91 protein-coding genes, 1 tRNA gene and 3 pseudogenes (1 of these 95 running past the window's edge) are annotated in these 115343 nt (G+C 62.6%); 53 read left to right on the forward strand and 42 right to left on the reverse strand.

What is annotated here, in order from left to right:
- Positions 1-31: 31 nt before the first annotated feature.
- The 6 genes and pseudogenes from HG800_RS27840 to HG800_RS00020 all read right to left on the reverse strand — a co-directional run.
- Positions 32-652, reverse strand: a complete 621-nt coding sequence (locus tag HG800_RS27840; protein ID WP_315851954.1) for a recombinase family protein — start codon at positions 650-652, stop codon at positions 32-34.
- Positions 626-889 (reverse strand): annotated as a pseudogene (locus HG800_RS27845) (recombinase family protein); the annotation flags it as partial. The pseudogene HG800_RS27845 and the gene HG800_RS27840, both read right to left, overlap by 27 nt.
- A gap of 15 nt (positions 890-904) precedes the next feature.
- On the reverse strand, positions 905-1189 hold the full coding sequence (locus tag HG800_RS27120) for a hypothetical protein (protein WP_235963160.1): 285 nt from the start codon (positions 1187-1189) through the stop codon (positions 905-907).
- On the reverse strand, positions 1176-1346 hold the full coding sequence (locus tag HG800_RS00010) for a hypothetical protein (protein WP_169972585.1): 171 nt from the start codon (positions 1344-1346) through the stop codon (positions 1176-1178). Before HG800_RS00010 ends, HG800_RS27120 begins: the two co-directional genes overlap by 14 nt.
- A gap of 176 nt (positions 1347-1522) precedes the next feature.
- Positions 1523-2470, reverse strand: coding sequence for an IS4 family transposase (locus HG800_RS00015; RefSeq protein WP_169972586.1), 948 nt, complete (start codon positions 2468-2470; stop codon positions 1523-1525).
- 66 nt (positions 2471-2536) lie between these two features.
- Positions 2537-2755 (reverse strand): annotated as a pseudogene (locus HG800_RS00020) (transposase); the annotation flags it as partial.
- A 260-nt stretch (positions 2756-3015) separates the two neighbouring features.
- Here HG800_RS00020 and HG800_RS00025 point away from each other — a divergent pair.
- Complete coding sequence (locus tag HG800_RS00025) at positions 3016-5208, forward strand: heavy metal translocating P-type ATPase (RefSeq protein WP_169972588.1); 2193 nt, start codon at positions 3016-3018, stop codon at positions 5206-5208.
- Between the two features lie 12 nt (positions 5209-5220).
- Here the strand turns inward: HG800_RS00025 and HG800_RS00030 are convergent, their stop codons facing one another.
- The 6 genes from HG800_RS00030 to HG800_RS00055 form a co-directional block, all read right to left on the reverse strand.
- The gene (locus HG800_RS00030; RefSeq protein WP_169972589.1) at positions 5221-5877 is read right to left on the reverse strand and encodes a 3-keto-disaccharide hydrolase; all 657 of its coding nucleotides are present in this window, start codon (positions 5875-5877) and stop codon (positions 5221-5223) included.
- 162 nt (positions 5878-6039) lie between these two features.
- Complete coding sequence (locus HG800_RS00035) at positions 6040-6444, reverse strand: hypothetical protein (RefSeq protein ID WP_169972590.1); 405 nt, start codon at positions 6442-6444, stop codon at positions 6040-6042.
- Positions 6445-6508: 64 nt separating this feature from the next.
- A complete protein-coding gene (locus tag HG800_RS00040) occupies positions 6509-7552 on the reverse strand; it encodes a DMT family transporter (RefSeq protein ID WP_169972591.1) in 1044 nt (347 codons plus the stop codon).
- Between the two features lie 164 nt (positions 7553-7716).
- Positions 7717-8037: a DMT family transporter gene (locus HG800_RS00045; RefSeq protein ID WP_169972592.1), complete on the reverse strand. Its 321-nt coding sequence runs from the start codon at positions 8035-8037 to the stop codon at positions 7717-7719.
- Between the two features lie 113 nt (positions 8038-8150).
- Entirely contained in the window at positions 8151-9467 is a 1317-nt protein-coding gene (locus HG800_RS00050) for a putative sugar nucleotidyl transferase (RefSeq protein WP_169972593.1), read from the reverse strand.
- Positions 9468-9735: 268 nt separating this feature from the next.
- On the reverse strand, positions 9736-10224 hold the full coding sequence (locus tag HG800_RS00055) for a YfcE family phosphodiesterase (protein WP_169972594.1): 489 nt from the start codon (positions 10222-10224) through the stop codon (positions 9736-9738).
- Between the two features lie 316 nt (positions 10225-10540).
- Between HG800_RS00055 and HG800_RS00060 the strand changes: the two genes are divergently transcribed.
- The gene (locus tag HG800_RS00060) at positions 10541-10768 is read left to right on the forward strand and encodes a hypothetical protein (RefSeq protein ID WP_169972595.1); all 228 of its coding nucleotides are present in this window, start codon (positions 10541-10543) and stop codon (positions 10766-10768) included.
- A gap of 81 nt (positions 10769-10849) precedes the next feature.
- Here HG800_RS00060 and HG800_RS00065 read toward each other — a convergent pair whose 3' ends face one another.
- The 3 genes from HG800_RS00065 to HG800_RS00075 all read right to left on the reverse strand — a co-directional run bounded on the left by HG800_RS00065 (position 10850) and on the right by HG800_RS00075 (position 15495).
- On the reverse strand, positions 10850-11641 hold the full coding sequence (locus tag HG800_RS00065; protein WP_169972596.1) for a hypothetical protein: 792 nt from the start codon (positions 11639-11641) through the stop codon (positions 10850-10852).
- Positions 11641-13017: a TolC family protein gene (locus HG800_RS00070; RefSeq protein WP_169972597.1), complete on the reverse strand. Its 1377-nt coding sequence runs from the start codon at positions 13015-13017 to the stop codon at positions 11641-11643. Before HG800_RS00070 ends, HG800_RS00065 begins: the two co-directional genes overlap by 1 nt.
- Positions 13018-13698: 681 nt before the next feature.
- Positions 13699-15495, reverse strand: coding sequence for an L-lactate permease (locus HG800_RS00075; RefSeq protein ID WP_169972598.1), 1797 nt, complete (start codon positions 15493-15495; stop codon positions 13699-13701).
- Positions 15496-15731: 236 nt separating this feature from the next.
- Here HG800_RS00075 and hpf point away from each other — a divergent pair, with 236 nt between their 5' ends.
- The 7 genes from hpf (at position 15732) to HG800_RS26865 (ending at position 23600) form a co-directional block, all read left to right on the forward strand.
- The gene (gene hpf, locus HG800_RS00080; RefSeq protein ID WP_169972599.1) at positions 15732-16112 is read left to right on the forward strand and encodes a ribosome hibernation-promoting factor, HPF/YfiA family; all 381 of its coding nucleotides are present in this window, start codon (positions 15732-15734) and stop codon (positions 16110-16112) included.
- A 102-nt stretch (positions 16113-16214) separates the two neighbouring features.
- Positions 16215-16685, forward strand: a complete 471-nt coding sequence (locus HG800_RS00085) for a PTS sugar transporter subunit IIA (protein WP_169972600.1) — start codon at positions 16215-16217, stop codon at positions 16683-16685.
- Between the two features lie 149 nt (positions 16686-16834).
- Entirely contained in the window at positions 16835-17188 is a 354-nt protein-coding gene (locus HG800_RS00090) for an HPr family phosphocarrier protein (RefSeq protein ID WP_169972601.1), read from the forward strand.
- Positions 17185-19107: a phosphoenolpyruvate--protein phosphotransferase gene (ptsP, locus tag HG800_RS00095; protein ID WP_235963161.1), complete on the forward strand. Its 1923-nt coding sequence runs from the start codon at positions 17185-17187 to the stop codon at positions 19105-19107. The genes HG800_RS00090 and ptsP overlap by 4 nt, the downstream gene beginning before the upstream one ends.
- A gap of 166 nt (positions 19108-19273) precedes the next feature.
- Entirely contained in the window at positions 19274-19990 is a 717-nt protein-coding gene (locus tag HG800_RS00100; protein ID WP_169972602.1) for a TIGR03936 family radical SAM-associated protein, read from the forward strand.
- Complete coding sequence (locus HG800_RS00105) at positions 19987-20193, forward strand: hypothetical protein (protein ID WP_169972603.1); 207 nt, start codon at positions 19987-19989, stop codon at positions 20191-20193. Before HG800_RS00100 ends, HG800_RS00105 begins: the two co-directional genes overlap by 4 nt.
- Positions 20190-23600, forward strand: a complete 3411-nt coding sequence (locus HG800_RS26865) for an Rne/Rng family ribonuclease (protein ID WP_206352060.1) — start codon at positions 20190-20192, stop codon at positions 23598-23600. The genes HG800_RS00105 and HG800_RS26865 overlap by 4 nt, the downstream gene beginning before the upstream one ends.
- 91 nt (positions 23601-23691) lie before the next feature.
- Here the strand turns inward: HG800_RS26865 and HG800_RS00120 are convergent, their stop codons facing one another.
- The gene (locus HG800_RS00120) at positions 23692-24807 is read right to left on the reverse strand and encodes a 3-isopropylmalate dehydrogenase (RefSeq protein ID WP_169972604.1); all 1116 of its coding nucleotides are present in this window, start codon (positions 24805-24807) and stop codon (positions 23692-23694) included.
- A 367-nt stretch (positions 24808-25174) separates the two neighbouring features.
- Between HG800_RS00120 and HG800_RS00125 the strand changes: the two genes are divergently transcribed.
- Positions 25175-26623 (forward strand): serine/threonine-protein kinase, encoded by a 1449-nt coding sequence (locus HG800_RS00125; RefSeq protein WP_169972605.1) that lies wholly within the window; start codon positions 25175-25177, stop codon positions 26621-26623.
- A 77-nt stretch (positions 26624-26700) separates the two neighbouring features.
- On the opposite strand, the gene HG800_RS00130 is transcribed toward HG800_RS00125, so the two are convergent.
- The gene (locus tag HG800_RS00130; RefSeq protein WP_169972606.1) at positions 26701-27015 is read right to left on the reverse strand and encodes a hypothetical protein; all 315 of its coding nucleotides are present in this window, start codon (positions 27013-27015) and stop codon (positions 26701-26703) included.
- Positions 26996-29458, reverse strand: a complete 2463-nt coding sequence (locus HG800_RS00135) for a hypothetical protein (RefSeq protein ID WP_169972607.1) — start codon at positions 29456-29458, stop codon at positions 26996-26998. Before HG800_RS00135 ends, HG800_RS00130 begins: the two co-directional genes overlap by 20 nt.
- 214 nt (positions 29459-29672) lie before the next feature.
- Here HG800_RS00135 and HG800_RS00140 point away from each other — a divergent pair, with 214 nt between their 5' ends.
- The 10 genes and pseudogenes from HG800_RS00140 (at position 29673) to HG800_RS00185 (ending at position 45577) form a co-directional block, all read left to right on the forward strand.
- Entirely contained in the window at positions 29673-31172 is a 1500-nt protein-coding gene (locus HG800_RS00140; RefSeq protein ID WP_169972608.1) for a glycosyltransferase, read from the forward strand.
- A 257-nt stretch (positions 31173-31429) separates the two neighbouring features.
- Entirely contained in the window at positions 31430-32185 is a 756-nt protein-coding gene (locus tag HG800_RS00145; protein WP_315851940.1) for a GntR family transcriptional regulator, read from the forward strand.
- Positions 32186-32197: 12 nt separating this feature from the next.
- Positions 32198-35302 carry a DUF1553 domain-containing protein gene (locus HG800_RS00150; protein WP_169972609.1) on the forward strand — a complete coding sequence of 1035 codons (3105 nt, stop codon included), beginning with the start codon at positions 32198-32200 and terminating at the stop codon, positions 35300-35302.
- 34 nt (positions 35303-35336) lie between these two features.
- Positions 35337-36791 (forward strand): DUF1501 domain-containing protein, encoded by a 1455-nt coding sequence (locus tag HG800_RS00155; RefSeq protein ID WP_169972610.1) that lies wholly within the window; start codon positions 35337-35339, stop codon positions 36789-36791.
- A gap of 263 nt (positions 36792-37054) precedes the next feature.
- On the forward strand, positions 37055-38389 hold the full coding sequence (locus HG800_RS00160) for a hypothetical protein (protein WP_169972611.1): 1335 nt from the start codon (positions 37055-37057) through the stop codon (positions 38387-38389).
- A 151-nt stretch (positions 38390-38540) separates the two neighbouring features.
- Positions 38541-39416, forward strand: coding sequence for an ABC transporter permease (locus HG800_RS00165; protein ID WP_169972612.1), 876 nt, complete (start codon positions 38541-38543; stop codon positions 39414-39416).
- 187 nt (positions 39417-39603) lie between these two features.
- A pseudogene (locus HG800_RS00170) lies at positions 39604-40254 on the forward strand (ABC transporter ATP-binding protein); the annotation flags it as partial.
- A 66-nt stretch (positions 40255-40320) separates the two neighbouring features.
- A complete protein-coding gene (locus tag HG800_RS00175; protein ID WP_169972614.1) occupies positions 40321-42798 on the forward strand; it encodes a glycosyltransferase in 2478 nt (825 codons plus the stop codon).
- Positions 42798-45284 carry a glycosyltransferase gene (locus HG800_RS00180; RefSeq protein ID WP_169972615.1) on the forward strand — a complete coding sequence of 829 codons (2487 nt, stop codon included), beginning with the start codon at positions 42798-42800 and terminating at the stop codon, positions 45282-45284. The genes HG800_RS00175 and HG800_RS00180 overlap by 1 nt, the downstream gene beginning before the upstream one ends.
- Complete coding sequence (locus HG800_RS00185) at positions 45281-45577, forward strand: hypothetical protein (RefSeq protein WP_169972616.1); 297 nt, start codon at positions 45281-45283, stop codon at positions 45575-45577. Before HG800_RS00180 ends, HG800_RS00185 begins: the two co-directional genes overlap by 4 nt.
- A 15-nt stretch (positions 45578-45592) precedes the next feature.
- Here the strand turns inward: HG800_RS00185 and HG800_RS00190 are convergent, their stop codons facing one another.
- Entirely contained in the window at positions 45593-46042 is a 450-nt protein-coding gene (locus tag HG800_RS00190; RefSeq protein ID WP_169972617.1) for a hypothetical protein, read from the reverse strand.
- A gap of 110 nt (positions 46043-46152) precedes the next feature.
- Positions 46153-46668, reverse strand: coding sequence for a hypothetical protein (locus tag HG800_RS00195; protein ID WP_169972618.1), 516 nt, complete (start codon positions 46666-46668; stop codon positions 46153-46155).
- Positions 46669-46916: 248 nt separating this feature from the next.
- Here HG800_RS00195 and glpK point away from each other — a divergent pair, with 248 nt between their 5' ends.
- Complete coding sequence (glpK, locus tag HG800_RS00200; protein WP_169972619.1) at positions 46917-48419, forward strand: glycerol kinase GlpK; 1503 nt, start codon at positions 46917-46919, stop codon at positions 48417-48419.
- Between the two features lie 69 nt (positions 48420-48488).
- On the opposite strand, the gene HG800_RS00205 is transcribed toward glpK, so the two are convergent.
- Both HG800_RS00205 and HG800_RS00210 read right to left on the reverse strand, forming a co-directional pair.
- Positions 48489-49883, reverse strand: coding sequence for a Gfo/Idh/MocA family protein (locus tag HG800_RS00205; RefSeq protein ID WP_169972620.1), 1395 nt, complete (start codon positions 49881-49883; stop codon positions 48489-48491).
- Between the two features lie 121 nt (positions 49884-50004).
- On the reverse strand, positions 50005-51096 hold the full coding sequence (locus tag HG800_RS00210; RefSeq protein WP_169972621.1) for a baeRF10 domain-containing protein: 1092 nt from the start codon (positions 51094-51096) through the stop codon (positions 50005-50007).
- Positions 51097-51331: 235 nt separating this feature from the next.
- Here HG800_RS00210 and HG800_RS00215 point away from each other — a divergent pair, with 235 nt between their 5' ends.
- On the forward strand, positions 51332-52513 hold the full coding sequence (locus tag HG800_RS00215; protein WP_169972622.1) for a DegT/DnrJ/EryC1/StrS family aminotransferase: 1182 nt from the start codon (positions 51332-51334) through the stop codon (positions 52511-52513).
- A gap of 100 nt (positions 52514-52613) precedes the next feature.
- Here HG800_RS00215 and HG800_RS00220 read toward each other — a convergent pair whose 3' ends face one another.
- The gene (locus tag HG800_RS00220) at positions 52614-53798 is read right to left on the reverse strand and encodes a hypothetical protein (RefSeq protein WP_169972623.1); all 1185 of its coding nucleotides are present in this window, start codon (positions 53796-53798) and stop codon (positions 52614-52616) included.
- Between the two features lie 425 nt (positions 53799-54223).
- Between HG800_RS00220 and HG800_RS00225 the strand changes: the two genes are divergently transcribed.
- Both HG800_RS00225 and HG800_RS00230 read left to right on the forward strand, forming a co-directional pair.
- On the forward strand, positions 54224-54757 hold the full coding sequence (locus tag HG800_RS00225) for a cyclic nucleotide-binding domain-containing protein (protein WP_169972624.1): 534 nt from the start codon (positions 54224-54226) through the stop codon (positions 54755-54757).
- A 167-nt stretch (positions 54758-54924) separates the two neighbouring features.
- Entirely contained in the window at positions 54925-56649 is a 1725-nt protein-coding gene (locus HG800_RS00230) for a hypothetical protein (protein WP_169972625.1), read from the forward strand.
- Between the two features lie 257 nt (positions 56650-56906).
- Here the strand turns inward: HG800_RS00230 and HG800_RS00235 are convergent, their stop codons facing one another.
- Positions 56907-58082 (reverse strand): glycosyltransferase family 4 protein, encoded by a 1176-nt coding sequence (locus HG800_RS00235; RefSeq protein ID WP_169972626.1) that lies wholly within the window; start codon positions 58080-58082, stop codon positions 56907-56909.
- Positions 58083-58216: 134 nt separating this feature from the next.
- Positions 58217-58900, reverse strand: a complete 684-nt coding sequence (locus HG800_RS00240; RefSeq protein WP_169972627.1) for a hypothetical protein — start codon at positions 58898-58900, stop codon at positions 58217-58219.
- A gap of 315 nt (positions 58901-59215) precedes the next feature.
- Here HG800_RS00240 and HG800_RS00245 point away from each other — a divergent pair, with 315 nt between their 5' ends.
- From HG800_RS00245 to HG800_RS00255, 3 genes are all read left to right on the forward strand, one after another.
- A complete protein-coding gene (locus HG800_RS00245; RefSeq protein WP_169972628.1) occupies positions 59216-60283 on the forward strand; it encodes an NAD-dependent epimerase/dehydratase family protein in 1068 nt (355 codons plus the stop codon).
- A 27-nt stretch (positions 60284-60310) separates the two neighbouring features.
- Positions 60311-61096 (forward strand): manganese catalase family protein, encoded by a 786-nt coding sequence (locus tag HG800_RS00250; RefSeq protein ID WP_206352061.1) that lies wholly within the window; start codon positions 60311-60313, stop codon positions 61094-61096.
- A 277-nt stretch (positions 61097-61373) separates the two neighbouring features.
- Positions 61374-62570, forward strand: coding sequence for an aminotransferase class I/II-fold pyridoxal phosphate-dependent enzyme (locus HG800_RS00255; protein ID WP_390622600.1), 1197 nt, complete (start codon positions 61374-61376; stop codon positions 62568-62570).
- Between the two features lie 37 nt (positions 62571-62607).
- Here HG800_RS00255 and HG800_RS00260 read toward each other — a convergent pair whose 3' ends face one another.
- A complete protein-coding gene (locus tag HG800_RS00260; RefSeq protein WP_169972629.1) occupies positions 62608-64059 on the reverse strand; it encodes a neutral/alkaline non-lysosomal ceramidase N-terminal domain-containing protein in 1452 nt (483 codons plus the stop codon).
- A gap of 231 nt (positions 64060-64290) precedes the next feature.
- Here HG800_RS00260 and HG800_RS00265 point away from each other — a divergent pair, with 231 nt between their 5' ends.
- From HG800_RS00265 to HG800_RS00295, 7 genes are all read left to right on the forward strand, one after another.
- Positions 64291-64860, forward strand: a complete 570-nt coding sequence (locus HG800_RS00265; RefSeq protein ID WP_169972630.1) for a sulfotransferase family protein — start codon at positions 64291-64293, stop codon at positions 64858-64860.
- A 747-nt stretch (positions 64861-65607) separates the two neighbouring features.
- Entirely contained in the window at positions 65608-69114 is a 3507-nt protein-coding gene (locus HG800_RS27850) for a protein kinase domain-containing protein (RefSeq protein ID WP_169972631.1), read from the forward strand.
- 124 nt (positions 69115-69238) lie between these two features.
- Positions 69239-69664, forward strand: a complete 426-nt coding sequence (locus HG800_RS00275; protein ID WP_169972632.1) for a thiol-disulfide oxidoreductase DCC family protein — start codon at positions 69239-69241, stop codon at positions 69662-69664.
- A 285-nt stretch (positions 69665-69949) separates the two neighbouring features.
- A complete protein-coding gene (locus HG800_RS00280) occupies positions 69950-71242 on the forward strand; it encodes a MotA/TolQ/ExbB proton channel family protein (protein WP_169972633.1) in 1293 nt (430 codons plus the stop codon).
- Between the two features lie 347 nt (positions 71243-71589).
- Positions 71590-72414, forward strand: coding sequence for an Ig domain-containing protein (locus HG800_RS00285; protein ID WP_169972634.1), 825 nt, complete (start codon positions 71590-71592; stop codon positions 72412-72414).
- A 172-nt stretch (positions 72415-72586) separates the two neighbouring features.
- Positions 72587-73888 carry a hypothetical protein gene (locus HG800_RS00290; RefSeq protein ID WP_169972635.1) on the forward strand — a complete coding sequence of 434 codons (1302 nt, stop codon included), beginning with the start codon at positions 72587-72589 and terminating at the stop codon, positions 73886-73888.
- Positions 73889-74162: 274 nt separating this feature from the next.
- A complete protein-coding gene (locus HG800_RS00295) occupies positions 74163-74804 on the forward strand; it encodes a hypothetical protein (RefSeq protein ID WP_169972636.1) in 642 nt (213 codons plus the stop codon).
- 37 nt (positions 74805-74841) lie between these two features.
- Here the strand turns inward: HG800_RS00295 and HG800_RS00300 are convergent, their stop codons facing one another.
- From HG800_RS00300 to HG800_RS00320, 5 genes are all read right to left on the reverse strand, one after another.
- Positions 74842-75366 (reverse strand): TPR end-of-group domain-containing protein, encoded by a 525-nt coding sequence (locus HG800_RS00300; RefSeq protein WP_169972637.1) that lies wholly within the window; start codon positions 75364-75366, stop codon positions 74842-74844.
- Positions 75367-75601: 235 nt separating this feature from the next.
- Positions 75602-77002: a hypothetical protein gene (locus tag HG800_RS00305; RefSeq protein WP_169972638.1), complete on the reverse strand. Its 1401-nt coding sequence runs from the start codon at positions 77000-77002 to the stop codon at positions 75602-75604.
- Positions 77003-77358: 356 nt separating this feature from the next.
- A complete protein-coding gene (locus HG800_RS00310; protein WP_169972639.1) occupies positions 77359-78540 on the reverse strand; it encodes an ADP-ribosylglycohydrolase family protein in 1182 nt (393 codons plus the stop codon).
- A gap of 522 nt (positions 78541-79062) precedes the next feature.
- Entirely contained in the window at positions 79063-80355 is a 1293-nt protein-coding gene (locus tag HG800_RS00315) for a Gfo/Idh/MocA family protein (protein ID WP_169972640.1), read from the reverse strand.
- Positions 80356-80721: 366 nt separating this feature from the next.
- Positions 80722-81465 (reverse strand): 3-keto-disaccharide hydrolase, encoded by a 744-nt coding sequence (locus tag HG800_RS00320; protein WP_169972641.1) that lies wholly within the window; start codon positions 81463-81465, stop codon positions 80722-80724.
- Positions 81466-81903: 438 nt separating this feature from the next.
- On the opposite strand from HG800_RS00320, the gene HG800_RS00325 reads away from it, so the two are divergent.
- The 5 genes from HG800_RS00325 (at position 81904) to HG800_RS00345 (ending at position 86214) form a co-directional block, all read left to right on the forward strand.
- The gene (locus HG800_RS00325; protein WP_169972642.1) at positions 81904-82836 is read left to right on the forward strand and encodes an LOG family protein; all 933 of its coding nucleotides are present in this window, start codon (positions 81904-81906) and stop codon (positions 82834-82836) included.
- 146 nt (positions 82837-82982) lie between these two features.
- Positions 82983-84179, forward strand: a complete 1197-nt coding sequence (locus HG800_RS00330) for a hypothetical protein (RefSeq protein WP_169972643.1) — start codon at positions 82983-82985, stop codon at positions 84177-84179.
- Between the two features lie 47 nt (positions 84180-84226).
- Positions 84227-84550 carry a hypothetical protein gene (locus tag HG800_RS00335; RefSeq protein WP_169972644.1) on the forward strand — a complete coding sequence of 108 codons (324 nt, stop codon included), beginning with the start codon at positions 84227-84229 and terminating at the stop codon, positions 84548-84550.
- A gap of 92 nt (positions 84551-84642) precedes the next feature.
- Positions 84643-85317: a 3-keto-disaccharide hydrolase gene (locus HG800_RS00340; protein WP_169972645.1), complete on the forward strand. Its 675-nt coding sequence runs from the start codon at positions 84643-84645 to the stop codon at positions 85315-85317.
- Between the two features lie 66 nt (positions 85318-85383).
- Positions 85384-86214 (forward strand): MIP/aquaporin family protein, encoded by an 831-nt coding sequence (locus HG800_RS00345; protein ID WP_169972646.1) that lies wholly within the window; start codon positions 85384-85386, stop codon positions 86212-86214.
- 74 nt (positions 86215-86288) lie between these two features.
- On the opposite strand, the gene HG800_RS00350 is transcribed toward HG800_RS00345, so the two are convergent.
- Positions 86289-86639 carry a hypothetical protein gene (locus tag HG800_RS00350; RefSeq protein WP_169972647.1) on the reverse strand — a complete coding sequence of 117 codons (351 nt, stop codon included), beginning with the start codon at positions 86637-86639 and terminating at the stop codon, positions 86289-86291.
- A 229-nt stretch (positions 86640-86868) separates the two neighbouring features.
- Here HG800_RS00350 and HG800_RS00355 point away from each other — a divergent pair, with 229 nt between their 5' ends.
- Complete coding sequence (locus HG800_RS00355) at positions 86869-90615, forward strand: HEAT repeat domain-containing protein (protein WP_169972648.1); 3747 nt, start codon at positions 86869-86871, stop codon at positions 90613-90615.
- Here the strand turns inward: HG800_RS00355 and HG800_RS00360 are convergent.
- Positions 90590-92116, reverse strand: coding sequence for a glycosyltransferase family 39 protein (locus HG800_RS00360; protein ID WP_169972649.1), 1527 nt, complete (start codon positions 92114-92116; stop codon positions 90590-90592). The genes HG800_RS00355 and HG800_RS00360 overlap by 26 nt on opposite strands.
- A gap of 398 nt (positions 92117-92514) precedes the next feature.
- On the opposite strand from HG800_RS00360, the gene msrA reads away from it, so the two are divergent.
- Entirely contained in the window at positions 92515-93246 is a 732-nt protein-coding gene (msrA, locus tag HG800_RS00365) for a peptide-methionine (S)-S-oxide reductase MsrA (RefSeq protein WP_235963165.1), read from the forward strand.
- Between the two features lie 95 nt (positions 93247-93341).
- Here msrA and HG800_RS00370 read toward each other — a convergent pair whose 3' ends face one another.
- The gene (locus HG800_RS00370; protein WP_169972650.1) at positions 93342-93701 is read right to left on the reverse strand and encodes a hypothetical protein; all 360 of its coding nucleotides are present in this window, start codon (positions 93699-93701) and stop codon (positions 93342-93344) included.
- Positions 93702-94361: 660 nt separating this feature from the next.
- Here HG800_RS00370 and HG800_RS00375 point away from each other — a divergent pair.
- The gene (locus tag HG800_RS00375; RefSeq protein ID WP_169972651.1) at positions 94362-95465 is read left to right on the forward strand and encodes a DUF1559 family PulG-like putative transporter; all 1104 of its coding nucleotides are present in this window, start codon (positions 94362-94364) and stop codon (positions 95463-95465) included.
- 183 nt (positions 95466-95648) lie between these two features.
- Entirely contained in the window at positions 95649-96119 is a 471-nt protein-coding gene (locus HG800_RS00380) for a hypothetical protein (protein WP_169972652.1), read from the forward strand.
- Positions 96120-96176: 57 nt separating this feature from the next.
- Here the strand turns inward: HG800_RS00380 and HG800_RS00385 are convergent, their stop codons facing one another.
- Positions 96177-96935 (reverse strand): hypothetical protein, encoded by a 759-nt coding sequence (locus HG800_RS00385; protein ID WP_169972653.1) that lies wholly within the window; start codon positions 96933-96935, stop codon positions 96177-96179.
- Between the two features lie 489 nt (positions 96936-97424).
- Here HG800_RS00385 and HG800_RS00390 point away from each other — a divergent pair, with 489 nt between their 5' ends.
- The 5 genes from HG800_RS00390 (at position 97425) to HG800_RS00410 (ending at position 103309) form a co-directional block, all read left to right on the forward strand.
- Positions 97425-98402 carry an alpha/beta hydrolase gene (locus HG800_RS00390; RefSeq protein ID WP_169972654.1) on the forward strand — a complete coding sequence of 326 codons (978 nt, stop codon included), beginning with the start codon at positions 97425-97427 and terminating at the stop codon, positions 98400-98402.
- Between the two features lie 486 nt (positions 98403-98888).
- A complete protein-coding gene (locus HG800_RS27855) occupies positions 98889-99896 on the forward strand; it encodes an exo-alpha-sialidase (protein ID WP_206352062.1) in 1008 nt (335 codons plus the stop codon).
- A gap of 45 nt (positions 99897-99941) precedes the next feature.
- Complete coding sequence (locus tag HG800_RS26870; RefSeq protein WP_206352063.1) at positions 99942-102254, forward strand: exo-alpha-sialidase; 2313 nt, start codon at positions 99942-99944, stop codon at positions 102252-102254.
- Positions 102255-102310: 56 nt separating this feature from the next.
- Positions 102311-102772, forward strand: coding sequence for a hypothetical protein (locus tag HG800_RS00405; RefSeq protein ID WP_169972656.1), 462 nt, complete (start codon positions 102311-102313; stop codon positions 102770-102772).
- A 99-nt stretch (positions 102773-102871) separates the two neighbouring features.
- Positions 102872-103309 (forward strand): nuclear transport factor 2 family protein, encoded by a 438-nt coding sequence (locus tag HG800_RS00410; RefSeq protein WP_206352064.1) that lies wholly within the window; start codon positions 102872-102874, stop codon positions 103307-103309.
- Positions 103310-103394: 85 nt separating this feature from the next.
- Here the strand turns inward: HG800_RS00410 and HG800_RS00415 are convergent, their stop codons facing one another.
- From HG800_RS00415 to HG800_RS00425, 3 genes are all read right to left on the reverse strand, one after another.
- Positions 103395-104405: an AAA family ATPase gene (locus HG800_RS00415; RefSeq protein ID WP_169972657.1), complete on the reverse strand. Its 1011-nt coding sequence runs from the start codon at positions 104403-104405 to the stop codon at positions 103395-103397.
- The gene (gene pnuC / locus HG800_RS00420; RefSeq protein ID WP_169972658.1) at positions 104341-104982 is read right to left on the reverse strand and encodes a nicotinamide riboside transporter PnuC; all 642 of its coding nucleotides are present in this window, start codon (positions 104980-104982) and stop codon (positions 104341-104343) included. Before pnuC ends, HG800_RS00415 begins: the two co-directional genes overlap by 65 nt.
- A gap of 353 nt (positions 104983-105335) precedes the next feature.
- Positions 105336-105566, reverse strand: a complete 231-nt coding sequence (locus HG800_RS00425) for a hypothetical protein (protein ID WP_169972659.1) — start codon at positions 105564-105566, stop codon at positions 105336-105338.
- Positions 105567-105833: 267 nt separating this feature from the next.
- On the opposite strand from HG800_RS00425, the gene HG800_RS00430 reads away from it, so the two are divergent.
- Positions 105834-106931, forward strand: a complete 1098-nt coding sequence (locus tag HG800_RS00430) for a PA0069 family radical SAM protein (RefSeq protein WP_206352065.1) — start codon at positions 105834-105836, stop codon at positions 106929-106931.
- A gap of 351 nt (positions 106932-107282) precedes the next feature.
- On the opposite strand, the gene HG800_RS00435 is transcribed toward HG800_RS00430, so the two are convergent.
- On the reverse strand, positions 107283-108536 hold the full coding sequence (locus HG800_RS00435) for a glycosyltransferase (protein ID WP_169972660.1): 1254 nt from the start codon (positions 108534-108536) through the stop codon (positions 107283-107285).
- Positions 108537-108734: 198 nt separating this feature from the next.
- Here HG800_RS00435 and HG800_RS00440 point away from each other — a divergent pair, with 198 nt between their 5' ends.
- Both HG800_RS00440 and HG800_RS27860 read left to right on the forward strand, forming a co-directional pair.
- Positions 108735-109595 (forward strand): alpha/beta hydrolase, encoded by an 861-nt coding sequence (locus HG800_RS00440; RefSeq protein ID WP_235963166.1) that lies wholly within the window; start codon positions 108735-108737, stop codon positions 109593-109595.
- Positions 109596-109604: 9 nt separating this feature from the next.
- Positions 109605-109730 carry a hypothetical protein gene (locus HG800_RS27860; RefSeq protein WP_261345868.1) on the forward strand — a complete coding sequence of 42 codons (126 nt, stop codon included), beginning with the start codon at positions 109605-109607 and terminating at the stop codon, positions 109728-109730.
- A 225-nt stretch (positions 109731-109955) separates the two neighbouring features.
- Here the strand turns inward: HG800_RS27860 and HG800_RS00445 are convergent.
- Positions 109956-110029, reverse strand: a tRNA-Arg gene (locus HG800_RS00445).
- Between the two features lie 863 nt (positions 110030-110892).
- Here HG800_RS00445 and HG800_RS00450 point away from each other — a divergent pair.
- Both HG800_RS00450 and HG800_RS00455 read left to right on the forward strand, forming a co-directional pair.
- Complete coding sequence (locus HG800_RS00450) at positions 110893-112629, forward strand: ATP-binding protein (RefSeq protein ID WP_169972661.1); 1737 nt, start codon at positions 110893-110895, stop codon at positions 112627-112629.
- Positions 112630-112737: 108 nt separating this feature from the next.
- On the forward strand, positions 112738-113718 hold the full coding sequence (locus tag HG800_RS00455) for a DMT family transporter (RefSeq protein WP_169972662.1): 981 nt from the start codon (positions 112738-112740) through the stop codon (positions 113716-113718).
- A gap of 119 nt (positions 113719-113837) precedes the next feature.
- Here the strand turns inward: HG800_RS00455 and HG800_RS00460 are convergent, their stop codons facing one another.
- On the reverse strand, positions 113838-114083 hold the full coding sequence (locus tag HG800_RS00460; protein WP_169972663.1) for a hypothetical protein: 246 nt from the start codon (positions 114081-114083) through the stop codon (positions 113838-113840).
- Between the two features lie 173 nt (positions 114084-114256).
- On the reverse strand, positions 114257-115343 hold the 3' portion of the coding sequence (locus HG800_RS00465; protein WP_169972664.1) for a DUF1501 domain-containing protein. Its footprint extends 383 nt past the window's final position; 1087 of the gene's 1470 nt are visible here — the last part of the coding sequence; its start codon lies off the right edge, out of view — the gene reads right to left on this strand; the stop codon is at positions 114257-114259.

Consider the following 115343-nt stretch of genomic DNA (forward strand, 5'->3'; position numbering starts at 1 on the left):
GCACGACCACAACTCAACCCCCCCACATCACCTATCCTGATGCGTAGACCCTGGACAGCCCGCCGGGATAGGAGACCAGCATCCGACGTCCGCAACGGCCGCAGACGATCAGCCCGGCCAGCAGTGAATCCCCATCGCGGGGGGCCCCCATCGCGGCGGCGTGGGCGCGATTGCACGCCAACCGCTGCAGGTTCGCCTCGTAGCGTTCCCAGGTGATGTACGCGGGCAATCGGTCTCGGATCAGCACCTCCCATTGCTCCATCGGCACCAGTCTGCGACCCGTGGCGGGTCGCCCGGGGATCTGGCGACGGGGGTCGGTCGGTCGGCGGCCATGGCTGTAGGCCCCGGCGTAGATCGGGTGATGGAGCAGAAAGGTCAGGGTCAACCGATTGGGTCGGCGCCACTGGAGTTCACCTCGGTCGGGGCCGAAGTGCGGCCGGACCGGCATGAGGACCCGGTTGCCGACCAGGTAACGCAGCACCCCCGAGACGGTCCCCAACTCGTCGAACTTCTCGAAGATCAGGCGGACGACGTCCTGTGCCTGTTCGTCGGGATCCAACACCATGCCGGCGCCGGGGAGCCGGACGAACCCGATGGGCGCGTGGTTGAAGAGCTCGCCCCGGCGGGCCTTGTTCCGGCGCCCGGCCAGCATGCGTCCCCTGAGGATATGCAGCTCCGCTTCGCTCATGGTGCCCTTCAGGCCCAGCAGGAGTCGGTCGTTGTAATCGCCGGGGTCGTACAGGCCATCCTGGTCGGCCAGCAATGCATGGAAGATCTCACATAACTCCAGGAGGTGATGCCAATCCTTGCACGACCGCGCCAGTCGGCTCATCTCGACGCCCAGGACGATGCCGACGTGATCCAGGCCGATCTCGGCCAACAGACGCTGGAAGCCGAGCCGGCCCTATGCCGTCTGGCCGCTGCGGCCCTGGTCCTCGTCGATGACGATCACCCGATCGGCCGCCCAGCACAGGGCGATGGCGCGGCGTCGCAAGTCGTACTGCAAGGCGGCCGACTCGCGATGCTCGAGCACCTGCTGGGCGGTGGACTGCCTGACATAGACGATCGCCAGCCGATCGAGGTGCCTGGATTGAATCTTACGGGTTCCCCAAGGGGACTCGTCGATCGGCCCATGATCCCGAGGGTCCGTCAATCGCGTCGGCGGCGAGGGGCTCTCATCGACGCTCATGAGGCACCTCCGGCTCTGCCAGAGGCGTCCGCAGTCGCTGCGTCACCAGCCGCGTGAGGGTCGTGATTGCCTCGCGACGGGTCCGGTCCGGTAGCCTCCCCCAGAGGTCGCTCAGGCGGACAGGGCGAGTCGGATCGTCCTGGCCGGGGAGGGACATGGTCGCTCGAGGTTGCGTCGCATGGCAGTCCTCCTGGTTGAGTGCTGAGACGTTGCCGGCTCCATCGTGCCAGGTCCAACAGCGCCGCGACCCCCACTATGGGCCGCACCTCGGGATCGATACAAGGTGTCTCTTGAGACGCAGTGTGCTTGGCAGACTTCGATGAGCCAGCGTCGTCAGTACCAGAGCACCATCCTTTGGGCCTCCGCCAGGCTCGTGACCGGCAGGGTTGTCAGCAGCCACCAGCGGATCGGCTCCTGGCCCTCCGGAGGGGATTCCTCCTCGGCCAGGATCGCCGTCACGGGGAGATCGGGGAGGCGGTCGCCGATGCGGCGAGTCAATGGCGGCGCCAGGGAAACCGCCGCGAAGCGTGCGGTCAGGCTCGCAACCCTTGCCGGACGGCCGGGGCCGCGAGGGATCTCGACATTGAAGGACCCCCGGACGGGCTCGGTCCGCAAGGCGCGGTCGAGGAGGTTCTCGGTGTGCCGGACGCGGCGACGCGGCTTGGCGCGGATCAGCAGATGGGACCCGTCATGCCGCGTGGCGGCGAAGAGGTCGTAGTAATCGGCCTCGCGATCGGCCAAAGTCACCACGATCACTCCCGGGGGCAATCCGGCCTCGGTGGCACTCAAGGCGTCGATCCATCGCTGGGTCTCCTTCGCCTGCGTCGGCAACTTGTTCCGCAACTCGCGATGCCCCAATTCATCGGGGACTCTGGCCCAGACATGCTGATGCAGCAGACCGAGGGGAACGCCGTCGGGGTCGGCAGCCAAGACGGAGTGGGCAAGCAGCCCGGCCTTGCGGCGGTTTGCCAGATACCTCAACCCCGAGGTCGCGGGGTGCGTCGTCCAGTCCAGCGCGGTGGTGTCCTGGATGACCAGGATCGGGCCGATCTCGGGCAGTCGGTCGCGGACGCTGTCGCGATGAGCGGCCAGGATCGCCTCGGGAGAGACCCGGTCATTGTCCCAGAAACGGTAAGCGGCCTTGGCCGCGGCCCAGGAGCCGGTGGCCTGAGGGACGCTGGCCTCCGGCCTCGCGGCGAGAGCCTCAACGAGGATCGCAAGGCGACGATTGGGACGACGATCACCAAGGCGGACGGAGCGGAGTTCGTGTTCGGACCACATCCTTCACTTACGAACCGAGAATGCCAAGAGATCGCCGCCCCCCAACTTGTGGGTCATGGTGAGGGTCCCCGTCTTTGCCCAGCGGTTGAACCGCTGGAAGACCGTGTCGTGCTTGCCGAAGCGGGCCGGCAGATCGGACCAGGGGGCACCGGTGCGGGCGATCCAGAGCATGGCGTCGAGGAAGAGCTTGTTGTCCTTGGCGGTGGCTCCGGGGTCGCCGGGCTTCCCGGGTAAGAGGTGGGCGATGTGTCGGAATCGTTCGTCGTCCATCTCGAAGCGGCGCATCGGAGGCCTCCTTGGGGTCGATCGGGTTATCCAGTCAATCACAGATCGCCCAGACTCCGCAAGTGATTGTCAGTTGTACCTAATCACTTTTTTCTCAAGAATTCTCGTAAAAAGGCCGGGTGTGCGGTCCGGTTGTGACGGTGCATTTCCCCAACTTCCGACTCCGTCTATAATTCGGAAGTCCAGAGGCCCCCAGACGCGAACTACCCCGGCCGGTCGGGTGCGCGCGGCCTCGACCCAGGACCAGGAGGCGTTCGAGCATGGAGCGGCAGGCTCGCTGCACCTTGAAGGTCAAGGGGCTCGATTGCCCGAGCGAGGTGCCACCGATCCGGTCTGCCCTGGACGGAGCCCCGGGCGTCTGCTCGATCGACATCAACCCGCCCGAAGGAACCGTCGCCGTCGACTTCGACCCCGACGTCACCGACCCGAGCGAACTCGCCGATCGTGTCTCCCGGATCGCCGGGATGGCGACCGAACCCCTAAGCGAGGCGCTGGCGATCACCCCGTCGCTTGATGAGCCCGACGGTTCCTGGCGATCCCGATTCGGTCACTGGGGGTGGACCACCGTCTCGGGCCTTGCCCTTGTCGTCGGAGCCGCGGCCGACTGGGCCGGATGGTTCGGTTGGGGCTCGGATCGACCGGGTACGCTCCTCGCCGTGGCCATCGGCGGCTACGCCGTCGCGATTCTGGCTGGCATCGTTGAGCTGTTGCCGAAAGCCTGGCGGGCCTTGCGACGTGCCCATCTTGGCATCCACCTGTTAATGACCCTGGCCATCGGCGGCGCGGTCCTGCTGGGAGAATGGGGCGAGGCCGCCACCGTTGCCTTCCTGTTCGGCCTGGCCGAGGCTCTCGAAGCCCAGAGCCTCGCCCGAGCCCGCCGCGCCGTGCGATCGTTGCTTGCCGTCGCTCCCGAAACCGCCGAGCTGATCGACCCCAACGGCTCGACCCGAATCGTCCCCGCCGAACAGGTGACGCCGGGCCGACGGGTCCGCGTCCGGGCCGGAGAACGCGTGCCGATCGACGGCCGGGTCCTCGTCGGCCGCTCGGCCGTCGATCAAAAGTCGATTACCGGCGAATCAGTCCCGGTTGACAAGGAGGTCGGCGACGAGGTCTTCGCCGGCACCGTCAACGGCGACGGTGCCCTGGAGGTCGAAGCAACCAAACCCCTGCGCGACTCGGTCCTCGCCCGAACCATGACCCTCGTTCGCGAGGCCCAGGCCCGTCGAATGCCCCTGGAACGGAGCATCGAACGCTTCTCCGCAGTGTACACCCCGATTGCGGTCGGCCTGGCGGTGGCCCTGATGCTCGTCCCACCGCTGATGCTGCAAGCCACCGGTCAGTCCGCCGACTGGCGGGAATGGATCATGAGGGGTCTGGTCGTTCTGGTCGTCGCCTGTCCGTGTGCGTTGGTCATCGGCACGCCGGTGGCGGTCGTGAGCGCCCTGGCGAGTTCCGCTCGAAAGGGGGTTCTTGTCAAAGGGGGCCAGTTTCTCGAAGCAATCGGTCGGCTCCGGGTCCTGGCCTTTGACAAGACAGGCACCCTCACGCTCGGCGATCCAAGCGTTGTCGAGGTCGTTCCCAAGGTTCCCGACGGGGCCGAGCAGATGCTCCGGATCGCCGCGGCCCTCGGAGATCACGGCGGGCACGTCCTCGGCCGGGCCATCGCCCGACACGCCCGAGACCAGCAACTGGCCGTTCCCTCGGCGTCCGACTACCGGGCCGAGGCCGGCCTGGGGGCCAGTGGGATGGTGGAAGCCTCTCGATATCACATCGGCAGCCATCGCTATGTCGATCAGGCCGGGCTCTGTGAGGAGTCGTTTCACGCCTCGATCGACAATGCCGCCCAGGAGCCAGGAACCGCGGTCGTCCTGTCCACCACCGACGGACCCCTCGGCTGGATTCGACTGGCCGACCGCCCCCGGCCCGAAGCCGCCGGAGTGCTGGCCGATCTCTCCCGCCTCGGCCTCCATTCGGTCATGCTCACCGGAGACAACCCGGCGACCGCCGCTGCCATCGCCCGAGAACTCGGCCTGACCGACCATCGCGCCAACCTGCTTCCCGCCGACAAGGCCCAGGCCGTGCTCGAACTCGACGCCCAGCACGGGCCGACCGGCATGGTCGGCGACGGCGTGAACGACGCCCCTGCCCTGGCCGAAGCCCGCGTCAGCGTCTCGCTCGGCGGAATTGCCAGCGCCTCGGCGCTCGAAGTCGCCGACATCGTCTTGATGGCCGACGACCTCCGGGGTCTTCCCTGGCTCGTTCGACACAGCCGTCGAACTCTGGCGATCATCCGCCAGAACATCGCGCTGGCCATCGGGATCAAGGTCCTGGTGTTGCTCCTGGCCATTGTCGGGCTGGCCGATCTCTGGATGGCCATCGCCGCCGACGTTGGCACGACCCTGGTTGTCGTCGCCAACGCCATGCGGCTGCTCCGTCCCGGTGATCTGACTTGACCCGAGACCAGGTCAGTCGCCTGCCTTCTCGGCCTTCAGTGGCTTGATGCTCACCTCTTTAAAGTACACCAGATCGTCGTCTCCGTGATTCTGGAGGCCGATGTATCCGATCGTCTTCCGAGGCTGGCGCTTCGGGTCGATGTCGTTCCGAGGCGGCGGAATTTCGTCACTCGTCGGGTCGAATCGCGAGACGGGCTCACCATTGACGGAAACGGCAATCACCTCACCATCGAGCGTGATCTCCATCGTGTTCCACGCTCCGGGGCGAGACTCGATCTTCTTCGCCTCGGAGAAGGAGTAGATCGCCCCCGTCTGGCTCAGCGGGCTTCCTCGATCGACGATCTGCACCTCGTACCCGTTGTGAACGGCGTACCAGGGGTCATCCGGCTCCTCGGCAATCCGCACATAAACCCCCGCGTTATCCCGGTCGTCCCCCACCTTGTACACGACCCGGATCACACAGTCGCCGAACGTTTCCTTCTCGTAATACAGCAGTCCCATCCCACCGACGGTCTTGAACCCTTCCTCGGCCTTTTCGAACGATCCGGGGCCGACCTGTTTCCAGCCGTCGAGCGTTTTCCCATCGAAGATCACCCGGAACCCGTCTTCCTCGACCATCACGGGCGAGTTGAGCATGACCACAGAAACCATCAAAGACTGAAGAAGCATTGCCATTCTCCCGGCATCGTTCTCGAACCAACGAACGCGAACCGGCCGAGTGTCTGGGCGGCCCGATTCACATTCGACCCGGCCCGACGGCGCAGTCACCGCCGAGCAACGGCTCGATCTTACCAGGATTTTCGTCGCGATTCGTGTCCCCCCCCGCCGGTCTCATCTCCAGCGGTTCCAGAACCCCCGGGCTCGAGATTTATTGGCCGAAGGTTCCGGCAGGCCAAAGACCTTCCTGACAAGCGTCACGAAGGCGTTGACGATCCGGCCCGCCTCGTCGGCGTCAAACAGGATTTCGGCGATCGCCTCCCGCATCACCGCCTCGTGCGAGGCCATCAAGCCTTCGGCAATCGTATCGGGCCCTCCGCCCTGGACGTTACCGAAGGCATCCCGGCGGAGTCTCGCGTGCAGCAAGTACTCCTCCTCGGCGTGCTTCAAGTTTGAAAACCAGTGGCGATTGCCTTCGTGCTTGAACGTGTCGTCAAGCTGGCGACTGGGCAAGGACTCTGCGCCGACCTTGCCAATCGCTTCGAGCAAGTGCTTGCGACGATCGACCTGCGCGCTCATGGAATCGAGACTCTCAAGGGGCCGAACGATCGAACACCCATGAGATCATGTTTCAAGCACGAAATCAATCAGGGCATGGGATGGCCGCGGTCGGCCTCGGCAACTCGACGGGCACCGGAGCTTCAACGGGAGGGGGAACCGAGGCCCTGGGGCGTCTCGGGCGGATCGTCCAGAGAATCCCGCCGATGGTCAAGGCACCACCAACGACCAGAAACGGCGTGACCGCCTCTCCCAGAAACAGATAACCCCACACCACCGTCAAGATCGGCGCCGCATTGCCAAAGGTGGCGACTTCGCTCGCATCGAGGCGGGTCATGGCCAGGTTCTGAAACGCCAGAGCGAAGACGGTGACAATCAACGTCAGGTGCGCCAACCCGATCCAGGCCACCGCCGAGGCGTTCCCGATCGCCCCCAGCCCCAGCGGCAAAATCGATCCGTCCCAGTCCAGGAAAAACAGCGAGACCGGCAGATCCAGCAGCGAACCGACGACGAACGTGCCCGCCAGTGCCGGAATCGCCCCGTGACGACGGATCAAGGGGCGGCTGATCGTCATGTACGCTCCCCAGGTCACGACCGCCCCGACGAGCAAGAGGTCTCCCAAAATCGCCCGCGAGGCCTCGACCGACGTATCCCCTCTCAGGCTCCCCAGGCCAATCACCGCCACGCCCAGCACACTGGCCACGATCCCCACCAGGCGATCCCCCCGCAGCCGTTCCTGGCCGATCGCGCTGGCAATCAGAAGAACGAAGAGCGGGTTCGTCGCGTAGATCAGACCCACATGCGTTGTCGGCGCCAGCCGGGCACCGGTGAGGAAAAACAGTTGATTCAGGCCCACGCAAAAGAGACCCGACGCCAGCACTCGCCCGCGGTCCTCTCGGAACATCCGGGCCAGCGCCCCGCCTTTCATCGCGAACGGTAAGAGGCAAAGCCCTGCCACTCCGAACCGCACGAGCGGCACCAGCGGCAACGGCAGCTCCCGAACCGCCAGCTTGGCCGAAAGGGCCGTGGTCGAGCCGATCAAGACCATCAAGATCAGGAAGACGTACGCCGCCCAGTCTCGTCCGCCCGTCCCATGATGCGAACACCCACCGTCATCCTGACCCGCCATCGAGGAACCCCAATTGAAAAAAATGCCTTCGAGCAGCCTGATGCAAGCAGACTGAATCACTCAACACGATGATAGGAGACTCGACAAGGCTGTCGGGTTCGAGTCGGACCAGACCAATCTTCTGATTTCGTCTGCCAGCCTTCAACGCAACGGCTCACCTGCGATCAATCGCCAGAGAGCATCTTCAAGCCGATCACCGAGCCGATCAGGATCATCAAGAGGGCCACCCGGCCTCCCGTCAACGGATCCTTGAACAAGACAATCCCTACAATTGCCGTGCCACACGCGCCGATCCCCGTCCAGACCGCATACGCCGTGCCCAGCGGAATCGTCTGAATCGCCCTCGTCAGGAGCACGAAGCTCAGGATGCTCAACACCAAAAACCCGGCCGAGGGGATCGGCCGGGTAAAGTTCTCGCTCAGCTTCAAACAGGTGGTAAAGCCGATCTCGGCAAGACCGGCAATTACTAGGATGATCCAGGCCATAAATCCGTCGAGTCAGGGTCGATCAAGGGGTCGGGATTGACTGAGATCATCCTACTCGAACATCTGGCCCCGACGCGATCGGAATCCCTCGCCGCATCGAAGCCAGCCCCGGCTCACCGCGCTGCGATCGCCGTTGAGCGGATCGGCTCGGTCCGATGCCCCTGAGCCTTCTGAAACGCGCGTTGCCGTTCCAGTCGCGTTTGGTCGTAGAGCGATCGGTAGAAGACCTCCTCGGTCTCCGTGAATTCGAGGCCGCGCCGTCCCTTGACGATCCGGGCCGTCTCGAACATCTGCTCCAGTTCGAAACCCTTCGCCACCTTGCCCCAGAGCACGCTCGAAAAGCTCGGCACATGTTTTGGCAAGAGCCAGCCGGCCGGCAAGACGTTGCACATCACGCCGATTGAGGTCCCCGTGTTGAGCATGCTGCCTAGCCCCGTCCGCGTGTGGTCGCCGATGAAGCAACCAACCTTCGCCTGGCCAGTCGGCACCGGATCGCCTTGCAAGGGCACCTCAACTTCGCCGTAATCGTTTCGCAGGTCGCTGTTCGAGGTGATCGCCCCCAGATTGACCCACTCGCCCACGTACGAGTGCCCCAGGAACCCCTCGTGATACTTGTTCGAGTATCCCTGGATGATCGACGCTTCCACCTCGCCGCCAATCCGGCAGACGGGCCCGATCGTCACCGCCCCTCGCACATTCGCCCGGAACAACTGCGTCCCCGCGCCGATGACGCACGGCCCCTCGATCCTCGTGAACGGCTGCACCCAGACGCCCTTCCCCACGATGATCGGCCCGTTCGTCGTGTCGAAGACCGTGTATGGATCAATCCGCGCCGACTCGTGAATTCGCAACTGATCCGAACGACCGACCAGGGCCATCGACTGCAAGTGGCGGTTCGTCACCGAATCGCCGCCGATCGCCTCGAAATCCTCCCGAATCGCCTGCTCGTTCAGCGCCACCAGATCCCAGGGCCGATCGATCCAATGGCCGCCGATCTCCTCGCCATCGACCTTCGCCAGCAGGTCGTCAAACCATTCGTCGATCCGATGGCTCGTCAACGCAACAGCCCGCTCCGGCCCCACCACCGCACAGGCGGGCCGACCGTTGCACAGGCCCAGCCAGGGGGCCGCCGTCGTCGAGGGCTCAAAATCCTTCGGCGGCACCCAGCGGCCATTGGCCACCACCACCGGCCCCTGGGCGAGCCAGTCGGCGTCATTGAGCACGGTATGAGGATCGCGCTCCCGTGCAATCGGCTCCAGCACCGATCGCACGATCGCCGACCTCCGCGCCGGTCCCGGACCGATTCCGAAGGCCCGAGCAATCCGATCCCCCAGCGTCACCGCTCCCAAACGCAGGTCATACACCGGCCGGGTCAGCGTCAACGGCTCCAGGCCGGCCACGGCTAGGTCTTCGACGAAGCAGAGACGCATCGGAGGCTCCTTCCAAGATGCTGGGTGATGCTGAGCCCTCGGAGTGTGAACTCGTCGCGTTCGATCGTCTGAGTCTCGCTCCGATGTCTGAGGACCGACCCACGTCTTGCCGGTCTGGCGGCTCGAACCCACACGCCCTCACCAGTCCGTCCTTGAAAAAGAATCGTGAGGGACCAGGCGTCGCTGCGCGGATTATAGCGGCCCCTCACCCCCCGACTACCCCGATTTCCGCGCAATTGCCTCGGCTCCTCCGTTGCTCGGTCCGAGTTCAACGGACTCGATGAAACTGCACCTCATCCTGGTCCAGGTCGAGCATCGCCACCGTCCACTCTCTGGCCCGGTGCAAGGCTCCCGGATTGATCTGGCGAATGGCGCCGTCGCGCTCGTTGAGCCATTGATGCGTATGTCCAAACAGAAGGTAATCGGGATTGGCCTTGAGCAAGCGTCGAAATTCGCTCGTCAGGTGGCCGTGCGTGACCCCGATCCGACGGCCTGCCAGCGTGATCTCCGCCGCCCAGCCGAGCATCGTTCCCCCGGTCGCGATCACCGCCCGCTCGATCCCTTCAAGATCGAAGTCGTTATTTCCCAGCACATAATGGCAAGGGATCCCTCCCTCGGCGACCGTGTGAACGATCGCCGGCTCGGTCAGATCGCCGCAGTGGATCAAGGCCTCCGCCCCCTCGGCCGCCAGCAAGGCCACCGCCGCGGCTGTCCTCCCGATTTGATCGTGAGAGTCGGACAGGATTCCGATTCGCATGGCATTCAGACTCAACCCGACACGGATTCCCTTGGCGACGTCACCAACGGATCGTAGAATACCCGCGGACTCTCAGGCTGTCGGCCCCGAATCCCCTTGGTCTCGTTTCCCTTCTCCTCGTTCGAGGGCTGGGCTTGCTGGTGTCCGACGACGCCCCTTGGTGGGGCGGCGCTCGATCGGCCGACCGGAAACGGCCGATCGCGGAGGATCGGGCCATGTCTCGCAGGTAACTCGACCGACGGACTCCCGCACGGCCGACGCCTCATGCTGCGCCGATCGTCCCTGGCTCTACCCGCTCTGAGCGGGGAGGTGTCCCATGTTCACGACCCCGAACAACCGAACCACCGAACGACCAAACGCGACCACCCTCGATCCCCAAATCGTCCGGGCACCCGAACCGGCTGTCGAGGCTCCCGACCGTGGCGAAGTCCTCGCCGAACCCCTCGAAGACGCCATTATTCGACATGCCGAAGCCCCCGACGCCGGCGACAGCCGCGCGGACCTGATCGATCAAGACTACACGCACGGACGCAGCATGACCTGATCCGGATCCGAGCCTTGCCCAAGCTGCTCTGTTCGCCGCCGGACCCTCTCCCGCCGTTGCCGGTCCGGCGGCGAACATTGCTCAATCGGGCGTAAACATCAAGCCCCCGCCCCCTTGCTGCTCGGCCGCGTCAAACTTCACAATTGACAGCACCAGCAAGGTAAACCGCGCCAGGCCTCCCACCCCCTCGGGCATCACCCAGACGTAGCAGTCTCCATGACGGCCAACGTAACGGGCCGCTTTCGGCACATCCTTCTTCGCCCCGATGAAAAACCAGCCCCGGGGGACCTCTCCGGAGCGGCTCACCTCCACCGAGCTCAACAGCGCCCGGGTTTCCCGATCGGTGTCTCGAAAGGAATCCGCATCCTCCACATCCTCGACGCGGGACCCGAGTTTGCTCAGCTCGGCAATGAAGTTCGGCTCCGGCAGCGGCGGAAGCCCCAGTACGCGCCGATAAACCGTTTGCAATGCATAGAGCTGAATCGGATCACCCACCGCGTCCGTTCCCCATTGCAACGCCACCTGCCGAGACCCCTGGGGGCCGTAGGTCTCGATCCCCAGCCCTCCCCCTTCGAACGTCGAAAATCCGCCCCCTTGCTGGCCAATGCCGATCCGGTCCTGAATCTGCACCGTTCCATCCCGAACGCGAACATGCCAGGGCAATGTAGTCGGCTCGTCGGCGAACATGGCGATGTTGTTGAGCACGATCTGATAGATGATCGTCTGAAAGCTATTGGCCGTCAGCACAGTGCTCATGCTCAACTGTTGATGCGCGCAACCGCCAATCAGTACCACCAGCATCAGCCCCGCGATGGATCTTCGCCCCCGAAGCCGCAACCCGCTCCCCATCGCTTTCCCAAGCAGATCCGGCATCAGTTCGGGTCCCTCGACGGCCGTCCCCCGACCGGAACTCCCCCTCCCGAAGGGGCCTTGGGAAGCCCACCACTTGGCGGCCTGGGAGTCGTGGATTCAACGATGTCCTCGACCAGCAACATTCCCTGGATCGCGGTCTCGGCGTTTCGAAGTTCCTCGTATTCCAGGAACAATTTCTGAATCCCTTCGGCGTAGGCTCCCAGCGCCGACTGAACTCGAGAATAGCTCGCCTTCTCGTTCCGAAACTCCTCCCCGTAAATCTCGAACGCCTCGAGCGACCGGGGCAGAATCTCCTCCTGATACCGCTTCACATTTGTATCGCTGGTCAGATACTGGTTGTATCGCCGAGCGAGACGTTGCTCGATCGACAATCGAACCCGAGTCAGGTTCTGACGAGCGTCGGCCAACGCATGATGCGCTCTGGCAATGTTCCCTTGATTGCGGTCCCAGAGGGGCATGTCGACGTAGACCCGAACGATCCCGGTCGTCTCGTCATTCGAGAGGTTGTGGTCTGCTCCCCCCCGGAGGATCAGGTCGGGAATCGGCTCGACCTCCTCGCGTCTCAGGTCTCGCTGCGTTCGCAAAACACGCAGCTCGGCAATCTTGATCTCCGGACTCCCTTCCAGCAGGTACTCCAGACTCTCCTCCCACGAAACCGGCGCCGACTGCCGCACCAGATCGCCCGCGAGCGGGACCGGCTCCATTCCCGGAACCCCGAGATAGGCTGCCAGTTCTCTCCACGAGTTTCGGTAACGATCCACCAACTGCTCCCGGTCCAACCGCATCGTGGTGGCGTCGTTTTCCGCCAGCAACAGGTCAGCCTTCGAGGCGTGACCACTCTCGACCTTCGCCCGGGTCCACGTCACCACCTCGTCCGCCATCCGGATCAGCCCTCTGCGGGCCTCCAGCAACCGCTGCTGCGCGAGAATCTGCCAGCAACGGAGTCGCACGCCGTTTCGCACCCGGTATTGCTGTTCCACCAGCCCCCAACGAGCAATCTCAAGATCAACCTCGTAACGAGACTGATTGATTCGCAGTTTCCCCCCGGTGACGATCGGCTGCTGGATGAACCCGCCCTGGGTCCCGACCGTCCCCCCTGCCCCGAGACTTTGCGAGTTCCAGCCGGCAATCGGGTTTGGATATCTTCCGGCCTGATCGACGTTGCCCCGGGCCTGACCAATCCGCTCGGCCGCCTGCGCAAGGGTCGGATTCGACTGCAGCGCGATCTGTTCCAGCTCGGCCACCCTCAACACCTGCCGCTCACCCGGAGCCGCGGGGCCGGTCCTCACTTCCATCGGCCGAGCATCCGGCAAGGGCGGCAATTCGATCGGCGGGCCGACCTGCAGCACAACGAGGGAGAGCCAGAGGATTCTCACACGCACGCTCCACCCAGAGTCCACACATCCACCGAACTCGCCCGCTCGATTCGAGGTCGAGTGATGCGTTCGATGTTGTCGATTCGTCAGGTTGTATCGACCAGGGTGTCGCGCGAGCCTCAACGAAACCGACCATCAACACGTCGAACTGTCACAACCTGCACATCCTCACCTGCATCACGGACGCGTGGGCCGATCCTCCCATCGTTTCAGCATTTCCAGGGAAAAAGTGACTGCCGCCCCCCAATTTCTCGACACTTTCAATTGAAAGGACTCCTCCTGCAACCTCCTGCTCGATCTCTCTTGTGCTCGATTCGGATGATTCTTCAAGACCAGGAGTGGGCAGCCGCGGGGCACCGTCGCATCGCGAATGAGCAACCGGCAACGGCGCTCAAACACCAAAAAAAATCCACACCCCAACACTCCGACAATCCTGTCCAGGACTTGCTCGACGCAATGAATCGAAGCCATGACTTCGACGAAACAACGCCATCAAGACCATGACGAGCCAAGGCGCTCGCCATGCCGAAACGAAGCCCTCAACTTCTCGAATCGACCCCGACTCCACGAACACAAAGCCTTGTCAACATAAGAAGTTCCGCAAAAACCTTCCCCCTGGTATGCGGCGCACCGGGGGGCGCACCTCACAGCGCACCGGGGGGCGCACCCGACGGAGTTTGATCATTCGGGCGCTGCGATGGTCGATTCGGCCGCCGGACTCGGGACGAACCCCGGGAAAACGTGGGCATAGAGCCAGACAATCCCTCCGACGATCAAGGCCAGGGCAAGACTGTGGATCAAGACCGCGCGCAGAATCGTTCCCTCGCGTCCCCCTTCGCCCGTTGCCGCAGCGGCGACCACGATCGACTGCGCGTCGACCATCTTGCCCATCACGCCTCCGGTCGTATTGGCCGAGGCCATCAGGATTGGGTCCAGTCCGAGCTTCTCCGCCGTGATCCGCTGCAGGTTGCCGAACAGGACGTTGCTTGCCGTGTCCGATCCGGTCAAGGCCACGCCCAGCCAGCCAAGCAAGGTGCCGAAGATCGGATAGAGCATCGGTCCGGTTCGGGTAAAGGCCAGGCCCAGCACCGCATCCATGCCCGCCAGCTTCGTCACGAATCCCAGGCCCAGCATGCAGAGGATCGCCACCGCCGCCCACCGCAAGCGATAAACGGACAGACCAAAGACCCGGACCAACCCCTTCGGACCCAGCCCCAGCAGGAGGCCGCTGGCGATCGCCGCGACGAGGATGGCCGTGCCGGTCGAGGCAATCGGTGCAACATCGAGCGTGACCTTCTCGAAGTCGCTCGCCTCGGGCTCGACTCGGCCGGTCACCGCCTCTCCCTTGGCGATGCGAGAGACGAAGTCCTGCCCTTTTTCTGCCGCCTGTTCCAGGACCGGCCTCGGCCATCCCAGCGCCGGGGCTGCCTCGGTCATCGGCACACTGAGCCGGGGCATCGGCGGGTTCCAGGAGGTCGAGGCTTCCAGGGTTCGCTTGATTGCCGGTATCCCCCAGAGGATGACCATGATCGTCAGCAAGCCGAACGGCATCCAGGCTCGAGCGACCCGGGCCGGAGTCAGGTCTCCGATCGTATCGTATGCCGTCTCGACGGGTCCCTCGGCCGCTTCGGCCCGCTCCTCAGGAAAATGCCAGACCTCCTTCGGCTTCCAGATCCGCAAAAGGAGCATTCCCGCCGCCAGGCTCGCAATCGACGAGACGATATCGACCAGCTCATAACCGACGTAGTTCGACCAGACGAACTGGGCCGTCGCAAACGATCCTCCGATGACCACCAGCGCCGGCCAGACCGCCACCGTTTCCCGCCAGGAAACCATCATCCGGACCAGCCACCAGGGAACAATCACCGAGAGAAAGGGCAAGATACGCCCGGCCATAGCGCTGAGCAGTTCCGGGTCGAGGCTTGTGACCTCTCCCAACGCCCGAATCGGTGTGCCGATCGCCCCCCAGGCCACGGGGGCGGTGTTGGCCACCAGGCAGAGGATGGCCGCCTGAAGTGGCCGGAACCCCAGGCCGACCAGAAACGCCGCCGAGATCGCCACCGGTGCTCCGAAGCCCGCGGCCCCCTCAATAAACGCCCCGAAGCTGAATGCTACCAGAATCGCTTGAATGCGACGATCGTCCGAGAGCCGAGCGATCGACGCCTTCATGACCTCGAACTGCCCCGTCTCAACCGTGATATTATAAAGAAAGACCGCCGCCGTGATCAGCCAAACAATCCTGAAGAACGCAAAGACCATTCCGACTCCGGCTCCGGCAACGACCAGATCAGCAGGCATGCCGAACACACCGATCGCCATGGCCATCGCCGACAGCAGCCCCGCCAGCGCCGCTTGCCAGGCCGAGGCTCTCCCGGAACCAAGCAACCCCAGCAAGACCAGGACAGGAACCGAGGCCGCCAGGGTCGACAACGGCCAGGCGTCGAACGGATCGTAGACTTGTGTCCAGACATCGGCCATCGGTATCGGCCCCCTCCTCCCAGCAGGTCATCGCGGTTCGCAAAGGCTTCCGGAGCATACGAGATCGGTCCAGCCGGTCATAGCCCCGGCCGTCTTCTCTAGCCCTGCTCCCGATCAACCTGCGTGGACGACGCAGGACCCTTGACCCCGATGGTCTCCAGAAGTTAATCTCGATGCGCGCCCGACTGGTTCAGCAAACAACGAAAGACGGGCATCGTGCGGCAAGGAGTCTTCGGGTGCATATCGAAATTTCAACCCGTCATGGCCTGATTCTTGAACCTCATCAGCAGCAGTACGTACAACAAAAGGCCGAAAAGCTGCTTAAATATTTCAGCCGCCTCATGGAGATTGATGTCGTCATTGACCATCCCAAGAATGGATGGTCGATGGAGATGGTCGTTTCCGCCGAGCACAAGCACGATTTCGTCGCCCGGAGCGATGCGCCGGGGCTTGAGACGGTGACCGACCAGGTCGTCCACATGATTGAGCAGCAGATTCGCCGTTACAAGGATAAGATTCAGGATCACAAAGACGAGATTCCCCACGGTGGAACCTCACGGTCGCGGCCGGACCTTCCCGAGCCGCCCGAATCGTCTGAGGCCCCCGAGGTCGACTGAACTGGAACCGGCCGCCCCGTCCGACCATCTTCGGGGTACCTCTGGGGCGATGAACTGCACAATCCCTCGGGGCCGGCTTTGCCTCGATGGATGGAGAACCGCATGAAACTTTCGGATTTCGTCGTTCGCGAGGCGGTCATTGTCGACCTCCAGGCTACGACCAAGGAAGAAGCGATCCGCGAGATCGTCTCCGGCCTTCGCGACGCGGGCCGCCTGACCGAGTCGGATCTGGAGAGCGTGACCCGGGCCATCCTCAATCGTGAGGAGCTGGGCTCGACCGGAATTGGTCAGGGAGTCGCGGTCCCTCACACCCGACACCCGATGGTCGATCGGCTTATCGGGACCGTCGCCCTCTCCAACAAAGGGGTCGAGTTTGCGGCCCTTGACGGTGAGCCGGTCGATATCCTGTTCCTGCTCGTATCACCCCCGAACCAGCCCGGCGATCACCTTCGGGCGCTCGAAAACATCTCCCGTCATCTGAAGGATGAGCAATTCGTCCGGTTCCTGCGCCAGGCGAGGACCCGGGAGCAAATCCTCGATGTGCTCGACGAGGCCGACCAGTCAAGCCCCTGAGCCTGCCTCGGCCCTTGTGGGCGGGACCTTCGCCCTTTTTTCTGTAGCTTGCGGACGTCGAAGGGACGGTCGCTGTGATGCCCCCAGATCTTCGAGACCCCAGGCAGAAGGCTGCGGTTGATAGCAGCCTTCGCCGGACCGGATCGCTGATGAGTCAGGACCTTCATCGAGTTCGTCGTCGGGTGGAAATCACCAACCCGTACGGCTTGCACCTCCGACCCGCCGAGAAATTTGTCGGCCTGGCCGGGAAGTTCCGCGCCGAGGTTCGGGTGCACTATGAAGGCCGTGATTGCAACGGCAAGAGCATCCTCGACCTGATGACCCTGGCCGCCGAATGCGGGTCCTGGCTCGAACTCGAAGCCCGAGGACCCGACGCTGAAGCGGCCATCACCGCCCTGGTCGAGCTGGTCTCAACCCATTTCGGGGAGAAGACTGGCTGCGACGATCACCAGGCTCCGCCTCCCGAGGCCGATACCAGCCCGCCCGGAGGGCTGCACCCATGACTCCCGGCGCGCGTCCCGCGCCGGCCGACGCCCTCCCGTCAGTGGCCCTCGATCCGATCGCCACGGCCCCTGACGCGACGTCACTTGCCCCCCCGACGCTCAGGGATCTCGCCGTGTCATCCCCCGCCACCCCACCCAGGACGATGAGGGTTCTCCGGGGAATCGCCGTCAGCCCCGGCGTCGCCTTCGGACCCTTGCTGATTCTGGCCCCTCGCGGGCCTCGCCTGACCCGGCGCTCCATCCCCGCCTCGGCGGTTGATCTCGAACGTCTCCGTCTGGAACGGGCCGTTGAATCGGCTCGGATCGACGCTGAAGCCGCCGAGCGCGATGCCCGCCAACGGCTCGGCCCGCAATACGCCGACATCCTCTCGGCTCACGTCCGGATGATCGCCGACCCGACCCTTCGCAATGAGGCCGCCTCCCGGATCTCCCGCGATCTGGTCACCGCCGAGCATGCCATCTTTGAGGTGCTCGACGGCTATGCGCGGCGCCTGGAGCAGCTCGGGGCTGCCCATCTCGCGGCTCGGGCTGCCGATGTCCGGGATATTCAACGGCGAATCCTCGATCAACTGACCGATCATCCGCCCGCTCCCTCTCCGGCTGACTCGGCTGTCGAGCCCCTGTTACTACTGGCCGAGGATCTGACTCCCAGCGAGGCCGCTGCCCTCGATCCCGCTCGGGTGCTCGGATTCGCCACCGAATCGGGAGGACGGACCAGCCACACGGCCATCATCGCCGCAGCGCTGGAAATCCCGGCCGTCGTCGGCCTCGGCCGCGTCCTCGACCAGGCGCGCGACAGCCAGATGGCCATCATCGACGGAGATGCCGGACTGGTCGTGCTCGACCCCGATGAGCCGACCCTTAGTCGTTACCGCGTCCGGGCCGTGGAACAGGCGAATCGTTTCGCCGAACTGGCCCAGCTTTCCGACCTTCCGGCGGAAACGGCCGATGGGGTCGGCATTCACCTGCTCGGCAACATCGAATTCCCCGCCGAGGTCGAGGCCTGCCGCGAGCGAGGAGCCGAGGGGATCGGCCTGTTCCGAACCGAGTTCTTCTATCTCGGTGCCGACGGTCCCCCCGGTGAAGACGAGCAGACGACGGCCTATGCCGAGGTGATCCGGGCCGCCGCCGGCCGCCCTGTGACGATCCGGACCCTAGACCTGGGCTCGGACAAAGTCGAACCCGGGCGGCCTCAACACGTCGAACCCAATCCGGCGCTTGGCCTGCGCAGCCTCCGCCGATCGCTCCGCGATCTGGAGCCGTTCCGGACCCAGCTCCGAGCGATTCTCCGAGCCGCCGCATCCGTGGGCGGTGACGTGCGCATCATGTTCCCTCTGGTGACGACCCTGAGTGAGTTCCGGCAGGCCCGCGCGATTCTTCGAGACGTGGCCGCCGAACTGAACACCGAGGGCACCCCGGCCCGCTCCGATCTGCCTGTCGGAGCGATGATCGAAGTGCCGGCCGCGGCCATTATGAGCGACCAGCTGGCAAAGGAGGTGGACTTTTTCTCCATCGGTACCAATGACCTGACCCAATATATTCTTGCCGCCGATCGAACCAACGAGACCGTGGCCGACCTTTACACGTCGGCCGATCCGGCCGTGCTCCGCCTGATCGACATGGTCGCTCGGGCCGCCGAGACCACCGGAATCGAGCTGACCGTGTGCGGGTCGATCGCCGGCGAACCACTCTATACGATGCTGCTGCTGGGTCTGGGGATTCGCCAATTGAGCACCCCTCCTCATCAGCTTCCGGAGGTCAAGCGTGTCATCCGCGCCATCCGACTGGACGAAGCCCGGGCCGTGGCCCGAGAGGCGCTCCAGTGCGAGACCGCAGATGATGTGCTCGCCCTGCTGACCCGTGCCCTTCGCCGCGCCCTGCCCGATGATCCAAGTGCGCCCGACCTGGCCCGTCAGTAATGGCCCTCCTCGCCGCTCCTTCATCCGTTGAAGGCGCCGGCCTCGTCATCCTCTCCGGTTCCGGCTCGTCGCCGGGGCCGGGATCTCCGGCTTCAGGCCCGTGCCGACCGGAACCCCCATCTCCTCGATCCTTCCTCGAGCGACCGACCGCTGACCCCCAGGTCCCATGGACGACGCCACTTCCCGGCTTCGGCTCCGATTCGCCAAACGCGGTGACCTCCGCCTTGTCAGCCATCACGACCTGATGCGCTGTCTGGAACGAGTGCTGCGCCGGGCGGCCCTTCCCGTCGCCCAGAGCCAGGGGTTCAACCCCCGGCCAAAGCTCTCGTTCCCACTGGCGTTGGCACTCGGCATCGAGGGACGCCGCGAGGTGCTGGAGCTGGAACTGGCCGAACCCCTTCGACCGAGTGAAGTGCTGCGGCGCCTTTGCGACGTCTCGCCCCCCGGTCTGGAGTTTCTGGAGGCGATTCCGGCCCCGGGCCGCCCCGGCCGCGTCGCGTTCGTCGAGTACCAGTTCCCGTTGCCGGACGAGCGACGAGGATCGGCGGCGGAAGCCGTCGCCACGCTGCTCGACCGCCAGAGTTGCCCCTACGTCCGTCGAAAGCCAGGCCGCGATGTGCCCCTCGACCTGCGGTCCTCGGTGCTCGACGTCCGAGTGGACCCGGCCGAAGGCTCGCTGTGGCTTCGGCTGAAGATCGACGCCGGGGTGTCCGCCCGACCTGAGGAAGTGCTCGACGTCCTTGGCCTTCGAGACGTGATGGCCGCCGGTACCGTCCTTTCCCGGACCGAGGTGGTTCTTACAACCGAGTCACCCTTGACCTCTACCGTGCCCGAACACTCGGGATCACCCCCTTCTTCCCCAGCGTTTCGCGACGCGACGTGACCCTAACCCTCGGCGTCGCGACCTGGCCAAAGCCCATGACCAGCCGAGCCTTGCCCGACTTCTGCCGCTCTGCCGCCACCCGATCCCTCCGAGCCTCCGCCGCATCGCGTGGCGTCGAGGCGAAGGGCGATCGGCTGGCCCGGGCCGTTCGGGGACATCCGGCTGGCCACAACCCCATCGCCCGGAGATTGACCGAGGCATGAGCAAATCCAAAGAAATGCTGATCAACGTGCTCCAGCCCGAGGAGTGCCGCATCGCCATCGTCGAAGATGGCATCCTCGAGGAGCTTTACGTCGAACGGACCAGTCTGGAGAACTACACCGGCAACATCTACAAGGGCCGGATCGTCAACATCGAGCCGGCCATCCAGGCTGCCTTTGTCGACTTCTCCGTCGGTCGCAACGGCTTCCTGCATGTTTCCGACGTTGAGCCCCGCTATTACCGCGAGCAGCTTGACGACGACACGGTTCTCGGCGCCCGGGATCGGGGACGAGACCCTCGGTCGAAACTTCCCCCCGAGCTGTCCCGTGGCTCTGGCTCCGAGACCGACGAGGATCGACGCTCCCGATCGCGAGCCTCTCGACCGGATCGCAGCCGAGACCTCACCCCCGATCGCCCCCGAGGTCGTGGCCGCGACCGTGACGAGCCGGTCCGAGACGAGGCCGTCGAGCCCCCCCTGCCCTTCGAGGCTGAGGAACCCCTCAGCAATCGTCGTCCGCTGCCCGAACGTCGCCGAGATTGGGACCGAGACAGAGATCGGGATCGGACCCGCGAGGAACTTCGGCCGCGCGACCGCCTTGCCGATGAGTTCAACGACGAAGACGAGTTCGACCTCGACCGCAATCTGCCCGATCCTGCGGACGCCGAGCCCGAGGAAGACGACCAGGCCGACGACCAGGGCACCCGCGCTCCTCGCGGTCGCAGTCGAGGACGAGACAAGATCCGCGAACGACGGATGCGCGATCGGGATCGCGATCGCCCCGACCTCTCTGAAAAAGGACGTCGAGATCGGTCTCGTCCCCGCCGATTCGGTGAAGGCTTGACGGACGAACCGCTCGATCTTCCCGAGGTCGACGAGCCTTCCGAGCCCCAGGCCAAGGCCGAGTCAGAACCGGTCGATCGTCCCACCCCCACTCGACCGAGATTCGAGCGGACCCCCCCCCCTTCAAGCCGCTCATCGTTTGAGGGCTCCCGAGAGTTCGGCCGAGGACTCGTCCCCGACCGCGAACCTGCCGAAGAACCCCCGGCTCCTCGACGCGGTCGGTCGTCTGAACCGGAAGCCGAGGAAACCTCATTCTCCTACCGCTGGTCGGTCGAACGGAAGCCAGAGCCGGAGGACTACGAAGCGAACCTTCCGGAGAGCAAGACCCAGCGCGGTCGGCCCTCCGTCCGGCCTGAATCGTCCGAGGATCGGCCGGCCGACCTCCGAGACACCGACGAGGACTCAGGAGGTCGATCGGGGCCCCCTCCCCGATCGGGTCGAGGTCCGTCTCGCCGCCGAGGCCGAGCCGACTGGGATGCTCCCACCCCGACCGAGCCGGACGATCTGTTCGGTCCCGCTCCGGAACCGACCAGCCGAGCCGATGAGGAAGACGACCAAGGTACGGAAAGGCGTCCCCGATCAGGGCGTGATTCCATCCGAAGCCGGGGCGATCGGGATCGTTCCGGACGCAGCCTCCCGCGCGGTCCCTCGGTGGAAGGTGACGCGGGTGAGACTCGGGAAACCGAGCAGGGAGAATCGACCGGACCCGGCCGCCCTCGCCGGATCGATCGCGCCGGAGAGCCCGGCTACATCCCCCGCCGTGAACGGGCCAAGTTGCTCGATCGGACTTCCGACTCCGAGGAACCGGGCCTGCCGACGTTCGACGCCGACTCCCGAGGCGATGCCGAGGGGGATGATGATGAGAATCGTCGCCGCCGCCGTCGCCGTCGCCGACGAGGCCGAGGCGATCGTGATCGCGATTCGAGCTTCGACACCGACCGCGACGAGTCGCCCGACTCGGCCGTGGCGCAGTCCGACCTGGGCAAGCCCCCGGCCTTGATCGATGAATCTGCGCTGGCCAACGAATTCGATTTCGTTGATCAAGACGACCAGGACGACTATGACGGCGACGACACCGACGCCGACGAGCAGGAAGTCGTTCCCGAGGATATCGAGCCGGAACTGCTCGAAGAAATCGCCCGGGAGATCGAGGAGATCCGCGTGCTCGAACGCGAGGTCGGCTTCCGAGGCCGAGGGACCGAGGGCCGATCTCGAGGCAGCGCCGATGAGGACGAGGAGTCTCGGGAAACGACCGTCATGCGAGGTGGCCGTCGCGTCACCATCAAGCCGCCGATCCAGGAGGTCTTCAAGCGCGGCGACGAGGTCCTTGTGCAGGTCATCAAGGAGTCGATCGGCACCAAGGGGCCGACCCTCTCGACCTACATCAGCATCCCTGGCCGCTATCTGGTCTTGATGCCCGGCCTGAATCGCGTGGGGGTCTCTCGGAAGATTGCCGACGAAGGTCAGCGCCGCAAGCTTCGGCAAATCATGCATGAGCTGAACCCGCCGAAGGGGCTCGGCTTCATCGTCCGCACCGCCGGCCTCGACCGCTCAAAGCGCGACCTGGCCCGCGACCTGGCCTATCTGCTCCGGCTCTGGAAGGTGATTCTGCGCCGAATCAAGAAGGCAAGGACCCCGGCTCCGATCTACCAAGAATCGGACATGATCATTCGAACGATCCGGGATATCTTCAATTCCGAGATTGATACTATCTGGATCGACGAGCCCCAGGCCTATGAGCGGGCCCGGGAATTTCTCAACGTCGTGATGCCCCGCTTCGTCGATCGCCTGAAACTGTACGAGGGGAAGGTCCCCTTGTTCCAGAAGTACGGGCTCGAAGAAGAGATCAACAAGATTCAGCGCCGTCAGGTTCACCTGCCCGACGGCGGCTCGGTCGTCATCGACCAGACCGAAGCCCTGGTGGCGATCGACGTCAACAGCGGCAACTTCCGGGTCGAAGACGACGCCGAGCGCACGGCCTACGAGATGAACCTGAAGGCCGCCAAGGAGATCGCCCGCCAGCTTCGCCTGCGGGACCTCGGAGGCGTGATCGTCAACGACTTCATCGATATGAGGGACGAGCGGCACCGCCGGGGCGTCGAGCGAGCCCTGCGCGAGGCGGTCAAACGTGACCGGGCGCGGACGAAGATTCTCCGGATGAGCCAGTTCGGCCTGATCGAGATGACCCGCCAGCGCATCCGGCCGAGCCTGAAGCGGTCGGTCTACCACGAGTGCGACCACTGCGGCGGTGGCGGGTTGGTCAAGACGGTCGAGAGCATGGCCATCGACGCCATGCGGCTGATCGCCTTCGCCATCCACCGCGAAGGGGTCCGGAGCATTCGGGTCGACGTTTGCGAAGACGTGGCCACGTTCCTGAACAATCGCAAGCGTCAGGAACTGGCGGCGATCGAGTCTGGCTCGTCCATCTCGATCCAGATTTGCCCCGTCGATCGTGCCGTTCGAGAGCACCTTGTTGTGCAGATTGTCGACGCTCACGGCAACGAGGTCCCGTTCCTGTCGAACCAGAATTCCCCGTCGTCCGGACCTCCGAACCGCCGACGACGCTAATCACGCTCGAACAGTTCCGAGCGATTCCCGAACCCCGAACGCCCCGGTGATCGATCCGACTTGAGGACCGATCGCCGGGGCGTTTCGGCGTTCATGAGCGGCTCACGGCCTCGCGGACGGCGCGGCCGACCTCTCGGGTCGTGCCGGTCCCGCCCAGGTCCGGGGTCTTTGGTCCGTTCGGATCGGCCAGAACCTGTGCCACGGCCGATCGGACGGAGCTGCCGGCTTCGGCCGCGCCGAGGTGGTCGAGCAGCATCCCGATCGAGAGGATCGCGGCAATCGGGTTTGCCTTGCCCGTCCCGGCGATATCCGGAGCCGAGCCGTGTACCGGCTCGAACATGCTGGGGAAGGTCCGCTCGGGGTTCAGGTTGCCCGAGGAGGCGACGCCCATCCCCCCCTGCAAGACGGCACCCAGGTCGGTGATGATGTCCCCGAACATATTGGTGGTGACGATGACGTCGTACCGCTCGGGAGCGACAACCATGCGCATGCAACAGGCGTCGACGTGGTGGTAGTCGGTCGCGAGCGACGGGTAGTCGGGGGCGACTTCCTCGAACGCCCGGTTCCAGAGGTCGTGGGCATAGGTCAGGACGTTGGTCTTTGCAACCAGGGAGACGAGCCCTCGCTTACCGGCCTCCCTGGCGGCCAGGCTGAGTCCAGGGAAAACGCGGTCCTTGGCCCGTTTTTCGGCGAGGGCGAAGGCGTAGCGAAGGCAGCGCTCGACACCGGCTCGGGTGTTGATGGAGGTCTGAATGGCGACCTCCTCGGGGGTCCCTTTGCGGGTGAAGCCGCCGGCTCCGACGTACAGGTCTTCGTTGTTTTCACGAACGACGACCATGTCGATCTCGCCGGACCCCTTGCCCTTGATCGGTGTCTCGACACCGGGCATGAGCTGCACGGGGCGGAGGTTGATGTATTGCTGGAACTCGAACCGGATGCGGAGCAGGAGCCCTTTTTCCAGGACGCCGGGCGGAACCCGAGGGTCGCCGATCGCGCCGAGCAGGATCGCGTCGCAACCGGCAAGTTCCTGAAGGACCGAGTCGGGCAGGACCTCTCCGGATCGGAGGTAGCGGTCGCTCCCCAGGTCAAACGACTGGAACGACAGCCCGAGATTGTGGGCCGCTCCCAGGTCTTGAAGGATGGCAAGCGCCTCGCCGATCACCTCAGGACCAACACCATCACCGGGGATCACTCCGATCGTGGCCACTGCGTCTCCTCGCTCTTGGTTCGATGTGCGTTACGGGGCTTCGGAAAATCGAAGGGTCACCCGACTTGCCGGGCGCCCGTAGAATGAAGGGTGCATCTCAACGCAGATCTGCCCTTCGATTCGATGCTGCCGCCAGAGCCGATTGGTCCTTCTCCCGATCCGAGAGCGGTTGCATGAGGCTCTTCAGGATCGGGACGCCCGTTGACAATCTCAAGCGGCGCTTCATACTACGAAAAAACCGGGCTCCGATCGACGCCTCGCTCCTCGTGAACTTCGATCGGTCAGGTCGGTTGCCTTTTCCGGTTCGAACACGTCGCACTGCGCTTCGCCTTACCGACCGATCGACCTCGCCAACGGAATGACGCTTATGGGCACCTCTGCCGAAGGAAAGACTCCGAGCCCGCCCGAAGCCGCTGCGCCGAAGCCGACCACTGCTCCTTCGGCGAGCGGTGAATCGAAGCCGACCGCCGACGCTCCGCCTGTGGCTCGGGCAGCAAGCCTTCCGAGGCAGGCCCCGGCAGGCGCGAAGTCGTCGGGCGCCGGCCTCTCGGCCCTTTCGGACGCGAACCTGGAGCAAACGGTGATTCGGCGGGGCCTCGTTACGGAGCAAGAGCTTCAGACGTGTAAAGCCCATCGCGCCCGGCTCGCTGAGTCGGGTCAGGCCGAGGGGAAGGGCCTGCTCGAAGTCATGGTGGCGGCCAAGGCTCTGACTCCAAGCCAGGCGCAGCGCCTGCTTCGCGACCTGGGACGAGAGGCACAGAAGAAGCATGAGATCCCCGGCTACCAGCTTCTCGAAAAGCTGGGTAAGGGGTCGATGGGGATCGTCTACAAGGCCAAGCAAACGAGCGTTGACCGCGTGGTGGCCGTGAAGGTCTTGCTCGATGTCTTGGCCCGGAACAAGGAATTTATCCACCGATTCCAGCGCGAGGCGACCATTGCCGCTCGCTTGAACCATCCGAACATCGTCAACGCTATAGATGCGGGGGAGGTCAACGGACTCCACTACTTCGTCATGGAGTTCGTCGAAGGCACGACGATCAAGGATGTGATCGAGGGTGGACACATTTACGACGAGCCCGAAGCGCTTCGGATTGTCCTGGCCGTGGCCGAGGCCATGAAGCACGCCCACGAGCGCGGGTTGATCCACCGTGACATCAAGCCGGAGAACATTATTCTGACCAAGGACGGCAACGTGAAGCTTGCCGACCTGGGGCTCGCTCGCCTGACGGCCGATGAGAAGCAGGCCGTGGCCGAGGCAGGGATGGCGATTGGCACGCCCTATTACATCAGTCCTGAACAGGTGCGGGGGGCCACGGATGTCGATATCCGGAGCGATATCTACAACCTCGGCGCGACGCTCTACCACATGGTCACGGGCCGCCCGCCGTTTCCCGGCGACGACCCGACCGAGGTGATGAAGAAGCACGTCGACAAGTCGATCACGCTAACCCCACCCGATCACCTTAACACGCGCCTCTCCAGCGGCCTCGGCGAGGTGGTTGAGACGATGATGGCCCGTAACCGGGAGAACCGCTATCGCGATCCCGGCGACGTGCTGATCGACCTGAAAGCTCTGATTGAAGGGAAACGCCCGGTCATCGCCGAGCAAAAGGCTGATACCCTGGCCAAGCTGGCCGAGGGAGACGCCGACGAAGACGAGGATTATTACGAGGACGAGCACGGCTCTGCAATGACGGACTCCGAGCGAGTGGAACTGGCCGGCATCGTCAACGCTCGGAACAATATCATCACCGTGCTCGCCATCCTGCTTGGGCTCTCGCTGGTGTCGAACATCATCTTGATGATCGCCCGCTGACTTGACGGGGGTCATCTCCGAGCGAAAGCGGGGAGGACCGATCAAGGTCCCTCCCCGTGTCAAGGATGATGTTATGTTCAGTTTTCGCTGAAATCACTCAAATCGAGTGCGCGAATCAGGTCACGACCGAGCGGGTTTTTCAAGAACTTTTGATGGCAAGAGGGGCAGAGATCGAAGCGAAACCCCTTGTAGCCTTGTTCCTGGTGGGTGTCCGAGGCCTGATATTCCTCGTTCCGAAGGGCTTCGGCCACGGCCTCCATGTGATCGTCGTCGAGATCGTCATCAGTGATTTGGTCAGGATCGTGCCCGGGATAGGCTTCGATTTTGATGACAAAGCGCGGTTCGCCTGCGCAGAGATCCTTGCCGCACAGATCACACGTGTAGTGGACCATCAGCGTTGTACCCTTCGACCTGAGGGGACGAGTCGGACAACCTGTCCCCGGTAACCATCGGAATCGATTCTAACGCCAAGCGCCGAGCGGGTCCAAGTAGGTTTGTCCGGTTTTTCACAGACCAAGGGCCCGCCAGCAACACAATCCCCGTCAACCCCAGCAACGATCCTCCGATCGCCCACCGGACCTCTGGCGGGTCGTACTTCAGTTCGATCCGATCCACTCCGTCCGGCACCGAAACTTCAAGGAACGGACCAGTCCCCGGCAAGACCTGCAGTTCGCCCTCAGCACACCAGGCCCGCCAGCCGGGAACATAAACCACTGGGATCTGGATTCCTGGATTCACTTGCTCATGAATGTGTGGTGTTTGGTCGATGGAGTCGGAACAATCGACAGTGATCCGTCCACCTTGCATGGCGATGATTTCAGCGTTGGGCTTCTTGAGATTCCAATGACCCACCCAGACCTGGCCGATCGCGACGACCCGGTCAAAGAGCCCCTCAGGTGGAGGGGTAGCCCCGACCACCGCGACCACGTGGCATGCAAGCAAACGGTCGCGTGCCCGAGCGACCCCTTCCCAGGTGATCGTGCGGCGACTGGAGCGTGCTTCGACCCGGCCTTCTGTCGACTCGTACATCGGAGCGAGCCAATCGCTGATGCTGGCCAGTTCGATGGCATCGTAGCACCGGAGATCGGCGAGCCCGTAACGCATCAGCATGTTTGGCGGAAGCTCCATACCAACACTCAGAACCCGATTCGGCGGGGCGGCCTCGCGTCTTAGATGGGCGATGACCGGGCTTTCGGGCAGGAAGTCGTTTCGAGCGATGGTCGGGTTCGCTCCCCACATTGACGCGATGAGATCGAACAGGACGATTCCCAGGATGACGGCTCGCCCTCCTTGAGCGATGTTGGTCAGGGCCAGCACGGCCAGCGAACCCAGCAGCGCAGCACTCATCCAGAGCGTCGACCGATATCCCTCCATCAGGTTTCGGACCTGACGTTCGCTTAAGATGCGGGCATCGTCCGGACCGAGGTCGGCCGACTGCTCTGCGGCCTCGGCATAGTGAGTCATGGCGCGGTCTCGGATCGTAGGTTCCAGAAGCGGAAGCGCGGTTGCCCCCAGGCTGATCATTCCGGCCGCGATCACCCACAATCCAATCCAAATACACCAGATTTTCGATCGTTTCCAAGCGGCGAGCCGATCGAGTCCGATCGCTCCCAGGCCCACGAGCCCAAAGGCGATCCAGAGGGTCATTCTGCGGTGATCGGTTACATCGAGCACTGGCAAGGCTCGCAGCAGGTTGTCGATCGGCGGAAGTCGAAAACTGGCACAAATTCCGAGTCCCACTGCTGCAAGCAGGAACGTCCGGACCCGGCCGCGCCCGAGGACGCTCCCGACCGGAGCGAGCCAAATCAAGGTGCCGAGACCCGCGAATCCGCCCGCGGCTTCGTTCTGGTTGTTCAACCCCAAGGCTCGGGCCAGGTTCGGCTGCCCTCGTCGCTGATTGCCGTAGAGGTTCGGAAACGCAGTGGTGGCCGCTTCGAGCAGCCTCGGTTGCGCGAGGGTCCAGGGAGAGCCCTTTTCCAGCGTCCGGTCCTCCCAGGCCGGGCTTCGAGCCAGGTAGAACCCAAGGGGGAGGATGGCGACCGAGGCGGTTGTGATGCCGAGGAGCATCGCCGATCCCCATGCAATCGACATCTTCCAGGTGGATCGGGCCGTCGCGTTTCCCTCCCGGCCGGGAACACTTCGGACCAGGAAGTAAAGCAGCGAAAGCATGAAGCAATGGGCGCCTGTCTGAATATGGCCGCCCAGAATGACGAGAGATGCCGAGGCTGCGACTGCGGCGATTGGTCTCGTCCCTCTGCGTCGGATTAGCCACTCGGTCGAGACGATCAACCAGGGAAGCCACGCGGCGACACTCGCAAGGGGATAAAGCAGCCACAGGGTCATGAATCCGCAGAGCGGATAGACGAGTCCGGCAAACCATCGACCCCAGAAGCCAAGTCCCCACATGTGGGCAAGCACATACATGCCCAGGCCCGCGATCCAGAGCCGAGCCGCGGCGATCCATGCCAGGGCGTCGGGCATGGTACCGACGTAGGCGATCGCGGCGATCGGGTCGAAGACCGCACTCTGCCCGTTTGCCAGATGTGGAACCCCGCACCCGGCCCGATCGTTCCAAAGCGGTAGACGTCCCGAGCGGATGATCTCTCGGTTGAACGTGATCCAGGGTTCAAACTGGAGCATCGGGTCGGTCAGGAGCCTGTTTGACGGCTCGAAGGCGAAACCCGATGGCTCCTTCTCGCGATCGAAGGTGCGCTGAACATAGGCGAGATCGGACGGACTGAGCACCCGATCGCCGATGAGTGCCGGACCCAGCGGAACGGCGATCACTGCGGCAAGTGCTATCCCGAAGGCCACGAATTCAAACCGGGCCGTCATCAACCGAGCCTCCATGCTCGGAGCGTCGAAGGTGCCAATCCATTGGGACGCGTCGAATGGACGTTAGGAAACTTTCCCCAATCGATCAAGGCGAGTTCGACGGTCGAATGGCGCCGAGGCATCGGACATTGACGTCCGTGCTCGCTCCGTTATGCTGACACAGCGATCCCAGGGAGCGGGCGTTGTCGGTTGCAGGATGCAGGAGCTTACGAAGATGACCGCAGCGATCGGCAGTGACCCCCGGTCTCAGACCCGTCGAGGCCCCTACCACATCCTCGTCAGTACCACCGCCTGTGCGAAGGACGTGCAGCGGTTTATGGGCAATGCCGATTATTCGTATGCCTTTGTGCTGAAAGCACTCGCGCCGGTGCTCGATCAGATCGGTTCGTGGCAGGTGGTCGAGCAGCCCGAGAGCAGCCTCTCCTATCAGGCAGCCCAGGCCCGTCTCGAAGGGCTCACACCGATTCATCTTTCGTTGCATCCGCCGCACAATGCCTTCTTGACGCCTGACGTGCCGACCATCGCCTTTCCCTTCTGGGAGTTTCCCTCGCTTCCCGACCGCGACATGGGGTTCGACACTCGGCAGAACTGGAAACGGATCCTCGATCGGGCCGATCTGGTCATCACAGCATGCCGGTTCACCGCCTCGGTCTTTCAGCGATCGGGAGTCCGGCCACCGGTCGCGGTTGTGCCGGTTCCACTGTCCGAGTCAGCCTTCGCCGTACCCGATCGGGACCCGGACGGATCGGTCGACCTGCAATGCCGCCACATCATCTTTCAGGGAAGCAATACCTCTGCCTCTGATCCGGCTTCCGAGCACTCCCAAACCCCACCCGATTCGGCCCCGGAACGCCCGACCTGGCATCGGGCCGCTGCCGGAGTTTATCGGCGAGGACGGTCGTTCTACAAACAGCACATCATGCGTTACCTGAGCGAGGAGGCAGCCGAGAAACTCTTCCAGACCAAGAACCGGTTGCTCGGCCGGACTCCCACGCTGCGGATCGTTCGGCCTCCGGTGGCTCCGCTGCACCTAAGCGGCCTGGTCTTCACAAGCATCTTCAACCTGGGAGACCGTCGGAAAAATATTGACGACATGCTGAGCGCCTTCCTGGTGGCGTTTCAGAATCGTCCCGATGCGACCCTCGTGCTCAAACTCGCCACCAACCCCGATCGCGAGTACTTCGAGCTCAAGGAATTCCGTGCTCGATACCAGCATTTGAACATTTCACACGCATGCCGGGTGGTTGTAATTACCGACTACCTGAGCGACGAAGATCTTGCCTCGCTGAATCGGGCGACCACGTTTTACCTGAATGCGAGCAAGGCGGAGGGGGCATGCCTTCCCTTGCAGGAGTCACTCGCCGCGGGACGGCCGGCGGTGGCCCCTCGGCATACGGCGATGGAGGATTACATCGACGATCAGGTCGCCTTTGTGGTCCGGAGCGCTCCCGAGCCGACCTTCATTCCGCACGATCCCGAACCTCGGTACGAAACATTCTGGCATCGCCTGAACTGGCAGGATCTGCACGATCAACTTCTCGAAGCGGCACGGGTCGCCGACCGTGATCCCGACCGCTACCGGCGGATGGCCGAGGCGGGGCGTCGGAGAATGCGTATGCTTGCCTCGCGACAGGCCGCCGCCACCGCCTTGGCCGATGCCCTCGCCCGCGTTCCCGAGTCGGCCCACCACCGGACCTTCGCCTGGTCGGCCTGAGTCCTTTGCTCATTGCAATCGGGTGATTCTACAGAATCATCGGGTGATTCTGTGGAAAAATCCTTGCGAGGACGATCCCGATTTCGTTAAGGTGAATGGGTCATGAACGGCTCTCGATGCGAGCCACGTATGCCCTCCCCTAATCCTGCCGACGAACCCGATCACCCGGATTGACAGGTGCCGTTGGCTCGCCTGTCAACTGTTTCTCCATTGCGTGATCGGTGTCGATTCCTCCCGCCGCCTTCGGACCGACCTCAGTGACGAGCCCGACCCGACCTGCAGCGATAACCTGTGATCACGGCCTGCGTCGCCAGACAATCGTGGAGACGTTGCTTGAAGACGTGATCCGGGGCCGCGTTGCGCCGGGCCAGCACCTTGTGACCCAAACACTGGCACATCGGTTCGGCGTCAGTCATACGCCGGTTCGGGAAGCCTTGATTGCACTCTCGGGCATGGGGGTGCTGGATGTCTTGCCGAACCGAGGGGCAATCGTTCGGCGGTTTACCGAAACCGAGGTCCGGGAGATCTGCCAGGTCCGCCGGGCGCTCGAATGCGAGGCCGTCCGAAGTGCCTGTGGTCGCATCGACCCGGATGAACTCACGCGGTTGAGAAAAGAACTCGAAGCGATGGTCGGGGTGCGGTCAGCCGATCGTCCTCGGTTCGTCCTTCGCGCCCGAGAACTGGACAGCCGCCTGCACGACCTGATCGCCGGTTCGTGCGGCAACGCCTTCCTCGCTCAAGAGCTGGAACGCCTGACTCTTCTCTTTCGCGCCTTTCGTGATGCCGGCTGGGCCCGCGATCAATCGCGGAATGATTACCGGCGGCTGGAACTGGAAGCGCACGAGCATCTGGCAATCGTCGATGCCTTGCTCATCGGCAACCGCATCGGGGCCGTGCGGGCCATGAGCCAGCACATCCGGTCGGGTGTCAGATACTGGAGCCGAGCCCTTCCGCAATCATCTCCATTGTCTCAATCGAACCATCCTCGATCGGCCCGCTTGTCTTCGGACTGAGGGAGAACTCGCATGAGCCATCGCCGCTCTGATCATGGTGACCCCACCCCCTGGTCTTCGTTTCGAGGACGCGCTTCCGCCCTGTGGGTCGGGTTCCTCGTCGCATGCTCCTCGGCCGCGCAGGCCGACGAGGTTCCGAGGTACAATCGCGACATCCGGCCGATTCTCATGGAGAACTGCTTCGCCTGCCACGGACCGGACAGCGCCGCCCGGAAGGCGGATCTACGGCTCGACCAGCGCGAGGCCGCCATCGAAGCCGGTTCCCTCACCCCCGGTGATCCCGAGCTGAGCGAGCTGATCTACCGGGTCGAGTCGGACGATGACTTCGAGATCATGCCCCCTCCCTCCTCACACAAGACTCTGACGGATGAGCAGAAAGCGACACTCCGTCGCTGGGTTGAGGCAGGAGCCGAGTACGAGCCGCACTGGTCCTTCATCGCTCCTGAGCGGCCCGATCAACCCGAAGTTTCCGACCCGTCCTGGATTCGGAACGAAATCGACGCGTTCATTCTTCAAGGGCTCGACCAGGCCGGACTCTCGCCCATGCCCGAGGCCGACCGCCGGACCCTTGCCCGACGCGCGAGCCTCGACCTGACCGGCCTCCCTCCTGACCCCGAACTGGTCGAAGCCTTCGTCAACGACCCATCTCCCGAGGCCTATGAGACCTACATCGATCGCCTGCTCGCCTCACCCCAATGGGGGGAACATCGCGCTCGATTCTGGCTCGATGCCGCCCGATACGCCGATACTCACGGCTTGCACTTCGACAACGAGCGGACGATGTGGTCGTATCGTGACTGGGTGATCAAGGCGTTCAATCAAAACATGCCGTTTGACCAGTTCACTTTAGAGCAACTTGCCGGCGACCTGTTGCCCGATCGCAACCTTGACCAACTGATCGCCACCGGCTTCAACCGCTGCAATATCACCACCAACGAAGGCGGCACGATTCCCGAAGAAAACCTCGTTGGCTACACCCGGGACCGAACAGAAACGGTCGCCACCGTCTTCCTCGGCCTGACTGCCGGCTGCGCAACGTGCCACGATCACAAATATGATCCATTGAGCCAGCGCGAATTTTACCAGTTGGCCGCATTTTTCAACAACACGACCCAGGGGGCGATGGACGGGAACATTCGCGATACGCCTCCCATCATTCCCGTTCCGGCTGACCGGGACCGACAGCGCTGGGACGAGCTTTCGAGGGTGCTGGCCGAAGCTCGAGAGGCCAGCGCAGCGCACAAGATCGAGGCCCGGCCCGCATTCGACCGTTGGCTTGCCGAGGCGAACGCCGAGCGTGTCGCGTCGGGCATTCCCTCCGAGGGACAGACCCTGCTCGCTCAGCTTGGCGAGGGAGTTCAGCCCGGCCCGGGAGGCGCACTGGAGATTGCCGGGGTTGGTGATTTCGACACAAGCGAACCTTTTGCCGTATCGGCCTGGGTCAAGCTGCCTCGCCGCGGGATGACCGGCGCGGTGGTCGCCCGCATGGACGAGGCGAATGAACACCGTGGCTGGGATCTCTGGATCGAGGGGAACCGGGTCGGTGCACACCTGGTCCACGCCTGGCCGAGTGATGCGTTGAAGGTGGTTTCGAAGTCCGAGATCGAGCGCAACCGATGGACTCATGTGAGCGTTTCTTACGACGGCTCGGGCAAGGCCTCTGGTGTCTCGATTGCCATCGACGGCCAGCCCCAGGGGGTCGATGTGGCCACCGATCAGCTCAAGGAAACGATTCGGTCCGAGGTTCCCTTCAAGATCGGCCAGCGGAATGGGTCGAGTCGGCTTGAGGGTGCAATGATCCGGGATGTTCGAATCTTCAACCGATCACTGGCCACCACGGAAGTTGCCGCCCTTGCGGGCGGAGATCGCACGCTTCGGCTCGTCGGCACCAACGCCGAGTCGCGACCGGAGGAGGAGGTCAACGCCGCCTTCTCCTGGTGGCTCGCCCACATCGATGAAACGAATCGCGACTTGCAATCCACCCTGGCTGCACTGGAGGCCGAGGAGGCCGAGATCAAGGCCCGAGGGACGATTGCTCATGTCACCATCGAACGCGATCAGCCGGCCACGGCCTTCGTGCTGCACCGGGGTGAATATGATCAGCGTCGGGAGGAAGTCTCGGCTGGAACGCCGGCCATCCTGCCGCCGATGGACGAGGGAGCACCCCGAAACCGACTTGGTTTCGCTCGATGGCTATTTCGAGACGATCATCCGTTAACCGCCCGAGTTACGGTCAATCGTGCCTGGCAAGAACTGTTTGGGACCGGCCTGGTCGCCACGGCGGGTGATTTCGGCATCAGCGGACAACTCCCAAGCCACCCTGAGCTGCTCGACTGGCTGGCCGTCGAGTTTCGCGACTCGGGCTGGGATCTCAAGCATCTGTACCGCGTGATGGTCACCTCGGCCGCCTACCGGCAATCGGCCGCCGTCTCTCCCGAAGCCCTGGAGCGTGATCCGCAAAATCGCCTGATCTCTCGTGGTCCTCGGTTCCGAATGGATGCCGAGATGATCCGTGATTCCGCCCTCTCTGTCAGCGGTCTGCTGGCCGACACCATCGGAGGCCCGAGCGTCAAGCCGTACCAGCCCGATGGAGTCTGGGAAGCCGTTGCCATGCCCGGCAGCAACACGCGTTTTTATGAGGAAGACGCGGGGAACGGCCTCTATCGCCGTAGCCTTTACACCTTCTGGAAGCGAGCCGCGCCGCCAGCCTCGATGGAGGTCCTCAACGCTCCGAGCCGCGAGTACTGCACCGTGCAGCGCGAGCGGACCAACACGCCGTTGCAGGCACTCGCCACCCTGAACGACGTGCAATACGTCGAGGCGGCCCGACACCTGGCCGAACGCACGCTGACCTCGACCTGCGAATCGGACGACGATCGTGTTCAGGCAATGGCGCTCCGGCTGGTCGCTCGGCCGTTGGATTCGGAGGAGCTGGAGATTGTCCGCGAATCGCTCGGCGACCTGCTCGCCCACTATCAAGGGCACCCAGACGATGCCTCAGCGCTGATCGCTCTGGGGGCCTCACCTGCCAACAGCGAGCTTGATCCGGCCACTCTGGCCGCTTGGACAATGCTTGCAAATCAGTTGATGAATCTGGACGAGGTGTTGAACAAGTGATTCCCCGACCTCTTCACTCGATTAAGGAACGACCATGAATCCGCTTCATGAATTCGTCCAGAACCAGACACGACGCCACTTCTTCGGTCAGGGGGCTAATGCGGTTGGCATGGCCGCGCTGGCGACGTTGCTCGGAGGCCGATCGGCGTCGGCCGGTGCCGACACGCAGGGCTTGCCCATTGGGCCGCACTTTGCGCCAAAGGCCAAGCATATTATTTATCTGCACATGGTCGGCGGCCCATCCCAGATGGACCTGTTCGACTACAAGCCAGCCATGGGAGATCTGTTCGATACCGATCTCCCCGAGTCGATCCGAATGGGCCAGCGGCTCACGACGATGACAAGCGGCCAGGCCCGTTTCCCCATCGCGCCGTCGAAATATGCCTTTGCTCAGCACGGCGAGAGCGGCATGTGGGTCTCGGAACTGTTGCCGCACACGGCCAAGATGGTCGATGACCTTTGCTTCATGCGGAGCATGCATACCGAGGCGATTAATCACGAACCGGCCATCAGCTACATGCAGACCGGCAACATGGTCACCGGCCGCCCTTGCCTCGGCTCCTGGGCATCCTACGGGTTGGGCTCGGACAACGAAGACTTGCCGACCTTCGTGGTTCTGGTCGCCCGGCCATCGAACACCGAGCAGATCCAGGCCATCTCGGCCCGACTCTGGTCGTCCGGTTACCTACCAGGCGAACACGCGGGGGTCTCGTTCCGGACGGCGGGAGACCCGATTCTTTATATCAACAATCCCGATGGCGTTTCTGCAGCCGTCCGGCGAACTACGCTCGACGGCTTGAACGCACTGAACGAACGGACCTACGCTCAGCTTGGCGACCCGGAAATCAACACCCGGATTCAGCAATACGAGCTGGCCTTCCGGATGCAGTCGAGTGTCCCTGAGCTGACCGATCTGGCGACGGAGTCGGAAGCAACGCTGGAGCTCTACGGTCCTGATGTTTCAAACCCTGGCACCTTCGCCAACACCGCACTGCTGGCCCGTCGGATGGTCGAGCGGGGCGTCCGCTTCGTGCAGATATATCACAACAACTGGGACACGCACGCCAATGTCTCAGGCCGCTTACCCGACCAGTGCAAGGACGTCGATCAACCCTGCTGGGGCCTGATTCAGGACCTCAAGTCTCGTGGCTTGCTTGACGAAACGCTGGTCATTTGGGGAGGCGAGTTCGGCCGGACCATCTACTGCCAGGGCAACTTGACCCGAGAGAATTACGGTCGAGACCACCACCCCCGTTGCTTCACCATGTGGATGGCTGGCGGAGGTGCCCGAGGCGGGGCCATCTATGGAGAAACCGACGACTTCTCCTACAACATTGTTGAGAACCCTGTCCACATCCGAGACTTCCACGCCACCGTCCTGAAGCTCATGGGCTTCGATCACGAACGCTTCACCTATCGCTATCAGGGGCTTGATCAGCGCCTCACCGGAGTCGAGCCGGCCCGAGTGATTCCCGAGCTGATCGCGTAACCCAACCCCCCTCGGGCACGGCCGGTTTTCCCGACCCGTGTCTTCCTTTGGGGAGATGGTCCGGCGATGTTTCGAGTCTCCACGACTTCGAGCGGGACGCTTCCGAGCGTCTCGCCCGTTGACTCGCCATGGTTCTGGCCCCGGCGTTCCGTTCGAATGCCGAACCCGCCTTGACCGACCGAGTGATCGGTGACAAAGTGCCCCGGGCCAGGGAAGTGGGTCGACGGAGAGTCCCGCGATCGTGGCCCGGGGAGTCGGCCTCGATGCCTCAATCGCGCTGGATCATCGCCATCGTCGCCCTTGGCGTTTTGGTAAGGGTTGCGGCGATTTTCGTGCTTCAGAGTCACACGGTTCCCCGCAGCACTTACGAGCACGGAGAAATCGCCGCGAATTTGCTCGAAGGCCAGGGTTTTTCGATTCGCTTTCTGGGTGTTGAGGGACCAACCTCGCAACAAGCCCCGCTCTATCCGATCCTGGTTGCGGCTGCCTTCGCCGTGGGAGGCGTGGAAACGCCCGAAGCCCTCCTCCTCCTCCAGCTTGGCCAGGCTGCGCTGGGAGGAGTGATGGTGCTGGCGGTGATGGCCCTCGCCTGGCAGGTCGCCCCCGATCAGCCTCGAATGGCGATTGCCGCCGGCCTGGTGACAGCCGTGCATCCCACGCTTGTCTACTCGGCAACTCATGTTCAGGTCGCTGGACTTGCAGCCACGCTGGTGACGCTGGCCTTTGTCGCCTCGTATCGACTGGGACGCCTGGCTCGACGGTTCGATGCCTTCGCTCTGGGGGGAGTGCTCGGGCTCTTGGTCCTCTGCGATCCGATTCTCGGACTGATCACGCCCGCCATTGCCTGGGTGGCGGTCCAGGGCCAGGGTCTTCGTCGCGCGATGGTGCCTCTGACGACCGTCGCTCTGGTGGCCTTGCTAACGGTCACTCCCTGGATCATCCGCAACGCTCACGTTCACGGTGAGTTTGTGCCCGTCAAGAGCACCTTCGGTTACGCCTTCTGGCAAGGGAACTGCTCACTGAGCGAAGGAACCGACAAGGTTGTTCGAGCCTCGGTTGAGCCAATCCTCGCCAAGAGCGGTTCAGGCCTTGCCGATCGGAACCGAGCCCTGTGGGAAGCCCGCCACGAGGCCGGCTATATCGACGATATCGCCCTGACCCGCGACGACCGGCAAACCCTGGCGGGGCTCACAGAACCCGCCCGCTCTCGATGGCTCTTTCACCGAGCACTCGACGACCTGCGGGCCGAGCCGCTCCGGTACCCGAGCCTTTGTGCGAAACGACTCCGGGCGTTCCTTCTCTGGGATGAAACCAATCCGAAGACACGTAGCCTGGTCTATCGCGCTGGACACCTTGGGCTGACAGTGCTCGCCGTCTTCGGCCTGATTGGACTCGGCCCGGACCTCCGCCGTCGGCTTGCTCCGACGTTGCTCGCAGCAGCTCTGATTGCCACGTTCCACACCCTGACCATCGTCTCGGCCCGGTTCCATGTCCCCGTTGAGCCGCTGATGGCGGTCTGGGCCTCGGGCATGGTCGCCGTTCGATCGGTCCGACGACCTGACTTGGACTTCACAACGGCGCTCGAAACCGTATCATGATTCGCGACCCGCAGGGATCGATGGTCGAGTCGCATGGACGGAGGCCGACCCTTGATCGACATCTGATGGTCAGGCCCGTCCCCTCGGGTCGCTCCGGTCGCGATCGGACCTGAATCCGATCCCGCATTCATTCACACGGAAGTGAACCGTTATGGCCACACAGGTTTCGTCTCCGACGACGCCAATCCCGCAGGTGTTCCCACCCGGGCGTGACACGCTGCCTGGCCTGAACGGGCTGACGACTCTTGTCCGCGATGCCCAGGAACTCTATCGCTTTCGGGCGGTGCTCACGAACCTGGTGGCCCAGGATCTTCGCACACGATATCAACGATCATTGCTGGGATTCTTGTGGACGCTCTTGAATCCGATCTTGATGATGATCACCCTCTCAGTGGTCTTCACGCATCTCTTTCAGTTCAGCAAAGGGGGAACGGACTACGCGCTTTACCTGTTCTCGGGAATGGTCCCCTGGGGCCTGCTCGTGGGAACGATCAGCGAGTCCTCCACCTGTATCATCTCCAACGAGGGATTGATCCGAAAAATCTACATCCCTAAGTTGATTCTCCCGCTCTCACGACTCGTGCTCAACACAACCATGTTGACCCTGTCGATGACGGCCTTGTTCTTGCTCATGGTCCCTCTCGGCGCCCGCTTTACTCCCTCGCTCCTGATGGTGCCGATCGCGATCTTCGTGTACGCCGTTTTCACGCTGGGCCTCGGACTGATCGCAGCCACAGTCAATACGTTCTACCGAGATTTTGGCCATCTGCTCACGGTCATTCTTCAGGCATGGTACTTCGCAACCCCGATCGTCTACCCCATCAGCGCCCTTCCTGAAGAGATCGCATGGCGATTCTGGCTCAATCCTGCATATCCCTTTATCCGCATGTTCCATGTCACCATCTATGAAGGCCACTGGCCCTCCTGGATGCTCTTCCTCTCGACTGCCGGAATTGCGGTGGTTGCCCTGGGAATCGGCTATGTCACGTTCAAGTCGTACGAAGACAAACTGGTCTTCCGGCTCTGAGTCGAGGCCGGGAGGCCAAGGAGAGGCAGAGTTGAGTACCGAGACGGTCATTCAATTGCAGCGCGTCTCGCTGCGGTTTACCACCTATAACGACAAATATTATTCGCTCAAACGCGCATGCATGGATCTCTTCCTCCGTCGCGAGGTGAGCAATCAGTCGTCGTTTTGGGCCATCAGCGGCGTCGATCTAACCATTCGCCGGGGCGAGCGACTTGGCATCATCGGCGCCAATGGTGCTGGAAAAAGCACGCTGCTTCGCGTGATCGCCGGGATTTATTCCCCCACCTCCGGTCGCATCGCGGTCAATGGCCGGGTCGCCCCCCTGATTGAGTTGGGAGCCGGGTTCAATTACGAACTCTCCGGCGAAGAGAATGTTTATCTCAACGGTGCGCTGCTCGGATTTGATCGGAAGCAGATGAAGGCACGAATCGATCGGATCTGGGACTTTTCCGGACTGCACGAGTTTACCTCGCTGCCCTTGAAATATTACTCAAGCGGCATGCTCGCGCGGCTCTCGTTTGCCGTGGCGACCGAGGTCGATCCCGATATCTTGCTGCTTGACGAGACGCTGAGCGTTGGCGATGCCTCGTTCCGCAACCGAGCGAGAGACCGCATCATGCAGGTCATCGATCGCTCGAACGTTGTGGTCGTTGTCTCCCACGATATGGATGCACTCTCGAAGATCTGTACCCGAGGGATCTGGCTCGACCACGGCGTCCTCAAGGCCGACGGTCCCATCGATGAGGTCATCGACTCTTACATTCGCCATGTCGGTACGACCGAAACCAGGGCGGCCAGCACTCAGGAACCTGATCGAGCCACGGCCGAAGCGGCCTGATGATCCGCTGGGCGCTGTCTGGAAGTCTGCCCATCCAACTCGTGACGCATCAGCAGGGAGGTCATCGTGCGGATCGGGGTCGACGTGCTCGCCATCCAGTCCCCCTATAGCCGCGGGCGAGGCATCGGCCGCTACGCGAGAAGTCTTCTGAAAGCCATGCTCGAACGTGATGATGAGCATGAGTATACGCTCTACACTTACGAAGATCTTTCCCGAGAATCGCTTCCCACCTCACCCCGTACCCGCCTCCGAGACGTTCGCCGCGACCACCAGATGGGGGAACACACCCTTCAGCATGCAATTGAGCGCTCGCTAAACGAAGATGCCGGGAAACTGGACTGGTTCCTCTTACTCAGTCCCTTCGAAACCTGGGAATTCTTCGGGCTTCCGCATCGGCCTGTTGGAAGCATGCAAACTGCAGCGGTTGTTTATGACTTGATCCCGTTTCTATTCCAGGAAACCTATCTGGTCAACGAAAACGTTGGCCGATGGTTTTACGGTCATCTCCGACGCCTCTCCCGTTACGATCGACTCCTGGCCATCTCCGAAGCCTCTCGGATCGATACGCTGCAACTCCTCGGCTTACCACCCTGGCGGGTTGAAACCATCGGCACGGCCAGTGAGCCTGTACCCCTCGACGCACAAAACCCCTCGCAGCACTCTGCAGTACTCGATCGCCTGGGAATCAATCGTCCCTTTCTGTTTTGCCTGGGAAGCAACGATCCGCGCAAGAATCTTCGAGGATTGATTGATGCGTTCGGACTGCTTCCACCCCATCATCGTTCCCAGACGCAACTGGTCGTGACCTGCTCCCTGACCGAATCCGACGTTCAACACCTTCGTCAACACGCGGCAGCGAACGGAATCTCCGAGCAACTGGTGCTCACCAATGCGGTGGATCAGGAGACTTTAGTCACGCTTTATCGCTCCTGTGTTGCCTTTGTCTTTCCCTCACTCTACGAAGGGTTTGGCCTGCCGATTCTCGAAGCGATGCAACTGGGTGCCCCGGTCATCGCTGCGAATAACTCCTCGCAACCTGAGGTCCTGGGTAACGCCGGACTGCTCGCCAACGCCGCCGAACCCTCCGACCTGGCCGCGAACATACGCCGCTTGCTGGAAAACCCCTCGCTCCGTCAGCAGTATGGGCAGCAAGGTTTTCTTCGCTCCGAACACTTTCGCTGGTCCGAGGTGGCTGATCGGACCCTTCAATCGCTTGAATCAGCGACACAAATGCAAGTGATCCCCCGGGGATCCCGCAAGCACGTCACCGTGTCTTCGCCTCCCCGCCTGGCCATGTTCTCTCCGCTGCCTCCGATTCCCTCGGGAATCGCTCGCTATACGGAACGCATCTGCAACTCACTGCGCAATGAAACGCTGATTGACGTCTACCACGACCCAAACGAGCGACCCGCCCTGGGCGACGTCTCCAGTCGCTATGCGATGTTCGACGCCTCGTTGTTCGACCGCCGTCGGAAACTGGTCCAGTACGACGCAACCATTTATCAGTTTGGAAATTCCTCGTTTCACACATACCTGTATGAGCCATTTCTGAAGCACCCTGGCATCGTTGTTTTGCACGACCAGGCACTTTCGGGGTTTCATGCAAGCTACGGCTTGATGACGGGACGCATGAATGCGCACCTCGTCGAGGAACTCAGCTATTCCGGGCACGCTCACGATTCCGCGCTTACCACCATGGTCGCCGGCTGGGTACCTGGGACCTGGGACATCCAGGACCAGATGGTCCGCCGAGGTGTGGCCATGAATCGCCGGATCCTGGAGCGAGCCACCTCGATCCTTGTGCACTCAAAGCACAGCCGCGACCAGATCGCCGAGGCGTTTCCCTGGCTCTCAACGAAGGTTCATGTCGCACCGATCGGCTGCGACCCCGACCCCATCGACACAAACCGGAAGCAGAACGCGCGTCGAGTGCTTGGAATTGACGATCACAATATCGTCATTGGTGCGGTCGGCATTCTTCATCCGACCAAGCTGAATCGGGAAACGGTCCAGGCCTTTGCCAGGGCGCTGGTCGATCTCCCTCACGCCGTTCTTGTGTTTCTCGGTCGGGATCTGGGTAACGGGGAGGCACGCCGCGAGGCCGATCGGCTGGGCATTCGCCATCGCGTCCGTGTTCTCGGCCATCTCTCAGATGAGGACTTCGAACGAACGATCGATGCCTTTGATATCGGCCTCAGCCTGAGACGCCCACCGACCAATGGCGAGTCATCCGCCGCCTTGCTCGACCTGCTTCGACGAGGAATTCCGACCATTGTCTGCGATGTAGGCACCTTTGCCGAGTTTCCCGACTCGGTCGTTCGCAAGATTTCCTGGACGAGTGAGCATTCCGGAGTCGCCCAGCTTGGGGCTGTTCTTCGATCCCTCGTCCTCGACCCGAACGAGCGGCTGAAAAGAGGTCAATCGGCATACGATTACGTTTCCCGAACGCATTCGTGGGCACAGCTTCTTGAACAGTATCGACAGCTCTGCTTCCCCGTTCGACAGACCGATCGGACGACGATGATCCGGAGAGGGGTGGCCTGATGCGTCTTGGAATCGACCTTCTCCCACTTCAATCCGAAGGAAGCCGAGAGCGCGGGGTTGGTCGTTACGCCGCGGCCTTGCTCCACTCGATGGCCAAGCACGCGCAGGCTGACGAGTGGGTACTGTATTCCTACTCAGAGTTGCCCTTTGACCGGGTCCCTGAACTCACGGGTCCCAGGGTTCGAATCGTCTCCGTGGGCACAATTGAAAACGACGATACGATTCGAGGGCGATGGCAGACCATCGCGACTCAGAACCCCGACCGACTCGATGGGCTGTTGTTGCTCAATCCGTTTGAGCTTGGACCCGGCTTCGAACCTCCACCACGAACCCCGGGGGGATTGCCAATCATCGCGGTCCTCTACGATCTCATTCCCTTGCTCTTTCCTGAAACTTACCTTAGTGACCCAGGCGTCCGGCGACGATATTTCCAACGCCTTGACACCCTTCGACGCTACGATTGCCTTCTCGCCATCTCTGACTCCACCCGTCGCGATGCCGAGCACCGGCTCGGCATCAGGGCCGATCGGGTCGTTACCCTCCCCTTGACGGTCGACCCACGTTTCGGACCTGACTCCGCCAACCATCGCGACCCCGAAACCCTCGCCCGTCTCGGGCTATCGACCCCGTTCCTCTTCCATCTCGGCGGACGCGATGATCGGAAGAACGTCTGGGCAGCGCTCGATGCGTTCGCCATGCTCGATCCGGCGATCCGATCCGGCCACACTCTGGTCGTCGCGGGAGCCTACGATCCCGCCTACCGATCCAAAATCAACGCCTATGCGAGAGAACGAAGAATCGACGATCGCCTGATCATCCCGAGCGAAGTCGATGATGCCACGCTCGAAGCACTCTACCGTGGTTGCGTAGCCTTTGTCTTCCCATCGCACTACGAAGGGTTGGGACTGCCCATCCTCGAAGCCATGCGGAGTGGGGCCCCGGTCATCGCTGGGCGGAACTCCTCTCAGACCGATCTCGTTGGTGACTCGGGCATCCTTGTCGATCCGTCCGACTCGGAAGCGATTGCCCGAGCCATCACCAGGCTGATTAACGATCGTCCGTATGCCTTGACGCTCGCTGAGTCTGCGATCCGTCGGGCAGCGACGCTGTGTCGAGCCTCGCAGGGATCAGTAGCACGAGCGGCCATCGTCGATTGCCTGGACGCAAAGCTTCCCCGTCCGCACTTCCGCCTCAGGACTCCTCGACCGCGTGTCGCCATGGTGTCCCCTTTCCCTCCCAAGGCAACGGGGATCGCCGACTATGCCCAGCGGTTAGCCCTTGCTCTTCATCATCATGCAAGTGTTGACCTCTATCACGATGGCGATTATGTGCCTGAATTGGGTCTTTCCGATCGCCGGTTCCGCTGCTTCGATCGTGCCACATTCGCCCGTCGGCTCGCTGTGCTCCCTCCCCAGGCAATCATTTATCAGATGGGAAATTCCTGGTATCACCGATTTGTGTACGAGTGCTTGCGCGAGCGTCCCGGGATCACCGTTCTGCACGACTTCCATCTCGCCGGCTTCCACTTCTGGTACGCCAATCAACCCGATGTCGCTTCGGGGCACTTCGACCGGATCGTCGCTCAGGAATGTACCGCCGGACTGATTGGCCCCGAGGAAAACCCGGAAACCTGGCAGACCGAACCTGGAGGGGTACAGGCCGCGGCCATGCGGCGTGGGATCGCCATGAACCGGGAGATCTTCGAACGATCACGATTCGTGGTCGTCCACTCACCTTACTGTCGTGATCTTGTACGGCAGACGATGCCCGAATTCGTGGACCGCACCGTGGTCATCCCCATGGGTGCATCGCTAAACCGGCAAACTCAGGCCCAGATTACTGCCACACGACAGCGTTTTGGGATCCCGACCGATGCCATCGTCTTCGGATGTTTCGGCAATCTGACATCCATGAAGATGTATGAGGAAGCGATTCAAGCCTTTGCACACATCCGTCACCAGGTGGGTCGAGCTCTCCTTCTGTTTGTGGGCAAGGACTGGGAACAGGGGCGGGCCAGCGCACGTGTCCAGGCCGAGGGCCTAACCGATCGGGTCTTGTTTCTGGGACCGGCGTTGAAGGCGGATTACGAGCGGCTCGTAGGAGCCGTCGATGTCGGGCTCGGCCTGCGACGCCCGCCTACCTACGGCGAAACCTCGGCCTCCTTGCTCGACTTTCTCAGGTCAGGCATTGCCACCATCGTCACTGATGTCGCTAGCTTCCGCGACTATCCTCCCGAGACGGTCGTCTCCTGGAATCCCGATCAGGACAGCATCGACGGCCTCGCCGATCGCATGTGCGAACTCGCGACCAACCCCTCGGCACGCCGGACGATTGGTGAGGCAGCGCTGACCTACGTCCAGACCCGCCACGACTGGTCGATCGCCGCTCGGGCCTATTCTGAACTCGCGGCCCAATGCGCCGAGGCGTCCGCCTCATCGATCCATACTCACGAGCACACCCACGTCTCAGGAGTCCATGACGGATGAAACGCTTTTTGAAATCACTTGCGTCCAAGGTCTGGGGCTGGACTGCAGGAGTTCGTCGCCCGATCGTCCGCAAATTTGATCAGAAGCTGGAGCGTATGCTTGGCGAATGTGTCCGCGATCCCATTGCCCACCATTTGCACCTGACCAACGTCTCGCACCATGAAATGAACATCGCCTTGAACAGCTGTATTCGAGAGATTGCTCGGCTGGAGATGCAGGTCGAAGAGCTTCGACTTGAGCTGGCCCGCGATCGCGAGGCCAGCCTCTTCGAATCGGCATCGGAGGGTCGTTGAACGCTCGAGCCGAGCTTAACCGTGGCGTACGATGGCTTCGTAGGCGTCGGGATCGAACTGCGGCTTTCCTTGCCCCTGTGCATTGGACGACCGCTGATCCTCCTTTTCGAGTCGTTGGGTTCCGGAGAGGGTCCGGTTCGCGAGTCGCGAACCCTGAATGACACCCACAATGCCGACCACCGCTGCCGCAATCCAGACCTCGTCCACCGAAGTTGTCAGGCTGGCAAGCCATGCCACGCCGAACACCCCGGCGGGCATGATCGCGCCGATGGCGATTGCCACCCGAGAGGCCCACACCTCGCTGCCCGGCACCGGGAGCCCCATCTCCATGGCTTTCATGCGTTCCCGATATTCCCACTCACGTCGTCGAGCCCGCTGACGGAGCACAATCACAGTGGGCACCAGAATTAAAGGCATCAAGATTGCCACAATGGGAACCATGATGACAAGTTCATCTTCACTCATGATCGTCCTTTCGTCTTCAGGGGAGGATGTTCGTCAAGGCAAGTGCTGAAGCCGCCGAACTCCACGGTTCGAATCCGATAACAACACGGCTCAACATTGCATCCAAACTGTTATGAGTGCTGATGCTCCGCGGCATCATAGGCGTCGGGATCGACGTAAGGTTTGACGTTCAGGCCCTTCGAGGCGTTCGCCTCGTTCATCGAGAACCGCGAGGCCAGCACCGTGCCACAAATGACTGCCGCCACCCCGACCGCCCCAGCCGAGGGCCAGATGAACGGCGCAGCCCCTGTCGCCTCGGCCGCGGCCGTACCGATCGCGAAAACCCCGATCGGAACCCCGATGCCGATCCCGACCGCCATCCGAGCGGGAGTCCACCATCCCAACTCATTGGCAATCGGTCTTCCCAGCTCAATCGCCCGCATCCGCTCCAGGTGCTCCATTTCCTTCTGCCGGGCTGCCGATCGGATCCCAAGGACAATCGGATACCCGATCAAAAGCATCACCGCCAGCCCTCCAATCAGCGAGATCAGCACGAAGGAGAGGGTCGGCGCCGACCGATCGATCGCAACCATCTCGGCAGCCTGCCCGAACAGCACTGGCCACGTCCCGATCAATGATCCACTCATCTGTCGTCTCCGAATTGTGAGGCGAATGACGCGGCCGTCTTGCGTCCTGGGCCTCGCTGGCCGATGCTGACCGTTTCATGAGGTGAGGAGAGCAATCGGACTCGTCAACGATCGAGGGCTCCCATCATTGGTCAATACCGGGCGAGCCTGGCTCTGCACCGTAATGCCGATCCGATCATTCCTCCACCTCACGTGGTGACATCACTTCGACGCATTAACGCCTTGAGCCCCGACCGGAGACCTTCGCCATGGCCCGCGACAGCATCTTGGTGATCGACCAGGGGACCACGAGCACCCGGGCCGTCCTTTACGATACCAGGCTGCAGCCGGTTGGCCAGGGACAACGTGAGGTACCGCCGACGTATCCCAAACAAGGTTGGGTCGAGCACGACCCGAAGGCCATCATCGATTCGATCGGCGCCACCGTCACCCAGGCTCTTGCCGATGCCTCGATCGGTCCCGACCGGATCGCCGCCATCGGCCTGACCAACCAGCGCGAGACGACCTTGCTCTGGGAACGCGCGACTGGCGAAGCGATCGGCCCGGCCATCGTCTGGCAAGATCGCCGCACGGCCGACCTCTGCCGGAAGCTCTCCGACCGCGCCGACTGGATCGCGGAACGCACGGGGTTGTTGATTGACTCGTACTTCTCGGCCACGAAGCTCTCCTGGATGCTCGATCACCTGCCGAACGCCCGAGCCCGGGCCGAGGCCGGCGATCTGGCATTCGGCACCGTCGATAGCCTGGTTCTTCACCACCTGACCGGCGGTCAGTTGCACGCGACCGACGTGACCAACGCCTCTCGGACCCTCTTGATGGACCTCCGCGAGGCGCGCTGGGCCGACGACCTGTGCGAGTACTTCGGAATTCCTCCCGCAATATTGCCCAAGATTGTTCCCAGTTCCGGAGAAATCGGGCAAACACGCGGTCTGGGCTATTTGCCAGACGGTTTACCGATCACCGGGATTGCCGGAGACCAGCAGGCCTCCCTCTTTGGCAACGGCTGTTTTCACGTCGGGGAGGCCAAGTGCACTTACGGCACTGGGGCCTTCCTGCTGGTCAACACCGGCCCGGAGGTGGTTCGATCGACGGCCGGACTCGTCACGACTCCCGCGGCGACGCCTCCCGGTCAGGCCCAGCAATACGCGCTCGAAGGCAGCGTCTTTATTGCTGGTGCTGCGGTCCAGTGGCTTCGAGACGGTTTGAAGGCCATCGGCGCAGCCCCGGAAATCAACCCCATCTCTGAAGGTGCCGACCCGCACAGCGAGCTTCTGTTCGTCCCTGCCCTGACCGGCCTCGGTGCCCCGCACTGGCAGCCGGATGCCCGCGGTACCATTTTCGGGATCACCCGGGGAACGACCGTTCCCGACCTGGCCCGCGCCGTCATCGAAGGGGTCGCCTATCAGATCGCCGACCTCGTCGAGGCGATGAACGCCGACCTACCTCGCCCGCTTTCCTCCTTGCGAGCCGATGGCGGCATGGCCCGATCCGACCCCTTCCTCAAATTCCAGGCCGACCTGATGGGCCTGCCGATCCACCGCAGCCCCCAGACCGAGGCCACGGCCCTCGGGGCCGCCGCCCTGGCCGCGCTGGGGGTCGGACTCCTGACCGATCTCGACGCCATCGGCGACTTGCTCGAATCCGGCGGCGACGATTTCCACGCCGATCGCGACATTTTCTGGCGTCGTAAGGCCATGAAACGCTGGCGGCACGCCGTCGAAACGGTTGTCCGACACTACCGGACCCAATGACCTTCCGAAGGCAATCCGACCCGACTCCCCCGTTTCTTGATCTGGGGACGTCGGGCCGGGCCCCCCTCGTCAGACGCTCGGCAAGACCCACGGGTCGCGATACGGGCGGGAAAGCATGGCCGCAGCCTCGTTGTCACCGAGGATCTGCTCGGTCTTCGGGTCCCACCGCAAACGGTCACGCCCAATCCGCAGCGCGATGTTCCCCAGGTGGCAGATGGTGATCGATCGGTGGGCGACCTCGACCGGAGCAGCGGTTTCCCCCCGGCTGATTACGCAGTCGATGAAGTTGCGGAAGTGGTCGTCGCTGGCGTAGAGGCGAATCGCGTCGGGGCCGAGTTCCGAGTCGAGCAACCCTTTCGGATCGGCGTCGATCTGCCCCCGGTTGGCGTAGATCGAGCCTTCACTCCCCTCGAACGTCACACCCATTCGGTGCTCGTTCGAGATGGACATGACGACGCCGTTCTCATACACGGCCTCGAAGCCAAACGCCGTGGCCGTGTCCCAGAGCGGGTCGGGCGGGTCGAAGGACCCTCGGACGTTGCGCAGCTCGATCGGCCCGGTGTCGTCGGTCCCCATGCCCCACTGGGCACAGTCGGGGTGATGGCCGCCCCAGTCGGTGATCTGGCCGCCGGAGTAGTCGAGGATCCACCGGTAGTTGACGTGGCAGCGGGCCGGGGCATAGGGGGCCTCGGGGGCCGGGCCGAGCCAGAAATCGTAGTCGAACCCCTCCGGAACGGGGCAAATCTCCTTGTCCTCGCCATGCTCCCCGGCCAGGTTCGGCCGACCGCCGGGGAGTCCCACCAGCACCCGCTTCAATGCGCCGATCCGACCGTTGCGGACCAACTCACAGGCCCTCCGGAATTTCGGATCGGAGCGCTGCTGGCTGCCGGTCTGGAAGACGACGCCCGTCTTCGCCACCGCGTCGCTCATCGCCCGCCCCTCTGCGATGGTCAGCGACAATGGCTTCTGGCAGTAGATATCCTTACCCGCCTTGCACGCCTCGATCACCGGAATGGCGTGCCAGTGGTCCGGCGTGCAGATCTCGACGGCGTCGATGTCGTCGCGGCCAAAGATCTCCCGGTAATCCACAATCGCGTCGCAACCGTTGTACGACCCGGAGCCCGCCCGATCGGCATAATGTTCCTCCACCAGCCGCTTCGCTGGCTCCCGACCGCCGAGCTTGCCATTCCAGTAACCGAGGCTCTCGCGGTTCACGTCGCACACGGCGACGATCTGCACGCGATCGTCGCGGAGGAAGCTCCGAAGATCGTTGAATCCCTGATTACCGGTGCCGATCATCGCCAGAGTGATCCGATCGCTCGGCGCCACCGCCCCTCCCCTGCCCAGGGCCGAGGCCGGCACGATCATCGGCGCGGCCACTCCCGCCGCCGCGGCGCGGCCGATCGTTCGGAGGAATCCCCGGCGGGACGACGAGGAAGACGATGCGCAATCGGTTCGATTCATCGGGGACGCTCGCTCGACCAGGAGACGATGAGATCAAAGCCATACAAGCTCCACGGTCCTCGAATCTTGCCGAATCGCAAAGCGTTCGCAAGCCCTCGCTCCCTTGGTCCAACGGCCGACCTCAGTACCGGAGCAACGCCGCCAGGTCGCCGAGTTTGGCGAGGCCGGGGATCGGGTCGGTGAACTCCATCGTCGCGCTGGTCAGTTCGAGCTGGCGGGCAAGGGCATCGATCAGATCGACCGCGAAGACCGACCCGGAGCCGCAGACGGGGCAGGTTGGTGGCTCGCCGGCCGAGAGGTTGGTGCAGTTGCGGCAACGGACGCCGATGAATTTCGCGTCTCGCGCCACGATGACCGAATCGACCCGGCCGACCAGGGCGGCGGCGAGCACCTCCTCCGGCCCGGCGACGGCCAGGCCCCCGGAGAACAGCTCGGCGCGGATCTGCTCCCAGAGGCGACCCTCCGACGCTCGTTCGGCATCCTCGTACAGGGCATATGCGGCCTCAACCAAGGAACGATCATCAGCGTGCAGGTCGATGGCCTGGGAGCCGACCAGCTTCTCGGCGACCGGAGGGGTCAGGGCCTCTTCGATCGCCCGCATCGTCTCCTCGGATCCGAGCAGGACGACCCGGGTGAACAGGCCGTCGCGGACGATCTCGTCGAGCGACTCGGCCACCTCGTGCGCGTAGTGGTGGAGCTGCTTGTCTCGGCGTCTCGCATAGCGTTGCTGCGACCAGCCGCCCACCTTCACCCGGTTCTTCACCTTCCCCTTGATCCGATCGGCGTTGTCGACCTCGGCCGAGGTGATCTGGAGCACCCGGGTCGCGGAGTTATCGGCCAGGACGACGAGGAAATCCTCGTGCTCGTCCTGTAGCTCGGCCAGTGGCCGGATGTAGGGGGCCGCATCCACCCGGAGCAATTCCGGAACAACCACCGGCAGATCGTAGCGACGAAGCAAGTCATCAGCCCAGCAGGCGAACAGGCAGGTCCCCGACGCCTTCGGAGGCCGTTCATCAAGCTCGGCCCGCACCATCGCCATCGTCTCGTCGAAATGCTCAAGCTCGGCGGGCTCATCCTCCAGCAAGGATCGGATCTGCCGCTCCCGACGGTCGAGGAACCCAAGGCCCCCCTCCCCTGAGCAATAGAGCGAGACATAAGCACGCTCGGCCCCACGGTGTTGGGCCAGTTCGCGCAGGTCGATCTCCTGAAACACGTTGCACGTTCCTTGAAAGGGGTGCGGACAGGAAGCGGGTGATTGGCTCCCTCGTACCGAGCAATCCCGATGCCGATCGCCCAGCGTTCTCAACGACAACCGAATGGCCGCCTGGCTTCGACGAGTTGCCTTGACGATCTCGACGGTCCCGACTACTTTCCCCAGGCGAGCGATTCCCCAAAGGAAGGGGGGCCCGGGCCGGAGCGCCCGGGAACGCCGAAGGAGTGGAACGCCGATGAACCGTCCCGCCGCCGAGCCCTTAAACGTGCCGGCCCTCGACCTCAAGGCCCAGTACCGGACCATCCGAGACGAGGTCGAACCGATCGTCCAGGAACTCCTGGAAAGCCAGATGTTCGTCCTCGGGCCGAACGTCGCAGCCCTCGAAGCCGAGCTGGCTGCCTACTGCGGGGCGTCGCACGCGGTCGGCTGCGCCTCGGGAACCGATGCCCTGCTCTTGCCCCTGATGGCCTGGGGTATTGGGCCGGGAGACGAGGTGATCACCTCCCCGTTCACCTTCTTCGCCACCGCCGGGGTCATCTGGCGACTAGGGGCGAAGCCGGTCTTCGTCGACATCGACCCGGTCACCTACAACCTCGATCCCAATCGCCTCGCCGACGCAATCACGCCGAAGACCAAGGCCGTCATTCCGGTCCACCTCTACGGCCAGGCGGCCGACATGGATCCGATCAACGCCATCGCCGCCGAGCATGGGTTGAAGGTCCTCGAAGACGCCGCCCAGGCCATCGGCGCGGGCTACAAGGGAAAGCGCGCCGGTGTGCTCGGCCATGCCTCGGCCTTCAGCTTCTACCCGTCGAAGAACCTCGGCGGCTTCGGCGACGGCGGCATGATCACCACCAATGACCCCGAGCTTGCTTCCCGGATGGCCCGGCTTCGAGTGCACGGGATGGAGCCGAAATACTACCATTCCGAGGTCGGCCTGAATTCTCGGCTCGACGCCTTCCAGGCCGCCGTCCTCCGCATCAAGCTCCGCCACCTCGACTCCTGGACTGCCGGGCGTCGGGCGGTGGCCGAGTCGTACCGCGACCTCTTCCACGAGGCCGGTCTGAGTGGACTCCTGACACTTCCGGTGGAACAGTCCAGACGAATTCACGTCTACAACCAGTTTGTCATCCGTGTTGAGGCCTCGCTTCGCGACCGTATCCGCGCCAGCCTGGCCGAAGCTCGGGTCGGGACCGAGATCTACTACCCAATCCCGCTGCACTTGCAGGAATGCTTCGCCTCGCTCGGCGGTCAACCGGGAGATTTCCCCATCTCCGAAGCGGCCGCCCACGAGACGATTGCCCTGCCCATTTACCCCGAACTCTCTCGGGAGGCCCTCCGTCACGTGGTTGCGGAGGTCGCAAAGGTCTACCGCGATGCCGGACGGCTCCCGACCCGTCGGGAACATGCTGCCTGAGCGTTCGATCGTCGATCGAGCGTCTGGCCAGCGCTCCATGTCGGCCAGACGCTCGATCACCGCATCAAGAAGAGTCCTTCAGGAGCCTCGGTGGCAGCGCTCATCGCGTTTCATCGTGCTGCCGACGAAAGAGGCGAGGGAAGCCCCTGGCATCATTCGATCCCGAGTCGATCGACCGATCCTCACGAACGACGTTCGGGGTCAGCCGCTCGCGGAGCCGCCGCATCCGCATGCCAAGCCGTTCCGTCAGCCGGGTCGGCTCGAAGGGCGAGGGAGTCTTGATCGTCGCAGAAGGATCACCTTGGTCCCGCAATCGCTCGCTCGCAAGCTCCTCCGGATGCACTGAGGTGGGGCGAACCTCCTCATCATCACGATCCGCCTTCGTTGGTTGGTCGCCCTGGACCGGATCGTCCGATTCGGTCGCAAAGGGGTCTTCCGGGAAGACCTCCGGCAGATCCGGAATCGAGACGGCAATCGGTTCCGTCGGAGACTCAGATGACGACTCCGCCACAGTCTCTTCTGATACCGATCGAAGCAAATCCCGAGCATTGCTCAGCGCAGGCATGGGCCGTCGCGTTGAGGCGAGCTGCGCGTCCGGGTCGCTTGCAATCGGTGGGGCTGCATACGTTTCCAGGTCGATCCCTTCGGCAAGAATCGGTGTCGCATTCTCCAATTCCGATTCCGAGATCAATTCAGATTCCGGTCCCATGAGAGGCGGTTGATCTGTCTCGATGTCCGGGGTCGGCCCCGACTCACGAGGACGCAACGCCAGCCCTTCGGATCGACCCTCAATGCGCTCCGATTGCGAGAACGCGGGCTCGGTCCGGCCGATCAATCGGGCAAACAAACCTTCTCCCGACGACGAAGGCTGCCGCGGCCCATCGTCCGGGGACGGTTGAGTCACGGGACCATTCCGCAACGGTTCCGAGCGAGCCAGTCGCAGGGAGGGACGATCGGGGGTCGCTCGGCTTCGAGGGTTGCCCGAGGGCGTGTTACCTCGGCTGGCAAGCTGTCCGCCGCCAACCGTCAACGGGGCACCAACCGAACCCGACCGCGACATCTCCGGCACTCCGGCCGCAGTGTACGATCCTGGATCTCCCAGCGGACCCACCGAGACCGGAGCCGGGCTCAGGCGGGCGATCGGATCGGCCGGCCGGAACAGCCGCACCGGAAGAGTTCCCGCCCCGGTGGTGGCCAGCCCCTCCCGACGCGCCGGTCCCGCACAGCCGGACGCCATCAGAATCAAGCAGACTCCCCACAGGGCACACGATGGGCCGAGACGCATGGCGACTCCCTCCGCCGTTGCCACAAATCAATCAACAAATGCGGACGAACTCCTTTTCGCCCGCTTCGGAACACCCCTTACCATCGGCCTCTGCGGACCCTACCGTTTCCCGATCCAGGAAAGGGATCCCACTGCGATCGGCTACGACCGCCACGGTCGTCAGGACCGGACCACATGCCTCACCCGTTGCTTGCGACCAGAACCGAGGTTCGCCTGCTTCGGTCGTATCGACGGTTCCGATTGAGCCGTCGGATCGGTCCCGAGAAAGGTCGCGTTCCCCTTTCCACCACTCTCCGGTTACGATTGGAGCTCGCTCGTGCTCCTGAACGATCCGGCAATCCCGGCCAAGGGGAACCCCCATCGCTCAGGTAATTTCCCTCCCGCCTTGAAGGCAGGTTCACCAGGCAACGAGGAGAGCAGGACGGATGGTCTCTCAAGACGCCGCCGAACGGTTCCTCCATGCCTCGTTTCTTTCGGATCTTGATGCGACGGCGCGCCGGAACTTGCTCCAGATCCTGGAGGAGCATCATGCCGCCTCGGGAGAGGTCTTGCTCAGGCAAGGTGAACCGAACGATCGCATCCACTTCCTCATTGAAGGATCGGTGGCCGTCTCGCGGGTCATGTCCAATGGGCACCAGGAACGGCTGGTCGATCTGCACGCCCCCACCTCGTTCGGCGAGATCTCGTACTTTCAGCGCAAGCCGCAGCTTGTCACGGTCATCGCCGCGACCGACCTTCGCTACCTCGTGCTGGAGCGTCAGGCCCACGAACGGCTCCGCCAGGACGACCCCCGGACCTCCGAGCAACTGGCCACCGCTGCCATTCGGGTTCTGGCCGGGCACTTCGACCTGATTGACCAGCGTATTGCCGAACTCGTCGCCCGCCAGCCCGACCCCCAGAAAGAGGCGACCGAGTGGGAGAACTTCCGAGCCCGCCTGTTTGGCGAGTCGAAGCTCTGAACCACTCGAGCGTCGACATTGCCGGTTGTGCCGATTCCCCGGAAGACTCCCGATCGACCGAGGCGAATTGACTCGTTGCGACCCGGCGGATCGTTCGATTCCCTACGGACGGAATCATCGGACTCGTCTCGCCTTCGGGTTGTCATCGGGTGCCGAAGGAGTCAGACATGAGCCTCGCTCGATGGATCGAACGCTGGGCCTCCCGGCTTCGAGGCAACGCCGCTCGCCCGCAGCGGTCCGGTCTTCCCGCACTCGACCGGCTCGAGTCCCGAGAACTCCTCACTGCCGACCTTTTCGACGTGAAGGTGGTGTCGGCCTCAACCCCCGATTCCCAGGCCGTCGATCTCCGATTTGAGGTTCGCGGACTGGCGGACGGAGTACAGCAGTCGATCGACTTCGGCATTTATCGCTCGATCAATGAGTCTTTTGATCCCATCCGCGACCGCCGTGTCGGTTCGATTCGGGTCACCGTCGAGGGAGACGGCTCGGAGGTCCTGTCCGCGACCGAACGCATCGCCATCCCCGGAGGACTCCGACCCACCCCGGCCCGACCCTTCGTGCTGGCGGTCGCCGATCCTTCGGGCGTGCTCAACGAGTTCGACACCACCAACAATCTCGCCGGCTTTCGCAAACGGGTGCTCGGCGTTGTGACCCACGGGGGCGTCCAGACCTCCTCGTACCCCCCCGTCTGGGCAGTTCAACTCAGCGACGCCCTCCGAGAGGTCGGCTACGACGCGGTCATCACCTACACCTGGGCCGGAGAGAGCCGCACGCCCGGCGCGGCCCCGAAGCAAGGGGCCAGGCTCGCCAACATCGTCCTGCACGCCTCGACCCTGTTTCCCGCAGACGAGCCGGTCGATCTGCACCTGATCGGCCACAGCCAGGGGACGGTGATCAACAGCGCGGCCTTGCTCACCCTTGAAAAGATCATCACCCCGCAACTCTCGGCCGGATTCACGCGAGCGACGATGCTCGACCCTCATGCTGCCAGCAACGGAGCGCCGGGCCAGGGGAGCTACACCCGAGACCTCGAAGGCTGGCTCACCAAGCACGGCACCTCGGCCTATCAATGGATGGCGGGCGATCCCTTCGTCACCATCCCCGAGTATGTCGCCGAGGCCGAGGTCTACTACCAGCACACCCCCGTCGAGTTCGCTGGCCAGTCCTGGAGCAGCAACCTCTGGGGACAGGCCCCGGTCGTGGGGAAGGCTCAATACAGCGACCTGACCGGCCCCGGCATGGCGCACACCGGAGTCACCGGCGTCCAGACCTGGTACTACCTGAACGTCGTCCCGACGCTCGCCGAGGGGGGCACCTTCGTCAATCCGACCGCCCTGACCGGACGACTCCTGGCGACCCCGAGCGATCGCACCCAGGGAGACCTGACCCGATCGAGCCTCGCCACCCCCACCTACTCCGGCACGGCCGCCCCTGGCGGCACCATCCGCCTGTTGACCCAGATGGTCCCCGGCGGTGACTTTCACGCACTCGGCGAAACGACCGTGGCCGATGACGGTTCCTGGTCCATCACCACCGACGAGCTTCCCGGAGGCCATTACCGGATGATCGCCCGAGGCATCGTTCCGGCCGGTCGAGGTCCCTGGCGAAACCTCTACCCCCTCCTGCCGCTCGGCCGCCTGGCCGTTCGACCGGGATGGGATCAGGTTCGGCCTGAGACGCTCGACCACTTCGATCGACTGGGAACAACCGATCCCCCCCCGCTCCGCCGCTCGGCCGACGGCCCGAAAGGGCTCCCCGCCCCAATCCCTGACCGCCTTCTGGACCGATCCGCCCGGCCTCCCGAAACCTTCGAACTCTCCCCCGGCCGTGATCGGCTCATCGCCCGGATGGCCGAGCGCCTTTTGACCGAGCAGGGCCGATCGGGTTCCTGATGAGATGAACGAGAGTCGTGCCGTAGTGCCGCGTCCTCTCGAAATGGGTGGGATCCGGGTGCCCCGGGTTCCGCGCAGCGGACCCCGGGCCGGGAGGCGGCAGGCCCATGCGGCTTGGCCCGGGGTCCGCTGCGCGGAACCCGGGGCACCCGCAGAAAATCCGTGAACCCACCGATGAAAACTGGAAAGCGGTACTACCCCTGTCAATCGACCCTTCGCCAAAGGACAATCGCTCCCGGCTGTCCTCCAGGGAATCGTCAGGCAGTCGCCTCGGCCTTGCTCGACCGCCGTCGAGGCCCGAGCCGCAGGGCCGTCTCGTAAAGCGCCAGGTAACGATCGACGTTCCGATCCATGCAGATGTATTCCTCCGCAGCCGGTCGGGTCGCGGCGGCGAGGCGGGAGGCGAGGTTCGCGTCGGTGATGACCTCGATGATCCCATCGGCCAGGGCGTCGGAATCGACGGGCGTCAGCAAGCCCGCGCCGGTGTCGCCGAGCAGGTGCTGATAGTCGCCGTAGTTCGTTGCCACGATCGGCCGACCGGAGGCGAGGTAGACGGCCATCTTCGTCTGGACCGAGTCGTTCTCTCGACAGGCGAGCCGGGAATGCACCAGCACATCGGCCCGGCGGGTCAGGGCGGTGATCTCGTCGGGCGTCTTGCCCGTCAACACGATCAGACGATCGCCGAAGCGGCCGAGCTGCTGCCGGTACGCCTCGCCCACCTCGCTCGGCCCTCCCACCAGCACGCAACGGGCCTCGGGCACGGCCTCGGCCACTCGGGGGAAGCTGTCGAGGAGGATCGGGACCCCCTGGTTCGGGTCCCGGATATTCCCGACGTACATCACGACCTTGTGCTCAGGGCCGATGCCAGGGATCTCCGCCGCCGGGCCGGGTGCATAATCGGCCAGGTTCACTCCCGGATGGATGACCGCCACCCGATCGCTCGGCACCCCTTTCTCCTCGACCACGATCTTCTTGACGCCGTGGCCGAGTACGACCACCCCGCTCGCATACCGGCAGACCCGACGCTCCAGGGTCCGGTAGGTCCGGAAGACCAGGCCGCGGCCCAGCTTATCCCGCTCGACTTCCTCGCCCAGCAGCGAGTGGATCGAGTAGATCATCGGCCACTTGTGGAGCTCGCAGGCCGCCAGGGCCCGCGTCGCGCCGCCGTAATGCTCGGCATGGACGAGGTCGAACGGGAACCGTTTGCGGATCTCGGCCATCCCGCTGATCCAGCGCGACGGGGTGAGGGTGAACGAGGGCGAGCCTTCGAACTCCCCCTCGAACGGTACGTCCCAGGGTCTTCGGAGCTTCAGGTAGGCGTGGGCCACATCCAGCCCCCGGCGCTTCAAGGCCCGGAAGACCTGGACCGCCAGCATCGCCGTGCCGTCGGTCTGCCCGACGATCGGGAACGAGGTGACCATCAAGATGCGCATCGTTCGGGAACCTCCTTGCCCATGAACTGATCGAAATCAACGAAAATACGTAATGTGTTGCTTGTGCCCGCAATCATCAGAAGTCCTGCAATCGTAAACCAATTCTGAATGCTTCAGTGAATTAATATAAGAAGCTATCTTTCCACGACTATCGTTCGTAGTTGCTCAAGTACTAGGTTAATCTCACGTTCGGGACTGCTTTCGATTCTTGCCCACGGAGTCAATGACGGCTTCCCGTTTGGTAGTTTTCTACCCTTGGCGAACATGAAGTTTTGAGTTCCATCACTCAAACTCCAACGTGCGTGCACGAGTTCGTAGCCTGAAGTAATTATCCCAATCAATTCATCCCATTGAGAAACGTCATCGTCGTTTCGGAAAACCCATCTTTGCGAATCCCTGATATGACACATAAACTCTACGACTGGCTCGTAAAGATTTTCTAGAATTCTGGAAGGCCAAGCTCTGTTGTCATCATTGTACTCTAATCGACCAAAAGACAAATGAAATAGTCTAGTGTTAATTAAACTTCTATCCTGTTCTGGCAACAAATTTTCTTTTCTGGGAAAATCATAATCTTCCGACACGACATCCCGCTTGCCCCTGCGGTCGCGCTTCTCTTCGCTGGTTTCCAAAAAATCGTAAAGCAGGCGGGCGTGAGCCATTCGGGTGAAGTTGATGTATTCCCACTGGCTATAATCCCAAACGAAATAAAGCGGAACTCCAAATGCATGCAGTATTTCGTACTTAATCGAGTCGGCAAAAACAGAGATTTTCTCTGCTTTTGTAGGTCCAAGGTCTTGGTCTTTTTGCTTTTTCATGTGAGAGCCTTGGCAATCAAATCAAGTTGACATTCCAATATAAATGAGACGACATCTTCAGGCTTTCTCCATCGTTCCGGGGATTTTATGACAAACTCTCGAAAACTGGCAAGTCTTATTGGGCTCTTCAAATTACTAGTGTGATTGTCGCTCAGGGAAGAAATTCTGGCCTTGCCAGCACCGGCCGATCGGGCTACGATCCCTCGACGCAACCGGGCGCCTTGATCGCCCGACACCCAGGGACGACCACGAAGGATCGACGCCGGCCCTCCCCAGCAGCGCCGGCGGCACGTTGCCACGAGGGCAAAAGACATCATGAAAGTGCTCGTGACCGGCAGCAGCGGCTTGATCGGCTCGGAGGCCGTTCGTTACTTCGACGCCAAGGCCGACGCCGTCTATGGGATCGACAACAACATGCGGGCCGACTTCTTCGGGCCCGACGGCGATACCTCCTGGACCCTCCGCAACCTCCGGGAATCCTGCGACAACTTCGAGCATCGGAACCTCGACATCCGAGACCGAGACGCGATGCTCAAGGTGATCGAGGACACCCAGCCCGACCTCATCCTCCACTGCGCCGCCCAGCCCTCGCACGATCTGGCCAAGTTCCGGCCGTTCGACGACTTCGACGTCAACGCCGTTGGCACCCTGAACCTGCTCGAAGCGACCCGGCTGCATGCTCCCGAGGCCGTGTTCATCCTCATGAGCACGAACAAGGTCTACGGCGACGCCCCGAACGAGCTGCCCCTGGTCGAGCTGCCGACCCGCTACGACTACGCCCGGCCCGAGGATTACGAGGGCGTGGCCGAGGACTGCCGGACCGACCGCAGCACCCACAGCCTGTTCGGCTGCAGCAAGCTGGCCGGCGACATCATGACCCAGGAATACGGCCGCTACTTCGGCATGAAGACCGGCGTCTTCCGAGGCGGCTGCCTGACCGGCCCCTTCCATAGCGCCGTGCCGTTGCACGGGTTCCTCGCCTACATGGCCCGCGTGGCCCTGAACGGGGGGACCTACAACGTCATCGGCTACAAGGGGAAGCAGGTCCGCGACCAGATCCACAGCGAGGACGTCGCCCGGGCCTTCGAGGCCTTCTACCGCGACCCGAGGCCGGGCGAGGTCTACAACCTCGGCGGCGGCCGGGGCAACGCCGCGAGCCTGCTGGAGCTGCTCGACCGCTTCGGCCAGCTTGCCGGGCGGACCATCCCTCAGACCTACGAGGAAACGAACCGGGTCGGCGACCACATCTGCTACATGACCGACCTCCGCAAGTTCCGCTCCCACTACCCCGACTGGGAGCTGACCTTCAGCCTCGACGACATCGTCGACGACGTCTTCCAGACCTTGCACCGTCTGCGCCCGGTCGCCGCAAAGGCGGGGTGATTGTGCATGTCAAGGACTGTTCTCGGCATGCCGGTTGCTCTTGGTTCTCCCGAGAGCAACCGGTTCTTGATTCACAACGCCGAGGAGTTCCTGATGTTCCTGCACCGCAAGCGCCCGCTGTTCCCGGTCAAGGTTGGTGAGGTGAACCCGAAGTTTGCCCAGAAGCTGCTCGAACAGTTCGGCGGCCGATCGGGCGAATTTACGGCGATGACCGAGTACTTCGTCCAGAGCTTCGGTTGCGATCACAAGGGGATCCGCGACATGCTCATGGACGTCGCCACGGAGGAGATCGGCCACCTGGAGATGGTCGGCCTGATGATCGAACAGCTCACCCGAGGGGCCGAGCGTGAGGAAGCTTACGAGGACACCTTGTTCTCGGTCATGGGCAAGAGCCCTCACTTTCTCGACTCGATGGGCAACGCCTGGACGAGCGACTGGATTCGAGCCTCGGGCGACCCCGTGGCCGACCTGAAGCACAACATTTCGGCCGAGGCCGGCGCAAAGATGGCCTACGAACGGCTCATCAAGCTCACCGACGACCCCGGCTGCAAGGAGACGCTGACCTACCTGATGGCCCGCGAAATCTCGCATCAGAAGATGTTCCAGCAGGCCCTTGCGAGCCTCGGTAAGGAGTTCGAGGGGGAACTGGAACCTGAGACCGAGCTGAACACCTATTACAACCTCTCCAACGACGGCCAGGGTGATGTCGGCCTCGGCACCGACGAGCGCGGCCCCTGGAACGAAGGCGAGTGGCAGTACCTCGACAACCCCGACGAGGCGCTCCACTCCAAGGTCGAAGGTCCGAAGGGCTGAGCCCCGCCCGGGATTCATTCGTCCCCTGTTGCCGAAGCCAATCCTACAAGGGCGGCGGGCCAGTCATGGTTCGCCGCCCTTGGCTCGTTTCCAGAGCGAGACCCGACCTCAAAGAAGCGAAACCGGGCGCATGCGCCGAGAACGGGCAAGGATATACTGGAGCTTGCTGCCAACCCATTGGGTGACTGCCCCCGCAGTTCGTCTACCGACCCCGGTCCCGACCCCCATGCTGAACGATACCCCCGACCCCTCCCAGACGTCCGAGGCTCTTGGGCCGATGCCGATCGAGGTGTCGGCGCGGGTGAAGAACCTGCCGCCGTACCTGTTCGGGAAGATCAACGCGTTGAAGGCCCAGAAGCGAAGGGCCGGAGACGACGTGATCGACCTGGGGATGGGCAACCCGACCGACCCGCCCGAATCGTGGGTCGTCGACAAGCTCTGCGAGGCCGCCCGAGACGCCCGGAACCACCGCTACAGCGTGGCTCAGGGAATCGACAACCTGCGGCGAGAGGTGGCCAAGCGGTACGAGTCGCGCTTCGGCGTGACGCTCGACCCGGACGAGGAGATCGTCACCACGATCGGATCGAAGGAAGGGTTCAGCCACATGTGTCTGGCCCTGCTCGGTCCCGGCGACACGGCGCTGGCCCCCGCCCCGACCTTCCCGATCCATGCCCATGCTGTTGCGCTGGCAAATGCAAACGTGATTGCCCTCGATATTACCGATCCGCAACGATTCCTGGCCAATGTGGCCGAGATGTGCACGCATCTGTACCCCAGGCCGAAAGTTCTGATCCTGAACTATCCGCACAACCCGACGGCGACGGTTGTCGAGCCGAGCTTCTTCGAGGAGATCGTCTCCCTGGCCCGCCGCTTCCACTTCGCGGTGATCCACGACTTTGCCTACGGCGATATCGGCTTCGACGGCTATGAGCCGCCCAGCTTCCTCTCGGCCAAGGGAGCCAAGGACGTCGGCTGCGAGTTCACGACGATGTCCAAGGGGTACAACATGGCCGGCTGGCGTGTTGGCTTTGCCGCAGGCAATCGGGCGATGATCAACGCGTTAAAATCCATTAAAGGTTATTATGATTATGGCCTGTTCCAGGCCGTGCAGATCGCGGCTATTGTGGCGCTTCGGCACGGTGAGGAGGCTCGACGGGTCCAGGTGCTGGAGTACCAGAAGCGGCGCGATGTGCTGGTCGAAGGACTGAACCGCCAGGGCTGGGACGTTCCGAGGCCGAAGGCGGGGATGTTCGTCTGGGCACCGATCCCCGAGCCGTGGCGATCGCGCATGGGCTCCATTGACTTCGCCATGAAGCTGATCGAGGAGGCCGATGTCGCCGTCAGCCCCGGCCGAGGCTTCGGCGACGCCGGCGAGGGGTTCCTGCGGCTTGCCCTGGTCGAGAACGACCAGCGTTTGCGCCAGGCAGTCCGGCAGATCACGCGATGCCTGAGGAGCGAGTCGAAGGATGCGTGAGTGGTGATTTGTCAAAGAGCGGTCCCGGGACGCGTTGTCAGTCCTGGTTCAGGTGCTCGACGGCGCGTTGCAGGGCGTGCAAGAGGATCGGGGCGGCCTGGGGTCCGATGCTGTTAACCTCGCCGTACTGGGCCTTTTCGCGGTCGTAGGCAAACGGGGGTTTGCGGTCCCACTGACGGCAGGGGATGATGTAGCCGACCTCGTCGTTGGCCAGGCCAAGGATGAGGAGCGGGCCGTCGGGCAGGGTGTCCAGGACGCTCGGCTCGATCGGGGCGTCGGGGAAGTCGGCGTTCGGGTCGGCGGGGTCCTCGACCTGGCCAGCGACCAGCTCCGGGTAGAGTTCTCCGGGGATGGCGGCGACGTGCAAGCGGCCGAGCCGCACGGCCGCGACCTCGGTCTGGACCGCCAGCGAGCCGAGGACGTTGCGTCGCCCGAGCGGCCGGCCCGGCGTGTACGGGTCGCCCGTCCATCGGTAGCCGAGGCGGTCGAGCACCCCGGCGGCCCTCGCCAGTCGGTAAAGGGAGTTCTCCAGGGGGAGCCAGACCGGGAGGCGAGAGACGGCGAAGGGAGTCAATTCGATCGGTGAGGCCCCGGCGATCGCCTGGTCGGTCAAATCGGCAATGGCCACGCCGTAAGCCTCGGCGAAGGCGAATTCCCCCTCCTCGTAGAAGGTGCCGTCGGGCCTCGTCAGGACGTCCTCGGCCGCGCTCATCAGGCCGCCGATGGCCCCCGTCATGTAAACGACCGGGGCCTGGTGTCGCTGTTCCAGGGTCCGGACGGTCGCCTCGGGGAAGTCGGCCGTGATCAGGGTGTTCCTGCTGCCGAGGTTCTCCGGGTGGCAGTTCCACTGCACGAGCAGGCCGATCGGCGGGCCGCCCTCGGGGGGATCGAAGCGGAGGGCGCGGAGGACGCCGTCCTTGACGACCGGCTGGCGGCTATCGGCCAGGAGCGACTCGTCGGCGGCGGTCCCGTACGAGGCGACGGCGTGCGCGAGGGCCGCTTCCGCCTCCCGAACCGAGGCGACGATGCCGTGCTCGACCTGCTTTAAGTAGTCGCGATTGACGCCCGAAACGACAGGAGAAGGCCCCCAGAGGCCGATCACGTCGGGGCCTTCGTGATTATGGGTCGAGCTGACCAGGACATACGTCATGTCCTTCAGCCGATTTCGAACCGCCTCGGTCAGTTCGAGCTGCACGCCGATCAGATCGACCGAGACCAGGGCGATCGTCTCCTCACCGTGGCGGAGGACGACAGCGCGGGACCAGATCGGGTCGTGCACGCCGGTCGCTCGGCGATCCTGACCGTAGCCGGCGATGAAGACAGGAGGGGCGCCGTCACCGACCTCGGGGGTAATGTCAGCCTTGCCGAATCCGACCAGGAGTGTCTCGGACAATGAGTTCGCGCTCGCGGGTCCCGGATCGAGCGACAGCCACACGACGAGGGGGGTGAGGGTGGCCAGAGCCATCCTGACATTGCGAGCGAGCGTCATGGGGGTCGTCTCACGGAAGGGTGCCGATTGGATGCGTGCCAATCCATCCAGACGATCATGCCTGAGCGGTCGTCGAGACGCCAGCACGCGATGAGCCGTTGTGAGAGGTTCCCGGCGGTTGCCCTTCCCAGAACCGTTGAGGGAGGCCACACTGAAACCCATCGCCCGGAGACGACTTCCGCAGCAGCGCCGGGCCGAGGTTGAGATGCAAGCCAAGGAGGATGGCACGCGATGAACCCGTTCGTGACGATTGTCTCGGGATTGCCCCGCTCCGGCACGTCGATGATGATGCGGATGCTCGAAGCCGGCGGCATGCCGGTCGTCACCGACGCCATCCGAGAGGCAGACGTTGATAACCCGAGGGGCTACTACGAGTTCGAGCCGGCCAAGAAGACCAAGGATGACCCCTCGTGGCTCGACGCGGCCCACGGCAAGGCGGTGAAGATGGTCTACCAGCTCCTCTACGACCTGCCGGGCGACCGCCACTACCGGGTCCTGTTCATGAGGCGGAGCATGCCTGAGGTGCTTGCCTCTCAGAAGAAGATGCTCGCCCGGCTGGGCCGGGACGACGGCGGCATCTCCGACGAGAAGATGGCTGCCTTGTTCCAGTCGCAACTGGCCAAGTTCGACGCCTGGGCGGCCCAGCAGCCTCACCTGGCCATCCTGGAGGTCGACTACAACCAGATGGTCTCGAACCCCGTTCCTTTGGCGAGCCAGATCAACCAGTTTCTCGGCGGCATCCTCAACGAAGCGAAGATGGTGGCGGTCGTCGAGCCGGATCTTTATCGCAACCGAGGCTGAGACGAACCAGGGTTGCCGACTGCCAGAATGGCAAGTGGCTTTGTTCGGCTCAGCGAGTGCCCCCTCGTTCGACCGCCATTCTGGCAAGTGGCTTTGTTTGGTTGCGGGTGGCTAGCCCCGATGCGCTGCTATTCTGGCAAATGGGTTTGTTTGGTACGGGACGCCGCGAGGGGGGAGGACCGCTCGGGTGCGCTCCCTGGTGCGCGGCTCGGTGCGCCTTCGGTGCGCTCGTGTGGAGCGAGGGGCATCGGCGTAACCTTCTTGCGAGAAATAGGTTGCTTGGTTGGGCTTCAGTTTGTTTCGGCAATGGGGCGTTGTTGCTTCGGCCGGCGGGAATTGAGGATTCGGGTTGTGGGAAGCAGCGCATCGAGGCACGCGACGCGGCCGATTGCGGAAGGTGCCGAGAATCCAGGACTGTGACAGACGACGGTCATTCACGGAGAGAATCCCGATCGAAAGGGAGGCGCATGGGGGTGAGGGACACTGAAATGATCGGGAAATAAGACGGGCGTAGTCACTTTTGAATCGGACCGGTCGAGCACGATTGCCTCGTGATGACGCCTGGGGTCGACCCGAGCCACAAGGCCAGGAGCCCCAAACGGGGTTGGCGACCTACCCTTGAGGGGTTGTTCCTGACCGGAACTGCGCGGAGAATCCGGGCACATCAGGCACCCATCAAGGGGCCGGCTCGGCTGCGACGGAGCAGCCGGAGAGGCTCGGGCATGTCAACGACCGGGAGATGCCGAGATGACCGGTGATGCTGACCGGAATCTGCTGTTTGGTCTGCTCGCCTTGCAGAATGGTCTGATCGACCAGGATCAACTGATCGGGGCCGTTCGGAAGTGGTGCGAGGATTCCACGAGGAGTCTGGCCGAGCATCTGGTTGAACTCGGGGCGATCGACGCCGAGGGCCGGGCGGCGATCGAGGCGCTCGTCGAGCGGCTTCTGAAGCAGCACGACGGAGACGCGACCGCGAGCCTGGCGGCGATGCGGGTGGGCGGCTCGACGCGCGATCGGCTCCGGGAATTGAACGACCCGGACCTGAACGCCACGATCGACCATGTGCCCGTGGCATCGAGTGATCCGGAGGCCACCGTCAGCCACGCGGGGAACACGGGCGTTACGATCGGGTCGAGCACGGCGGAGGGGCTTCGGTTTCGGGTGCTTCGGCCGCACGCGAGGGGGGGGCTTGGAGCGGTCTTCGTGGCGGTGGATGGGGAACTGAACCGCGAAGTCGCGTTGAAGCAGATTCTCGACCATCACGCCGACGACCCATCCAGTCGGCAGCGGTTCTTGATCGAGGCCGAGATCACGGGAGGCTTGGAGCATCCGGGGATCGTGCCGGTCTACGCTCTGGGGGCCTTCGAGGATGGACGGCCGTACTACGCGATGCGGTTCATCCGGGGAGACTCACTGAAGGATGCGATCGCGCGCTTCCATGCGGATCGGTCGTTGAACACCGATCCCGGCCGCCGATCGCTGGAATTGCGGAAGCTGCTGAGGCGGTTCACCGACATCTGCAACGCGATCGAATATGCTCACGCGCGCGGTGTCTTGCACCGGGACATCAAGCCGGGCAACGTGATCGTGGGCAAGCATGGCGAGACGTTGGTGGTCGACTGGGGCCTGGCCAAGGCGCAGGGAAAGGTTGAGGGGATCGAAGCAACTGAGGAACGCCCGTTGATCCCTAGCTCGGCCAGTGGCTCGGCCGAAACCTTGCCGGGATCGGCGATCGGGACGCCGGCGTACATGAGTCCGGAGCAGGCGAGGGGCGATCTGGAGGCGCTCGGCCCGGCGTCGGATGTCTATAGCCTCGGGGCCACGTTGTATGCCCTGTTGACGGGTCGGGCACCAATTGAAGGGACCGACCTGGCCGAGGTCTTGGAACGGGTCCGGCAGGGATTGGTTCCGCGTCCGAGGACGATCGACCTGGCGATTGATCCGGCGCTGGAGGCGATTTGCCTGAAGGCGATGGCGCGGGAGCCGATCGAGCGTTACGAGTCGGCCCGAGCGCTGGCCGATGACCTCGACCGCTGGCTAGCCGATGAACGGGTGGAGGCGTATCCGGAGCCCTGGACCCGAAGCCTGGCCCGATGGCTGTCTCGGCATCGCTCGGCCTTGACCGGGGCGGCGGCGGCGGTGCTGGTGGGCCTGATCGGGCTTTCTGCCGTCGCGGTGGTCCAGACGCGAGGGCGAGCCGCGCTGGCGGAGAAGAATCTGGAGCTGGTCGAAACGAACCGGGAACTCGAGCGACAGCGCGGCCGCGCCGAGGATCGCGAGCAGCGGGCGATCGACGCCGTGAAGCGATTCCGCGACGCGGTGGCCGAGAACCCGATCCTGAAGAACTCTCCCGAGCTGGACGAGCTGCGCAAGACCTTACTCCAGGAGCCCCTGGCGTTCTTCAAGGAGCTGCGCGACCAGCTCCAGGCCGACGGCGACACTCGGCCCGAGGCGCTGGAGCGGCTGGCCATCGCGGCGTATGAGCTGAGTGAGATGACCAATCAGATCGGCGACCCGCACGACGCGATCACGGTGATGAGGGAGGCCCTGGTCCTCTGGAAGCAGCTTGCGGCCGATCATCCAGAAATGAACGACGCCCAGAAAGACCTCGCGGGCCGCCACAGTAACCTCGGGGTGCTCTTGCATCGGGTCGGGGATCTGGACGGTGCGCTTCGGGAGCTTGATGAGGCGGCGGCGATCCAGACGAGGTTGATGACGGAATCTCCCTCGGTTGCCGAGTATCGGAACAGCCTTGGCGACACGGAGAATAATCGGGGAATCGTGCTGGCGGACCGGGGCGACCTGGAGTCGGCTCGGGAGGCGTTCGAGGACGCGGTCGCACATCAGACGGCAGTGGTGGAGGCCGATCCGACTGTCCCCTCGTTCCGCAACGGGCTGGCGAGAAGCCACAGTAATTTCGGGAATGTGCTGGAGATGATGGGGGATCCGGACGGAGCCCGTCGGGAGTTCGAGGCCGCCGTGGCCATTCACACGGCTCTCTTGGAGTCAGACCCGTCGTCCATCGAGCTTCGGAACGCCCTGGCAAACAGTCTGCTCAACCTAGGGAGGGTGCTGGCCAACCGGAGGAACCTGGACGAGGCGCTGGAGGCGTTTGAAGGGTCGCAGGAGATCCACGCGTCGCTGGTCGAAGACAACCCGACCGTCACCCAGTTCCGGATCGGCCTGGCGAGTTCTCACTTCAACCTCGGACAGCTTCGGGCCGATCGGAGGGAGTTGGTGGGAGCGCGTCGGGAGTATGAGGCAGCCGTGGCGATTCGGGCCGAGCTGGTGAGTGACTTCCCGTCGCTCGTCGATCTCCAGGCGCTTCTCGGGGAGAGTCTTACAAGGCTGGGACGATTGCTCGAAGACCTCGGCGACCCGTCCGGGGCGCGGCGGGCTTATGAGCGGGCGATCGAGGTCGAGGAGCGGCTCGTGAGGGAAGCTCCAGAGGTCACCCGGTTTCAGCGAAGGCTCGGCAGTGTCCTCGACGACCTGGCGCTGCTCGATGTGGATGAGGGCAAATTCGCCGACGCCCGAGACCGGCTGCTCCGGGCGATCGAATGCCAAGCAAAGGCGATTGAATCGGACCCGGAGGACGCGGACCTGCGAGAGTTCCAGATCCTTTCGTGCCTGGGCTTGCTGGACGTGGCGGAGGAACTTGGCGACGACGCGTTGGTTGCGCAGGCCGAGCGGCTTCTAGAGGAGCTTCAGGTGAGCGACCCGATGTTCCCGCTGCTGGAGGCCCTGCTTGCTGCGGTGTTGGAGGGACAGGAACCCGAGGACAACGACGTCCGCCTCGCCCTGGCCGATCATGCGTACGAGACCGATCGATTCGCCGCGGCGGCTCGACTTTGGGGAGAAGGGATGGAACTGGACCCCGCGGTGGCCGATTCCCGAGAAGAGCAGTATGCCTACAACGCCTCCTGTGCTGCGGCCCTTGCGGCCGATGGGCAGGGAGTCGATGCTCCGGAAGCCCCGGACGAACGCGCCGCACTCCGGTCGAAAGCGTTTGGCTGGCTTCGGGAGGAACTGGAGCGGTGGTCGTCGCTGGCCGATGAGGCGGATGAGGATCAGGCGAGGGAGATCGTTGAGACGCTGGAGTATTGGCAGATCGACCCGGATCTGGAGTCGATTCGAGATGCCGACGCCTTGCAACGGTTCTCGGAGTCGGAGCGACAGGGGTTCGAGCAGCTCTGGCGGGATGTGACGCGGTTGCGGGAGAAAGCGGAAGGGAAAGCGGACGGGCCGGAATGATCCGATTCCGCAAGCTTCGCTTCGCATCCGGTTGACGGGCGTGCAAGAATTACGACGAGGTCCGATCCGATCGGGGGATCGCGCACCGATCGTGGATTGAGGAGGCATCGAGATCGAGGGTCACATGGCCGCTTGCTCGGAATCGCGGGTCGAGGTTCAGGAGCCGATCGTTTTTTACGACGGGGAATGCGGTCTGTGCAATCGGTTCGTGCAGTTCGTGCTCGATCAGGACACGCGGGGTCGCGTGTTCCTTGCGCCGCTTCAAGGGGAGACGTTCCGCGAGCGATGCCCGGATGAGGGGAGGCCGGACCTCTCGACGGTCTTGCTGCTGGAGGGCGCTCGGCTTTACGACCGATCGGGAGCGGCCTTGCGGGTGCTGCGTCGGCTCCGATGGCCGTGGCCGTTGCTGGGGAGACTCGGGCTGATCATCCCCCGTCCGCTACGGGATTGGGGCTACGATCAGGTCGCGGTCCGGCGCTATCGCTGGTTCGGCGCGGCCGAGGCATGCCGCTTGCCCTCGCCGGAAGAGCGGGCGCGGCTCTTGCCCTGACCGCAACTGGGGCACCGACCTGACCCGCGATCGGTCGGGACGCGAAGGTGGCCCGTCCAGCGGGATCGAAGGGGGATGGACAAACGATCGCCCGGAAGCTGGCCTGGGGTGAGGGATGGTCGCCGGCTCGGGCCGGAGGGGCCTCGTTTCAGCTTGGGCCGAGAATCGAATCGCCCGAGCGGGTGAAGTCAAAGGGCCGCTCGGGCCGATGGAACGGATTGTGAGGCCGGCCCGGAGGGTCGGCGACGGTTGGACTGCGTGCGGACCAGACAGGAGGGATGCTGCATGTCCCGCAAAGTGAACGACCTGGCCCAAGGGGGATCGTCGGCGTCGTACGTCGGTGCCCTGGCCCTGCTGGCGGTGGCCCTGGCGTTCCCGGTCGGGTTGATGGTCTTCAATCCGACCTTGATGTTCGAGCGGGGCTGGCATCAGTATGCCGGGACGGCGATCTATGCCTGGGCCGTCCTGATGCTCGTCAGAGAATGGAATCGCTTGCGAAGCGACGAGCGGGCCTTTGCCGAGGCCCCGGCCCTTCTAGACCGGGTCGTCGGCGGCGAGGCGGTGGCGGCGACCGATCGGCGATTGCTCCCGAGCCGCTTGCGGCAACTCGACGGCCACGCACGAGGGCAGTCGGCGCCGACGGTCGGTCAGTTGATGGAGCTGAACCGAGAGGTCTCGGGCCTGGACCAGGAACGGACGGCCGCGCGATTCACATTGACGCGGTACATCCTGTACTTGCTGCCGGTGATCGGCTTCATCGGCACGGTTGAGGGCATTAGCCAGGCGCTCGGGAATATCAGTATTGTCTTGCCGATGGTCAAAGAACTGGACGGCTTCCTCGGGAACCTGACGGGGGTGACGTCGGCGTTGCAGGTGGCCTTTGACAGTACGTTGCTCGCCTTGTTCCTGAGCGCGGCGTTGATGTTCGTGCAAACGGTGGTGTATCGATTGGCCGAGGACCACCTGGCGAGGGTTGATGCCTGGGTCGTTGAGCATGCCCTGCCGAGCCTGGGCCGACCGGAGGGGCCGGGAGAGGTGCTCGCGCCGCATCTTGACCGGATGCGGGAGGAGTTGATCGCCGCGTTGACGGATCGACTGGGCGAAGGGTTCGGTTCGTCGGTCGATCGGTTTGCCGAGTCGGTCAACACCCTGCCGGAAGCCCTGGGAGACCTGAGGCGGGGGGCCGAGGCGATTGGTCGGCTCGGGGACGACCTCGGGGCGGTCGGTGAGGCGAACGAATCGATTCGGCGGGTCCTGGCGGCGATGGCTCGGATTGAGGCCGCGCTGAATGATCAACCGTCGATCGAAGGTCAGCTGGAACCGATTCGGCGGGGGATGGACCGGGCGACGATCGCTGTCGAATCCCTGTCGGACCAGTGGACGGCGGCGTTCGAGCGATCGAGCCGATCGACGCAGGAGCAACTGGCCCGAACTCTGGCGAGCCTGAAGGAAGCGCTCGACCTTCTGCACGTGAGCATGGAACAGGGGAACGCCCTGTACCGGAACATCGTTCGCAAGATGTTCGAGGAGCGAGCGGGGGGAATCGGTGGCGGTCAGGATGCCTCGAAGGCGGCCTGATCGCCGGGCGATCGGCACCGGAGCGACTGGAGTTTCCGGCAAGATCGGCCGAAACCAAAGGCCATGAATGGGAGTGTCGCCGGTCGAGAGGATCGACCGGTTCACCCGGTCGGAAGGAATCAAGGTCACGCGAAGGGTCAGGGTGGGGGGGGCAATCGATCTTCGGGTGGTAGCTTAGATCGAGCGTCAGACCCGCAGGCGCAGTCCCCCCCTACCCCGCCCCTTTGCGTGACGAGAATCTGACGGGACGCGGTCGGAGGGACCGATCCCCTACGTTGTGGCCGAGCGTGTCGTTGGATGGGTCGAACGAGCCTCGGACCTGGGAACGAGAAGGAGATCGCACGACCATGCGTCGCGGACGTCGAGGCGGTCACGGGGTTCTGGAGTTCGGCGGCTCGGGCGAAGATTCGTTCGTGGCCGTGGTGGTCACAAAATTGACCGGCGCGCTGTTGTTTATCCTGTTGCTTTCGATGGTGATCATGGCCTTGATCCCCAGGGCTGAGAATTTGACCGGGGTGACAGCAGGATCGGCCGGGGAGGGGCCAGAACCGCTGACGATCGTGACGCCGGAGCGGCTTCCGGAGGCGATTGTCGGCCGACCCTACGAACTGGCCCTGGCGGCGACCGGGGGGAGCGGCCCCTTGCGATGGATGCTCGATGGGCCAATGCCTGAGGGGTTGACCTTCGATGACGAGCTGGGCCTGATCCGAGGAACGCCGGAGTCGGGCACGCCGGGCCCGGTTTCCGTGCGTGTTCGGGTGAGCGACGGGCGTCGGTCGGATGGGCGTGTGCTTTCGCTTCTGATTTACCAGCCCGATGGTCCGTTGACCTTGCCGACCCCGCTGGAGGCCACGCTCGGGCTTCCTCGATTGCCCTGGCGGACCTGGGGAGAGTTGGGGTTCGGCTTCCTGATGCTGGCCCTGGTCCATCTGGTCGCCATGAACGGTGTTGCCGCAATGCAGCGTCAGGCGATGGCGAGGACTCCGGAAACAACGGGATTGAGACGGTTTGCCCTGTATCGGGGAATCGTGCGAATGGCGACCCTTTCAGCGGTGGTCGCGCTGGCCGCCTGGCTCTGGATGCACCGGGGAATGAGGGAAGAGCGTCCCTCCCCCGAGGCGGCAATGGCCGTGGCAATTGCCCCGGAGGATCAGCCCCAGTCGTCTCGATAAGTTCGAATTGCAGTTTTCTGGGTCCAATCGTGGCTTCGCAACGCTTAGAATGAGAATGAGATGGATTCTTCGATCCCGAATCGACCGGGGTGAAGTCAATCCAAGCGATTCGGACCCGGCATGCCGCCGGACCCGCCATTGCGATTCCCTCACGAGACGGAGGACATCGGGGATGAGAGTGATCGTCCGACGGTATACATTGACGGCGGCGTTTCTGGCGGCGGGATGGTTGACGTTGGCGCCCTTGGCCTCGGCCCAGGTGCGGCGCAACCTGGGAGGGACCAGCGGATCGACACCTTCGGTCGAGACGACTCCGGAAGCCCCGGCAGAGACGGAAACGCCGAACATTCCCGGCGTGGTGAGGCCCCCCCAGGGCGACGAAGGGGAAGAGGGCCAACAGCGTCCTCCCGTGGATCCGGAGATGGTCGCCCGGATCGTTCAGATGCGCGGTCCGATGTGGCTTCTGGAGCAAGATCCGGTTCGTCAGGAGCTGAAGATCTCCGACGCGCAGCTTGAGCGGCTCAAGGCAGTGGATACCCAGATGCAGGAATCGCGTCGGGACGCCTTCAACCAGATGCGCGAGCAGATGCGCAATCAAGGGGGGGGCCAGCCGGGAGGCCGCCCACAACAAGGCGGAGGTAACGTTCCAGGAGGCGGTCGGCCGGCGGGTCCGGGCGGCTTTGCAGGTCCTGGCGGTTTCGGTGGTGGACCGGGAGGCTTCGGTGGCGGGCCGGGTGGTTTCGGCGGCGGGCCGGGTGGTTTCGGCGGCGGACCAGGTGGCGGTTTTCCGGGGGGAGATGCCTTCCGGACCATGATGACGCAGATGCAGCAGCAAAGCGAACAGGCCATCACAGGGGTGTTGAGCAAGGGTCAGCAGAAGCGTCTGAAAGAGATTATCTTCCAGGCCAAGGGCCCGATGGCCGTGACCGAGGACGAAGTTCAGAACGCCCTGCAACTGCTGCCATTCCAGCGCGAGCAGATCGCCATGATCAAGCAGGAAATGGAGATGAAGCAGCAGCAAGCGAACAACGCTCGCCGCGAGCTGTTCATGGGCATCTTCCAGCCTGGTCGTGGGGGTCAGCCAGGGCAACCGGGACAACCGGGCCAGCAGGGCCAGCCGCCTCGGGGCGGTCAACAACAAGGTCAGGCCGGCCAGGCAGGGGCTCGCCCCGGTGCTGGGACGGAGAACGCCGAAGGTGATGACGAGAACGACCGCCGACGGGGCCGCCCGCAGATCGACCCTGAAACGCAGGCGAAGCTTGACGCCCTTGAGGCCCAGAGTGAGAGCTACGAGAAAGAAGCCCTGCAGAAAATCGGGAAGGTGCTGAGCGCCTCTCAGATCAAGCAGTACAACCGGCTGCTTGGCGCGAAGTTCGACTTCTCGACGCTCGACATGAGGTCTGCCGGTCGAGGCGCCTGGGGAGGCTTCGGAGGCGGTGATCGGGGAGGTCGCGGAGGCCGAGGAGGCCGCTGATCGGTTGACTCCGCGATCTTGAGCCGTGTCGGAATTCGCGAACGCCGAGGAGCAGGGACATTCAATCCCGCTTCCTCGGCGTTTCGTTGTTTCAGCGTGTCGGCAATGCTGGGGTTCTCCGTCAGGGCGATCCCTCGTATAACGAGGCCTCCCTGTTGACCGTCCGGAACGACCGATTGCTGTGGGATCGAGGGGCAGCACGAGACAAAGAACGAAGCAAACGGGACGGTTCCTTCTGCCTTTGAATCAGGAACTTACAAACGGAGTTGGCCCCATGCGGTTCGGAGCGCTCACAATCGCGGCGGCGGTGGCGATGGGGATGGCACTCTCGGCCAGTGGAACGGGGGGAAGTCCTGGATCGGGTTCGACGTCCTGGCAGCTTCCAGACGAGGCGATCGGAGCCCGGCTTTCGCCGGTCTTGCTTCTGAGTCGGCAGGATGTTCAGGTCGAGCTGGCCATCACGGCCGAACAGGCCACCGCGGTAGAACAGGCGATTGCCGAGCTTCTGGCCCAGGCGAGTAGCCTTCGGGGACGCTCAGGCCCGGATGCCGTGGCGGCTCGGCGCGCGGTGGACGAGGCAGCTCAGCAATGGATCGAAGTATCTCTTTCGGAGGAACAGCAGGCACGACTCGCTCAGATCGACCTGCAATGGCAAGGGGCGTCGGCCCTGGTTTCCCGGTCGACGATTGCCGCGAGCCTGGAATTGACCGAGGACCAGCGGAACCGGATCGCCGAGACCCTTACCCAGGGGCCGGCACCCGGCGAAGCACCGCTTCAGGCCCACCACCGGATGCACCGAGACGCCGTGAGCGTATTGAGCGAGGACCAACGCATGCGATGGCTGGCGATGATCGGCTCACCCTTCGAGGTGGTCGCGCAACGTGCAGCGGCAAGAGACGATCGCGTCTCACGATGAACCGGCCGGCTCGATTCGAAAGGTCGCCCGCCGTGGTTCAGGGATCGGACGAGCGATCCTCGGCCAGGCCTCGGAAGGCCGGATGGTTCCGGACCGGATCGAAGTCGGATTCCTCGGGGATCAATGCTCGGAGCGAGGGCTGGCACGTCAGCGCGGCGGACAGTTCCTGAAGGCAGCGATCGAGGTTGCCGGCGAGGCTCCAGTAGCAAGCGAGATTGTAGGAAAGCAAGGGCTCGTCGGGATTTGCTCGACGAGCGCGGGTCAGGGCGTCGATGGCCTGGGCTAGCCGATGCGTGCGCTTGTAGCACCAACCGAGGGCAACGGCCACCATCAGGTTCTCTGGCCGAAGCCTGGCGGCCGTTTCCAGAGGTTCGAGGGCTTCTCGGTAGCGGCCCAGTTCTCGCAAGGCTTCGCCGGTCAGGTAGCTGGCCTCAAACTGCATGGTTGCCCAGTCGGGCCGCGATTGAAGCACCTCCAGGGCGTGCGAGGGCATGCCGAGTTCGAGGAACCCCTCGGCCTCCCGCAGCCGTCTGACAATCGGGTCGAGGATCACCCTGGGCATGACGCGACGCTCCCGGCCAGCCGGCACCCTGCGCGGACCTTCCGGCAGGCATTGTATCCGAGGGGATCAGGTCGGGAAAGTCGTCGGGTGTGACACGGACGTGGCTCGCGCGGTTTCCGCTGAGTGTGGTTTTCGATTGAGCGGAGCGGCTCGCCGGGAAATGGGGGACAGGCACCTCGAAGACTCGGAGCCAGTCCCCATTTCCCTGACCCTTCACAGGCAAACGGAAACCGCACTAAATCCGCCGGATCAGTTGAGCCGTCGAGTTCAAGAGGAGGCGGAACGAGTCGAGCGCATTCTGGGGCAATCCCATCCTGCCAAGCTGATGCACACCTCTGAAGAGCTGGTGCAATTGAAGGCGAGCCGCCAGGAGGTTCCCCTGCTCGATGGCCGTATTGAGGACCTGGACCTCGCTGAGAAGCGAGGAAGCCACCGGAGCCGGGAATCCTGAGCTTTGCAGGACCAGAAGCTCGGAGTCGAACCCGGTTCCCGGAAGGAATCCACCCCCTTGCGGCGGATCGGCCATCGGTGAGGCAATCAAGGGAGGTTGGAGTTGATCGAGTGGAAGGGCTGCTCCGAGCGTTGGCGCGACCACGGTCTGATAAAACACGGGAATCCCGAAGTGTGACGGGACCGAGGAGGTCAGGTCGTAATAGTCGACACTGGTTACGGACGAACCCGCGAGGATCGTGACGGGGACCTCTCCCCAGCTATTCACGAACCGTTCTTCTGGAGCCAGGAACGGGCTGGGATCGGCCACGGTGCCAGCCTGGGAGAAGACTTCTAGGTGGTGGACGCCAGGGGAGAGCACGAGGGGCTGGTCGTTGGCGGCTTGCTGGAAGGCCAGGAAATTCCGCAGGGAGAGCACGCCGATTGGCCCAGCCGAGGCGCTGTATACAGGCACCTCGGTGGTGTTGCGGGCCGGATGGGGATCGAGCATCGTCAGCTTGATCAGTCCTCCGGCAAGCGGTCCCCGGCCGTTTGGCAGCGCATTAGCGGCAAGGTTGATCACTCCCGATCCGCGACTATGGCCGATCAGGTGGAGATCAACGACATCCTGCGACTGGAACCCATGCAAGGGCAACCGGTGGGTCATCGCGGTCAACTGGTGTACCAGACGCCGGGCGACCAGCTCGGTGATACCAGGACGCGGCAGGTTGCTCAGGCGAGCCCAGTTGAACGGCAAGGCGGCGTCGTAACCTTGCTGGCGGAGTGCGTTGGCCGTGGAGGCCACCCAGGAGGGCATCCTCCCATTCGCTTCAAAGCCGTGCGTTACCGCACCGATGGTCCACTTGCGGAACGAGGCCACGTTGTCGGAGTCGTCCGCGTCTCCACTGGCGACCACCAGGATGTAGGGAGCCTCAGGCAGGATTCCGAGGGGATCGTTCAGCGCGATCTGGGCCGATTGGTTCGCACCGGGAGCGACGGTGAGCACCGTTGTGAACAGTTCTCGATCCCCTGGATCCACGTGGGAATCGGTGGATCGGTAGATCGAGAGTGAGATCTCGGTGAGTTGCTGATCAACGTGGTGAAAGTCGATCTCGATGGTTTGGGGAGAGACAGCGGTGGCTCCCAGCAGCGCGAAGTTCCCGGTGGTGCTGAGGACCGTCCGAGCTTCCAGGGTCTCCAGCATCAAGGCTCGCCGATTCCTGTCTCGGGATCGGCGTGGGTTGCAAGCGCCGTCACGGAGAATTGTTGCAACGAGTTGATGAGGTTGTACCATGGCCGACGCTACTCCCCTGAACTCAAGATGATCGGACACTCAACACCTGGCGAGATTCACACAACATCTCGATTCACGACCGCCAGGAGACCGACTCAACTTCACTGTAACCCGTTCTCCCGTCGCAGACAAAGGGGCGACGTGAAGGGTCTTGGAGTGGGTTTGGGGAGATGGACCCTTCAAGAAGAAACGGGACGGCCCTCCACATGTTCCGTTTGGAATTGGGAGGGGCGTCCCCGTTGGACCGCTCGATGGCGGTGGAGAACGTCTCAGCGAGGAGGCCGGATGTTCATGCCGCCTCGCTGGTTCGCGGCGAGGAGGCGTTCGCGGTAGTTCGATTCTTCGAGGCTCATGTGCCGCTCGATGGCAATAAGATCGGGAATCTCCAACCCCTGAGCCGATCCGAGCGCGAGGGCCTGGGCGCGGAGGTCGATCCCTTGGCGATTTCGGAGGCCATCGAGCCAGCGATCGGGAAGGGCGTCGAGTCCATAATGAGCCCCGGCCAGGGCGCCGAGGATGGCACCAGTTGAGTCGGCATCGCCACCCAGATTGACCACGTCGATCAGGGCTTCTTCGAGCGACTCGGTGGTGAGTAAGAGATAGAAGCAGGTGGGGATGCAGGCTGGGGGGAAACCCATCGTCGGCCGTTTACACACGGGGCGAGCGCCGTGAGCGTTGGCCTCTTCGACGAGCACGGCGAGGGCTTCGGGCCGGGGCAGATCGAGCAAGGATTCGACGTTGGCGATGGCTCGGGAGAGGCTGCGTCCGTGCTCGTCAATCGAATCGACGAGGTGGCCGTATTGCTCGGCAATGCGGGTTTCAGCGGTCGCAACGTCTGCGGCGACACGGAACAGGAGGCTGGCGGATCGGGGTTCGAGGGTGAGCAGACGGCGGACGGCGGAGGCAACGGCAACGGCACCGGAGAGGCTGCGAATGTCGCGGTGGGTCATGAGGCTGGCGGTCATGACGGCGTCAAAGAGGCCGTCGGGGTCGTCGAGGAAGGCGATCGCGGCGGGAGCGATCCGCATGGCCGCGCCAATGCCAGCGGAGTCCTGCCCGCATTCGAGCGGGGGGCGTCCTCGTTCGAGTTCATCGAGGACGAGGCGGAAGCTTCGGCCGATGCCGCGGTGGGCACCGGCGTGCCCGTTGCGGGGGTTGGCCAGATCGAGGTAGATCGTTGCCAGATGGTCTGCGTCGACCGTACCTCGGGTGATGAGGGTTTCTGTCAGGGCGAGGGCCTGCTGGGTGTCGTCGGTGTAGAGACCCGGGAGTCTCCAGCGATAGGGTTTGCGTTTCCAGGCCCGGGCGCCATCGACGTAATCGACGACCGAGCCGTAGTGGGCGCGAATTTGCTGGGGGCTCAGCCCCTCGAGCGGTGCCCCCAGGGCGTCGCCGACGGCCAGGCCGAGCAAGGTTCCTCGTGCCCGGTCCAGAAAGGTCGACAGCGGCATACGAATTGGCTCCTTGCGATCCCCCGACGACGCGGTCTCGGGGTTCGAATCGGCATGAGGGTCAACGGGTTGGCCGGGAGGGACCTGAGGGGGTTGGTCGTCCTGGGAGTCGGTGGGCGACGCCCCGTGGTGATCCTTCCGGCTCGATGAACGGCCCGGATCCGAGCCGTGACGGCCTCGCGGTTCAGACATGACATGCCTCGCGATCGCGGCCCTCGCCTCGTGGCGTGTATCCTTCCATCGGTCTGCGCCAACGGCAACGGTGAGCCCTGGTTTCGAGGAAGCGAATCGAAGTGCTCCCGCGTTGTCGCGACCGATCAGATCCGACTGGTCCGAGCAATCCGAGCGTTCCGGACCGTTGTCGAACGAACCACACCACGGACGATCTCCCTTCCCTCCGGACCAGGTCGAGCCGATGGCGGCTGGTCCGAGTCCTGAACGTTTCGATCCCCGAATCACACCAGGACGGGGGCCGGATCGAACGCCGCCCCCGACTGGACTTGGCAAACTGGTCTGCTCCCGTTAACCCGGTAACGCCCAGGGGGCTCGATAGGGACGGGACAGCATGGAGGCGGCTTCATCGTCGTTGGCGATGAGCTCGCGGACCGGATCCCAGGAGATCGGTCGGCCGAGTCGAGCGGCGATGTTGCCCAGGTGACAGACGGTCGCCGAGCGGTGTCCGATCTCGACATCGCAGATCGGTCGATTGCGATCCTTGATGCAGGCGATCCAGTTCTCGAAGTGGTTGCGGCTGACATCCAGGCGGATCGCCTCGGAGCCCGAAGGTTCGTCGAGAACGTCTTTGGGATCGGCTTCCAGCTTGCCTCGGGCCACGAAAATCGATCCTTCGGCTCCTTCGAAGCGGATGCCGTTCGGGTCGCCAAGGCCTTGTCGGCAGCGGACCTGAACACCGTCATCGTAGGTGTATACAACCTCGCTGGTGGTTGGCACCTCGTACCAGTTCTCGGGGTGATAGGACACCGAGACGGGATCAATCTGGACCGGGCCGGACTCGTCTCGGCCAAGGGCCCACTGGACAATGTCGAGGTGGTGGGCTCCCCAGTTGGTCATCTGGCCTCCGGAGTAGGGCCAGAAGAAACGGAAGTTGTAGTGGACCTGCTTCGGATTGAACGGACGGAAGGGGGCGGGGCCGAGCCAAGCGTTGTAATCCAGTTCGGCGGGGGGGGCGGCATCGGGTACGGGAGGTCCGTCGAAATTGACACCGGGGAGGCCGACGACGATTTGACGGAGGGTCCCGATTCGACCGTTCCGAATGGCCTCGGCCGCGCGGCGGAACTCGGCGCTGGAGCGTTGCTGGCTGCCGGTCTGTACGACGCGGTTGTGGGATCGAGCGGCCGAGGTCATGGCTCGACCTTCGGCGACGGTCAAGGAGAGGGGCTTCTCGCAGTAGACATCCTTGCCGGCCTTGCAGGCGTCGATGGTCGGCAGGGCGTGCCAGTGGTCGGGGGTGGTGATCAGAACGGCATCGATGTCGGCTTGATCGAGGAGTTCTCGATAATCGGAGTAGGTGGGGACGGATGATCCGGCCCGCTCGGCGACCAGAGCAGAGGCGTTGGCGAGGACCTCGGAATCCACGTCGCAGAGGGCGGCAACTTCGGCATCGGTGCGGCCGAGCAAGGCTTTCAGGTTATTCGTTCCCTGATTACGGACGCCGATGAACCCGACCCGCACCCGGTCCGCGGCGCCGAAGGCCCGCGCCGGGACGAGACTCGGGAATCCCGAGGCGAGTCCGAGTCCGGCGAGCCCTCCCAGAAATTGGCGACGATTCGGAGCGAAGTGGTCGTTGTGTCTCATCTCAGGTCATCTCCCACAGAGCGGAAGCCTCGCAAATCCAATGCAGTGCAGTCGGGATACCGCAGGCGATCTTGATCCGAAGTGAGATTCACCAACTCAACCTAGCCGCACGGGGCGATATAGGAGTTTTCGTCAGGCGTCTCCAGCGTTTATCTCAAGGCCATCCCGGGAACGATCAGGACACTTCAGGCGGTCGAACACGGCAAGCGGAGATTCGAGTTCGATGCAATCTTCGAAGCATGAGGTAGCCACGGTCCTCCCCAGGCGGATTCTCTCAAGACGCTCCAGGGCGATCGAATTGAACACAAAACGATCGGCCACGAGCCCGATCCGAACTCGGGAGCGGTTCCCCCGTCGTTCCGGGAATCAGTCGTCGAGTGGCACGAGCCAGATGTTGCGGAACTGGACCGGATCGGAATGGTCCTGGAGGTGAAGCGGTCCCGGAGCGCTCGGATCGCCACCGAGTCCGGCCCGAGTGTTATCCACGGGGATCGGGACGTCGTCCTGGATCAGGACGCCGTTGTGATAAACGGTCATTCGCGCGGGTTCGACCTTCTGGCCGTCGCGGAAGACTGGGGCACGGAAGTCGATGTCATAGGATTGCCAGATGGTCGGGGCCTTGCAGGCGTTGACCCGAGGAGCAGCGACCTCGTAGATCGAGCCGCAGTCGGTCGGGCCGAGCTGGCCCAATCCGTAACCGTCGAGGACCTGAACCTCGTAGCGGCCCTGATTGTAGACACCGCTATTTCCGCGAGCCTGGCCCGCAGCCTCGGGCTGATAGGGAACCCGGAACTCGACGTGCAAGCGATAGTGGCCATCGAAGGTGCGTCGGGTCTTGATGCCGAAGTCTCCGCCACGGGCCGGAGCCTGCATGGCACCGCCTTCGACCAGGGTCCAGGCCGGCGATTGCCCGTCGAGCTGGACCCACTCTTCGAGGCTGGAGCCATCGAAGAGGATGATGGCCCCCTCGGGAGGGGCAATGGACTCGACGTGCTGAAGGTCTTCGGGTTGAGCGATCTCGAGATCGCCGAGGTCGCCGTACTGGGCGAACCCTGGCGCGGCGAGTGCCAGGAAGACGGCAAGGGATCCCATCCCGATCGTCGACCGCATGGTCTGGAACTCCACGGAGTCGTCGGAAAAGGCTCTGGCCAAATCAATCCCCGGAGGAGTGATGGCCAGCGTTCGGGATCATGGTGTCGGCGAAGCTCAGCGGCGTCAAGCGGCTGCTTGTCCCGAAGACCAACCTTGTTCCTCAACTCGTTAATTCAACGCCGCTTCGGGCTCAGAACAGATTTCGGTTCCCAAGCCTCGAAATCGATCGAACGCAGATGTATGCATTGAATAAAAATATTATTAAGCGTGAGGAATCGTCCGAGGGCACGTTTCGAGCGTTCCAGGGGACGCAAGGCCCGCCTTGGCGTTATGATGGAGATCGAAGGGATTCGATGATGCCGCGGGGGTGGGTTCCCTCGAGCGAATCGATCCAAGAGGAAACCGTTGGCTTCCCGAGTGTTGCGATGCGAACGGCCCAGGGAGAGAGCAGCCACCATGAACCGACGCGATCCGAACGGCGTGAACCCCGATGCTCAGGATTCGGGACCCGGAAAGGGGGCTCCTTTGCAAGACCTGGAGTCCCTTCGCCGCCGGCATGCTCGGCTCCGATCGCGTGCTTATCGGCAACCGACCGAGGACGAGGAGTTGCTGAACCATCCCAGCCCGGAGGCCCCCGTTCCGCTCGCTCCGGAGCAAGGACAGTTCACGCATACCGACCCCTGGCGCGTGCTTCGGATTCAGGGCGAGTTTGTCATGGGCTTCAACGCCCTGGCCGAGGTCGGGGCGGCGGTGGCGGTCTTCGGATCGGCTCGGATCCAGGAGGATCACCCCTGGTACGAGGCGGCCCGAACCTTGGGCCGAAAGCTTGCCGAGACCGGATTTGCGGTCATTACCGGCGGCGGTCCCGGCTTGATGGAGGCGGCCAACCGGGGGGCGTCGGAGGCCGATGGCCTGTCGATCGGATGCAACATCGAATTGCCATTCGAACAGATGGGAAATTCCTATTCCAACCTGTCGATCAACTTTCGGTACTTCTTTGTTCGCAAGACAATGTTTGTGAAGTACACCGAGGGGTTTGTGATTTTTCCGGGCGGGTTCGGAACACTGGACGAGCTCTTTGAAGCCCTCACCCTGGTGCAAACAAGGAAGATCAACCGGTTCCCGATCATCCTGTACGACTCGAACTACTGGCGAGGGATGCTCGACTGGGTCGAGCACACGATGCTTCCGGCGGGCTTGATCTCTCCGGAGGATCTCAACCTGCTGATCGTGACCGACTCGCTCGATGAGGTCTGCGAAACCCTGGTCGAATGCTACAGCGACCGTTCCCGGGAGAGCTGGAAGCGATCGGAGGGGGCCAGGCTCCACGCCGATCCTCCTGGCGCTCCGTCCACTGCGCCGGATCCGGGCAAGGCCGACGCCGAGTAACGAGCTGATCAAGGACGATCGCCGCTTGCCATGACCCCGGACCAGGGGCGAGAATACGCAGAATGTCGCCCAGGGCTCGGGATCGGACTTTCCGCCCGAGCCGGGTTCGATTGAGAATGCACCGCCAACATGCCCTGAGAGGACCGATGAACGACGCGAACGGCTCAGATCGCGCCGTCGATGACTCGGCGTTTGAGGAACTTGACCACGCCCTGACCGACGGAGGAGCAACTGCGGCGATCGACCGGCTCATCGCTCGGCTCGATCACGGCGAGGAGCCCCGGGCCTTGCTCGATGCCCTGCTCTTGAAGGCCCGGCTCGATCTGGGCTTGCCCGCGATCTCTTCCGGAGCGCTGTCGAGCTTGCCCGAGCCGACCCGAACGCACTACGAGGACCGCTACATTGAGGCCCTGCGCACCGTCGGCCGCAAGCGGCTCGAGGCCGGCGACCTGATCGGCGCGTGGCCCTACTTCCGCACGATCGGCGAGAAGGAGCCGGTGGCCGAGGCGATCGAGTCGGTGGACCCCTCCTCGACCGACGGGCAGGTGCTCGGGCAAATCATGGAGCTGGCGCTTCAGCACGGCGTCCACCCGAGACGGGGATTCGAACTGGTGCTGGAGACCTATGGTCCGTGCTCGGCGATCACGGCCTTTGAACACCTGCCGCCCGACGAGGCGACTCGGGAACCGTGCGCCGATCGGCTCGTGCGATACCTGCACGAGCAGTTGCGCGCGACGCTTCGGGCCGAGATTGAGCGATCGGGACGTCCGAAGCCTGCCGACGAGGCGACGATCGCCGAACTGGTTGAAGCTAACCCCTGGTTGTTCGACGACGACGCCTACCACATCGACACCTCGCACCTGGCGGCGGTCGTCCGCATGAGCCCGTTGCTACAAGACCCGGAAGCGATCCGGCAAGCGGTCGATTTGACCGAGTACGGCCGTCGGCTCAGCGATCGGCACCGCTACGAAGGGGACCCGCCCTTCGAACAGCTTTACGAGGATCACGGCGTTTACCTCCGCGCCTTGCTCGGCGAAGGGGTTGATGAGGCAATCGCCCACTTCCGGGAAAAGCTGGTTCCAGCCGACCCCGACGGCGACGACCTGGCATCGACCCTGCCGGCGCAAATTCTCATCCGCCTGCTCGACCGTCTGGGAAGGCAGGAAGAGGCGATCCCGCTGGCCGCGGAGTCGCTCCAGGGGGTTCCCGAGGGCTTGCTGCTGTGCCCCGGATTGCTCCAGCTTTGCCAGCAGAGCGGCAGACCGGACCTGCTGGCCGAGTATGCGAGGTCGGGGGGAGATCTGGTTTCGTACCTCGCAGCCAGAGTATCGTCGTCACAGTAGCGTTGCATCATCATGACCACGACGGACCGCCCACGAGGGAAGGATCGATGTCCGGGAAAGATCCCGATGCCCGCGAAGTCGACCGCGTCGATGCGCTGCTGACGAGTGCCGATTCGGAACGGATTGACGAGTTCCTGGATCGTTGCGTCGAGGGCTCGCGCTGGATGACCCATATCAGGACGGCCGATGTCGAGGCGAGGGTGATTCGTCGTCACCCGCTGGCGTCGATCAGCGAGCGGGATTGCACCTGCGTGCGGCTCCTTCTGGACCTTCCCGTGCCGGTCGAGCCCGGCCTTCGCTTCCGAATCACCGATGTGGACGACCCGAGCCTCGAAGCCGCGGCCATCGTCAGGCCGTGGGGATCAACCTGATCGCTTCGAGTTCTCACGTGGTGTTTTCGCTTCGAGCGCAGACAGAACAACACAAACCCTCCCTTGTTCCACCCCCCCAGAGACTCGCGACGATGACCGCAATCGCCCCCTCGATGGGTTTCGCCTGGGTGATGACCCTGGCCTTGCTCGGCATGGAAGACTCGACGTCACCGCCCGAGGCCGACGCTGGTCAGGAGCTGTTTGACGGCCAGTCACTTGACGGTTGGGAGCGGTTTGGCGGCCAGAATGAAGGGGTCTGGAAGGTCGAGGACGGTTGCATCGTGGTCGATGGCGAGCGAGGGGGATGGATCGGGACGCCTCGGGATTACGCCGATTTCGTGTTGCGGCTCCAGTTTCGGATTGCCACGCCAGGGAGCAACTCAGGGGTTTATCTCCGAGCACCTGCCGATACGTCGCACATTTCTCGAACGGGGATGGAGATCCAGATTCTCGACGACGACCACCCGCGATACGCGTCGATTCAGCCCTGGCAGCGCACCGGTTCGATTTATCACGTTGCCGCGGCCGAACCAGGCCACCTGAAGCCAACCGGGGAATGGAACTCGCTGGAAATTCTCGCGGAAGGCCCTCACGTGCGGATTCTGCTGAACGACACGACGATCGTTGATGATCAGATCGACCAGCATCCGGACCTGAACGAGGAGCATCCGGGACTGAAACGGCCGAGCGGTCGGATTGGGCTGCAGTGTCACAACGGTCGGGTCGAGTTCCGCGCGATTCGGGTCGAGGACCTGTCGGCGGAGTGATCGAAAGGGGGAAAGCCCCCTGCCCTCTTGCGAGGGACTGACGTGCCGTCTAGGCTTGCTCCGATCATGAACGAACCACCATTGAAATCGGCGATCCTTGGCGAGTTTCTGGGAACGGCGTTGCTGATCTTACTCGGCAACGGCGTGGTTGCGTCGGTTGTCCTGCTGGACAAGCAGGCCGACTGGATCGTGATTACCACCGGTTGGGGCCTGGCGGTGATGCTGGGAGTTTACCTGAGCGGCCGGCTGAGCGGGGGGCATATCAACCCGGCCGTGACGCTGGCGCTGGCGGTGCGAGGTCAACTGCCCTGGGCTCGCGTTCCGGTGTACTGGGCGGCTCAGGTCGCGGGAGCGTTTGCCGGGGCGATGATCGTTTATGTGGATTACGCCGAGGCGTTCCGGGCCTTTGAAGCGGCCAACGGCATCACCCGAGGCTTGCTGGTCGAGGGCCGTCTGCAAGACCCGGCTGCTGGAGGAGCGGGGGTCTTCTTCACGGCTCCGGCGTTCGACGTGACCTGGAGATCGGTCTTCAGCGAGGTGCTGGGGACCGCCGTCCTTCTGGTCGGAATTCGAGCGCTTTCGGATCGTCGCAACGCCCAGTTTCGCGATTACTTTGAGCCGATGCTGGTCGGGCTGCTTGTCTTCGCCATCGGCCTGTCGCTCGGAGGCCTGACCGGCTACGCGATCAATCCGGCTCGGGACTTCGGGCCGAGGCTTGCCGCCGCAATAGTAGGATGGGGGCCGGCGGCCTTCCAGACGCACGACTGGTATTTCTGGGTACCGATCGTTGGCCCGTTCCTGGGGGGGATCGTCGGGGTCTTCGTCTACGACTTGGTCGTGCATCCGAATTTGCCGAGCATGGAAGAACCCACTCCGCCAGGGTCGATCGTCAGTTGAGGCAGGACGGTCGGGAGCGAAGCCCCCCTTTCTTGGAGACGAAAGAGGAGGCTTCGCACACGAGGTGCTGTCACTCACTTCCAGCGCTGGAAGATCCGCTCCAGGGCGGCGACGGCTTCGTGCAGTCGGTGCTCGTCCTCGGCGTAGAGATCGCCGGTTTCCATGGGCATTCGGGAGACGCAGTGCGCGATCTGATCGCGCGAACCGAGCATCTGGGCGTACATGCGGTCGTACGAGGCACGCTCAGGCGCATTGCCGAGCACGTCGAGCTTGCGGCGGGCCTCAGCGATGCGCTGATCCCAGTGCTGGAGAATCGCTTCCAGCTCGGGCCGCTCCTTGAGGTGGACTCGCTGGGGATAGGACGGATTCTTCGGGAGCACCGGGCGAGGCGGGTGCGCCGGCAAAATGTCGTAACTGGGGGACACGGGACGCTCCAGAGCTCGGTTCGCCATCGAAACCAGAAACCGGTACAGACCAACGGCAAGAGGCGTCTGATTGTATGCCCGGAAAGTCGGGGCGCGAAGATCCGCGTCCCCTGGGGCTGGGCGAGCGGATCAAGTTGTCGGTCGGAACGGTTGCGGATAGAATCCCGACCCGTCGCCCGCCCGAGAATTGCCCCTTCTTCTGAACTCCTTCCGGCCCGGGGGGTTTGCCATGCGTCGATTGGTCCGTATCTCGCTCGTGGTTGCCGTGCTGGGGGCTGTTCCGACGATCGAACGCTCGCTCGCTCAGGAACGTGCTCGACCCTTGCCAGAAGTACCGGACGGCTGGACCATCGAGCTGATCGCCGAGGCGCCGAATATCCTCTATCCAACGGCCATCGTGGCCGCCCCGGACGGTACGGTCTACCTTGGGCAAGACCCGATGGACATGCCCGGCCCGCCGACCGAGCCGATTGACTCGGTGGTCGCCATCCGGCCCAACGGCTCGATCAGCACCTTTGCGGATGGCTTGTGGGCGGTGATGGGCCTCGAATGGATCGACGACACTCTCTACGTCGTACATGCCCCTTTCCTGTCCGCCTTTCGGGACTCGAACGGTGATGGCAAGGCGGACGAACGGGTGGACCTCGTCACCGGCCTCGGCCCCGATCGCCCTGGATTCAGCGGTCTGAACGACCACGTCCCCGGCGGGATGGAACTAGGGATGGACGGGTTCCTGTACATTGCGGTGGGAGACAAGGGAATTCCGAAGGCGGTCGGAACAGACGGGACGACGATTCAGCTAAAGGGGGGAGGAGTCGTCCGCGTCCGTCCCGACGGAAGTGAGCTGGAGGTGGTGTCGACGGGCGAGCGGAATCCCTTGTCGGCGATGCTCACGACACAGGACGAGATTTTCACTTACGGTAATGACGACGACAGCAAGAAGTGGCCGAACAGCCTGACGCATCAGATCGTTGGCGGTCATTACGGGTATCCCTACGAGTTCCTCCTCAAGCCCGAGCGGGCCTTGCCGATCGTCGGGGGACAGCTTGGCGGATCGGGGACGCAGGGGATTGTGGCCAAGAACGGCGGGTTGCCCGAGGAATTTCAGGGGAATCTGTTCGTTTGCGACTGGGGCTTACAGACCGTCTTTCGGATCGAAGTAGCGCCGAGCGGAGGGACCTTCCGTCTGACCCGGCGCGAGCCGTTTGTCACCGCGGGGGACGTGCCGGATTTCCGGCCCTTCTCGATTCGAGAGTCGGCCGATGGGCGATCGCTGTACGTGGTGGACTGGGGGATTGGCAACTGGCTGCTGCCGGATGCCGAGACGGGAAGGCTGTATCGGGTGTCTTCCGCTGGAACGGATCGTCAGCCGTTGGAATTGCAGGATACCTTGGGCCTTGATGCCCTCGATCACCCGAATCATGCCGTTCGCCTTCGGGCGCAGCGAGCCCTGGCGACGCGAGGAGCAGAGGTGGTCGCGGCGCTGGCCGAGCGCCTGGAAAGGGAAGGGAGTGGGACGCAGGGGCGTCTGCATGCGCTTTGGGCCCTGGATGCAACGGAATCGCCCGACGCCGCGAAGGCAATTCGCCAGGCGATGACCGATGCGAATCCGGTCGTTCGATCCCAGGCGGCGAAACGGGCAGGGATTCGCAAGGACGTGGATGCGCGACGGACGCTGGAAGGGTTGCTTGACGATCCGGAAGCGGTCGTCCGGCGCGAGGCGGCGATCGCGCTGGGCAAGCTGGGCAATCCGTCAGCAGGCCCGGCGTTGATGGCGAAGCTCGGCGAGCGCGATCCGTTCGTGGCGTGGTCGATTCGCCGTGCAATCCGAGAGCTGAATGCCTGGGATGTTGAGGCGATTGTCGAGGCCTTGCGGGACCCGGAACGTCGGGACGCGGCGATCCGGTTGACTGACGAAGCCTACGCGGTCCCGGTGGCGGAGGCATTATCGAAGGCGCTGGGGGAAGTCACCGATGTGACCGCTCGAGCGTCGATCGTGACAAATCTCTCCGAGATCCTGTTGAAGGTGCCCGATTGGGACGGGGCCTGGTTCGGCACCAATCCGCTGGCCGGAACGATGCCTCGCAAGACCGAGGCGTGGGATCGCGAAGGGATGAGGCTCGCCGCGACGGGCTTGATTCGGGCGTTGGACGACCCGGACGCGACCGTTCGGGGGCGGGCGATCGTCGGCCTCAGGACTGTTGGGCCATCGGCCGCGCCGTACCTGAGGGCGAGGCTTGGACGAGAATCGGACGGGGAAAACCTGAGGGCGCTGGCGTTGATTCTTGGCGACCTGGCGGATCGGGAGTCGGTGCCGATGCTGGCCAGGATGGTCGTCGATCCCCTGGCCCCGTCGCCGGCAAGGGCCGCGGCGGTCGATGCGCTCGGGCATTTACAAGGGCCAGAGGCCCTGCGGGCGTTATTCACGGTGACGTTCGATCCGAAGGCCCCGGCCGATCTCGTGGCAAGGGCCTTGCCGAAGGTGGCCGGGTCGGGGGCCTTGCCGCCGAACGACCTGGCGAGCTTCCTCGATCATGAGGACGCGTCGGTTCGAATCGCGGCGCTGGGTGCTCTGGCATCGGTCGAAGGGTTGCCGGAGCATCTGGCCGACCGGGTCGCCGGTCGCCTGGCCGACTCGGACCCGACGGCCAGGGTGGCGGCCGTAGCGGCGGTGGCGGCGCTCGGTCATCGCCGGGCGGTGCCGAATCTGGTGGCGATGGCGGAATTGGATCAGATCGACCCGACCCTTCGATCGACGCTTGTGCGGGCCCTTTCGGTCATGCCCGAGCCCGAGGCGTTGCCGGTCTTGCTCGAAGCGATCGGGGACCGAGACCCGGATTTGAGGCGATCGGCCGAGGCAGCCTTGCTGGTGATCCGCGATCGGGTGCGTCCTCGTCTGGAGGAGCACGCACGATCGGTCGACCCAACCAGCCCGGCCGCGGCGGCGCTGGAGCGGGTCTTGACGACTTTTCAGCCGGTCCTCGACTGGCGGGTGATCGGGCCGTTTGCGAGGACGACGGCGCGGGTGTTCCTGGGATCGACCGAGATTGATTTCTCGGAGACGCATTCCGGGGTCGAGGGGCGGAGGATCGCCTGGCACCCTCGGAAAGGAGATCCGCAGACAGGACGGGTCGTGATCAACGACCTGAAAGGGGGACGAGGGGATGTTGGCGGGTTTGGCTACGACAAAACCGGATCTCCCGACCTGGCCGCATTTGCCACGGCCGAGATCCAATCGGACTCGGACCGCGATGCCTTACTTTTGTTCGGCTCCAGCGGCTCGATGATCGTCGAGCTGAACGGGGGACCGATTCTTGAGGTCAGCGAGTACGCCGGCCGCCCCTATTCCCCGGACAGCGAGCGGGTGCGCGTCCGGCTCAGGAAGGGATCAAACCGACTGGTGATGCGCGTCCGTCAGGGAATCGGCACGTGGGCCTTCGGCGTTCAAGTGTCGGAACCAGGCCAGACGTTGCTGGCTCGTGAGGAATCAGGTGCGGGGATCGAGGGGCTGCGCGCCTTCGCGCTCGAACACGAGGGAGATGCAAGGCGAGGAGAAACGCTCTTTTTTGCTGGAGATGGCATCGGTTGCGTGAAGTGCCATGCTGCGGACGGCAAAGGGGATTCGGACATTGGCCCGGACCTGACGGGCCTGGCGGCGAAGTACGACCGAGCGGAGATCATCCGGTCGATCCTGGAGCCGTCCGACCGGATTGCCACCGGGTATCAGCCGGTTCTGGTGGCGACCGACGACGGCCGGGTGCTGGCGGGCTTAGTCCGGGAGGAATCGGCCAGCGAACTGGTGCTGGCCGATGCCGAGGCGAAGATCACCCGCGTGGCGAAGAATCAGATCGAGGAGCGACGGCTTGGGCAGGTGTCGATCATGCCTGAAGGGCTGGTGGATTCACTCAAGGCCGAGGAATTTGCCGATCTGGTGGCGTACTTGATGAGCCTCAAGGCTCCGGCCGAGGGAAATTGAGATCCTCCGAAGGGGCAATGACCTCGAAGACCCGGATCGTCTCGTCGTCACTCGACCAGCGGAGTTCGACGCGGTCGGGATGATCGGCGACGAACTGGGAAATGGGGTCGTCGAGGGCTCGGGCGAATCGTGATTCGGTGGCCACAAGGTAGGCCACACCATAGCGGTCGATTTGCCCGGCCACGTCGGGTTCTCCTTTGAGCGGTAGGGAGGTCAGGCCGGGGCGGCCGGTAAACCAGAAGGCCTCGGCCGGGTAGATGGTCATGATCGGGCCGGGCCGGTCGCCCGATTCGGCGATCCAGGTGAAGGCAGGATCGACCACACCTTGCAAGCGGCGCTCGGCCTCGGCCCGGCCGGTGAGGGCGGCGTAAAGGGAATAAGGGGTCGCGAGGGCGAGCAAGAGGGCAGCCGCAAGGGTCCGGGGGTGCAGGCGAGTCGGGTTGATTCTGCGGACGATCGTCGTCATTCCTTCCAACGCGACGACAAGCAAGGGGGGGACCAAAGGGATCAGGAATCTCCCGGCTTCCGTGAACGGCCAGATGAGCAAGAGGGCCAGATTGCACACGACGACGAGGCCCGCCAACCGTCGCCGACTGCTTCGGAAGGCTCGGACCAGGCCAATCATGAACACAGCAGTTACCATCACTGCCAGGGTCCCAGCCACTGGAGCGGCTCGGGGGACGAAGACGGTCCCGACCTCGATCAACGGGGCGCTCAGGGCGTCGGGAATGCGGAGCATATAGAACCAGGCGTTGCCGAAAATCACCTCCGGCACGGACTGGCTGGGGAAGTAGTCGAGGTGGGTGGTGCTCGGGGTCGAGACCAATCGCCAGGCCCACGGGGCCACGACGACTGCGGCGACGACAATGGTGGAAAGGAGCGCTTTGATCCGCCGCCGGACCAGCAGTTCCAGAGCGATTGCGACACCGATGATCGCTCCGACGAGCCGCGTGAGCGTGAGGGAACCGAGCCAGGCGCCCACCGAGACCCCCTGCCCTGCCCCGCCTCTCATCGCGGCGACGGTTGCCAGGAGAGCGAGTTGCTGGAGCAGCATGTAGAGCGGTTCCGATCGGATGGCGCCGCCGGAGCGATGCCAGGTCCAGTTCATCGCCAGGGCGAGGCCGAGCAACAGGGCGACACGAGCCGGATAAAGCCATCGGAACCAGGCCCAGGAGACGACCACCGCGGTCACTGTACAGGCGATGGAGAAGGCATGAGCCGCGGTGAGGGATCGATCGGTCATTGCCCATACGGCCGCGAGTGAAAGCGGGTAGCCGGGGGGAAAATGCACATGAGGCGAGGCATCGGGGTGGTCGATGTCTCGGTAGCCGAGGCCGTCGAGCATCGATCGGGCGAGCATGGCATAGCCTGCACCGTCGAATCGAGGAGGTTCGTCGAAGCTCGTGCTTGAGATCACCCCTGCCGCCGAGACGGATGCGATCAGCAGCGCGGCTCCTGCTCGCGATCGCAACCAGGATCGCCGTTTCTGAATGTCTCGCATCACCGAAATCCTTCAAATCAATGGCCCGAGTGGATCACTCCGGGCCGCACGGCTGCCCCGCCGAAACGATCAGAGAGATCTTCGTTCGACGTCATGAACTCAGAGACGCTACCGTCCCCCACGGTTGTGCGCGAAGCGGAATGTTCCCGATTCTCGTCCGAGGATCTCGCTATCGGAGTTCGCTGACGAGGAGCAATCCAGAGGATTTTCGCAGACGGCTGAGGCTCTTCCGTTCGATCCAAGGGGACGATTCCTTGGGAAGAGACCGGGATTGGTTGGGAATCATCTTGCCATTGCATACAATGTCAACGAACGCTGGCAATCAGGCCAACCCAACTCGGGCTGCGCGGTCCGAGAGCTCAAAGGGTAGCCGTGGCCCCCTCGGGAGCCCATTGACGATGATCCTCGCACTCGTATCTGCCACCCTCATGGGGGTGGGAGTGATCGGTTCGCCTCCGGTGCAAGAACCCACCCCCCGCGCCATCGCAGCGCAAGCTCAGCAAATTCAGGGTGACCGGAACGCAGACCGTCCTCAGGAGAAACCGGCCGTGGAGACGCCGCAGGAGTCCCAGTCCGAAACGTCCCCCCCCGTCTCTTCGGAACCCAAGCTGGCCACTTTCGGTAGCGGCTGCTTCTGGTGCACTGAAGCCGTGTTCGAGCTGGTCAAGGGGGTCGACGACGTCGTTTCGGGATATGCGGGAGGGCAAATTCCCTTCCCCTCGTACGACGCGGTTTGCACCGGAAGAACCGGGCACGCCGAAGTGGTTCAGGTGACCTACGATCCTTCGGTCATCAGCTATCCCGAGCTTCTGGAGATTTTCTGGAGGACCCACGACCCGACCACCCTGAATCGCCAGGGACCGGATATCGGGACGCAATACCGCTCGATCATCCTGTATCACGATGATGAGCAACGCCAGATCGCCGAGGGCTTGAAGGCCAAACTGAACGAGAACAAGGTCTTCAAGCGACCGGTTGTGACCCAGGTCGTTCCCTACCAGGTCTTCTATCCGGCCGAGCCGTACCACCAGGATTACTTCCGAAAGAATCCGAACGCCGGCTACTGCCAGATGATGATCATTCCGAAACTCAAGAAATTCTCTCAGACCTTCCGCGAGAAGATGCGGTAAGCCGCGATGAGGCATCGCCTGGCACATCAGCAGTCCGAGGGGGTTGGCGGCATTGGCACGCTGGCCCCCTCGGTTTCGTTGATGAAAGAGGTTGCTCAGCGCACCGGCGGATAGTAGTAGCGCTGCAAGGCGTTGGGAGGGCCACTCATTGCATCCCAGGTCCAGCGGTCGTACGGTTGGCCGTACGGGGTGCCGTAGAACGGGAAGACGTCGTTCGGCCCGTAAGGGACATACTGCCTGGCTCGGTTGGGGAAGGCAGCATAGTAGCTGTAGGGGAACGTGAAACCCTGATCGAAGGTGATCGCGCCGCCAAAGGTCGAACCCGGCAGGGCTGGAGACGAGACCACGACCGGAGCTCCGAAAGGGGTCAACCCCTGAGCCTCGGCCCGATTCGAGCCCGGAGCGGCCAGAGTCGCCACGAGGGCGACCACCAGAGCGGCAAGGTGATGCTTCATCGGTGAATCCTCTCAAGATCGGATGATCGGCAACTGGGGCGTGGAATGAGCCGGACCCGCTCCGGATCGCCCCCCTGTGTGCGTGTCGGCTGATTCCTATCGTCGCGGAGCGAAGCGCGGAACGCTAGCCCGCAGCCGCCGCTTCGGAACGAGACCAGGCAAGAGGCGTTGGAAAAGACTGATCGTTGCGACTCAGGTGCCCGAGTCTCGGGGCCCGGACGTCGGTTGTCTATTTCACAAGCAGATCAACCTGTTTGGAAATTCCCGCCGGAGCGTATCATTTCGAGAGGGCTCAAGGAGCACTCCCCAGTCGTCCACGTTCACACGCATACATGGTTTCGATAGCCCAAGAGGATCTGGATATCCAGAAAATCCAAATTTTCTTTCTTGACCGTGACGGGCAAGCTTGATATTTCAGAATAACCCCTGATGTTTTCCCAACTTCGGCGAAGGCTCATGCCACTGGAGGTTTGGGCATCCGGGTGATTCAACTATGACAGGGATGGACTCTCCCTCGAGGCCAATCACGTTCTGAGTCGCACACGCTCGTGTGTCTGACAGTTTCCCTTCGGACAATCAGTTCTGAAACGTTGCGACGATCGCTCGGTGTTGAGCATCGGCGTGTCCTTTCCACTGCGCTGGTTGCGCAGGAGCAACTTTATGCATGTCAAGTCTCGCTCACGGATCGGCTTCACTCTGATTGAATTACTTGTCGTCATCGCGATCATTGGTGTGTTGATCGCATTGCTGCTTCCTGCGGTTCAAAGTGCCCGCGAAGCCGCGCGACGAGCGCAATGCACGAATAATCTGAAGCAGATCGGCATTGCGATGCACAACTACCACGACCAGTTCGGAGCCTTCCCCACGGGAGGGATCACCGGCTTTGGTCAGGCGGGGGGGATTTGGGCTGCCAATGCAAACCTGCTTTGCTGGCGAGCGCTGATTCTTCCGCAGATCGAGGGAAGAAATACCTACGACGCCATCAATCTGAATATCAATACCCTGGGTGCTGGTCCAGACCCGGGGGCCATGTTCACCGCGTGGGTGACCGTCAACAACACGTTCCTCTGCCCTTCTGACGGGGAAAACGAGGGAGGACTGCGGCCTTGGCAAGGGGCTGGCCTTGGCCAGTATCCGGCGGGGAACCCGCCGTTCAACCCCGGGACGACGACTCCGCACAATCGTGTCCCGGTGTCGAACTATGCCTTGAGCTTCGGCGATAACTATGCCGGAGGTATCCTCAATGGCGGTCTTCCCTGGGAGACGCCTCCAAGCGTCACGACCCTGCCACCCGGCCAGCCGCGAATTGGTTATCACGGCTTCTGGGGGACTCGGAATAGCGGAGGCCAGATGCGCGGCTTCTCCGACTATCGCGAACTGCAAACCACGAACATGGCGGGTGTACGCGATGGCACCAGCAACACCCTGATGGTGGGCGAGACCCTGCCCTATCGGGCCGCGGACAGCAACTTCTGGCATTTCAACGGTTCGAGCGCCGGCACGACCGTTCCACTGAACTGGAATTCGAACACGGTCCCGGGGAACGATCCGTCGTGCACCAATCGCTGGCAGTCTGCCAGTGCTCCGCTGGGCTGCCGGTTTGGAGCCGCCGCCAAGGGGTTCGTGAGTGAGCATCCGGGCGGAGCCAATTTCCTCTTTGCCGACGGATCGGTGAAGTTCCTCAAGGAGAGCGTCAATATTGTCATCTATTGCGCCCTCGGCAGTCGGAACGGGGGCGAGGTCATTTCGGCTGACCAGTATTGATCGGGAATCTGTTCCGACATGAATTTCGGTGCTTTGGCCCGGTGGGAGAACCTCATTTACGGAGGCTCTCTTCACCGGGCCGACTGAATGAATCGGGTCTGCCCTCTTCCCTTCTCTGATGTTGAATCTGGTGAGAGGCGACCCGCCACGGAAGACTCGCAACGAATCCAAGGACTCTCGCAGATGAATGGCTTCACTCGATCGCTTGTGTTGCTGGGAGGTTTGGCACTCCTCGTGACTGCCGCGGGGTGCGGCGGCGACGGACTGGGAAAACGCTACCCGGTTTCCGGCACCATCACCTACAAGGGCGAACCTGTTCCCCACGGAAACATCTTCTTCGTCCCCGACGACGCGAACACGGGTCGAGCCGCCTCGGGGAGTATTGAGGAAGGACGGTATCGCCTCTCCACGGCCGGAACCAACGATGGTGCGTTCCCCGGCTCGTACAAGATTCGGATCATTGCCCTGGAGGTGGACAACACGCAGGTCGAAGCGAACATGCAGGGCGGTTCGGGTCGTCAGGATGACGTGATTGCCGCCACCCAGGCGGCCCAGAAGCTGATTCCGGCCAAGTACGAGCTGGAAACGACCTCGGGCCTGACCGCCACGGTGGAGGAGCGCTCCAACACGTTCGACTTCGAATTGACGGATTGATCCGACTGGCCAACCGACTCCGTCAACCACGTCCCAGAGACGATCGCCGCCCAGCCCTCAGGATCGTGGGGGCAGGACTCGACAGGGTTCCTTGCGGTGGCGGCCGTCCTGGGTCAGGGCACCATCGAGACGACGGTCGAGGGCAGTAATCGCCTGATCGAGGACGGCTCGTGCGCTGTCGAGGTGGTGGGGGCGCAAGGCGTAGGGGTCTCTCGGGAGGCCAAGCCGAGGCGAGCGAAGCTGGTCAGGAGCGATCGCAAGGTCGTGGGGAACCTGACGCGGGTCGAGCGGTTCGAAGCCGGAACCGTCGGCCGACGCGGTGTAATACGCCCGTCGCGAGGCAGGTGGGCCAGGATAGGTCCAGGCATCTCGGAGCGCAAGCAGTTCGGCAAACTGGGGCCAGGGAGGCTGGTTGGTCTCAAGGGCTGGGGGACGTTCCTCGGCGGCGAGCGCCGGAAGCAGGGCCCAGGCTTCGGCTAATGGCAAAGGGCGGGAGGGGTCGGTCAGGAGATGGACCAGCTCGGGCCGGGCCAGTTCGGCGGCGGCCTGGTGAACGAGCGCCTCGGCCGCCTGAAGATAGAGGAGGAAGGAGGCCCGGGCGAGTCGGCTCGCTTCGCTTTCGGAGCGAGGCAGCCGCAGGTGGCTTTGCGTGTGCAGCCAGAGGGCATCCTGGTACAGGCAATGAAACGGGCTGACGGTCGTTTCAATCACCTGGCCTGAGACGGACGGATCGGGAATTTCAGGGTCGGCGAGGGCCCGACCGTTGCTCGGGCCGAAGGGATCGGGCATCAAGGGGTCGGGGTCGCCGAAGGGCATGGCGCATCCTCGATCTGGTGCGGGCGAACCGTCAGGCTGCGATCAGATTCCAAGGGTGGCGATCCACTCGGACCCGCCGGGCGAATCGAACGCAACAACCGATCGTATCATCATCTTAGCACAGCCGGCAACGGGCGGTCGAGCCTCCGAAATTCCCAGAGGAACCGGGTTTGCCGAATGGATTCGGGTTCTCGACCGAGCAAGGGATCGGATTCGGTTCGGAGCCTTCATCTTTGCCGAATCGGCCCCAATGACCTCCTGTGTCTCCGCCATCGATCCGCATCGAACCGAGCAGAGGAGTCAGCCCATTGGAGCACTCGACAATCGTTCATGGGCCGGCACGAGATGGTTGACTTCCACCCGGTTAAGGGCGTCTGATGGCGGCCGTCGATCCTCCCTCGTGGGTTGGGGGACGAGGCGTGATCGATCGATCCCCCGGCGATTGTCACCGCGTTCTTCGATCGAAAGGTGTCGCGAATGTGCGTATCAATGAGACCGTCACCGTTTCCCTTCGTTCTGGTTCTGGTGGTCACCCTCGCTGGTCTGACGGAGCCGGTTCTGGCGACTGCCGAAGCCCCGTTCGAACGGACGTCAGACGTGATTTATGGGCGAAAGCACGGCACAGCCCTGACCTTCGACGTGTTTCAGCCGACGAAGGAGGGACCGGCTCAGGGGGTAGGTCTCATTCTGGCCGTCAGTGGTGGATGGTTTTCGGCACACGAAGCGATCGCTCTTCCCTTGATCGAGCCGTTTGTCGATCGGGGGTACACCGTGTTCGCGGTTGTTCATGGCAGCCAACCGAAATTCACCATTCCTGAGATCCTCAGTGATATGCACCGTGCCGTGCGGTTCATTCGACACCACGCGGAGGACTATGAGATCGACCCCGATCGGATCGGCATCTACGGAGGATCGGCGGGGGGGCACCTGTCATTGATGCAAGGGGTGGCCGGATCCGCCGGGGACCCCGATGCGAAGGATGCAGTCGAGCAAACCTCAAGCCGGGTTCAGGCCGTGGCTTGCCTGTTTCCCCCGACCGACTTCCTGAACTACGGCAAACCCGGAGAGAATGCGCTGGGCCGGGGAATTCTGGAAAATTTCAAGGCTCCGTTCGACTTTCACGAACTGGACACGACACGGAACGTGTATGTCCCCATCGTCGATGAAGAACGAGTCCTTGAAATCGGTCGTGAGATCTCGCCTATTACGCATGTGAGTCCGGATGATCCTCCGACCCTCATTCTCCACGGTGATGCCGATACATTGGTCCCGATTCAGCAGGCCCAGAGCTTTCTTGAAGCCCTCAGCGCTGAAGGAGTCGAGACGGAGCTTGTGGTCAAAGCCGATGCCGGGCACGGCTGGCCCGAATTGCCCAGCGATCTCAACGAGCTGGTGGATTGGTTTGACACGCATCTGCTTGGCTCCTCATCCTCCGAACCGACCGATGACGGATCTTCACAGCCCTGATTGGCTCGACAGGGAATGCCGACCTGGGTGCAGCATCACGACGCGACTCTCGGGCGCATAGTCCGGGGTCTGTCGGGTGCGACTTGTGAACATTTCAGAGGACGCTCGATCGGGGGATGGTTCTCCGCAAGGGTGGCAATGGTCATGATCGGATTGAGGGAGTGGGAACGTGGTATCACCCTGACAAACACCTTAGATCGAGTCCAGAAGTCTGAGCATTTGGATAAAATTCCGAGCTGTCGTCCTTTCTGATTCATCGAGGAGATCCGGTTCATCATGTCAGGCGTTTTCCTGGGCATTGGGATCGCGATCGGGAGTGTTTGGTCGGCCATTGGGGGTGACGGGTTGATCCTGACGAGACCTCACCCAGAATCAAACCCACAGTCATCATTGATGCTTGCCGGCGAATGGGTTCCGGATGATCCGCATGCAATTGATTTTTCCAAACTTCCACAAATTCCCAGTGAGCATGTGGTTGTCAGTGATGTGCGTGCCAAGAATGGAGTGAACCAGCATAACTATCTTGTACGCCATCGAGACCTGTTCTGGGTGATGTGGAGTGACGGTCCGGGAGTTGAAGATCGGGTGGGTCAGCGGGTGCGATTTGCCACAAGTCCTGATGGTCGTTCGTGGAGTGAGCCGCGGGACCTCACACCGGAGCCACCGAATTCTGGACCCTCATCGCCACATTATGGAACGCGTAGCCCTGAGGGATTTCGATGGATCGCGCGAGGGTTCTGGCTTCGGGAAGACGACCTGTATGCGCTGGCTTCGCTGGACGAAGCGGACGGATTCTTTGGACCGAGTCTGGCGCTGCACGCCTTCCGACTGATCCCGGAAGAGAATCGCTGGAACCCTTGGGGGGTCATTGCCGAGGATACGATCAATAATTTTCCACCCAAGCGGTTGCCGACGGGTGAGTGGCTGATGTCGCGTCGTCCGCACAATTACAGGGAAACCGGCGTCTTCTTCTTGCGGGGAGGTGCCAAGGGGCTGAACGACTGGGAGTCGTTTCCCGTGCTCGGGTCCAGTCGCGAACTTGCTGCAGAAGAACCGCTGTGGTGGGTGTTACCCAATGATCATTTGATGGCTCTGTTCCGCGACAATCGACGGGGCGGATACCTTTACCGCGCATTCTCGACCGACGATGGAAAAACCTGGAGCCTGCCGGTCCGGACGAATTTTCCTGACGCGACTTCGAAGCTTCACGGACTTCGTCTGAGCGACGGTCGCTACGTCCTTGCCTCCAATGCAAACCCGAGGAAACGTGATCCGCTGACCCTGGCAATCAGCGAGGATGGAATGGTATTCACAAAACTCGGCGTGCTGATCGGTGGCCGACAGGTGGATTACCCCCACGTTCTGGAGCACGACGGTTCGTTGCTCATCGCGTTTTCCGGTGGCAAACAACGTGTCGAGATCCTGATTGTTCGCCTCGAAGATCTGGACACGCTGAGCAATCAACTTACACCCCCAAACACTCCCGGAAACTGAACGGGACAGGAACATTCCGGTATTCCAGATACAATTTAGGAGCTCATGATGCTGAGCCGACCGCATCGAAATTATCAATATTTGATGATTTATTTTGTGACGATACTTGGTTATGCCAATGTAACACTTACCACCGCCGGCGAGGATCTGTCATTCGACGGGGCTCTGGAACCGCTGCTCGGTGCCCCACGATTTGACTCGCTCGTTCTTTTTGATGATGAACGCTTTCCGAATCTGGTCGTTGGTCAGGATGGAACGGTCGTTGCGACCTGGGGAAGCAAGCGAATCCGGGTACGTCGTAGTAAAGACGGCGGACTCACTTGGGAAAACGAGGTTGAGGTGGCGGAAGGGATCCACGGAGGAGGAACCCTCGTCGATGAACGAAACGGAGACATCCTGCTCTTTGTACATCCCGAACATCCACCCCGAGATGGAACCACCGCTCCGCGTACTGTCTACCGGAGCACCGACCAGGGAGTGTCATGGGTCAATTCTGAGGCAACCTTCTTGATCGATGGTAAGGGGTATGTGCCCTCCCTCCATATGTGTGAACGTGGGGTTACGCTCGTGCGCGGCACTCACGCGGGCCGATTGATCCGTCCGGCGAGAGTTTATCAGCCTTCCCCCGACCGATACGCCACGGCGATTTTCAGTGACGATGGGGGCAGGACCTGGCAGGCTGGCGAACCGTTTCCAGAGCGAGGAACAGGCGAGGGAGCCTTGCTCGAGCGGTCGGACGGTCAGTTGATCTTCAGTGCCCGTCGGAGTTTTTTCCCAAGCGAGCAACCGTTGCAGGCAGAGCGGGTTTTCGCGCGAAGCGACGACGGAGGAGAAACCTGGAACGCGCCCTTCTCGTCTCCTGTCGTGCCGGATGGGCCACGATACCGTGGTGAGGAGCGACGTGGAGCGAACTACAACGCCCATTTCGGCATGATGGCGGGATTTACTCGGGTTCCGGTAAAGAATCGCGACATCTTGATCTACAGTAATGCCGATCACGAGGGACATGAACGGGTTCGCTTGACGGTATGGGCCAGTTTCGATGGCGGCACGACTTGGCCCGTGAAGCGTCTCGTTCACGAGGCTCAGAGTGCTTATTCGTCACTGGCCGCCGGTCGTCCGGGAACGTCGAGTGAGGGCTGGATCTCTTTGCTCTATGAACATGGAAACGACACCGCTCAGTATGTGGGTGGGACGCTTGCACGATTCAACCTTTCCTGGATTCTTGACGGAGAACTCACGGGGGATGGTGAATTGCCCGCTTGGCTCGGAGACGACACCCCTCAGGTGTTTCTTCAACCGCCGCAGGTCATCGCCGATCCGGGTCTGGAATACTCCGGCGCGTCGAGGCAGTTTCAAGGAATTCCCAGCATCGCCCAGAGTCCAGGCGGAAGGCTCTGGGCAACCTGGTACGGTGGACCAACTCCTGGAGAAGATCAAAATAACTATGTGATTTTGGTCACCAGTGGTGATGAGGGAACATCATGGACTCAAGAACGTGTGGTGATCGATCCGGACGGTGAAGGCCCAGTCCGCGCCTTCGATCCTCAGATCTGGTGTGATCCTCATGGGCGAATGTGGGCCTTCTGGGCTCAGGCCGTCGGACACTCGGCGAGTGTTGGGGGAGTTTGGGCGATGGTGAGCCACAATCCGGATGTCGCAGATGCTGATTGGTCCGAGCCTCGACGCTTGACCGATGGCGTGATGATGGGGAAACCCATCGTGCTCTCAACAGGTGAGTGGTGCTTGCCTGTATCGACCTGGAGAGAGACCGACCACAGCGCACGATTCGTGGTCTCCACGGACCAGGGAGCAACGTGGTCGGTTCGAGGTGGTTGCCATGTTCCCAAACCTGTTCGGTCGTTTGATGAGCACATGATCGTTGAACGTCCAGACGGTGCACTCTGGATGCTGGCTCGAACCAACTCCGGGATTGGCGAGAGTGTCTCAACGGATCGAGGCCGGACGTGGACGGAGCTGGTGCCCTCGGGCATTGCTCATCCCTCGGCGCGATTTTTTCTCCGTCGTCTCAACTCGGGGAGTCTCTTGCTCGTCAAGCACGGTCCGATTGATCAGCCCACCGGACGATCGCACCTGACCGCTTTCCTTTCCGAGGACGAGGGCAAGACCTGGTTTGGTGGTCTCCTGCTCGACGAGCGGAACGGGGTGTCATATCCCGACGGCGTTGAGGGGGACGACGGAACGTTGTCCGTCATTTACGACTTCTCGCGTCGGGATGAACGGGAAATTTTGATGGCTCGATTTACCGAGGCCGACGTTCGAGCAGGGAAACAGAGTTCCCCGAAATCCCAGTTGCGCATCCTGGTTCACAAAGCGTCGCCAGATCGTTCACAATGACGATTAGGATTCAGAAACTCGAGCAAATGACTCCCGACTTCTCAAGGATTCGATTCTTGAAACACCCCATTCTGGCACTCCTGCTTGGTGGTCTCCTGCCCGCGATCCTGTTTGGCGTCTCCGGAGTCATGCAGAAGGCATGCGCCCGGACCGGGATCGGCACCGGACCGTATCTTGCGATAACAGGCCTGGCTGTGCTCACCGTCGGAGGATTGTTGACCGTCGTCGAACATGACGTGACGGTCAGTCGCAAGAGTGCGGTTTATACCCTTCTGTTCGGAGCGCTCTGGGCCACGGGGGTCGGGTGCATCGCCATTGCCCTGCGGCGGTACGGAGGACAAATCAGCCAGCTTGTTCCGCTTTACAATATGAACACGCTTGTTGCAGTCTTCATTGGCTTGGTCGTTTTGTCAGAGTGGCGTGATGTGCATTGGGGCCGATTGTTGGTGGCGAGTGTCTTGATTGTCACGGGAGGAGTGCTCGCCGCGACGTCCTCGAAAGGGGTCCTGGGCCCCTGACACGAAATCCCTGCTGTCTTCAATCTAGGTCTCCTGAAGCGCAGGGCATCGATCACTGGCATGGGCACGAAGAGATCGATTTCGCTAGAGGAGAGGGGCATGCGTCGGTTTTTCTGGGGTTTTCTCGGCTTCGGTGCGGTGATGATCATGGCGATCATCATGGCTTCTGGGATCAGCCGGGCATCACGAGACGTACCAACCCGCGAGCCGAGTGAGGCCGAGCGGATTGTTCAGCAGCAGCTTGATGCGTATAACCGTCGCGACATCGATGGTTTTCTGGAGACCTATGCCGAGGAGGTTACGCTCTCCAACTTCCCCGATGGGCTCCTCTCGACCGGCATTGACGCAATGAGAACGCGTTATGGAGCCTTCTTCGACCGGACGCCTGATCTCCACGCGGAAGTTACCCAGCGAATCGTTCAAGGTGACTACGTGATCGACCACGAACAGGTCACCGCCCAGGGCCGTGAATTCGGAGCGGTGGCAATCTATCTGGTCAAAAATGGGAAGATCCAGAATGTTTGGTTGCTTCGATGACAGGGTCTTTCTCTCTTTGTCATCCTGAGTGGAGGTATGAACAGAATTTCTTGTAAGTTTACTGCATTCCGACTCGGCACGCGTCTTAGCCTCTGAGGAGATCGCCAAGAGACGTATACTTGTCAAACCTTTCAAGAATCCGAGACGCTTCTTCGATCCGAGTGTTGAGTGATCCCCTGAGCGTGAGAAACGGGATTCGCCGATGAAGCAAATCTGCCCGGGTCTGTTTTTGAAGGATCGTTCTGTTTGCGAGCCCAGACCGATCCCAGGTGTCCTCGTAAGGGATATCGTCGTCACAAAGAAAAACGAGGTCGTATCGCTGGGAAGCCTGCTCAGCGATCTGGGCAAGTCGGGGGTGAACTGTTCCATGATACCATTGTGCGAACAATGAAGTTGTCGTGGCGTTCGTATCGACAAAAAGAAATCGGTTTGCGTCATGGAGAAGCGCGTCTTCTCGTTGGAGGTGTCCCTCTGCGATCTCCACCAGTTGCTCCGGAGTGAGTCGACGATTCGTTTGATGCAACTCCCAGTACTCACGGCCGTATTCGGGCATCCACTGCGTTTTGTACGTCTGAGCAAGAGCCTGGGTCATAGTTGACTTTCCCGTCGAAGGTGCACCGAGAAAGACAACCTTGGCGACCAGGTCTCGATAGACCTCCGGTGCGAGAAAATGCCGGTGAATGAACGGGTTCTCCCGAATCGCCGTCCCGGAGATCGGCACGGTGGTTCGCGATTCATCGACGCGACAATCCATCGCGTTCAGGGCCCGGCTGACATGATCGCCGTAGAATTCACTTGAAAAGAAATGCGAGATTGTTCGAGATTGGAGAATCTTCAGAAGATAATTTTCATGGATTACCATGATTTCGGGCGTATTTCCAACGATGGTCGGCCCATCCCATGCTTCGAGGACCTCGACGGTTGGATACAAGGTTCTGATCCACCCGGCTCGGACCGGGAGCGGGACGGTTGTCGTGTCCGGGGCATCGTAGACAATCACGATGAGGTGATCACTCTGGTCGAGTGCCTGTTCAATCAACCGCTGATGTCCCTGGTGAAGAGGGGCAAATTTGCCCAGAGTTAATCCGGTCTTCATCGGGAAGGGGGTCCTTCGATCGAATGACCATCGTGTTTCGCCAGGAGAGAAACCCGATTGAAGCCATCACCAGAAACACGGCGTAAAGACTCGAAGTAAGCACAAGTGACTTGATGAGATAGATGCCGATTGCGGCGATATCAACGCAGATCCAAACGAGCCAGGACTCAAGCCGCTTTCTCGTCATCAACCATTGCGCTACCAAACTTGCCACGGACGTGAACGCATCTCCGTAAGGAAGCGCCGCATCGGTGTACGATGCCATGCCGAAGCCCCATACCGTCGTGCCCGTGAGCGTAATGAGGATCCAGCCCAGGAACCCGCGAACGCTTAGGCGACTGACCGCCAATTCCTGGTGATTGGTGCCACCATGAAGCCAATGATGCCAACCGTACACCTGAAGGACGACATATACCACATGAAGGATCAGATCAGAGTACAGTTTTACTTCATAGAAAATAAGAATAAACAGAGAAACCTGAATCAGTCCTGTTGGCCAGCACCAGATACTTTGACGGATGGTCAGCGCCACACACAACAGGCCAAAGAGCACGGCAACGGCTTCGATCGTGGTCATCGTCATTGTCTCGAAGGCGGAGCATACTGGGGTTGTATGGCCGCCTTTGAAAATCGGCGTTCCAGGCGAGGCAGTTCGGAGAACAAACGGCTCTGACGGTTCCCTCGTCAGTCAACACCACGGTTCGGGATCGAGGAAGTCCCTTTGCTGCAGTCTCAGAAAACGGAAAGGACTCGAACACGAGGAGCGATCCCTCGATCGTGGTACGATTCGGTGATGGGATCGTGCGGGATTCTCACCCCATTCTCGTGATACGGTCTCTTGAATCCACAAGGGAGTACTGAATTGTTCAATTCGAGAGTGTGCCAATCTCGGTTCGGTCGTTTCGGGTGTAAGGTGAACCGCCTCGACGATCAGGTCCCATCTCTCAGGGCATAGGTTCCTCCCATGTCGCGTTTTAACTTGCCCAGTGCAACGAGCTCGTCCCAGACTTCGGCCGGATGACCGGGCGGGGGGGTGATCCCGGTGATCCCGGATCGTTTCCCACCGCCTCGGCTGAGTCCTGATTCGTCATCCAGCCGGGTCAGTTTCAGTCGCTTCTTGAACGCCTTCAAGGCACGTTTGCGTTCTTCGTCTGTTGCCATGGCTGCCTCGTGGGAGGGTGTGGTTTGGCCCCCGAATACTGGAAAGGCCGAGAGCCAATGCCTCTCCTTTGGGTTTTTATCAACTATCGAGTCTCGCCCAAGGCCCACAGCGTCGCCAGATCCCACCGGATGTTGTTCGATCGTTCCTGAGAGATCACACCGGCGATCTCCGGTTGAATCCGGATTCCAGGCCGCAACATCTCCCAACCTTCCGCTTGATCTTGATACGATACAGACGAACACAGAAACCAGTACGGGAGGACACACATGGCGAGGGAGATGCATCGGACTGCCAGGGGGCGAGGCTCCCAGATCCGTCCGGCGAATCGTTTTGAAGGCCTCTCTGCTGAGGAGGATTTCGAGCATCTCGAATCCGATCCTGAGGCACTAGACGAACACCTGACTGCGCTTCGTAACTTACCCACCGAGTACCTGCCTGACCACGCTCGCAGTGTTGTTGTCAAGAACGAGAGCCCGGACATCCCTTTTTCGTACAGTCTCAATCCCTACCGCGGTTGCCAGCACGGTTGCTCCTACTGCTACGCTCGTCCGACACACGAGTACCTTGGGCTCGATGCTGGGCTCGATTTCGAAGCGAAGATTCTCGTAAAACACGATGCCCCAGATCTCTTACGAGCCTTTCTGTCCAAACCTGGATGGGTGCCCGAACCGATTGTGATGTCTGGTGTGACCGACCCGTATCAGCCCGGCGAACGTCAGTTTCGGATCACCCGAGGTTGTCTGGAAGTGATGGCAGCGTTCAAGCAACCGGTCTCGATCATTACCAAGAACGCTTTGATCCTCCGAGATCGTGACCTGCTGGAATCGCTGGCCTCGGAGAGTCTGATCCACGTGAATCTGAGTGTGACGACACTGAACGCCGACCTTAGCCGGTCGATGGAGCCGAGGACCAGTACCCCCCTGGCCCGGCTCCGGACCATTCGAGCGTTGTCGGAGAGGGGAGTCCCCGTGCGAGTGCTGATCGCCCCTGTCATTCCCGGCTTCAATGACACAGAGATTCCGGCGATTCTTCAGGCGGCTCGCGATGCCGGAGCGCTCCATGCGGGATACCAGATCCTCCGATTGCCCCTGGCGGTGGCCCCGATTTTCCTGGACTGGCTCGATCGTGAACAGCCTTCGCGTCGGTCAAAGGTCGAGCAGCGACTTCGATCGATGCGAGGCAGTCGGCTGAACACAACCGAATTTGGCAAGCGCATGCGAGGAGAGGGGGAGATCGCCGACGGCATTCGCGACCTCTTCCGACTCTTCGCCCGTCAGTGTGACCTTGATGGCGGTTTGCCCCCGCATGACACCTCTCGCTTTCGACGCCCGCCCTCCGACGCCGAGCAGTTGTGGTTGTTTTGAACACCCAATGGCCGAACCTTTGGCAAGGAATATTCGTCTGGAAGTGAGCGTCGTCCTCGTTCCTTGGAGGAACTCCGATGTCCAAGAGCATTCCCCGATCCGGCAAGCGAAACCGTCCGAAAACGACGGTCAAGGGGAAGCGGTATCGCTGCGCTTCGTGCCACAAACGGAGTCCGAAGCCTGTCAAGACCCCCGCCCCCTGGTATTGCCCACAGTGCCTGGAAGCCCGAGAGGCGTCCCGCTCCTTGTTCGACCCATATCGCGACGATCGTTTCTCAACGGTTTGTTTCGTTGAATGATTTCGCGGCAGCCGAGGAATGAGATCGAGGCTGGATCGCCAGGAACTGGCAATCAAGCGGCTCCTGATCGATCGACGGTAGATTCGACGATCTCAACCGCGCGAGCGACACCGTTTTCCGACCGGATCCGTTCCCCCATTCGTTCGGCTCGGCCTCGCATTGCGAGGTCGCCGGTTGCCTGTTCGATGGCCCGAGCGAGGCGTTCCGGAGTCAGCCGCCTTTGAGGGATGGGTCGGGGGCCGACTCCGAGATCGGCGACGACGCGTCCCCAGTAAGGCTGGTCGGCAGTATACGGGCAGATGGCCGACGACTTCCCTGCCCGGAGTCCTGCCGCGGTCGTTCCCGCCCCTCCGTGATGGACAACGGCCGACATCCGGGGAAAGAGCCAGTCGTGGGATACCGCATCCACGCAGAAGAGGTCGTCGGACGCCTCGACGGGACCAATCCCTCCCCATCCAGTGGCCAATAGCCCTCGATTCCCCGTATTTCGGATCGCTTCGACGACCAGGCGTGAGACCTCCTCGGGCTCCTGGCTCGCCATGCTTCCGAAGCCGACGTAAACAGGCGGGGGGCCGGACTCCAGAAACGCAACGAGTTGGGGAGGGGGAGTGTATGCCGGTTCGTCGAGAAACCAGAATCCGGTGGTGTGAACCGTTGCGGGCCAGTCGTTTGGTGGTTCAATCACATTCGGGCTGAAGGCATGCAGTACTGGATTTGACTCTCCCCGAGCCTTCCCGGGACGGGATCGCTCGGTCTGTTCGAGCACCTCGATTCGCCAGCGATCGACCGTCTTCCGGAGAGGAGCCGTGAGCAGGCTGTTGAGTCGATAGCTGAGACGGTTGAGAGAGCCGCCGAGGTTGCGAAACGGGAGGATCGGGAAGGGGAATTGGCTCGTAGGAACCAGCATCGGGAAGTACAGGGACTCGAATGCGGGAATGCCAAGCGAGGCGGCGATGTCCCAGCCACCGACGACTTTCGGGTGGAAGATCAGACAGTCGGCACCCTGCGCAGCCGACCACGAGTCGTCGAGAATGCGACGGACCAGCGCCGGCATGGTGGTCCTCAGCGCCCGATAGGCGGCGATCGGGCTTCCCCGGAGCAATTCCTTCCCTTCATCGGACTGGATGATCGCTTGAAAATCGGCCTGCATGGGAGCGAAGGAGAGCCCGTGCTCGGTGACGAACTTTTCGAAATTGGTTCCGGTGGCAAGGACAACCCCGTGTCCGGCCTGCTTCAGACCGATCCCGAGTGCAACGAATGGTCGCACATCCCCCATCGTGCCGACTGTCAGGATTGTGACGTTCATGATCGTGACCACCCGGATGAGTCTGGAGATTGCTTGGATCGGCTCGATGCCTCTTGAACAACGCAGTCGATCGACCGGTACATTCGGTTCAAACGCTGCCTGACTGTGCTCGGCTTCCTCATCTTCTCCGATTCCCTCGGAACGGATCCGCTGTGGCGGGGTTGAATCTTCCGAACCACGAACCAGGAGACCCGATCCATGCTTCGCTTCACCGCCTGCGTCCTGTGCTCAATGATGGTCGTGCCCATCCTTGCCAATCAGGAGATCCGGGTCGATCGCGACCTTGCGTATTCCAATGCCGTGGGCGGTCGGGGATCGACCCGGCTCGACGTCTATGCTCCAGAAAATGCTGAGGGCCTGCCGATCGTCGTCTGGGTCCACGGCGGTGCCTGGCGCATTGGCGACAAGGCTCACGTTCAGCGCAAGCCGCAGGCGTTCACGGAGAAGGGATACATGCTCGTGAGCGTCAATTACCGGCTCCTGCCCGGGGTCACTTATCGGGAGCAGGCCGATGATCTGGCTACAGCGATCCGATGGGTGCGTGATCATGCCGCGGACTACGGCGCCTCGGCTGAAGGTATCACCCTGATGGGACATAGTGCTGGAGCCCACCTTGCGGCCCTGGTCGCCACTGACCATCGATATTTGGAGTCCAAGGGGCTGGATCTCAGGGTCCTTTCTGGTGTGGTGTTGCTCGACGGTGCCGGCTACGACATTCCCCGCCAGTTGCGGGATGCGCAGCAACCCCGTGTGAAGCAACTCTACGAAGGGGTCTTCACGAATGACGAGGAGACCCAGCGAGACGCCTCTCCCATCTCACACGTCGCTGCTGGGAAAGGAATACCGCCGTTTTTGATTCTCCATGTGGCGAATCGACCGGATTCTCGGGACCAGTCTGAGGGGCTGGCGGAGAAGTTGGTGGAAGTAGGAGTCGAGGCGAAGGTTGTCCCCGCCAAGGGGAAGACGCACGCCTCGATCAATCGGGAGATCGGTCGTTCGGGAGACGAGCCGACCAGGGTTGTCTTCGAGTTTCTAGAGAGGCTTGGAAGATGTCGGTAAGTTCCCCTGGTGGCGAAGTCGGGGGCGCCGTTGGAGCTGGTTCAGTTCCTCGCCCGGCACATCACGCCCGTCTTAACGTTTGGAAACAACGCCCAGGACGATCAGCATAACCAGTCGGCCGCGCTGAACACTTAACTGAGTTGAACCCCGATCACGCTCCCTCGCAGCGAGGCCGCGACGCGATCCCGAACGGGCTCCGATGTCCCAATCCCGGCAGCTTATGGGCAGCGCGTAGGAGTCGGAACGGGTCAATTCGAATCGGATCAGTCAAGAAAGTCGATGGGTCTCTGACTGGACCCGATCAGCGCAAAGCAAGACCCGAGACGGGTTTCGTCGCCTCGGGTCGCATGATGTCAGAAGTACACCCGGTAGGACTCGAACCTACAACCCTCAGTTCCGAAGACTGATGCTCTATCCAATTGAGCTACGGGTGCATTTTCGGATTGGAATGGGAGACGAGTTTATTTCAAGAATGGCACGAGTCAAAATAGATCAATTTACGAAGCGATGCATCCGAGAGTGGAATAATTCAAAGACCTCGACGTTCAAGAGGTTTAGTTTACGAAGCGAAGTGGTGGCATGTCCAGAGGAATCAGCGGAATGAAGGTTGTCTGTCCTGAACTACGGAAAGAGGCATTTTAATCACGCTCGTCACGTATTGCCAGTCCTTGCCAGGATTGTGTCGGACCTCAATAGAAATGTCCGCCGGTTGGCCCCAATAGAAATGTCCGGTCGATGCGTTCTCCAGGCCAAGCCTGGAGGTCGCCATGAACCCCGATCGAGCCAACGTGATCGCAATCCCCTCACCGTCCTCAGGACGGTCCTTAACGGGGGGCCCGCTCCCAGGCGCGAGGCCTGGGAGCGGAGAAAGAAGGCTCATGAGGAAGATGTGGACTCGAGCGAGGTTGGGGGTGCCTGGCGCATTGGCGACAAAAGCCCTCGTTGATATCAGGGATGCGGGGCAGTTCATGAAACTGCATTGAGAGCATGGTATCAGGGGTCGAGTAAATGCTGGTCTCTCCCCTGATGATTGGCTCGAACATTGAGGAACTTGAGGCGAGGCTATGCGCTGGGAACCTGGAATCGATCGCGGTTGCTCTGTTCATGCTCGATGACGGGGCGTACACTGGAACGTTCTTGAGTTCAACGACCATTTGGGGCCGTCGTTGAACACGTGGGTGCACTCGAGATGGTCTAATGGCGACCCTGCCCCGGTTGCGTGGCCAGGGAGAGGCTTTGGGGCCGATCGGTTGATTTGCATCGTTTCGGTTCGACTCACCGCTTGCGGTCCATTTTCATGATCGACGCCTTCGGTCGCCTGTTCGACACCTCTGGTTTCCCCGCGCGATGGCATTGCGGATCGGGGTGGACTCCAGCCCTCGGTTGGCTCCATATCGGTGCAGATCTGGCGATTTGGGGAGCGTATTTGACCATCCCGTGTGTGCTGCTTTTCTTTGTGAAACGACGACAGGATGTCCCGTTTCACAAGGTCTTTTATCTCTTCGGGTTGTTTATTCTGACGTGCGGGATTACCCATCTGATCGATGCCACCATGTTTACGTGGCCTGCTTATCGGTTGCTGGGTGTCTCCAAGGCCATTACGGCGACCGCTTCGTGGTTGACGGTGATGGCCATGATCCCGATCATTCCGCGAGCACTCGAATTACCGGGCGTGATGCGATTGAACGATCGGTTGACTCGGGAAATTGAGGAGCGAACCCGAGCCCAGATCCAGCTTGCCGAACATGCCGAGGCACTTGAACAGGCCAACCGCAGGCTCGCTGAACTGACGTCAGAAGCCGAGGCAGCAAATCGGGCCAAAAGTGACTTTCTGGCCCACATGAGCCACGAAATTCGGACCCCCATGACCGCGATCCTCGGGTATTCCGACGAACTGCTTCGAGAGGTTCAGCTCGGAGACGAAACCTCTCGACTCGATGCCCTGCAAACAATTCGAGAGAATGGCGAGCATCTGTTAGATATTGTCAACGACGTGCTCGACCTTTCCCGAATCGAGGCCGGTCGACTTGAAGTGGATCGGCGTTCGGTCGAGCTATCAAGGATCCTGGCTGAGGTGGAATCGCTCATCGGTGTGCTCGTTCGGCGCAAGGGATTGTCGCTCCAGGTCTGTTTCGAAGGCAACATTCCCGAACGGATTGAGACCGATGCCGTTCGGCTGAAACAGGTGCTTGTGAACCTCGTCAGCAACGCCGTGAAGTACTCGGACCAGGGAACGGTCAGCCTGACGGTCCGACTGCTTCCCGGCCAGCCCGATCCCCTCGGACATCGTCCGCTTCTTGAGTTCGAGGTTGCCGATACGGGCGTTGGGATGACTCCGGACGAGGTTTCTCGGCTTTTCATCCCTTACAGTCGGCTTGACCGCCGTGATGACCCTCGTGGCAGTACGGGGCTGGGACTGACCATCAGCCAGCGCCTGGTGGAGTTGCTCGGTGGGCAAATTCAGGTGACCAGCGTACCCAACGCCGGAACGACCGTCTCTGTCACCATCGATCCAGGAGAGCTTGACGGCATTCCAGAGATCAAGCGAGACCCTCCCCCAACCGCCTCGCCGACCTCCTCTCCTGATACGACCTCCGCAGAAGGGGTGGAATTGCCCGAGGGGCTTCGAGTCCTGCTGGCTGAAGATACGGTGAGCAACCAACGGTTGATCGGTCGAATCCTGGCTCAGGCGAGGGTCTGCCTCGACGTGGTCAATGACGGTGTGGAAGCGGTGGAGGCGGTCCAGAGGTCGGAAGCGGAAGGCAAAGACTATCATGTCATTCTCATGGATATGCTCATGCCCAATCTCGGCGGGCTCGATGCTGCCGCTCGGCTTCGTGCCCTCGGCTGTCGGACACCGATTGTCGCGTTGACGGCCAATGTCATGGATGGAGATCGTGAACGCTATCTTCGGTCGGGCTGTGATGGATACCTTGGCAAGCCGATTCATCGCGATCAACTTCTCAGCACTCTGGCGCGGTTTGGACAACCTGGACTGAAGCGATCAACCGGCTCCCCACCGTCAAATTCATGAAGCTGACGGCGATTGTCCTGGTGGCTGTGGTGGCTTTCGAATCGCTCTCGCTCTCCCCCCTGGCGTGATCCCCTCCTCAATTTCCTCTTCGTTCCCTCGTCATGATTCATGGATGCGACTTCAATTCGATCTGCGCTCTGGATGCTCGTCGGGGCGGTTTCGTTCGCCGTGATGGGCGGGTTGACCCACGCGCTGGGATCTCGTTGTGACTGGCTCATTGTCGCCTTGACCCGGGCGATTTTTATGCTTGGCTCGGCGTGGTTGCTGGCGGCTTCGGCCGGGGTTCGACTGGTCGTCTTTCGGCCGCCGACCCTCTGGATTCGAAGCCTTGCGGGCAGCGTCAGCCTGGTCTGCAATTTTTATGCGATGTCGATTCTGCCGGTCGCCGATGCGCTGACATTGATGAGCATGTATCCACTTTGGATTGTGGTGTTTTCTGCCCTCTGGTTGCGTCGGATGCCTTCGGTGCTGGAAGTCGGGGGAGTGATCTGCGGGCTGATCGGTGTGGTCTTGATGCAGCGACCTCATCTGGGAGGTGATTCCCAGGCGGTGGCCATTGCCATTGCCAGTTCGTTGACCACGGCAGTGGCCTTGATGGGGTTGCACCGGCTCCGCCATGTGGATACCAGAGCGGTCGTCGCTCACTTCGCCGGGGTCGCGAGTGTCATTGCCGGAGGCTGGCTTCTCGTGCAAGTGTCGAACGGAGCCCTTCATGGAATCCGTCTCGACGTCTTGACGCTCACACTGTTGCTGGGCGTTGCGATCTCTGGCACGCTCGGTCAGTTTTGCCTGACAAGAGCCTATGCCCTGGGTGTTCCCGCTCGGGTCGCGGTGATCGGTCTGTCACAGGTCGCCTTCGCGATGATCTTCGATGTCTGGGTGTGGGGGCGAGTCCTGACCCCGTTAACCGTGCTTGGCATGGCGTTCGTACTCGCCCCAACGGCCTTGATGACCACCCAGGCGCGTCGAAGACTGCGGGATGTCGCGCTGCCCAGTCGAACGACTCGTGTGCCGGCATCTCCTGAACCGGTGGCAAACCCGGCTCCCCCCCCTGCCCTGCCGATTGCCGCCCCCTCCGGCGGCGATTGATCGGAAGAACCTCAGTAAACGCCTTCAATCCATCCCGATTCGCCGCAACCCACCTCTGAGCAGCCCTCAGCCTCAGAGCAATCACGCTCCAGGACCAAACGCGTTCTCCTCGAGGTGATTCAGAGATCACCCCGAGGTCGAAAGGGGAGCATGATCAACCAGGCGAAGACAAGACATCCAAGAATGTTCAGAAGATTTGTCAAGGGGTTGAACAACGTTTTCGGTGTAGGAAGATCGTCTTCGTACCAGAAACGATAGAGCAGAAACGATGCGATGAACCAGAGCATCATGGCTGCGGAAATGGTCAGCAGCCACCAGATCTTCCGAAGGTTCCCGCGTCCCATATCATCATGCAGTTCACTCATGTTGATCCGCCTTCTTGAACTCATGGCGAACGTGCTTCGGAACGAGCGATAGTTGGAGGTTGGTCGGGTCGTTCGCTTTTTGCGCGATCGCCTCGCCTCAGACTGCTCAGAGCAGGGGATGATTCCCCAACGCGCAGAGTTGCGGAAGGAATACGGAGGAAGGCCCTGGGGAATTAGGTCAGGCCAGGGAACGGATCGCCGTGATAGATGAAGTGGGGGCGTCCCTGTTCGTCTTGCCAGGAGGCGGTGGACGGCAGCCCGAGGGCCCGGTAGATGGTGGCGGCGAAATTCTCGGGACGTTGAGGATCGGACACGGGCTCCCCTCCCACCCGATCCGTCGCGCCGAGGACTCGGCCTCCCTGAATGCCTCCGCCGGCAAGCCAGACGCTCTGAGCACGTCCCCAGTGGTCGCGTCCTGGGAGGGCGTAGTGTTTTTCCAGGTGAGAGATGCGAGGCGTTCGGCCGAACTCCCCTGCCATGACGATCAGGGTCGAATCGAGCAATCCGTAGGCCTGGAGATCATCGAGCAGGGCCGCCAGGGCGCGGTCGGTCGGCGGGTAGAGCTTGTCTTTCAGGTGGGGGAAGGCGTTCCCGTGGGTATCCCAGGTCTCGTTGTTGCCGAGGTTGACCTGAACAAGATCGACGCCAGAGGTGACGAGTCGACGAGCCATCAGAAGCGACCAGCCGAAGAGGTTGTCGCCATAGCGATCTCGCTCAGCCTGCGGGGCACCGGCCACGTCGATCGCCTGCCGGACGGAGGGATCGGTCAACATGGCGACGGCCGAGGAGCGGTGATCGTCGAACGAGGCCGCCTCGGCCCCGGCATCGAGTTCCCGACGGACGCCATCGACGTGGCCGAGCAAGGCGAGACGATCACGCAATCGACCTCGATCCAGACCTTCTGGAAGATCGAGACTCGGGGCGCGGAAGACTTTTTCGGGTTCCGGGCGGCCTCGTTCCTGGTGGTCGAAACCGTACTCCGGATACGCACCGTAATAGGTGTTGTCAAAGGGGGAGGACTCGATGAACCAGGGGTCGCGCCTCGGCCCCATCTGGCCGCCAAACTGGCCAGGAATGACCCGGCCGGAGTTATGGATGAGCCGTTCGGGCAAGACGACCGCCGGTGGCAGATTCCCGCGAGGCCCGGTGAGCGCTCCGGCGACCGAGGCGATCGAGGGCCAGTCGGTCGCCTTTGGTCGGCTCGCGTCGAAGCCGGGCGGCAGCATGGTTTGCCCGGAGAGCATGACCATGTGCCCCTGA

This window comes from Tautonia rosea (genome assembly GCF_012958305.1).
In the GTDB taxonomy this organism is placed as follows: domain Bacteria; phylum Planctomycetota; class Planctomycetia; order Isosphaerales; family Isosphaeraceae; genus Tautonia; species Tautonia rosea.

What these genes read in the sequence shown, in the direction of transcription:
- HG800_RS00040 (WP_169972591.1), bottom strand. Translation starts at nt 7,552, where the DNA reads ATGGCGGGTCAGGATGACGGTGGGTGTTCGCATCATGGGACGGGCGGA.
- HG800_RS00390 (WP_169972654.1), top strand. Translation starts at nt 97,425, where the DNA reads ATGAGACCGTCACCGTTTCCCTTCGTTCTGGTTCTGGTGGTCACCCTC.
- HG800_RS27850 (WP_169972631.1), top strand. Translation starts at nt 65,608, where the DNA reads ATGACCGGTGATGCTGACCGGAATCTGCTGTTTGGTCTGCTCGCCTTG.
- HG800_RS00065 (WP_169972596.1), bottom strand. Translation starts at nt 11,641, where the DNA reads ATGCCGGATCTGCTTGGGAAAGCGATGGGGAGCGGGTTGCGGCTTCGG.
- HG800_RS00370 (WP_169972650.1), bottom strand. Translation starts at nt 93,701, where the DNA reads ATGAAGCATCACCTTGCCGCTCTGGTGGTCGCCCTCGTGGCGACTCTG.
- HG800_RS00185 (WP_169972616.1), top strand. Translation starts at nt 45,281, where the DNA reads ATGAAACGCTTTTTGAAATCACTTGCGTCCAAGGTCTGGGGCTGGACT.
- HG800_RS00330 (WP_169972643.1), top strand. Translation starts at nt 82,983, where the DNA reads ATGAACGACGCGAACGGCTCAGATCGCGCCGTCGATGACTCGGCGTTT.
- HG800_RS00030 (WP_169972589.1), bottom strand. Translation starts at nt 5,877, where the DNA reads ATGCTTCTTCAGTCTTTGATGGTTTCTGTGGTCATGCTCAACTCGCCC.
- HG800_RS26865 (WP_206352060.1), top strand. Translation starts at nt 20,190, where the DNA reads ATGAGCAAATCCAAAGAAATGCTGATCAACGTGCTCCAGCCCGAGGAG.
- HG800_RS00455 (WP_169972662.1), top strand. Translation starts at nt 112,738, where the DNA reads ATGGATGCGACTTCAATTCGATCTGCGCTCTGGATGCTCGTCGGGGCG.
- HG800_RS00060 (WP_169972595.1), top strand. Translation starts at nt 10,541, where the DNA reads ATGTTCACGACCCCGAACAACCGAACCACCGAACGACCAAACGCGACC.
- HG800_RS00385 (WP_169972653.1), bottom strand. Translation starts at nt 96,935, where the DNA reads ATGCCCTTCGGCGACCCCGACCCCTTGATGCCCGATCCCTTCGGCCCG.
- HG800_RS00100 (WP_169972602.1), top strand. Translation starts at nt 19,274, where the DNA reads ATGGACGACGCCACTTCCCGGCTTCGGCTCCGATTCGCCAAACGCGGT.
- HG800_RS00205 (WP_169972620.1), bottom strand. Translation starts at nt 49,883, where the DNA reads ATGAATCGAACCGATTGCGCATCGTCTTCCTCGTCGTCCCGCCGGGGA.
- HG800_RS00165 (WP_169972612.1), top strand. Translation starts at nt 38,541, where the DNA reads ATGGCCACACAGGTTTCGTCTCCGACGACGCCAATCCCGCAGGTGTTC.
- HG800_RS00085 (WP_169972600.1), top strand. Translation starts at nt 16,215, where the DNA reads ATGAAACTTTCGGATTTCGTCGTTCGCGAGGCGGTCATTGTCGACCTC.
- HG800_RS00190 (WP_169972617.1), bottom strand. Translation starts at nt 46,042, where the DNA reads ATGAGTGAAGATGAACTTGTCATCATGGTTCCCATTGTGGCAATCTTG.
- HG800_RS00130 (WP_169972606.1), bottom strand. Translation starts at nt 27,015, where the DNA reads ATGGTCCACTACACGTGTGATCTGTGCGGCAAGGATCTCTGCGCAGGC.
- HG800_RS00310 (WP_169972639.1), bottom strand. Translation starts at nt 78,540, where the DNA reads ATGCCGCTGTCGACCTTTCTGGACCGGGCACGAGGAACCTTGCTCGGC.
- HG800_RS00160 (WP_169972611.1), top strand. Translation starts at nt 37,055, where the DNA reads ATGCCTCAATCGCGCTGGATCATCGCCATCGTCGCCCTTGGCGTTTTG.
- HG800_RS00140 (WP_169972608.1), top strand. Translation starts at nt 29,673, where the DNA reads ATGACCGCAGCGATCGGCAGTGACCCCCGGTCTCAGACCCGTCGAGGC.
- HG800_RS00265 (WP_169972630.1), top strand. Translation starts at nt 64,291, where the DNA reads ATGAACCCGTTCGTGACGATTGTCTCGGGATTGCCCCGCTCCGGCACG.
- HG800_RS00460 (WP_169972663.1), bottom strand. Translation starts at nt 114,083, where the DNA reads ATGAGTGAACTGCATGATGATATGGGACGCGGGAACCTTCGGAAGATC.
- HG800_RS00380 (WP_169972652.1), top strand. Translation starts at nt 95,649, where the DNA reads ATGAATGGCTTCACTCGATCGCTTGTGTTGCTGGGAGGTTTGGCACTC.
- HG800_RS26870 (WP_206352063.1), top strand. Translation starts at nt 99,942, where the DNA reads ATGATGCTGAGCCGACCGCATCGAAATTATCAATATTTGATGATTTAT.
- pnuC (WP_169972658.1), bottom strand. Translation starts at nt 104,982, where the DNA reads ATGACCACGATCGAAGCCGTTGCCGTGCTCTTTGGCCTGTTGTGTGTG.
- HG800_RS00295 (WP_169972636.1), top strand. Translation starts at nt 74,163, where the DNA reads ATGCGGTTCGGAGCGCTCACAATCGCGGCGGCGGTGGCGATGGGGATG.
- HG800_RS00230 (WP_169972625.1), top strand. Translation starts at nt 54,925, where the DNA reads ATGAGCCTCGCTCGATGGATCGAACGCTGGGCCTCCCGGCTTCGAGGC.
- HG800_RS00360 (WP_169972649.1), bottom strand. Translation starts at nt 92,116, where the DNA reads ATGCGAGACATTCAGAAACGGCGATCCTGGTTGCGATCGCGAGCAGGA.
- HG800_RS00155 (WP_169972610.1), top strand. Translation starts at nt 35,337, where the DNA reads ATGAATCCGCTTCATGAATTCGTCCAGAACCAGACACGACGCCACTTC.
- HG800_RS00435 (WP_169972660.1), bottom strand. Translation starts at nt 108,536, where the DNA reads ATGAACGTCACAATCCTGACAGTCGGCACGATGGGGGATGTGCGACCA.
- HG800_RS00335 (WP_169972644.1), top strand. Translation starts at nt 84,227, where the DNA reads ATGTCCGGGAAAGATCCCGATGCCCGCGAAGTCGACCGCGTCGATGCG.
- HG800_RS00375 (WP_169972651.1), top strand. Translation starts at nt 94,362, where the DNA reads ATGCATGTCAAGTCTCGCTCACGGATCGGCTTCACTCTGATTGAATTA.
- HG800_RS00430 (WP_206352065.1), top strand. Translation starts at nt 105,834, where the DNA reads ATGGCGAGGGAGATGCATCGGACTGCCAGGGGGCGAGGCTCCCAGATC.
- HG800_RS00150 (WP_169972609.1), top strand. Translation starts at nt 32,198, where the DNA reads ATGAGCCATCGCCGCTCTGATCATGGTGACCCCACCCCCTGGTCTTCG.
- HG800_RS00245 (WP_169972628.1), top strand. Translation starts at nt 59,216, where the DNA reads ATGAAAGTGCTCGTGACCGGCAGCAGCGGCTTGATCGGCTCGGAGGCC.
- HG800_RS00135 (WP_169972607.1), bottom strand. Translation starts at nt 29,458, where the DNA reads ATGACGGCCCGGTTTGAATTCGTGGCCTTCGGGATAGCACTTGCCGCA.
- HG800_RS00275 (WP_169972632.1), top strand. Translation starts at nt 69,239, where the DNA reads ATGGCCGCTTGCTCGGAATCGCGGGTCGAGGTTCAGGAGCCGATCGTT.
- HG800_RS00225 (WP_169972624.1), top strand. Translation starts at nt 54,224, where the DNA reads ATGGTCTCTCAAGACGCCGCCGAACGGTTCCTCCATGCCTCGTTTCTT.
- HG800_RS00010 (WP_169972585.1), bottom strand. Translation starts at nt 1,346, where the DNA reads ATGTCCCTCCCCGGCCAGGACGATCCGACTCGCCCTGTCCGCCTGAGC.
- HG800_RS00340 (WP_169972645.1), top strand. Translation starts at nt 84,643, where the DNA reads ATGACCGCAATCGCCCCCTCGATGGGTTTCGCCTGGGTGATGACCCTG.
- HG800_RS00410 (WP_206352064.1), top strand. Translation starts at nt 102,872, where the DNA reads ATGCGTCGGTTTTTCTGGGGTTTTCTCGGCTTCGGTGCGGTGATGATC.
- HG800_RS00045 (WP_169972592.1), bottom strand. Translation starts at nt 8,037, where the DNA reads ATGGCCTGGATCATCCTAGTAATTGCCGGTCTTGCCGAGATCGGCTTT.
- ptsP (WP_235963161.1), top strand. Translation starts at nt 17,185, where the DNA reads ATGACTCCCGGCGCGCGTCCCGCGCCGGCCGACGCCCTCCCGTCAGTG.
- HG800_RS00180 (WP_169972615.1), top strand. Translation starts at nt 42,798, where the DNA reads ATGCGTCTTGGAATCGACCTTCTCCCACTTCAATCCGAAGGAAGCCGA.
- HG800_RS00280 (WP_169972633.1), top strand. Translation starts at nt 69,950, where the DNA reads ATGTCCCGCAAAGTGAACGACCTGGCCCAAGGGGGATCGTCGGCGTCG.
- HG800_RS27120 (WP_235963160.1), bottom strand. Translation starts at nt 1,189, where the DNA reads ATGAGCGTCGATGAGAGCCCCTCGCCGCCGACGCGATTGACGGACCCT.
- HG800_RS00320 (WP_169972641.1), bottom strand. Translation starts at nt 81,465, where the DNA reads ATGCGGTCGACGATCGGGATGGGATCCCTTGCCGTCTTCCTGGCACTC.
- HG800_RS00260 (WP_169972629.1), bottom strand. Translation starts at nt 64,059, where the DNA reads ATGACGCTCGCTCGCAATGTCAGGATGGCTCTGGCCACCCTCACCCCC.
- HG800_RS00125 (WP_169972605.1), top strand. Translation starts at nt 25,175, where the DNA reads ATGGGCACCTCTGCCGAAGGAAAGACTCCGAGCCCGCCCGAAGCCGCT.
- HG800_RS00255 (WP_390622600.1), top strand. Translation starts at nt 61,374, where the DNA reads ATGCCGATCGAGGTGTCGGCGCGGGTGAAGAACCTGCCGCCGTACCTG.
- HG800_RS00050 (WP_169972593.1), bottom strand. Translation starts at nt 9,467, where the DNA reads ATGCGTCTCTGCTTCGTCGAAGACCTAGCCGTGGCCGGCCTGGAGCCG.
- HG800_RS00290 (WP_169972635.1), top strand. Translation starts at nt 72,587, where the DNA reads ATGAGAGTGATCGTCCGACGGTATACATTGACGGCGGCGTTTCTGGCG.
- glpK (WP_169972619.1), top strand. Translation starts at nt 46,917, where the DNA reads ATGGCCCGCGACAGCATCTTGGTGATCGACCAGGGGACCACGAGCACC.
- HG800_RS00425 (WP_169972659.1), bottom strand. Translation starts at nt 105,566, where the DNA reads ATGGCAACAGACGAAGAACGCAAACGTGCCTTGAAGGCGTTCAAGAAG.
- HG800_RS00345 (WP_169972646.1), top strand. Translation starts at nt 85,384, where the DNA reads ATGAACGAACCACCATTGAAATCGGCGATCCTTGGCGAGTTTCTGGGA.
- HG800_RS00450 (WP_169972661.1), top strand. Translation starts at nt 110,893, where the DNA reads ATGATCGACGCCTTCGGTCGCCTGTTCGACACCTCTGGTTTCCCCGCG.
- HG800_RS00090 (WP_169972601.1), top strand. Translation starts at nt 16,835, where the DNA reads ATGAGTCAGGACCTTCATCGAGTTCGTCGTCGGGTGGAAATCACCAAC.
- HG800_RS00055 (WP_169972594.1), bottom strand. Translation starts at nt 10,224, where the DNA reads ATGCGAATCGGAATCCTGTCCGACTCTCACGATCAAATCGGGAGGACA.
- HG800_RS00235 (WP_169972626.1), bottom strand. Translation starts at nt 58,082, where the DNA reads ATGCGCATCTTGATGGTCACCTCGTTCCCGATCGTCGGGCAGACCGAC.
- HG800_RS00300 (WP_169972637.1), bottom strand. Translation starts at nt 75,366, where the DNA reads ATGCCCAGGGTGATCCTCGACCCGATTGTCAGACGGCTGCGGGAGGCC.
- HG800_RS00250 (WP_206352061.1), top strand. Translation starts at nt 60,311, where the DNA reads ATGCCGGTTGCTCTTGGTTCTCCCGAGAGCAACCGGTTCTTGATTCAC.
- HG800_RS00285 (WP_169972634.1), top strand. Translation starts at nt 71,590, where the DNA reads ATGCGTCGCGGACGTCGAGGCGGTCACGGGGTTCTGGAGTTCGGCGGC.
- HG800_RS00195 (WP_169972618.1), bottom strand. Translation starts at nt 46,668, where the DNA reads ATGAGTGGATCATTGATCGGGACGTGGCCAGTGCTGTTCGGGCAGGCT.
- HG800_RS00025 (WP_169972588.1), top strand. Translation starts at nt 3,016, where the DNA reads ATGGAGCGGCAGGCTCGCTGCACCTTGAAGGTCAAGGGGCTCGATTGC.
- HG800_RS00315 (WP_169972640.1), bottom strand. Translation starts at nt 80,355, where the DNA reads ATGAGACACAACGACCACTTCGCTCCGAATCGTCGCCAATTTCTGGGA.
- HG800_RS00015 (WP_169972586.1), bottom strand. Translation starts at nt 2,470, where the DNA reads ATGTGGTCCGAACACGAACTCCGCTCCGTCCGCCTTGGTGATCGTCGT.
- HG800_RS00220 (WP_169972623.1), bottom strand. Translation starts at nt 53,798, where the DNA reads ATGCGTCTCGGCCCATCGTGTGCCCTGTGGGGAGTCTGCTTGATTCTG.
- HG800_RS00075 (WP_169972598.1), bottom strand. Translation starts at nt 15,495, where the DNA reads ATGGCCGATGTCTGGACACAAGTCTACGATCCGTTCGACGCCTGGCCG.
- HG800_RS00355 (WP_169972648.1), top strand. Translation starts at nt 86,869, where the DNA reads ATGCGTCGATTGGTCCGTATCTCGCTCGTGGTTGCCGTGCTGGGGGCT.
- msrA (WP_235963165.1), top strand. Translation starts at nt 92,515, where the DNA reads ATGATCCTCGCACTCGTATCTGCCACCCTCATGGGGGTGGGAGTGATC.
- HG800_RS00415 (WP_169972657.1), bottom strand. Translation starts at nt 104,405, where the DNA reads ATGAAGACCGGATTAACTCTGGGCAAATTTGCCCCTCTTCACCAGGGA.
- HG800_RS00240 (WP_169972627.1), bottom strand. Translation starts at nt 58,900, where the DNA reads ATGAAAAAGCAAAAAGACCAAGACCTTGGACCTACAAAAGCAGAGAAA.
- HG800_RS00215 (WP_169972622.1), top strand. Translation starts at nt 51,332, where the DNA reads ATGAACCGTCCCGCCGCCGAGCCCTTAAACGTGCCGGCCCTCGACCTC.
- HG800_RS27840 (WP_315851954.1), bottom strand. Translation starts at nt 652, where the DNA reads ATGCTGGCCGGGCGCCGGAACAAGGCCCGCCGGGGCGAGCTCTTCAAC.
- HG800_RS00035 (WP_169972590.1), bottom strand. Translation starts at nt 6,444, where the DNA reads ATGAGCGCGCAGGTCGATCGTCGCAAGCACTTGCTCGAAGCGATTGGC.
- HG800_RS00440 (WP_235963166.1), top strand. Translation starts at nt 108,735, where the DNA reads ATGCTTCGCTTCACCGCCTGCGTCCTGTGCTCAATGATGGTCGTGCCC.
- HG800_RS00325 (WP_169972642.1), top strand. Translation starts at nt 81,904, where the DNA reads ATGAACCGACGCGATCCGAACGGCGTGAACCCCGATGCTCAGGATTCG.